At 40.7% G+C, this 115343-nt stretch carries 98 protein-coding genes, 2 tRNA genes, 1 pseudogene and 1 riboswitch (1 of these 102 running past the window's edge); of the genes and pseudogenes, 41 read left to right on the forward strand and 60 right to left on the reverse strand.

Annotated features, from left to right (window positions below; genetic code table 11):
• Positions 1 to 11: 11 nt before the first annotated feature.
• A complete protein-coding gene (locus ACTCNA_RS00980) occupies positions 12 to 3044 on the reverse strand; it encodes an ankyrin repeat domain-containing protein (RefSeq protein WP_462946025.1) in 3033 nt (1010 codons plus the stop codon).
• 413 nt (positions 3045 to 3457) lie between these two features.
• On the opposite strand from ACTCNA_RS00980, the gene ACTCNA_RS00985 reads away from it, so the two are divergent.
• The 4 genes from ACTCNA_RS00985 to ACTCNA_RS01000 all read left to right on the forward strand — a co-directional run bounded on the left by ACTCNA_RS00985 (position 3458) and on the right by ACTCNA_RS01000 (position 8635).
• Complete coding sequence (locus ACTCNA_RS00985; RefSeq protein ID WP_462946026.1) at positions 3458 to 3661, forward strand: hypothetical protein; 204 nt, start codon at positions 3458 to 3460, stop codon at positions 3659 to 3661.
• A 307-nt stretch (positions 3662 to 3968) separates the two neighbouring features.
• Positions 3969 to 6662: a DEAD/DEAH box helicase gene (locus ACTCNA_RS00990; RefSeq protein ID WP_462946027.1), complete on the forward strand. Its 2694-nt coding sequence runs from the start codon at positions 3969 to 3971 to the stop codon at positions 6660 to 6662.
• Positions 6663 to 6812: 150 nt separating this feature from the next.
• Positions 6813 to 6935 carry a hypothetical protein gene (locus tag ACTCNA_RS00995; protein ID WP_462946028.1) on the forward strand — a complete coding sequence of 41 codons (123 nt, stop codon included), beginning with the start codon at positions 6813 to 6815 and terminating at the stop codon, positions 6933 to 6935.
• A 437-nt stretch (positions 6936 to 7372) separates the two neighbouring features.
• Positions 7373 to 8635 (forward strand): hypothetical protein, encoded by a 1263-nt coding sequence (locus tag ACTCNA_RS01000; RefSeq protein WP_462946029.1) that lies wholly within the window; start codon positions 7373 to 7375, stop codon positions 8633 to 8635.
• Between the two features lie 12 nt (positions 8636 to 8647).
• On the opposite strand, the gene ACTCNA_RS01005 is transcribed toward ACTCNA_RS01000, so the two are convergent.
• The 4 genes from ACTCNA_RS01005 to hydG all read right to left on the reverse strand — a co-directional run bounded on the left by ACTCNA_RS01005 (position 8648) and on the right by hydG (position 15302).
• Positions 8648 to 11593: a TOTE conflict system archaeo-eukaryotic primase domain-containing protein gene (locus tag ACTCNA_RS01005; RefSeq protein WP_462946030.1), complete on the reverse strand. Its 2946-nt coding sequence runs from the start codon at positions 11591 to 11593 to the stop codon at positions 8648 to 8650.
• Positions 11594 to 11853: 260 nt separating this feature from the next.
• Positions 11854 to 13383, reverse strand: a complete 1530-nt coding sequence (gene gltX, locus ACTCNA_RS01010; RefSeq protein WP_462946031.1) for a glutamate--tRNA ligase — start codon at positions 13381 to 13383, stop codon at positions 11854 to 11856.
• Between the two features lie 88 nt (positions 13384 to 13471).
• Positions 13472 to 13789, reverse strand: a complete 318-nt coding sequence (locus ACTCNA_RS01015; RefSeq protein ID WP_462946032.1) for a hypothetical protein — start codon at positions 13787 to 13789, stop codon at positions 13472 to 13474.
• The gene (gene hydG / locus ACTCNA_RS01020) at positions 13764 to 15302 is read right to left on the reverse strand and encodes a [FeFe] hydrogenase H-cluster radical SAM maturase HydG (protein ID WP_462946033.1); all 1539 of its coding nucleotides are present in this window, start codon (positions 15300 to 15302) and stop codon (positions 13764 to 13766) included. The genes ACTCNA_RS01015 and hydG overlap by 26 nt, the downstream gene beginning before the upstream one ends.
• A gap of 364 nt (positions 15303 to 15666) precedes the next feature.
• Between hydG and kbl the strand changes: the two genes are divergently transcribed.
• Positions 15667 to 16854: a glycine C-acetyltransferase gene (gene kbl / locus ACTCNA_RS01025; protein WP_462946034.1), complete on the forward strand. Its 1188-nt coding sequence runs from the start codon at positions 15667 to 15669 to the stop codon at positions 16852 to 16854.
• Between the two features lie 53 nt (positions 16855 to 16907).
• On the opposite strand, the gene ACTCNA_RS01030 is transcribed toward kbl, so the two are convergent.
• Entirely contained in the window at positions 16908 to 17441 is a 534-nt protein-coding gene (locus ACTCNA_RS01030) for a hypothetical protein (RefSeq protein ID WP_462946035.1), read from the reverse strand.
• A 49-nt stretch (positions 17442 to 17490) separates the two neighbouring features.
• Positions 17491 to 18033 (reverse strand): hypothetical protein, encoded by a 543-nt coding sequence (locus ACTCNA_RS01035; protein ID WP_462946036.1) that lies wholly within the window; start codon positions 18031 to 18033, stop codon positions 17491 to 17493.
• 260 nt (positions 18034 to 18293) lie between these two features.
• Here ACTCNA_RS01035 and rlmN point away from each other — a divergent pair, with 260 nt between their 5' ends.
• The 3 genes from rlmN (at position 18294) to ACTCNA_RS01050 (ending at position 20359) form a co-directional block, all read left to right on the forward strand.
• On the forward strand, positions 18294 to 19322 hold the full coding sequence (rlmN, locus tag ACTCNA_RS01040) for a dual-specificity RNA methyltransferase RlmN (RefSeq protein WP_462946037.1): 1029 nt from the start codon (positions 18294 to 18296) through the stop codon (positions 19320 to 19322).
• Positions 19323 to 19387: 65 nt separating this feature from the next.
• Positions 19388 to 20167 carry a hypothetical protein gene (locus tag ACTCNA_RS01045; protein WP_462946038.1) on the forward strand — a complete coding sequence of 260 codons (780 nt, stop codon included), beginning with the start codon at positions 19388 to 19390 and terminating at the stop codon, positions 20165 to 20167.
• Positions 20168 to 20170: 3 nt separating this feature from the next.
• Positions 20171 to 20359: a helix-turn-helix domain-containing protein gene (locus ACTCNA_RS01050; RefSeq protein WP_462946039.1), complete on the forward strand. Its 189-nt coding sequence runs from the start codon at positions 20171 to 20173 to the stop codon at positions 20357 to 20359.
• 294 nt (positions 20360 to 20653) lie between these two features.
• On the opposite strand, the gene ACTCNA_RS01055 is transcribed toward ACTCNA_RS01050, so the two are convergent.
• On the reverse strand, positions 20654 to 21487 hold the full coding sequence (locus tag ACTCNA_RS01055) for an MBL fold metallo-hydrolase (protein WP_462946040.1): 834 nt from the start codon (positions 21485 to 21487) through the stop codon (positions 20654 to 20656).
• 30 nt (positions 21488 to 21517) lie between these two features.
• Entirely contained in the window at positions 21518 to 22606 is a 1089-nt protein-coding gene (locus tag ACTCNA_RS01060; RefSeq protein WP_462946041.1) for a DUF3810 domain-containing protein, read from the reverse strand.
• A 138-nt stretch (positions 22607 to 22744) separates the two neighbouring features.
• Here ACTCNA_RS01060 and ACTCNA_RS01065 point away from each other — a divergent pair, with 138 nt between their 5' ends.
• Together ACTCNA_RS01065 and ACTCNA_RS01070 are read left to right on the forward strand one after the other, a co-directional pair.
• On the forward strand, positions 22745 to 23965 hold the full coding sequence (locus ACTCNA_RS01065) for a dipeptidase (RefSeq protein WP_462946042.1): 1221 nt from the start codon (positions 22745 to 22747) through the stop codon (positions 23963 to 23965).
• A 235-nt stretch (positions 23966 to 24200) separates the two neighbouring features.
• Positions 24201 to 27398 (forward strand): helicase-related protein, encoded by a 3198-nt coding sequence (locus ACTCNA_RS01070; protein ID WP_462946043.1) that lies wholly within the window; start codon positions 24201 to 24203, stop codon positions 27396 to 27398.
• Positions 27399 to 27907: 509 nt separating this feature from the next.
• On the opposite strand, the gene ACTCNA_RS01075 is transcribed toward ACTCNA_RS01070, so the two are convergent.
• On the reverse strand, positions 27908 to 28822 hold the full coding sequence (locus ACTCNA_RS01075; protein ID WP_462946045.1) for a DeoR/GlpR family DNA-binding transcription regulator: 915 nt from the start codon (positions 28820 to 28822) through the stop codon (positions 27908 to 27910).
• Between the two features lie 214 nt (positions 28823 to 29036).
• Between ACTCNA_RS01075 and ACTCNA_RS01080 the strand changes: the two genes are divergently transcribed.
• The 5 genes from ACTCNA_RS01080 (at position 29037) to ACTCNA_RS01100 (ending at position 34332) form a co-directional block, all read left to right on the forward strand.
• Positions 29037 to 29756: a 3-keto-disaccharide hydrolase gene (locus ACTCNA_RS01080; RefSeq protein ID WP_462946046.1), complete on the forward strand. Its 720-nt coding sequence runs from the start codon at positions 29037 to 29039 to the stop codon at positions 29754 to 29756.
• Between the two features lie 11 nt (positions 29757 to 29767).
• A complete protein-coding gene (locus tag ACTCNA_RS01085) occupies positions 29768 to 31288 on the forward strand; it encodes a Gfo/Idh/MocA family protein (RefSeq protein ID WP_462946047.1) in 1521 nt (506 codons plus the stop codon).
• A gap of 180 nt (positions 31289 to 31468) precedes the next feature.
• Complete coding sequence (locus tag ACTCNA_RS01090; RefSeq protein ID WP_462946048.1) at positions 31469 to 32185, forward strand: galactosamine-6-phosphate isomerase; 717 nt, start codon at positions 31469 to 31471, stop codon at positions 32183 to 32185.
• A gap of 10 nt (positions 32186 to 32195) precedes the next feature.
• On the forward strand, positions 32196 to 33455 hold the full coding sequence (locus ACTCNA_RS01095) for an MFS transporter (RefSeq protein WP_462946049.1): 1260 nt from the start codon (positions 32196 to 32198) through the stop codon (positions 33453 to 33455).
• 31 nt (positions 33456 to 33486) lie between these two features.
• Positions 33487 to 34332 carry an ROK family protein gene (locus tag ACTCNA_RS01100; RefSeq protein ID WP_462946050.1) on the forward strand — a complete coding sequence of 282 codons (846 nt, stop codon included), beginning with the start codon at positions 33487 to 33489 and terminating at the stop codon, positions 34330 to 34332.
• Between the two features lie 76 nt (positions 34333 to 34408).
• Here ACTCNA_RS01100 and ACTCNA_RS01105 read toward each other — a convergent pair.
• The 4 genes from ACTCNA_RS01105 to cls all read right to left on the reverse strand — a co-directional run bounded on the left by ACTCNA_RS01105 (position 34409) and on the right by cls (position 38343).
• Positions 34409 to 34483 (reverse strand) — tRNA-Val (locus ACTCNA_RS01105).
• Positions 34484 to 34640: 157 nt separating this feature from the next.
• Positions 34641 to 35933 carry an NCS2 family permease gene (locus ACTCNA_RS01110; protein WP_462946051.1) on the reverse strand — a complete coding sequence of 431 codons (1293 nt, stop codon included), beginning with the start codon at positions 35931 to 35933 and terminating at the stop codon, positions 34641 to 34643.
• Between the two features lie 11 nt (positions 35934 to 35944).
• Positions 35945 to 36634, reverse strand: a complete 690-nt coding sequence (locus tag ACTCNA_RS01115) for a DUF5020 family protein (protein ID WP_462946052.1) — start codon at positions 36632 to 36634, stop codon at positions 35945 to 35947.
• Between the two features lie 257 nt (positions 36635 to 36891).
• Positions 36892 to 38343, reverse strand: a complete 1452-nt coding sequence (gene cls / locus ACTCNA_RS01120) for a cardiolipin synthase (protein WP_462946053.1) — start codon at positions 38341 to 38343, stop codon at positions 36892 to 36894.
• Positions 38344 to 38497: 154 nt separating this feature from the next.
• On the opposite strand from cls, the gene ACTCNA_RS01125 reads away from it, so the two are divergent.
• Positions 38498 to 38917: a DUF6146 family protein gene (locus tag ACTCNA_RS01125; protein WP_462946054.1), complete on the forward strand. Its 420-nt coding sequence runs from the start codon at positions 38498 to 38500 to the stop codon at positions 38915 to 38917.
• Here the strand turns inward: ACTCNA_RS01125 and ribD are convergent.
• Entirely contained in the window at positions 38914 to 39960 is a 1047-nt protein-coding gene (gene ribD, locus ACTCNA_RS01130) for a bifunctional diaminohydroxyphosphoribosylaminopyrimidine deaminase/5-amino-6-(5-phosphoribosylamino)uracil reductase RibD (RefSeq protein WP_462946055.1), read from the reverse strand. The genes ACTCNA_RS01125 and ribD overlap by 4 nt on opposite strands.
• 42 nt (positions 39961 to 40002) lie before the next feature.
• Between ribD and prmC the strand changes: the two genes are divergently transcribed.
• From prmC to ACTCNA_RS01145, 3 genes are all read left to right on the forward strand, one after another.
• Positions 40003 to 40851 carry a peptide chain release factor N(5)-glutamine methyltransferase gene (prmC, locus tag ACTCNA_RS01135; RefSeq protein WP_462946056.1) on the forward strand — a complete coding sequence of 283 codons (849 nt, stop codon included), beginning with the start codon at positions 40003 to 40005 and terminating at the stop codon, positions 40849 to 40851.
• Between the two features lie 98 nt (positions 40852 to 40949).
• Positions 40950 to 42014, forward strand: coding sequence for an endonuclease/exonuclease/phosphatase family protein (locus ACTCNA_RS01140; RefSeq protein WP_462946057.1), 1065 nt, complete (start codon positions 40950 to 40952; stop codon positions 42012 to 42014).
• Positions 42015 to 42081: 67 nt separating this feature from the next.
• On the forward strand, positions 42082 to 42498 hold the full coding sequence (locus ACTCNA_RS01145) for a hypothetical protein (RefSeq protein ID WP_462946058.1): 417 nt from the start codon (positions 42082 to 42084) through the stop codon (positions 42496 to 42498).
• A gap of 10 nt (positions 42499 to 42508) precedes the next feature.
• Here the strand turns inward: ACTCNA_RS01145 and ACTCNA_RS01150 are convergent, their stop codons facing one another.
• Positions 42509 to 43444, reverse strand: a complete 936-nt coding sequence (locus tag ACTCNA_RS01150; protein WP_462946059.1) for a bifunctional riboflavin kinase/FAD synthetase — start codon at positions 43442 to 43444, stop codon at positions 42509 to 42511.
• A gap of 222 nt (positions 43445 to 43666) precedes the next feature.
• On the opposite strand from ACTCNA_RS01150, the gene ACTCNA_RS01155 reads away from it, so the two are divergent.
• The 4 genes from ACTCNA_RS01155 to ACTCNA_RS01170 all read left to right on the forward strand — a co-directional run bounded on the left by ACTCNA_RS01155 (position 43667) and on the right by ACTCNA_RS01170 (position 48163).
• Entirely contained in the window at positions 43667 to 44824 is a 1158-nt protein-coding gene (locus ACTCNA_RS01155; protein ID WP_462946060.1) for a thioredoxin-like domain-containing protein, read from the forward strand.
• A 43-nt stretch (positions 44825 to 44867) separates the two neighbouring features.
• Positions 44868 to 45614, forward strand: coding sequence for a UDP-2,3-diacylglucosamine diphosphatase (locus ACTCNA_RS01160; protein ID WP_462946061.1), 747 nt, complete (start codon positions 44868 to 44870; stop codon positions 45612 to 45614).
• A gap of 27 nt (positions 45615 to 45641) precedes the next feature.
• Complete coding sequence (locus tag ACTCNA_RS01165; protein WP_462946062.1) at positions 45642 to 46724, forward strand: 3-oxoacyl-ACP synthase III family protein; 1083 nt, start codon at positions 45642 to 45644, stop codon at positions 46722 to 46724.
• An 80-nt stretch (positions 46725 to 46804) separates the two neighbouring features.
• The gene (locus ACTCNA_RS01170) at positions 46805 to 48163 is read left to right on the forward strand and encodes a DNA recombination protein RmuC (RefSeq protein WP_462946063.1); all 1359 of its coding nucleotides are present in this window, start codon (positions 46805 to 46807) and stop codon (positions 48161 to 48163) included.
• Here ACTCNA_RS01170 and ACTCNA_RS01175 read toward each other — a convergent pair.
• The 3 genes from ACTCNA_RS01175 to ACTCNA_RS01185 all read right to left on the reverse strand — a co-directional run bounded on the left by ACTCNA_RS01175 (position 48160) and on the right by ACTCNA_RS01185 (position 49942).
• A complete protein-coding gene (locus ACTCNA_RS01175) occupies positions 48160 to 48726 on the reverse strand; it encodes a peroxiredoxin (protein ID WP_462946064.1) in 567 nt (188 codons plus the stop codon). The genes ACTCNA_RS01170 and ACTCNA_RS01175 overlap by 4 nt on opposite strands.
• 302 nt (positions 48727 to 49028) lie before the next feature.
• Positions 49029 to 49775: a hypothetical protein gene (locus ACTCNA_RS01180; RefSeq protein ID WP_462946065.1), complete on the reverse strand. Its 747-nt coding sequence runs from the start codon at positions 49773 to 49775 to the stop codon at positions 49029 to 49031.
• Positions 49772 to 49942 carry a hypothetical protein gene (locus ACTCNA_RS01185; RefSeq protein ID WP_462946066.1) on the reverse strand — a complete coding sequence of 57 codons (171 nt, stop codon included), beginning with the start codon at positions 49940 to 49942 and terminating at the stop codon, positions 49772 to 49774. Before ACTCNA_RS01185 ends, ACTCNA_RS01180 begins: the two co-directional genes overlap by 4 nt.
• Positions 49943 to 49959: 17 nt before the next feature.
• Here ACTCNA_RS01185 and ACTCNA_RS01190 point away from each other — a divergent pair, with 17 nt between their 5' ends.
• Entirely contained in the window at positions 49960 to 50133 is a 174-nt protein-coding gene (locus ACTCNA_RS01190) for a hypothetical protein (RefSeq protein WP_462946067.1), read from the forward strand.
• Positions 50134 to 50143: 10 nt separating this feature from the next.
• On the opposite strand, the gene ACTCNA_RS01195 is transcribed toward ACTCNA_RS01190, so the two are convergent.
• Together ACTCNA_RS01195 and ACTCNA_RS01200 are read right to left on the reverse strand one after the other, a co-directional pair.
• Positions 50144 to 50347 carry a GNAT family N-acetyltransferase gene (locus ACTCNA_RS01195; protein WP_462946068.1) on the reverse strand — a complete coding sequence of 68 codons (204 nt, stop codon included), beginning with the start codon at positions 50345 to 50347 and terminating at the stop codon, positions 50144 to 50146.
• A 29-nt stretch (positions 50348 to 50376) separates the two neighbouring features.
• The gene (locus ACTCNA_RS01200; RefSeq protein ID WP_462946069.1) at positions 50377 to 51732 is read right to left on the reverse strand and encodes a GntT/GntP/DsdX family permease; all 1356 of its coding nucleotides are present in this window, start codon (positions 51730 to 51732) and stop codon (positions 50377 to 50379) included.
• 94 nt (positions 51733 to 51826) lie between these two features.
• On the opposite strand from ACTCNA_RS01200, the gene ACTCNA_RS01205 reads away from it, so the two are divergent.
• The 9 genes from ACTCNA_RS01205 (at position 51827) to ACTCNA_RS01245 (ending at position 64849) form a co-directional block, all read left to right on the forward strand.
• Positions 51827 to 52264 carry a homocysteine S-methyltransferase family protein gene (locus ACTCNA_RS01205; protein ID WP_462946124.1) on the forward strand — a complete coding sequence of 146 codons (438 nt, stop codon included), beginning with the start codon at positions 51827 to 51829 and terminating at the stop codon, positions 52262 to 52264.
• 75 nt (positions 52265 to 52339) lie between these two features.
• Positions 52340 to 53245, forward strand: a complete 906-nt coding sequence (locus ACTCNA_RS01210; RefSeq protein WP_462946070.1) for a GTP-binding protein — start codon at positions 52340 to 52342, stop codon at positions 53243 to 53245.
• Between the two features lie 177 nt (positions 53246 to 53422).
• Positions 53423 to 54100: a succinate dehydrogenase cytochrome b subunit gene (locus tag ACTCNA_RS01215; RefSeq protein ID WP_462946071.1), complete on the forward strand. Its 678-nt coding sequence runs from the start codon at positions 53423 to 53425 to the stop codon at positions 54098 to 54100.
• Positions 54101 to 54120: 20 nt separating this feature from the next.
• Positions 54121 to 56061, forward strand: a complete 1941-nt coding sequence (locus ACTCNA_RS01220) for a fumarate reductase/succinate dehydrogenase flavoprotein subunit (protein ID WP_462946072.1) — start codon at positions 54121 to 54123, stop codon at positions 56059 to 56061.
• Between the two features lie 77 nt (positions 56062 to 56138).
• A complete protein-coding gene (locus ACTCNA_RS01225; protein ID WP_462946073.1) occupies positions 56139 to 56900 on the forward strand; it encodes a succinate dehydrogenase/fumarate reductase iron-sulfur subunit in 762 nt (253 codons plus the stop codon).
• A gap of 152 nt (positions 56901 to 57052) precedes the next feature.
• Positions 57053 to 57793, forward strand: a complete 741-nt coding sequence (locus ACTCNA_RS01230) for a hypothetical protein (protein ID WP_462946074.1) — start codon at positions 57053 to 57055, stop codon at positions 57791 to 57793.
• A gap of 85 nt (positions 57794 to 57878) precedes the next feature.
• The gene (locus ACTCNA_RS01235; RefSeq protein WP_462946075.1) at positions 57879 to 60401 is read left to right on the forward strand and encodes a glycoside hydrolase family 2 TIM barrel-domain containing protein; all 2523 of its coding nucleotides are present in this window, start codon (positions 57879 to 57881) and stop codon (positions 60399 to 60401) included.
• Positions 60402 to 60484: 83 nt separating this feature from the next.
• Entirely contained in the window at positions 60485 to 62872 is a 2388-nt protein-coding gene (locus tag ACTCNA_RS01240; protein ID WP_462946076.1) for a TIM-barrel domain-containing protein, read from the forward strand.
• Positions 62873 to 62983: 111 nt separating this feature from the next.
• Entirely contained in the window at positions 62984 to 64849 is a 1866-nt protein-coding gene (locus ACTCNA_RS01245; RefSeq protein ID WP_462946077.1) for a hypothetical protein, read from the forward strand.
• Between the two features lie 8 nt (positions 64850 to 64857).
• Here ACTCNA_RS01245 and ACTCNA_RS01250 read toward each other — a convergent pair whose 3' ends face one another.
• From ACTCNA_RS01250 to ACTCNA_RS01280, 7 genes are all read right to left on the reverse strand, one after another.
• Positions 64858 to 65802: a lysostaphin resistance A-like protein gene (locus ACTCNA_RS01250; protein ID WP_462946078.1), complete on the reverse strand. Its 945-nt coding sequence runs from the start codon at positions 65800 to 65802 to the stop codon at positions 64858 to 64860.
• Positions 65803 to 65847: 45 nt separating this feature from the next.
• Complete coding sequence (locus tag ACTCNA_RS01255) at positions 65848 to 66990, reverse strand: ATP-binding protein (protein ID WP_462946079.1); 1143 nt, start codon at positions 66988 to 66990, stop codon at positions 65848 to 65850.
• A 235-nt stretch (positions 66991 to 67225) separates the two neighbouring features.
• The gene (metH, locus tag ACTCNA_RS01260) at positions 67226 to 70897 is read right to left on the reverse strand and encodes a methionine synthase (RefSeq protein WP_462946080.1); all 3672 of its coding nucleotides are present in this window, start codon (positions 70895 to 70897) and stop codon (positions 67226 to 67228) included.
• Between the two features lie 55 nt (positions 70898 to 70952).
• Positions 70953 to 71711, reverse strand: coding sequence for a UPF0280 family protein (locus ACTCNA_RS01265; protein WP_462946081.1), 759 nt, complete (start codon positions 71709 to 71711; stop codon positions 70953 to 70955).
• The gene (locus ACTCNA_RS01270; protein ID WP_462946082.1) at positions 71704 to 72834 is read right to left on the reverse strand and encodes an AAA family ATPase; all 1131 of its coding nucleotides are present in this window, start codon (positions 72832 to 72834) and stop codon (positions 71704 to 71706) included. The genes ACTCNA_RS01265 and ACTCNA_RS01270 overlap by 8 nt, the downstream gene beginning before the upstream one ends.
• A gap of 55 nt (positions 72835 to 72889) precedes the next feature.
• Positions 72890 to 73300 carry an NIL domain-containing protein gene (locus ACTCNA_RS01275; protein WP_462946083.1) on the reverse strand — a complete coding sequence of 137 codons (411 nt, stop codon included), beginning with the start codon at positions 73298 to 73300 and terminating at the stop codon, positions 72890 to 72892.
• A complete protein-coding gene (locus ACTCNA_RS01280) occupies positions 73293 to 74456 on the reverse strand; it encodes a homocysteine biosynthesis protein (RefSeq protein WP_462946084.1) in 1164 nt (387 codons plus the stop codon). The genes ACTCNA_RS01275 and ACTCNA_RS01280 overlap by 8 nt, the downstream gene beginning before the upstream one ends.
• A 221-nt stretch (positions 74457 to 74677) precedes the next feature.
• Positions 74678 to 74790, reverse strand: a riboswitch (SAM riboswitch).
• A 339-nt stretch (positions 74791 to 75129) separates the two neighbouring features.
• Between ACTCNA_RS01280 and ACTCNA_RS01285 the strand changes: the two genes are divergently transcribed.
• Positions 75130 to 75203, forward strand: a tRNA-Ile gene (locus tag ACTCNA_RS01285).
• A gap of 149 nt (positions 75204 to 75352) precedes the next feature.
• Here the strand turns inward: ACTCNA_RS01285 and ACTCNA_RS01290 are convergent.
• The 3 genes from ACTCNA_RS01290 to ACTCNA_RS01300 all read right to left on the reverse strand — a co-directional run bounded on the left by ACTCNA_RS01290 (position 75353) and on the right by ACTCNA_RS01300 (position 77571).
• Entirely contained in the window at positions 75353 to 75994 is a 642-nt protein-coding gene (locus tag ACTCNA_RS01290; protein WP_462946085.1) for a DUF6266 family protein, read from the reverse strand.
• Positions 75995 to 76366: 372 nt separating this feature from the next.
• Entirely contained in the window at positions 76367 to 76645 is a 279-nt protein-coding gene (locus ACTCNA_RS01295; RefSeq protein WP_462946086.1) for a type II toxin-antitoxin system HicA family toxin, read from the reverse strand.
• Entirely contained in the window at positions 76642 to 77571 is a 930-nt protein-coding gene (locus tag ACTCNA_RS01300) for a hypothetical protein (RefSeq protein WP_462946087.1), read from the reverse strand. Before ACTCNA_RS01300 ends, ACTCNA_RS01295 begins: the two co-directional genes overlap by 4 nt.
• A gap of 280 nt (positions 77572 to 77851) precedes the next feature.
• On the opposite strand from ACTCNA_RS01300, the gene ACTCNA_RS01305 reads away from it, so the two are divergent.
• Together ACTCNA_RS01305 and ACTCNA_RS01310 are read left to right on the forward strand one after the other, a co-directional pair.
• Positions 77852 to 78037 carry a hypothetical protein gene (locus tag ACTCNA_RS01305; RefSeq protein ID WP_462946088.1) on the forward strand — a complete coding sequence of 62 codons (186 nt, stop codon included), beginning with the start codon at positions 77852 to 77854 and terminating at the stop codon, positions 78035 to 78037.
• Positions 78038 to 78574: 537 nt separating this feature from the next.
• On the forward strand, positions 78575 to 79660 hold the full coding sequence (locus tag ACTCNA_RS01310; RefSeq protein WP_462946089.1) for a hypothetical protein: 1086 nt from the start codon (positions 78575 to 78577) through the stop codon (positions 79658 to 79660).
• Between the two features lie 90 nt (positions 79661 to 79750).
• Here ACTCNA_RS01310 and ACTCNA_RS01315 read toward each other — a convergent pair whose 3' ends face one another.
• The 24 genes from ACTCNA_RS01315 to ACTCNA_RS01430 form a co-directional block, all read right to left on the reverse strand.
• A complete protein-coding gene (locus ACTCNA_RS01315) occupies positions 79751 to 79978 on the reverse strand; it encodes a hypothetical protein (protein ID WP_462946090.1) in 228 nt (75 codons plus the stop codon).
• The gene (locus ACTCNA_RS01320; protein ID WP_462946091.1) at positions 79965 to 80882 is read right to left on the reverse strand and encodes a hypothetical protein; all 918 of its coding nucleotides are present in this window, start codon (positions 80880 to 80882) and stop codon (positions 79965 to 79967) included. Before ACTCNA_RS01320 ends, ACTCNA_RS01315 begins: the two co-directional genes overlap by 14 nt.
• Positions 80883 to 80985: 103 nt before the next feature.
• Entirely contained in the window at positions 80986 to 81495 is a 510-nt protein-coding gene (locus ACTCNA_RS01325) for a hypothetical protein (RefSeq protein ID WP_462946092.1), read from the reverse strand.
• Positions 81492 to 82415 carry a hypothetical protein gene (locus ACTCNA_RS01330; RefSeq protein ID WP_462946093.1) on the reverse strand — a complete coding sequence of 308 codons (924 nt, stop codon included), beginning with the start codon at positions 82413 to 82415 and terminating at the stop codon, positions 81492 to 81494. The genes ACTCNA_RS01325 and ACTCNA_RS01330 overlap by 4 nt, the downstream gene beginning before the upstream one ends.
• A 10-nt stretch (positions 82416 to 82425) precedes the next feature.
• Positions 82426 to 83073, reverse strand: coding sequence for a DUF4391 domain-containing protein (locus ACTCNA_RS01335; RefSeq protein ID WP_462946094.1), 648 nt, complete (start codon positions 83071 to 83073; stop codon positions 82426 to 82428).
• Positions 83074 to 83080: 7 nt separating this feature from the next.
• The gene (locus tag ACTCNA_RS01340; RefSeq protein WP_462946095.1) at positions 83081 to 86305 is read right to left on the reverse strand and encodes a helicase-related protein; all 3225 of its coding nucleotides are present in this window, start codon (positions 86303 to 86305) and stop codon (positions 83081 to 83083) included.
• 2 nt (positions 86306 to 86307) lie between these two features.
• Positions 86308 to 86562: a hypothetical protein gene (locus tag ACTCNA_RS01345; protein ID WP_462946096.1), complete on the reverse strand. Its 255-nt coding sequence runs from the start codon at positions 86560 to 86562 to the stop codon at positions 86308 to 86310.
• On the reverse strand, positions 86562 to 89693 hold the full coding sequence (locus ACTCNA_RS01350; RefSeq protein ID WP_462946097.1) for a type III restriction-modification system endonuclease: 3132 nt from the start codon (positions 89691 to 89693) through the stop codon (positions 86562 to 86564). The genes ACTCNA_RS01345 and ACTCNA_RS01350 overlap by 1 nt, the downstream gene beginning before the upstream one ends.
• 5 nt (positions 89694 to 89698) lie before the next feature.
• Positions 89699 to 91717, reverse strand: a complete 2019-nt coding sequence (locus ACTCNA_RS01355) for a site-specific DNA-methyltransferase (RefSeq protein ID WP_462946098.1) — start codon at positions 91715 to 91717, stop codon at positions 89699 to 89701.
• A 204-nt stretch (positions 91718 to 91921) separates the two neighbouring features.
• Positions 91922 to 92794 carry a hypothetical protein gene (locus ACTCNA_RS01360; protein ID WP_462946099.1) on the reverse strand — a complete coding sequence of 291 codons (873 nt, stop codon included), beginning with the start codon at positions 92792 to 92794 and terminating at the stop codon, positions 91922 to 91924.
• Positions 92787 to 93062: a helix-turn-helix domain-containing protein gene (locus tag ACTCNA_RS01365; RefSeq protein ID WP_462946100.1), complete on the reverse strand. Its 276-nt coding sequence runs from the start codon at positions 93060 to 93062 to the stop codon at positions 92787 to 92789. The genes ACTCNA_RS01360 and ACTCNA_RS01365 overlap by 8 nt, the downstream gene beginning before the upstream one ends.
• Positions 93063 to 93079: 17 nt before the next feature.
• Positions 93080 to 93370 carry a helix-turn-helix domain-containing protein gene (locus ACTCNA_RS01370; protein ID WP_462946101.1) on the reverse strand — a complete coding sequence of 97 codons (291 nt, stop codon included), beginning with the start codon at positions 93368 to 93370 and terminating at the stop codon, positions 93080 to 93082.
• A 144-nt stretch (positions 93371 to 93514) separates the two neighbouring features.
• The gene (locus ACTCNA_RS01375) at positions 93515 to 94999 is read right to left on the reverse strand and encodes a DUF6617 family protein (protein ID WP_462946102.1); all 1485 of its coding nucleotides are present in this window, start codon (positions 94997 to 94999) and stop codon (positions 93515 to 93517) included.
• A 27-nt stretch (positions 95000 to 95026) separates the two neighbouring features.
• Complete coding sequence (locus ACTCNA_RS01380; protein WP_462946103.1) at positions 95027 to 96256, reverse strand: tyrosine-type recombinase/integrase; 1230 nt, start codon at positions 96254 to 96256, stop codon at positions 95027 to 95029.
• Between the two features lie 761 nt (positions 96257 to 97017).
• Positions 97018 to 97371, reverse strand: coding sequence for a lipopolysaccharide assembly protein LapA domain-containing protein (locus ACTCNA_RS01385; RefSeq protein WP_462946104.1), 354 nt, complete (start codon positions 97369 to 97371; stop codon positions 97018 to 97020).
• 79 nt (positions 97372 to 97450) lie between these two features.
• Positions 97451 to 98794 carry a signal peptidase I gene (gene lepB / locus ACTCNA_RS01390; protein WP_462946105.1) on the reverse strand — a complete coding sequence of 448 codons (1344 nt, stop codon included), beginning with the start codon at positions 98792 to 98794 and terminating at the stop codon, positions 97451 to 97453.
• 10 nt (positions 98795 to 98804) lie between these two features.
• Complete coding sequence (dapB, locus tag ACTCNA_RS01395) at positions 98805 to 99521, reverse strand: 4-hydroxy-tetrahydrodipicolinate reductase (RefSeq protein ID WP_462946106.1); 717 nt, start codon at positions 99519 to 99521, stop codon at positions 98805 to 98807.
• Between the two features lie 398 nt (positions 99522 to 99919).
• Positions 99920 to 100585, reverse strand: a complete 666-nt coding sequence (locus tag ACTCNA_RS01400) for a BON domain-containing protein (RefSeq protein ID WP_462946107.1) — start codon at positions 100583 to 100585, stop codon at positions 99920 to 99922.
• Between the two features lie 46 nt (positions 100586 to 100631).
• A complete protein-coding gene (locus ACTCNA_RS01405) occupies positions 100632 to 101339 on the reverse strand; it encodes an SDR family NAD(P)-dependent oxidoreductase (protein WP_462946108.1) in 708 nt (235 codons plus the stop codon).
• A 69-nt stretch (positions 101340 to 101408) separates the two neighbouring features.
• On the reverse strand, positions 101409 to 101930 hold the full coding sequence (locus tag ACTCNA_RS01410; RefSeq protein ID WP_462946109.1) for a DUF308 domain-containing protein: 522 nt from the start codon (positions 101928 to 101930) through the stop codon (positions 101409 to 101411).
• A 120-nt stretch (positions 101931 to 102050) separates the two neighbouring features.
• Positions 102051 to 102827, reverse strand: coding sequence for a trehalose-phosphatase (gene otsB, locus ACTCNA_RS01415; RefSeq protein WP_462946110.1), 777 nt, complete (start codon positions 102825 to 102827; stop codon positions 102051 to 102053).
• A 7-nt stretch (positions 102828 to 102834) separates the two neighbouring features.
• The gene (locus tag ACTCNA_RS01420) at positions 102835 to 103191 is read right to left on the reverse strand and encodes a SpoIIAA family protein (protein ID WP_462946111.1); all 357 of its coding nucleotides are present in this window, start codon (positions 103189 to 103191) and stop codon (positions 102835 to 102837) included.
• A 260-nt stretch (positions 103192 to 103451) separates the two neighbouring features.
• Positions 103452 to 104510, reverse strand: coding sequence for an outer membrane protein assembly factor BamB family protein (locus ACTCNA_RS01425; RefSeq protein WP_462946112.1), 1059 nt, complete (start codon positions 104508 to 104510; stop codon positions 103452 to 103454).
• Positions 104511 to 104513: 3 nt separating this feature from the next.
• Entirely contained in the window at positions 104514 to 104909 is a 396-nt protein-coding gene (locus ACTCNA_RS01430) for a hypothetical protein (RefSeq protein ID WP_462946113.1), read from the reverse strand.
• On the opposite strand from ACTCNA_RS01430, the gene ACTCNA_RS01435 reads away from it, so the two are divergent.
• The 4 genes and pseudogenes from ACTCNA_RS01435 to ACTCNA_RS01450 all read left to right on the forward strand — a co-directional run bounded on the left by ACTCNA_RS01435 (position 104908) and on the right by ACTCNA_RS01450 (position 109338).
• Positions 104908 to 105141, forward strand: coding sequence for a helix-turn-helix domain-containing protein (locus ACTCNA_RS01435; protein ID WP_462946114.1), 234 nt, complete (start codon positions 104908 to 104910; stop codon positions 105139 to 105141). The two genes, ACTCNA_RS01430 and ACTCNA_RS01435, sit on opposite strands and share 2 nt — an antisense overlap.
• A 5-nt stretch (positions 105142 to 105146) precedes the next feature.
• Positions 105147 to 106091 carry a DNA methyltransferase gene (locus tag ACTCNA_RS01440; RefSeq protein WP_462946115.1) on the forward strand — a complete coding sequence of 315 codons (945 nt, stop codon included), beginning with the start codon at positions 105147 to 105149 and terminating at the stop codon, positions 106089 to 106091.
• Between the two features lie 43 nt (positions 106092 to 106134).
• Positions 106135 to 106800, forward strand: a pseudogene (locus tag ACTCNA_RS01445) (DNA methyltransferase); the annotation flags it as partial.
• Between the two features lie 3 nt (positions 106801 to 106803).
• Positions 106804 to 109338 (forward strand): DEAD/DEAH box helicase, encoded by a 2535-nt coding sequence (locus ACTCNA_RS01450; RefSeq protein ID WP_462946116.1) that lies wholly within the window; start codon positions 106804 to 106806, stop codon positions 109336 to 109338.
• 56 nt (positions 109339 to 109394) lie between these two features.
• Here ACTCNA_RS01450 and ACTCNA_RS01455 read toward each other — a convergent pair whose 3' ends face one another.
• Together ACTCNA_RS01455 and ACTCNA_RS01460 are read right to left on the reverse strand one after the other, a co-directional pair.
• The gene (locus ACTCNA_RS01455; RefSeq protein WP_462946117.1) at positions 109395 to 111425 is read right to left on the reverse strand and encodes a transketolase family protein; all 2031 of its coding nucleotides are present in this window, start codon (positions 111423 to 111425) and stop codon (positions 109395 to 109397) included.
• A 102-nt stretch (positions 111426 to 111527) separates the two neighbouring features.
• On the reverse strand, positions 111528 to 112700 hold the full coding sequence (locus ACTCNA_RS01460; protein WP_462946118.1) for a phosphoglycerate dehydrogenase: 1173 nt from the start codon (positions 112698 to 112700) through the stop codon (positions 111528 to 111530).
• Positions 112701 to 112949: 249 nt separating this feature from the next.
• Between ACTCNA_RS01460 and ACTCNA_RS01465 the strand changes: the two genes are divergently transcribed.
• Positions 112950 to 113096, forward strand: a complete 147-nt coding sequence (locus ACTCNA_RS01465) for a helix-turn-helix transcriptional regulator (RefSeq protein ID WP_462946119.1) — start codon at positions 112950 to 112952, stop codon at positions 113094 to 113096.
• On the opposite strand, the gene ACTCNA_RS01470 is transcribed toward ACTCNA_RS01465, so the two are convergent.
• The 3 genes from ACTCNA_RS01470 to ACTCNA_RS01480 all read right to left on the reverse strand — a co-directional run.
• The gene (locus tag ACTCNA_RS01470) at positions 113097 to 113930 is read right to left on the reverse strand and encodes an endonuclease/exonuclease/phosphatase family protein (protein WP_462946120.1); all 834 of its coding nucleotides are present in this window, start codon (positions 113928 to 113930) and stop codon (positions 113097 to 113099) included. It lies immediately after the preceding gene.
• Positions 113927 to 114883, reverse strand: a complete 957-nt coding sequence (locus tag ACTCNA_RS01475; RefSeq protein ID WP_462946121.1) for an alpha/beta hydrolase — start codon at positions 114881 to 114883, stop codon at positions 113927 to 113929. Before ACTCNA_RS01475 ends, ACTCNA_RS01470 begins: the two co-directional genes overlap by 4 nt.
• Positions 114884 to 115258: 375 nt before the next feature.
• Positions 115259 to 115343: the end of an NADH-dependent [FeFe] hydrogenase, group A6 gene (locus ACTCNA_RS01480; RefSeq protein ID WP_462946122.1), read on the reverse strand. It continues 1706 nt past the right edge of the window; only the last 85 of its 1791 coding nucleotides appear in the window; its start codon lies beyond the right edge, outside the window; its stop codon occupies positions 115259 to 115261.

Raw genomic sequence — 115343 nt, forward strand, 5'->3', positions numbered from 1 at the left:
GTCAATCATCGTTAAAACGGCAATTTATATTGTGATTCATCGGCTTTCCGGCGTTTTTCCTCTGCCTCTTCCTTCTCCTTCTGTTTCTGCTGTTCCTTTGTTTCTTTTTTTTCCTGCAATAATTTACTTTCCCTGTTAGTTTTCGGATGCTGGCCAGTCTCCTCAATTTTCTTTTTTTCCTCCCAAGCTTCCATCAATTTTTGTTTGTATTCCAACAACGTTTTTTCCCGCTGTGCGGCAAATTCCGGATCTATCTTTTTAATCTCATCAATATCTGCAATCAGCTTATCAATTGTCCGGAAATGCTTCTCCTCTTCGGTTAATATTTTAATTCTGGTTAACCCTGTAAGCTCATAAATATTTACCCATTTGTCTTCAACCCAAACCGACAGGTTGGGGTTAAGGCAATAGTAGCCCCGTTCGACCCGCAGGAACAAACCGTTATTGTATGGGTTATTGCTGTCTATTTCATTTTTGGCCAAAAGCGATGAGATGTAATTTCGTTTTTTGCGGTAGTCAGGCATAATATCTTCAGGATACGGGGAAATAACTTTCTCCAAATCAGCAGCTTTCACACCCTTTTCCTCCCAATGGCCCCTGCTGTTGTTAATAATTGCATCCTGCAAGGCCATAAAAATATTTAACAGGAAATATTCCATCTTTCTGTTCGGGATTTTCACCATCCTGTCGGCTACTTTAATCCTGACAGAATTGGTAAGTATCCGCGAAAAAATATCTTCCAGTTTGGTAATCGACTGAGGCGAAAAATATAATTTGTTAATGGCAACCCGGAAAGGGTTTCTTCCGTTATTATCCATCACATCTGTATCGGCATTTTGATTCAGCAAAAAATTGAGGATTTTTATACTTCCGTTTTCAGCCGCTGCCAGCAAAGGTGTAAGGTTGAACTGATCGCGGTAATTAACGCCATATTTCCTAATTTCCTGCTCAACTCCCTTTACATTGTCGTTATTGTAGTTGCTGTAGTATTTTCGGTTAATGGTATTGCGTTCGTATTCGGGGTGTTCTGCTCTTTTGTATTTTAGCCCGGCCAGCCTGGAAATGCTGTCGTGGTCGTTATACAGCAAGGCATACATAAACAACAGGTCTTTTGCTTTTTTATTGTAAATCTCAGGGTCTAACGCATTCTCTTTCAGCTTACCAAGGCTTTCGTGGGTAATCGGTTCCCAGTCGGGCTTTTTCAGTTCGAGTATATTCTTTTTAATATCGTCGGCCTGTTCTTTTTTCCCCTGCATTTCAAGCTTACGTGCCTCTTCGTTCCATTCTTCCAAAGATGAAACTTCTTCTTTGATGTTTATTTTTTCTTTTGTTTCGACAAGCCCGAGAAGGGATAAAATAGTATGTTTTGAAGATGATTCGAGAATATAAAGGTTTTTAACAGACCGGGTTATACCCACGTACAACGAATTAATATAAAATTTGTATGCATCGAGCGATTTGTCGGCCTTATCTTTCCCCCGCGAAAAATCCATATCGTCATTTTCAAGGTCTTTTGTCGAAACACCCTGTGCTATTTCGTTAAACTCGCGGCTGTAGTTGCTTATAAAATTTAGGAGTATAATGTTTTCATATTCAAGGCCTTTCGCTTCCTGGACAGAAAAAAGCAGCGGGGTTTTGAATACCTTCCGGGCAGCGGCCTTTTCTTCGCGGTTCATTACCAGTAAGGCATATTTTGTAGAGCGCATTGTACTGTCGTTGAGTTGTTTACGTCTGGCTTCCGAGTCAATGTAATAATTTACCAGGCCCCTGTTTTCTTTTAATGGTTCCACCAGAAAATTACTCTCCCGGTCGATAGAGCCAAAACGGGCATTTTTTATCTTCAGCAGTTTGTTGGCAATAGTAGTGACCTCGGCTGAGTTCCGGTAATTGGTACGCAAAACACTGATTTTGCTTTCGGCAATGTCGTGCTTGTAAAACATTGTTTTTACGTTTGTCCACGAAAAAAAGTTGGGGTGGACAACCTGGTTCGAATCGCCGCACAGGATAAAATTGCCGGGGGTTTTTAATGATTGCAGCACAAGGTATAACTGGATATTTGTAAAATCCTGCACTTCATCGATAACAATAAAGTCATATTTCGGATGGCAGTATTGTAGCCAGTTAAACGACACAATGTTCAAATCGTAAAAACCATTATCGTTTAAAAATTCTGTATATTTAATAAATACTTCATAAACTTTTTCACGCTCGCTTTTCAGGAAAATGGATTGTTTCACCCCCAGTTGAAGGTACTCATCTTTACTTAGAAAAGGTTTGGAAATATCGAGGCCCGTTATTACCCCTTTAAATTCTTCAAACAGTTTGTATGTATCTTTAATCCCGAAGGAATGTTTCCGGGGTTGCAACCAGTCGTTAAAATCTTTGAAGTCCACCTCTTTCCCGGTAGTAATTTTTAGCGTTTCGAGAAATTCCCGGAAGCTGAGGAAATCGACATTCTGCTTTTCGTTGATGTAGTTGCCGGAGTAGTAAAGCATTGATGAATTATCAACCAGGAATGGTGAAAGGGTAACATACAATACATCGCCTTTCAGTTGTTTTATTTTTTCGAGCGTAAGCACCGTTTTACCGCTGCCTGCCGACCCAACGATAACTACCGGCGGCTTAACGGTAAAAATATTTTGCTGTATATTGTCGAAAGAGAGCGCCTTGTTGAGCAAATGAAACCGGTTGCTATGTGGGTTTACATAGTTCAGTTCAACGATATCTTCCCCGGGAACCTGTGCTTCATTTACCGATTCCCTTAATTTGCTTTCGTCAATTTTTGCCCCCCTCAGGAACCGTGATTTTTCATAGTTATGGTTGTAAATAACTTCCAGCAATAAAATGTAGGTTTGATTATTGTATCTCGCAAATTTAAAAAGTAACCGGTTTTCATAATCGAGTTTTGCCCGGTAAAAATCCCTCCCGGGTAATTTTTTAATTTCTGCGGAATTGAAATCATTGTTTTCAAGAAATTCAACTGTTTTGCTGAACTGTTTTTTCACCTTTGAATAATCTATATCGTTAAGGTACAGTATATTCATAAAAAAAATCAATTTTAAAAAATGGAAAATATTAGCATTCAGCGTGCAATTTAGCAATAACTTTTATTTAATGCATTGCAAGTGATTGCTTTGTGAATCGAAAACAGAAAAGGTTAAAAACACGATACTTCAGGGTTCAATTTTAGGATTATTTCCCCGGTTGCCTGCATCTTGTTAACCAGATCTTCAATTAGGTTTCGTAATTAAAACATTTGTTTAAATTACCTATTCTTCCAATCCCTTCCAGTTCGATTATTTTCCTGAATCCATTTTTTTGCGAGGTAAAAATCGCAATAAAAAAGCCTAATAATTCCACGAGCAAGAAGGTTCTTGTAGGTATTTTATTCCATTCCAACCAGCCGTTTAAAACACAAAACTAATCACTATATTTGTATTCAATAAATTGAACGAAAATGAATGAGATCATATTTATTGTGAAAGAATCACCTGAGGGGGGTTATGAAGGAAGGGCCCTGGGGTATTCCATTTTTGTAGAAGGAGATACTTACGAAGAGATTAAAGAAAACATTCGGGACGCAATTCATTGCCATTTTGATGAGGATTCCCCAAAGATTATCCGGATACATTTTACAAAAGAAGAAGTTTTTGCGGCATGAAGAAAATCCCACGGGATATTACTGGTTATGAATTAATCAAAATAATCGGAAAATTCGGTTATCAAATTACCCGGCAATCAGGAAGCCACATTCCGACTTACAACAAAAGAGAACGGAATTCATCATGTTACGATACCATACCATAAGCCTCTGAGAATCGGGACTCTTTCCAATATTTTGTCGGATATTGCCGACCATTTTCAATTATCGAAAAAGGAACTTTTAGAAAAGCTGTTTTAAATCAAAAGTATTCATTATACTTGCTTTACAACTTTGAATTCAGATTCATGAAAAAACAGATATACCGATGCAAATAAAAGAGGTCGTTTCCGCGCAAAAAGAGAAGTTGCAAACCATACTCAGCCCACAGGAACAGGCGTTGGGCGAAATCATTTTCAACAACGGGCAGTGCCAGGTGCTGGCGCAGTCGGTATCGCGTTTCGAACTGATTGTGGCTGACGAGCGGGAAAATGAAATTGCCGAATATACCCTCAATATTGAATTGCCGGAAGAGGATAGCGATGAAGCAGCGTCCGGCGCAATTTTTCCACATTGTGGCAAAGACCCGGTTGAATGGGACAAGTACGCGTATGCCTGCCTGTTGCAGGTGGAAAACGAAACGCAACTGCTTAACCCAAAAGAACATTTGGAGCATAAAAAATATACCCGCCAGGGAATGATCAAGCGGGTGCTGGCCGAGCGGCGACAAAAAGCGGATAAAGCTGAATACCGTATCAAATGGGCCGGTAATATTTACGGCGACCACATCCTGACTAATGAACGAGGTGTAAAATACAAAGTGTTCCTGCGCGATTTTGAAAACGAAACCGGTTACAGCGACAGCATGGATGCTAAGCTGAACAAGCTGGGTACTACCAAACACATCATGTTTGCATTCAGAAAGTTAAAAGAAAATAAAACGCTTTACAACCGGCTAAGCAAAACGTACCCGTTTGTGGAAGTTTATTGCGACCCGCTCAACGATTATAAAATTACCTGGCATTATCCGCACAAACTTCCGGTTGACGAGCAACTGCTGATTTCGAGGTATTTTAAAAATGCCAACTGTATTGAGGATGCGCAAATTACCGGGTTTCTCAGGTTTATTGAAGAAGCTGCCGATTTTCCACACATCCGCATCCGGCCCGAGGTGTCCGAAAAGGTGGAAGCAGCTTTTGAGCAGGAGATGCTGATGAGCCTGCGCGACCGGCACATCCCTGATTTTAGTATGGTACATGCCGATCTTTACCCCTATCAAAAAGAAGGCGTTGAGTTCGCCCTTTTTCGAAAAAATGCCATTATTGCCGATGAAATGGGGCTGGGAAAAACCATCCAGGCCATTGCCACTGCCATTTTGAAAAAGCGAATTTTCGGGTTTGAAAAAATACTGGTAGTTTGCCCGGCATCGCTGAAAGAGCAGTGGAAAAAAGAGGTGGAGAAATTTTCGGATGAAAAGGCGCTCGTGGTGCAGGGATTTCCCGATGAAAGGGTTGTACAATACAAAAGCAGCGAGCATTTCTTTTTTATCGTGAATTACGAAACCGTGCTGCGCGACCAGCGGGCCATCAACAATGCCGGTATCGATTTCCTGATTCTCGATGAGGTACAACGCGCCAAAAACTACGAAACCAAAACTGCTGCTTCGCTGAAACGGTTAGAGGCCAAACATAAACTGGCCATCACCGGCACGCCTATCGAAAACCGGCTCATCGATATTTTTTCGGTGATGGGCATTCTCGATCCCCAATTTTTCGGGCCGCTTTGGGAGTTTTCGTACCAGCACTGCCTGTTCGACCCCGACCGCCACAATAAAATAAACGGCTACTACAACCTTCAGAAACTCAATAAAAAATTAGAGAAAATATTGCTCCGGCGCGAAAAACGTAAAGTAATCGACCAATTGCCCAATCTGCAGCAACACGATATCCCGGTGGAACTTTCGCCGCTGCAGGCCGATTACCACGGCTCGTATGCCAGGGGAATTGCCTCCATCCTGCGCAAAAAATTCCTGACTCCTTACGATATGCAAAAAATGCAACTGCTGCTGGCCAGCATGCGCATGGTGTGCGATTCCACTTACCTGATTGACGACGAAACCAACGAATCGCCCAAACTGGAAGAGTTGCAACATATTCTAATTGAAAAATTAGATGTACCCAACCGGGATACCAAAATCATTATTTTTTCGGAATGGGTGAAAGTACACAAACTCATCGGGAAAATCCTCCGTGAAAACAAAATCGGGTTCGTGGAACTGAACGGGAAAATACCGGTAAAATCGCGTGGCGAACTCATCCGCAAATTTGAAACCAACCCGCAGTACAAAATATTTTTATCGACCGAAGCCGGCGGCTCGGGACTGAACCTGCAGGTGGCCGATACGCTTATCAATTTCGAGCTCCCGTGGAATCCGGCCAAAAAGAACCAGCGCATTGGCCGCATCGACCGGATTGGACAGAAAAGCAACAAACTCACCATCTATAATTTCATCACCCGCAATTCCATCGAAATGAAAATTGCCTCGGGGTTGCTGGTAAAACAGAGCCTGTTCGACGGCGTGCTGGGCGAAGGCGGGCAAACCAATTTTGTGGATTTCAGCACCAAAGGCCGCTCACAATTCATTCAGCAACTGGAAGAATTTGTGAATGAAATTAAACAAACCGAACCGGATATTTTGGAAAAATCTGAAGTCCCGGAAGAAACTGAAACCTTGCAGGAAGAGGCCGCCCAACAAAAGCCATCCGATGAAATCGACCTCTCCGAAGACGCTACCGAACCGCAGGAAGAACCGATCGCTGCTCCTGAAGAAAACACAGGTGGTAACGGCCAGGGCGGGAATACCGGTGCCGAAGATTTGGAGCAGGTGATGAACAACGGAATGCAGTTCCTTTCGGGCTTGTTTAAAATGACCACCGGAAAAGAGATGGGTATGGAAGGCCAGAAAATTGAGGTAAACAAAGAAACCGGCGAGGTGACCATGAAGTTTAAACTGCCGTTGTAAAAAGCGCTAAGCGGTTCGATCCGCTAAGCGCGTAAAGGGAACACAGGCACAACCATAGCTGAGAGGATTGGCTGGCAGGTTGTCCATTTTTCAGGTATTATTGAGAATTACCTGCAAAATCTGATAAAACTGGAAAGACAAAAAGCCGAAATGGATTATGAATTACCGCATGAATTGGATTTATTGCTTGAAGGCATAGAAGTTAGTGACGAACTGCAAAAAAAAGATTACAAAACCTTAAGAGACGAAATGTATGCCAGCCGTGCCGAATAAATGTTAATTTTGAAGATGCCCTGATAAATTCACTGGCAGAAACCAACAAAATGGATGTGATTCTTACCAATAATACCTCCGATTTCGTCCATTCAGACTTGCCTGTATATCGTCCGGTTGATTTTATTGCGCTATTCAAATAAATGGTTTATTATGAATAAAATAATTGAATTAGGCATTTAACAGATACAAATAAAAATGTGGCTAAAGCCGTATTCAACAGAAACTTATAAAATCCGTCAGCTACCCGCCTGACCGGACGGGCAGGAAGCAGACGGCAATAAATAACCAACAAAATTGGAATTGATGTATAAATTGCCGTTCACTTTAGTGAACGGATTTGTGGAATACAGATGGTTAAGGGGTTTTAACCCCATTTTCAAATTATCAAACATATTTACAAAGTGCCTAACTCAATAAAATAAAATCGCGAAGTCATGAAAACACAACTTTTTGCACCAGAAATCGATAATATCATCGGCAACGTCAACCGGGAAACTGCTCCGATAAACTCTGATATTTATCAAAGCCTGAAAAATATTTATGCTGTTTTAAGTTGCGTGAAACCTGTTGGCGACGATGAACTAAGAGAAACCTGGCTGGAAGTGGACAGAGGACCAATAGAAGCTTTCGGAAATTTTGAAGAATATAAAGATGGCGGCGAGGTTGAAACCCGTGAAGATTTCGAACAACTTTGGAAAGACTATTATCCGGAATCTACCAAATGGTACAAATTTCAGACGGCTAAATATGAGGATAATTTGTATTTCTATTTTGGTGGAAAACTATTGTGGACGGTTAAAGAAAATGAATTTCGGGAAGAAGATGCTACAACAGGTTGGAATCTGGAATATTATGAGCGTTTCGCCGGATGGCTTTTTGAGAAGATAACTAATGAAACAGAAAAACTCAAAAAAGATGCGGATGCTTACAATTCTTACATTCAGCAAAACCTCTCCTGGTCGAAAAGGTTGGGTAAAATACGCAGAAAGGATTTTTGGGAGATAATGGGCAGCGAAACCATCAGGCCTGACCTTAAGCTGGGAAATGAACTGATTGAAAAGCTGAAAATGGCAGTGACCCGTACAAAAGAAAACCAGTTTCCGTTGTTGCCGGAAATGACGGCCAATTTGTATTTCAGGGTTTGTGAGATAGGTTACGATGCCAATGGTTACTTTAAGAATAGCGCAGAAATACTTTCGCCCCGGGATAAATATTTAAGCTTTGCAGATGGCCGGGATGCCGGATTACGAGATATTGACGGGGATTCGCCTGAGGCTTTTAACGAGTGGTACAACAGCGGAAGCCGGATGGGAGCTCATCCGTGGGAAATTTGTCGGGGTGGAAATTCTACCCATATTTCGCTTTATGTTTTAAAAAAGGACGGGAAATGGATTTTCGGTTTGGCAGGATCGAGTATTGTTCGGGTTGAGGAAACGGTGAGAATGGCTGTGGCATTTTATGAAAATAAGATTCCGTTTGAACTGCGGGATGCGGATGAAATTGTTCGCATGGTTACCGGTGAAGATTTTATCGGCATAGTTCCCGATACAGTTTTCCCGCGGTATTGCCACAGTCTTTTCCCCGAAGAAGATCGCATTATCGACTTCATGAATTTAGATTCAGATAAAGAAATAGTTCCGTCTGTTGTGGAAAAGGCGCAGTGGTATCCGCTGGAGAGAATTGAGATTGGCAGTTGAACCCAAAGATTATCATGTTTTCTCCAAACTCCCTATTAATTCATACGCAATTTTATTGCTCTCAATCCGCATCATGCTCTCTTCGGCGCTGCCATAGCTGAGGAGGTTGATGCTGCCGTACCAAACGATTTTTTGGTCGATGACAGCAAATTTCTGATGGATGTTCGGTTTGTAAACCAGGCGAATGCCGGTAGTTTCTATATGTTCGATTGCTTCGTTCCAGGCGGTTAAATCTTTGTTTTGAAAATCTTCCGCCGGACGGGTTACCACAGTAACTTTCACCTTTTTGGCAAGGGCGGGCTCCAGGTTCCGCATGATTTGCTGTGTCCTTCGTTTGGTAACAAACGGGCTTACAATCAGAACTTCGCGGGTTGCATGATTAATATCGCTTGAGAAAACAGGAAAGAAATTGCTTTTGTCGAAGATAATGTCCACATTTTCTTCTTTTTCATTTGGTACAGAGAAAAGCTCGCCTTTCATTTTATAACCGATGGAAGCATAACCCGACAGCCGCCGGTTGTACATCCGTTCAAACATTCGCACATGGATGTCGATATAATCGAAAATAAGCGCTTCTTTTTTCGCCTCGGACAGCCGGTGCAAACGGCCTGCATATTGCTGAAGCGTCCCTTTCCACGAAATGGGCATCGCAAGAAACAAAGTATCGAGCCGGGGTTCGTCGAAACCCTCGCCAATAAAACGGCCGGTTGCGATAATAGTTACCGGTTTATCTTTTGGAGATTCCGAGATTTTATGCAGGATTTCCCGGGTATCTTTATTTCCCATTCCGCCGGTAACAGAAATGGCATCCGGGATTTTTTTCCGTAACATTTCAGACAGTATTTTTACATGCTCCACCCGTTCGGTGAGGACAATGCAATTTTTATCTTTTTGGTAGCATTTCACCACATCGTCCACAATCAGTTGATTTCTGATTTCGTTTTTTACTATTTCAGCATACAATTCCTGAATGGTCCACTCTTTTTCCTCTTTTTCTGTTAGAGAGTGAATTCTGAAAGAAGTAAACCGGGGAACAATGTAATGATCAAACGGCCTTTTTTCTGCCTGTTTTTTTGCATCATCGCGATAACGGACGGGCCCGCAGTGCATAAAAATGATGGGGTGGTGGCCATCTTTTCGCGATGGTGTGGCGGTTAATCCATATACATATTTTGCGGAAATATTTTTAAGGATCGATTCAAAACTGAACGCCGGGACATGGTGGCATTCATCCACAATCACCATTCCGTAATCTTTTACAAACTCCTTTACTTCACCCATTCGGGATAACGACTGCATGATGGCAATGTCGATGATGCCATTGCGGGTTTGTTTGCCTCCGCCAATCTGGCCAAAAATACTTTGGGTCTTTTTACCCCGTTTGCCTTTCGTTTCAATCTGTTCATTCACGGTCAGGAATTCGTTCAGTCTTTCTTTCCACTGATTGACCAGGCTTACTTTGTTCACCAAAATGAGGGTGTTTACTTTTTTTTCGGCAATGATTTTTATGGCTGCCACGGTTTTGCCGAATGCTGTGGTTCCACAAAGTACACCCGTGTTGTTAGCCAGCATATTTACCACCGCAAAGGGTTGTTCTTCCCTGAGTGTGCCGTTAAACGTTACATCAATTTTCCGGCCTGCATTTGTTTTGTCAATCCAGGTTGATTTCACCTTAATTTCATCTAATAAATTTTTCAACTCCTGCCCGCATCCGCGTGGCAAACAAATATAATCGCTGGTTTCATCGGCACATGAAATGATCCGCGGTTTGTTGAACGTGGAAAGCCGCATGGCCTGGGCTTTGTAAAATTCCGGGTTTTTGAAAGCGGCCAGTCGTTTTATCCGGTTCAAGGCTTTGGCAGAAATCCCTTTTTTGGGAATGAAAAGCATATTGGCTTTTACAACTTCAATGGTTTTGGGAAAATCTTTTTTATGGAGAATTTCCTTATTTCTTTCCCACGGTTTTGAGGGTTTGGTTCCTTCGTCTTCTTCTTTAAGAATCCCGAGTTCACTCCCCTGGCTTAACTGTTCGGTAAAGGATTCTATATTTCCTTGTGGCAACTTTTCAACAGAAGATAAAAATGCCCATTGATCATTGAAAGGCCTGAAATTTTCATCGATAAAAACGCTGTTGTCCTTTTCACGGGCCGCTTTTTGCAGCGGCAGTGCAATCAAATTCCCAAAGCCGCCTTTGGGCATGGTATCCTGGTTGGGGAAAAACCTGTCGTACGATTTAAAAGCAATTTCATGTCGTTGGTTCATTGAATAAGTGAGCAGGGCGCTCCCCAATTTCCTGGCCTCAAACGCCGGAACAGGCTGCTCAAAGAAAAACCAGGCATGAGCGCCATTTCCCGAACGGGAGCGTTCCACTGCAATGGGAATTTTAAACTCTGAACAAACTTTCCTTATGGTTTTAATATCTTTTTGCCATTCTTCCCCATCGAAATCAATCGCTAAAAACCAGCAGGTTTCATCCGGAAGCAGCGGATAAATCCCGGCAACAATTTTTCCCCGCAAATGATTTTCAATGGCCTGACTGTTCAGCTTCAGGAAATTTTTGTTTTTGCAGGCCGAGCATTTTACTTTCGGTTTTTGGCAGATTCCCGGCAACCATTCATTGCCGCAGGCTGGTGAATAACCCGAAGTTCCTTTTTTGTTGTTTTCCCACCGGGTTGCAAAAACATCTTTGCGGCCTTTAAAAAGCGACTTGAACAATTTGATTTTATCAGTTGGAGATGATTGTTTGTCGATGGCTTTGGTTTCCATTTCATCCGAGGCAATAGCAAGGTTATTTGTTTTTGGCCGGTTCCTTATAACTTGTTCAACTTTTTCAGTTGCAGGCTTCTTCCCGGTTTGATTTTCAAGCTGTTGTATTCTTTCTTTAAGCTGCTGGTTTTCAGCTTGCAGTGTGCGGTATTTTTCTGTCAATTCATTGAAGTCCATAAAATAGGCAGCCATTCATTTTTGTAAAAATAGCAAGAATCTTAATCTGAGGAAAATAGCCTGATTAATTCATAAACGCAAATATTGCAATACTTTGGGTAATTACGGTTCGTAATTTTTCCCATTTTCGATGCCCCAATTGTACGATGAGGTATTAACCCGTGGGCGCAGTAACCTTTCTCGTAAAGTTCCTTTGCCCTGACATAGGTGACAAACTCCCTTTATTTATGAATAATGGAGGTTAAAAAGCAACTTTAAATTTTCATGGATAAAAACTAATTGCTAATATTTGCAATTCCTTTTTTAATCCTTGAAATTGTTTCCTCTTTTCCCAGTATTTCGCAAATCACAAACAAATCAGGCCCCGTATTTCCGCCCACCAGGCAGAGCCGCAGCGGGTTCATTACAGCGCCAAAACCCCACTCTTTCTCATTCATGAAAGCGGAAAACTGTTCTTTGATTGAAGCCGCTTCCCACGTTGCAACCGATTCAAAAACGTTGATTATTTCTGAAAGTTTTTCCGGAGTATCTTCCTTCCAGCGCTTTTTTATGGTTTTCTCGTCGTACACTTCGGGTGTCACAAAAAAGTAGTAGCTCTGGTTCCACAGGTCGGAAACAAATTCGCAGCGCTCTTTTACTTCAGCAACAATACGTTCCACTTTTTCATCATTGGCCGAAATGCCTTTTCCCTCCAGAACAGGTTTGAAAAGTTCGGCCAGTTCTTTTTCCGATTTTTGCTGAAAATAGTGATTGTTGAACCACTTTGCTTTTTCGGGATTGAATCGCGAGCCGGATTTCACCACGCGGCTTAAATCAAACTGCTCAATGAGTTCTTCCAAAGTGAAAAATTCCTGCTCGGTTCCGGGGTTCCAGCCCAGCATGGCCAGCAGGTTGACAAACGCCTCCGGGAAATATCCTTCTTCGCGGTAACCTATCGAAACCGCGCCGGTTCTTGGATCTTTCCATTCCAGCGGGAAAACGGGGAATCCCATTTTATCGCCGTCGCGTTTACTGAGCTTCCCTTTGCCCTGCGGTTTTAAAATGAGTGGCAGGTGCGCAAATTCGGGTTTGGTATCTTCCCAGCCGAGTGCTTTGTAAAGCATCACGTGCAAGGGCATTGACGACAGCCACTCTTCGCCGCGGATGACGTGGGTAATTCCCATTAAATGATCATCCACCACGTTGGCCAGATGATAAGTTGGCATTCCGTCGGATTTAAACAGCACCTTGTCGTCGAGGATGTTGGTGTTGAAAGTAACTTTTCCGCGGATGATGTCATTTTCTGTCACATTTTCATTTTCAGGCATTTTAAACCGGACAACAAATTTTTCACCGGCGGCAATTTTTTGTTCAACTTCTTCTGCCGGTAAATTCAATGAGTTATTTAAAGTGTTCCGGGTAGAAATTCCGTACGAAAATGTTTCTTTTTTGGCTTCGGTCTCTTTACGGAGCTGTTCCATCTCTTCTGGCGTGTCAAAAGCAATGTACGCCCAACCCGATTCAACCAGTTGATCGGCATATTTTTTATACAATTCCCTGCGGTCGCTTTGGCGATAAGGCCCAAAGTCCCCTCCTGCTTTCGGACCTTCATCGGGAATCAGTCCGCACCATTCGAGGCTTTCTTCAATGTACTCCTGCGCTCCCGGCACAAACCGGTTCTGGTCGGTGTCTTCAATCCGAAGAATAAAATCGCCGTCGTGTTTTTTGGCAAACAGGTAGTTAAACAAAGCGGTTCTCACACCGCCCATGTGCAGCGGCCCGGTTGGGCTTGGTGCAAAACGCACCCGTATTTTTTGATTGCTCATTGCTTTTTTTTGAATTCGCTGCAAAGATAGAAGAAGAAAATGAGAAGTTAAAGTTTGAAGGAAGGGGAGGACGACAAATTCCACGTTTTTACAACCAACCTGCTTTTTCTCTGTTTAAAATATTTTTCACCTGTTCCACTGCCTCGGTCCACTCCTGTTCCGGGCACCGGATTTCTCCTGCCATCATACCAAATTTTTTATTGAGCCAAAGGCGGTGCTGCGGGATGTCAAGCGTCATGTCGCCGGCAAAAAACGACCAGCGGTTGCCGATAATCTCACAAAAATAGACCTGCACGCCCAACACTTTTTTCAGCTTTTGAGCCAACTCGTCTAAGCGGCTTTTCAGTGTCCCGGTGGTCTCAAAAATTTGATAAATCTGATCAGATAAAAATGTCTCTTTCTCCATGGCAGGTTTTTTCATACCTTTTCAAAAAGCTTGTGTGTAGTTTTCCCTGCTGATAGAAGGGCATTTTGCCGATTTCACCCAGCTCTTTGCGGATGAGCTCTTCTCCGGCTTTCCGTGTAGCTTCCGAGGCATAATCATCGAGGAATTCGCGGTAAGTAAGCACGGCGTTGAGCTTGCAGAATTTTCCTTCTTTGCAGCTTGTCAGCAACTCCATAATTTTATTGCCGGTACGGCCGCAACGGTAACCCGCGGTGCAAAACGACGAAATCATACCCAGTTTGGCCAGATCGCGGCTCATTTCATCAAGGCTGCGGGTATCGTTCAGGGTAAATTGCTGATTACTTTTATTCTGGCTGAGCATTTTTGCCTGCTTCCGTGCCTTCTCCTTCATGGCTTCGGTGTAACCGCCAATCCCGATATTGCTCGAGGCATCGGTTTGGGTGCATCCCACCGACATCAGGTCGAGGTGCATTTCGGGCTTTTCCCGCACCGTACAGATTAGCCCGGTGTAAGGAACCGATAACCGCAGGATGGCTACCAGCTTTTTCATATCCTTGTCTTGTACCAGGTATTTCGAGTTGGTACTCAGTTCCGAGCCGCTGGCCGGCGTAAGGCGCGGAAACGAAATGGTGTGCGGGCCGATGTTAAATTGCCGTTCCAGGTCCATCGCATGATAAAGCAATCCCATTACCTCGAATTTCCAGTCGTAAATGCCGAATAAGGCACCGGTGGCCACATCGTCGATGCCGGTCTCCATAGCCCGGTGCAAGGCATAAAGCCGCCAGCGGTAGTCAGCCTTCGGTCCGTGCGGATGTACGGTTTTGTAAGTAGGTTTGTGGTAGGTCTCCTGGAAAACCTGAAACGTGCCGATGCCGGCTTCCCATAGCTGCCGGAGCCTGGCAATGTCCATCGGGGCGGCATTCACGTTAATCCTGCGGATATTCCCGTAACCTGGTCCGTTAGGCGACTTTTCTTTCACCGAGTAAACCGCTTTAATGGCATCCACAATATAGTCGGCATCGCTGCGCGGATGCTCGCCGAATACGATGATCATCCGTTTGTGTCCCTCGCGGGTCATTATCCGGGTTTCTTCCCTGATCTCTTCCATGGTAAGTGTCCGGCGTTTCTCTTCCGGGTTTTCTTTACGGAACCCGCAGTACAGGCACGAGTTAACACACAAGTTGGAGCAGTAAAGCGGGGCGAAAAACACAATCCGGTTGTCGTACACCCGGCGTTTCACTTCCAATGCAGTTTCATACATTTCCTGCAGTAAATCTTCGTCTTCCACATCCAGCAGGGCGGCCGTTTCATCAGGGTTCAGCCGTTCGATGGAAAGTGATTTTTGCAGAATGTCGCGGATGCGCTGCTTATCGGGATTTTTATTTTTTTCCAGTTGTCTGAAAATTTTTCTTTCATCGATAAAGTCTTTACCCCCGATGAGGTATTTGTCTATCTCTTCTTGTTTAACGACCTTCTTGGCCCAGGCTGTTACACTATTCATGCTCTTTTCCATCAGTTTTCTCCTTTGGATCAGATAATAAATTCAATCTTTGGGAACCGGAAAAAGCGCTTCCCTCAGCATGAAACAAAGCTATAATAATTCTGCTGTATTTCAAATGTTTGATGTTGAAAAGCAGGTTTTTTTCCTTTGCAAGATTGCCGCATCCCTTTTGGTATATGCTTTCAGAAAAAACGCAGATTTCTGTTTTTTATCACCCTTTAATTCCGTGTCTTTCTTTTATTTTGTATTTGATAATGTTGCTTTTCCCGGAAATAAATTGGCAGCAGGCATATATCTGCTGAGAATAAGCTAACAGGAAAAAGGGATTTCGTGACTGAAGGTTTTCTAATCATAAAATAATAGTAAAAAACAGGACATGTACGGAAAAATAAAACAAGACCTGCAAAACACCCTCGAAGAACTGAAAGAACAGGGGTTATACAAAGCCGAACGGATTATTACTTCCTCGCAAAGTTCTGAAATTGAAGTAGGAGGGGAACAAAAAGTATTGAATTTTTGCGCCAACAACTACCTCGGTCTGGCCAATCATCCGGAAGTTGTAAAAGCGGCACAGGATATTATGAATGACTGGGGATTCGGTCTTTCATCGGTGCGGTTTATCTGCGGAACTCAGCAGATTCATAAAGAACTGGAAGAAAAGGTTTCCGAATTTTTGGGCACTGAAGATACCATTTTGTACTGTGCCTGTTTCGATGCCAACGGCGGAGTTTTTGAGCCGTTGCTCGGACCGGAATCGGCTATTATTTCCGATGAATTGAACCATGCTTCCATCATCGATGGTGTGCGGCTGTGTAAAGCGCAGCGTTTTCGCTACAAACATTCCAACATGGAAGAACTGGAACAGTGCCTGAAAGATGCGTCGGATGCCAAATACCGGCTCATAGTTACCGACGGCGTTTTTTCAATGGACGGCGACATGGCCAACCTTCCTGGAATTGTTGAACTGGCCGATAAATACGATGCGCTGGTAATGGTGGACGATTCGCATGCCACCGGATACATCGGCGAAGCCGGTCGCGGAACCGCCGAGTATTTCGGGCTGCTCGGGAAAATTGATATCATCACCACAACATTCGGGAAAGCCATGGGTGGCGGAAACGGCGGCTGTACTTCGGGCCGGAAGGAAATCATTGATATGCTGCGTCAGCGTTCGCGTCCGTACCTGTTTTCAAATACGCTGGCACCGTCAACAGTAGGAGCTACACTTAAAGTCATCGATATGCTTTCTGAATCGAGCGATCTTCCGGCAAAAACAATGGCCAATGCCAAACATTTCCGCGAAAAAATGGAAGCTGCCGGATTCGATTTAGTAAAAGGCAACACTGCCATTGTGCCAGTGATGATTTACGATGCCCCGCTGGCGGTGAAATTTGCCGATGAGTTGCTGAAAGAAGGGGTTTATGTGATTGGTTTTGTTTACCCGGTTGTTCCAAAAGGAAAAGCCAGAATCCGTGTTCAGCTCTCGGCGGCACACACTACCGAACAAATCGATAAAACAGTTGAGGCATTTATAAAAGTAGGGAAAGAGTTAAAGATCATCTGATGCTTATAAATAGAAAATGAATGGCTGCCGGATGAATTATTGTCCGGCAGTTTTTATTTTATTCCCCGGATGGAAAGCGTGGAAATATCATGTTCTGCTTTTTCGGCTTTCCGCTTAAACTGGGCAGCCGTAAGTTTTTTGACCCGAATTTTTATCCTTCCGTTTTTTTTATGCGTTTGAAATTGCACCACGTTAATTTTTGTTCCGTCTTCCGACCTTATTTCACTAAACACGGGCCGGAAATTTTCAGAATCAATTTTTCGCAATCCACTGAATTTTATTGAAAAATAGCCTTCAGTTCCCTGGTAGTAATAGGTTTTTTTGCCGGGGTCGTAAGCTGCTTTTGTCATTGTGCTTTGCCGGGGATTCTCTTCAATCCATTTGCCCCGTTGTTGAGGAAATTTTACCAGTAAATAATAAGAGCCTGCATCGAGGTATTCGAACGAAACCATCCCTTTTTGGCCGGTTTGCTGAAAAGCCACTGTTCCCCTTCCTGTGCCCGATTCAAGAAAAAAATTGACAAAGGAGGCTCGTTGGCTCGTCCAAAAGGGAAAAATAACGATGAATATGAACAGTAAAGTTTTCATGCAATTAAAAAATAACTGTTGAATACAGACTATGTTTTTTTTGTTGCAGCTAACTGTTTTCTTCTTCGTCAATTACAGGTGCTTCGTTCCTGATGATAACCATTTTCACATCTTCAGTGTATTTTTCAATGAGATTTTCAAATGAACTTTCTGTCAGGGCTGAAACTTTCATGGTTATGCTTCCAAATTTGCCGTCAACTTCGAATTTTCCCGCAACCAGACGGCCCGGATCATTTTTATCGGTTTCGTACAAGGGCGTTATGTTATCATCATAAAGATTTTTCAGATTCGAAAAACGAATCGTAAAAAATCCGCCCGGTTCTCTCACAAAGTAAATTTTTTTGTCTTTATGATAGCCTACCTGCAAATCATCGGGTAAATCTTCGCTTTCGTTTGCCCGTTTCCCTTTTTGGGGTGGGAGAGCCATTATTATCCGGTACATGCCTTTGTTCAGGTGGGCAAAAGTAGCTCCACCCGCCTTACCTGTTTTTTGAAACGCAACCGGAATGTCGCTTTTTTCGGGTTCAATGTAAATAATTGCATTTTGTACAGGGTTCCCCGGTTTTCCAAATAGTGATTTTAATATTCCCATAAATTTTGTTTTTTTATTCAAATTCCTTTTATGATGTTAGTGAAAAATATGGTGAATTCAAAATTTTACGCCACTTATTTTAAATCCGGTGTTTTGTAACTTTCTTTTTATCAAAAAAATACAAGATGTGAATATCGTTATTAGCCAATAATGAATTTTGGAGATTGAAAATCACCGATTACTTTTTTCCCGGAGAAAACCAATTTTGCTTTTAACGGATTAGTTTGAAATTCCCCTATCTTTGCACCAAATTGTTCATTATGAAGGAAAAGCTTTTTGGAAAGATATTGACTGAATTGCAGGGAGTTGCAGTAGAACTTGGTTTGCCTAAATTCACAGCCAAACAAATTGCCGACTGGCTCTACAAAAAGGATATTTCATCAATTGACGAAATGACCAATCTTTCCAAAAAAGCGCGGGAGCTGCTCAACGAAAAGTATGAGTTCGGGCTGACACCGCCATCAGAAATTCAAGCCAGCACCGACGGTACCAAAAAATACCTGTTCCCCACTTTTCAGCAGAAATTTATTGAAACGGCGATGATTCCTGAGCGCGATCGTAACACGGTTTGCGTGAGTTCGCAGGTGGGCTGCAAAATGGGATGCCTGTTTTGCATGACCGGCAAACAGGGTTTCCAGGGGCAACTTACGGCCGGCGAAATTGTGAATCAAATCAAAAGCATCGACGAAGCCGATGAGGTTTCCAACATCGTTTACATGGGCATGGGCGAACCGTTCGATAATCTCGATGAGGTGCTGAAAAGCATTGAAATTCTTACAGCCGACTGGGGATTTGCCATGAGCCCCCGCCGGATTACAGTTTCAACAATTGGAATAATTCCGGCCATGCTGAAGTTTTTGGAGGAAAGCGAAGCACACCTCGCTGTGAGTTTGCACACCCCGTTTAACGACGAACGCCGCAATTTGATGCCGGTGGAAGTGGCTTACCCCATTGAAGAAGTGATTGCTGAAATTAAAAACCGGGATTTTGGCCGGCAACGTCGTGTGTCGTTCGAATATATTTTGTTTGAAGGTTTGAACGATTCTCCGCGCCATGTGAAAGAGTTGGCCCGTTTGCTCAGTGGGCTGAAATGCCGCATCAACCTCATCCGTTTCCACCCGGTTCCGGGCACCCCGCTGAAAAGCCCGGGCGAAGAAACCATCCAGCGATTTAAAGATCAGCTCAACCAAAAAGGAATTTTCACCACCATCCGTGCCTCCCGCGGACAGGATATTTACGCTGCGTGCGGATTGCTTTCCACGAAAGAGTTGTTACCCAACAAACAATAAAAAACAGTAATAAAATTTTCAAAACAATAAAATACTTCTTAATTTTACAGGAAAATCAAAATAAAATGACAGCTTTCAAAAAAATGAGGGAAGTATTTAATGTACTGCAAGACAAAGAATCCTATTTTGCTGAAATTGATAGTAAGCAATCGAACCGGTTAATTTTTAAGCAACTGCTTATTATTTGCCTGTTCGGGTTTATTTACGGACTGGTAATGGGCAGCTATCACAGTACTTTGCAGGCGCTGGTAGCCGGGCTTAAAATGATGGTGCTTTTTATTACAACCTTACTTATTTGTTTCCCCTCGTTTTTCATTATTCAACAGGTACTGGGGTCAAAAATGAGTTTCCGGAAGATGGTGGGGATTGTTTTAAGTGGCTTTGTGCTGGCTTCAACTATAACATTGTCGTTTGTTCCGGTAATTATTTTCTTTCAAATTACCGGGAACAATTACCATTTTCTGCAGCTTTTGCATGTGGCAGTTTTTATTTTTGCCGGATTTTTTGGGATGAAACTGATACTGGAGGCACTGAAATTTGCCTGCGACAAAAAGAATGTTTACCCGCAGATTGGCGTAACGGTTTTTAAAGTGTGGATTGTTATCCTGGCGTTTGTGGGCATCCAGCTTTCGTGGAACCTGCGCCCTTTCCTCGGCGATAAAAACGAGGATTTCAAATTGTTCCGAAAATACCAGGGCAATTTTTACACGGCCATTGTTTATTCTTTCGACCAGCTTTTTTCGGGGCAGGAAACGGAAGACAGTGATTTAAATAAAACAGATATTAATCAGCCACCGACTGAACAAAAAGATACAGCAGATTTTTCATATTTTTTGAAAGATTAAGTTATGGAGGAAATAATGACACTGGAAGAAGTTGCAAAATACCTGAAAGTAAAGCCCCAGACTATTTATACCTGGGCGCAAAATAATAAAATACCTGCTGCCAAGCTGGGGAAAGAGTGGCGGTTTAAAAAATCGGTGATCGATAAGTGGTTCAATCAGCACTTCGACGATAAGTTTGCTGATTATTTATAGTGTCATGTCAACTTTGAACTGTCATTTCGACCGTAGGGAGAAATCTGCTGTAATAATTAGATTTCCTGCCCGTTCCTGCCCGACGAAGTCATTCAGGCGGGCTCACCTTCGTACCTCAGGTTTCGAAATGACAATTCCTACATTCTACATTTGACTCGACAGTAGTTTGGGGTATTGCATTTGCATAATACAGACCATTTACTTTTTGAAGTAGTTCATGAAAAATCTAAATTCGGCAAGTTCAGTTCCTGTATTTAGCTAAATTTGGCAAGTTTAGAAAATTGTTGTCGGCAATCAATCCGGTTTTACCGGGTTCATTTCTTTCACCCGGAACTCTTTTTCTCCTTTTTCAATCGTTGCCGTTTCGTTGTAAAAATCGTGTTCGAAAAACAGGATGTAATTTTTTTCAGCAACTTCTTCCAAAAACTTTTCCTTTTCCTGCATTACTTCCACCGGGTTCAAATCGTAAGCCGCCACCCAAAGCAGCGGAACGTTGGCAGTGGTGGGCACCAGGTCGGAAGTGTAAACCACGGTTTTTTCTTCAAACTGAATAAACGGCAACATTTGTCCCGGCGTGTGCCCATCAAAAAAACGGACTTTAATTCCCGGGAACACTTGGCCTTCGCTTTTCACAAGGTTCAGTTTCCCCGAATCCATCATAAAATTTAACACTTCGGTGTGATAAGCAGCACTTTCGCGCGGATTGGAAATTTTGGAATGCTCCCACTGGGTTTTACTACACCAGTGCGTGGCGTTCGGAAAGCGAAGTTGCAGTTGTCCGTCCTCATTCTTCACTGCTCCTGTGGCATGGTCCCAGTGCAGGTGGGTGAGCAGAACATCGGTAATATCGTTGGGTGAATACCCGTTTTCTGAGAGCGATTTTTCAAGTTGATCCAATCCGCCAACTCCATTATTTTTCAGGTGCTTTTCGGAATAGTGGTTGCCGATTCCGGTTTCAATCAGGATTTTACGTTCACCCTGATCAACCAGCAGGCAACGCAGCGCCAGTTTTGTAAAGTTATTTTCGTCGGCCGGGTAAACTTTGTTCCACAATACCTTGGGAATGACACCAAAAAGTGCACCTCCGTCGCAGTGAAAATGTCCGGCTGAAATTGGGATGAGTTTCATATTTGTGGTTTTAGTAAAGATAAAGTTTTTTTACTCTGAATTCAAATTCCATTTCCTTTGAAAAGCCGAATCGAGCGAAAAATCCATCACATGCTTTACTACGCCGTGATAGTCTTCAATTCCCTTTTCCACTTTGTTGGTTTTCAGGTAGGCATCGTTCATTTTCGAAGCAGCGTGGTCAATTTTTTCATTCCGCAGTTCCATCCAGTGTTCGCGTATTTTCTGAAAATCAGTTTTAACCTGGACATCCAGTTGCGATGTTATTTCCGAAAGCTGTTCGAGGTGCATGCCGTGATACAGAAAATACCTGAATACATAAAGGTTAGCCGAATACCTTAATTGTTTCGACGGACTGTTCGTGCAAACCAGCCACGCGTAAAAACTGGCTTCGGCTTCGCTGGTTACGCCAAACTGGTGCGCTTTTTCGTGCGCCAGAATAAACGGGTACTCCACCGGTAAAAGGTGTTTGTTGATATGGATTTCATTGAAAAAAGGACCGAAATAACCCGAAATGCCGGCCCCTGCAAAAAACCGGCTGAAGATGATGTTTTTCGCCCTTCTTTTTCCGGCAGGGTAGGGAATATTCAGCATTGGTGCCAGTTCACGATATGAAGCTTCAACCAGCGAATCAGCAGTTTCTTCATCAAAATTGTAAAATTCAGTGTATGAATCATTTAGTTGCGTTATCAGGTGTTCGAGTACATCTAAAAATTGTTCTGGATTGGCGGTTTGTTCTGAAATTTTCAAACGTTGGCTCACATCGTTCCGGTAATAATTGAATCCCCACAATAAATAAAAACTGATGTACACCGCAGCCAGGGTGTTTAAAACAATTTTTCCGGCGGATTTCCATTTAATCTTTTTGAAAATTAAAAGAGCAATCAAAAAAATAAAAAATACGATTAAAAAGCTGTAAAACAGGTCGGTAAGCGAAAAAGGAATCAGGCTGCTAATTACAGAAAATGTTGAGGCAACAACCGGATAAATTTTATGCGTGTAAACTGCTTCAACGCTGGCAGGGTGGCGTGCAGCCAGTTCGGTTAACACAAATGTAAAAACAGCCAGCACCGGCAAAACCAGCCACCACGGAAAATTAGTTTTTGTTTTTAGAAAATTCATGCACCCAAAAATATAAAATGACGGGAATTAGTCGTCGTTGTTCAGTATAATAAAGCACCAAAGAATATGAATTGAGCTGATAAAATACCATCCTTTTTGTTATTATTGCATTTTGTAATTCAAATTAGTTTCAGACAAATGTTTAAAAGAGGTGTTTTATTGCTCGTAACCGGTTTTCTTTTTTCCAACCTTTCTCCCGAAAAAGGAACTATAACAGATGAACAAGTTGCAGAAATTCATAAAAAAGCTTTAACTGTCGATACCCATGTAGATACTCCAATGGCACTGCTTAACGATGGCTTCGATATTGGCGAACGTAACGAGGCGCCCCGCAGTCGTGTTGATTTTGTGCGCATGGAAGAGGGCGGACTGGATGCCATATTTTTTGCTGCTTTTACCGGTCAGCGCGAACGGACACCTGAAAATACTGAAAGTGCATACAAACGCGCGCACGAAATGATTGATGCTACCTACGAAAGCTGCAATAATTACAGCGAAAGGGCTGAAATTGCACTGGCTGCTGACGATGCGGCACGAATAGAAAGTTCGGGCAAACGTGCCATTTACATTGGCATGGAAAACGGTTTTCCGCTGGGAAAAGATTTGTCGCGGGTAAAGGAGTTTTACAACCGCGGGGTGCGGTACATCACATTGTGCCACTCCTCCAATAATGATATTTGCGACTCGTCAACCGACCGCGACGGTCCGGAACATAACGGGCTGAGCGAATTTGGAGAAGACGTGGTGAAGGAGATGAACCGGCTGGGAATGATGATCGACGTTTCGCACATTTCCGACAAATCGTTTTTTGATGTGATTGAGCTGAGCGAAGCCCCCGTAATTGCTTCACATTCCAGCGTGCGTGCCATTGCAAAACATCCGCGTAACATGACCGATGAAATGATAAAAGCGCTGGCCAAAAACGGTGGAGTTATCCAGATTTGCCTGCTCGACGATTATGTGAAAGACCCGGACGCCACCACGGTAAATTACAAAAAAATGCAGGTGTTGCGAGATATTTACAATTCCGAATTTGAATCGATGAGCGATGAAAAGAAGGAAGCATTTCGGGATTTGTGGCGCAAAACACAGGAGAAATACCCCAAAGAACTGCCTACTGTTGCCGATTTGGTGGACCACATCGACCACGTGAAAAACCTGGTGGGAATCGACTACGTGGGCATTGGCAGCGATTTTGACGGCGGCGGCGGCCTGGCCGACTGCGAAGATGTGAGCCAGATGCCCAACATTACCCGCGAAATGCTTCAACGCGGCTACACCGAAGAGGAAATCCTGAAAGTGTGGGGCGGCAATTTTTTCAGGGTATTCAGGGAGGTGGAGGAGCTGGCGGAGAAATAAATTTTTAGGTTAATTCAAAGATTACTTCGTTTAACAATTCTTAATAAATATAATAATTATATTCCATATTGCATCAAGGATATTTAAAGGGGTTATGACTTTAACTGATTTAAAATCAAGAAGTAAAATTAGTATTTCTTTTTGGTTCTAAATATTTTTTATAATTTTATAGTCATAAGAAAACAATCAAATCTAAAAGTTTCATATTGAATAAATAACCAAACTATGAATTTAAATGAAAACTATAACTAATCACCTAAAAGAATTAATTAAAATACGGTATGGAGGTTTTGATACACTGGTATTAAAAGGTTTTGAGAACAATACTTTACAAGAAATTTCAACCGAAATGCCGCATGTAACGGGAAGTTTGCCTTTTGATGACAAACAAAAACTAGATTTGAGTAAGATTAAAAGCAGTTTTACGAGAATTCTAGCAGGTATTAATAATGCAACTGCCGAATTACCACTCCTCTTTGAATTTGAGTCATTTATACAATTGGCGCAAAACATCAATTTAGATGAGCTAAACAAAAAATTTCTGGTGATAACCAATAATCTGATTTATGAATATCCAAATCAAAGCAATGTTTCTGCAGAAGATTTTGAAGAACTAATAAATGCGAACAAAGAAATACCTGAAGTTAGTCTGTTTCATAGTTTTTATGCAAATGCTATTGCGTATAAGAATAACGTGTTGATTCAATATATTGATGGAATAACCGACGAATTTGAATGTGTAAAAAATATAAATCTTTTTGAAAAAGCAGAACCAGATTTTATTAGAATATCCGGTGAAGCAGAACTGGAGGTAGATCATCATTTTCAATTTCAACCACTCAGTCAGGATTATCTTGATTTAAAAATAAAAATTTTCCAAGGTGTCGTTTTTGATTCATTGATAATGAGTGTTGACGATACTATAAAACAGCAAAATAAATCCATGGATGAGCTACGGCAATTTACCGGAGCTATAAAATCCTTGGGAGTTAAAACTACTTTTTACATTCAGGATATTCGAATTCGAGAAGAGTTTAGACCTGAACTTAATAAAATATTAATGCAATTTTGGGGAAGCCATGATTTCCGTAAATTTCAAATTTACAAAGATCCAGACATTAATACCGATTTAATGCAAGTGAGCCAGGCTGCAGTTATCGAGGAAGTCATTCAACAGTATGAAAACGGACAGAAAGGAGATTTCATAAGAGATATATTTTTAACAGCACCTACAGGATCGGGAAAATCTTTATTATTTCAATTACCTGCGATTTATCTTGCTGAAAAGTACAATGCAGTGACCATTGTAATTTCACCTTTAATTGCTTTGATGAAAGATCAGGTTATTGCCTTGCAGAATGATCGGAAGTATTTAAATGTTGCTTATATAAATTCAGAGTTATCATTAATTGACAGAGAAGATATTTTAAATAAAGTATATGATGGAGAAATCTCTGTTTTATACTTGTCGCCAGAACTTCTCCTTTCTTATGATTTGCGGACATTCATCGGGGAGAGAACTCTGGGACTGTTGGTTATCGACGAAGCTCATTTGGTCACAACCTGGGGACGTGATTTCCGGGTGGATTATTGGTACTTGGGAAATTATATTAAAAAAATACGAAAATACTACGATTATAAATTTCCAGTATTAGCCGTTACAGCAACAGCAGTCTATAATGGTCCAAACGACATGGCTTTTGAAACGCTCGATTCTTTATCAATGGAAAATGCCATAATGTATATCGGAAAAGTTATTCGAAATGAGATAACTTTCGATGTTCATGAAATGAATATTGAAGGTGTCCATGAAAGAGAAAAAATCATTAATACTGCCAGAAGAATAGAAGAGTTTCACAAGAATGGTGAAAAAACAATTGTCTATTGTCCCTGGACAAATCAGCTTCATCCTATTTTAGATCAGATTGATTCAGCAGAAAAAGCAAATATTGGATTGTATTTTGGCGGATTGAACAAAGAAATAAAAAATGAAACTTACGAGCAATTTAAAAATAATGATGTAAAAACGATAATCAGCACCAAAGCTTTCGGAATGGGCGTGGATATTGATGATATAACAACTGTTTATCATCACGCACCTTCCGGCCATTTAACCGATTATGTGCAGGAAATTGGCCGTTTAGCGAGGCGAAAAGGTATTCAAGGTGTTGCTAAAATTGACTTTAACAGACGTGATTTAAAATACACTAAAATACTTTACGGTTTGTCTTCCATAAAACAGTTTCAGCTATCAATGATGTTAGACAAACTTTTAAAAATTTTTGAAATAAAGAAAAAAAGAAATCTGGTAGTTTCAATCGAGGACTTTGAATACGTTTTTAATTCCGACAACGTTGATGTGGAACAAAAAGTAAAAAGTAGCCTACTGCTTCTGGAAAAAGACTTGTTGATTAAACATCAATATAACATATTAATTGCACGCCCCAAGAACTTGTTTACGCACGTCTTTGCCAGAATTAATAAGGAACAGAAAGAAACATTCTGCACGAAATATAGTGGTTTATGTAATCATATTTCTAATGAACATATTGAGTCAAAAGGGCAAGAGGTGTTTAAAATTGAACTTGATAAGGTTTGGGAAAAATATTATTCAGAGAGAAGTTTTCCCCAAATAAAACGTGAGTATTTTGAAAAAACTCTTTTCGAATCTGATGGAATATATGTAAGCCCACAAATCCGATTGGAATATAATCTGAATAGCTCGTCAAAAGAGATATTTGATAAACTTACTCAGCTTTTTCAAATAGTTGAAAATAGTTTGCGTGAAATGGGTGGTGGCTTTTTTACAAAAAATCAGTTTGCAAAATCCTTGAACAGTAAGTTTGATGATAAATTATTAGCAAAACGAATCTCAGATCTAATTTTATCTATATACTCAAGTCGTGTTATTGCAAGAGGCAGGAATTTTTCATTTGAAAAACCTGAATGTTTTATTCAACAAAAGAGAGAAAACCATGAATATTTGTATCGTGTGTTTCAACGTGATTATCCTAAAGTAAAATCTGCAATGCGAAGACGGTTTCATCGAATGTTCGGGCACATGTATCTGAATCAACGACAACAGGTATTTTATATTCCAGTAAATAATGAAAAAAATATTGGAATGATTCAACTTGGCTATGTATTGGAAGCTTTTGATTTAGCTACTTATGAAGTTGCAGGTGGCGAAAAGCCAGGTGTTTTCATTCGAATTAATGATCCGGTGAAACTAAAAAGAATACTCAAGAAAGGATATACAAATAGTATTCTACAGGATATAGACAGGAGACAACAAACCTCCGTTCAAATCATGGAGTATTTTTTTACTCATGATTTATCAAATGAAGAACGCTGGAATTTTATCGAGGAATATTTTCTTGGCAAAACCGCTGAGGAATTAATGAACATTGATATTAACCTAAATAGCCAATAACGAAATTCAATTTTTGAATTTTTAAAGGAGCCAATAGAATTATATATCTTGATTAGTAAGGCAGTTTAACTTTATTAATGAATTGATTTTGTGGCTATTTCTCTTTTAAATATTTTAAAATATTAAAATTTCCACCGTAAAAACAATCTTAAAATGTGGGTTGTACCGGATTCGAACCAGTGCCCCTACCCTTACAATGACCTAATATCAAGCCTATCATGCTTGATATTCATCCTGTTATTAAATAGTGAAAATCGCAAAATAGTGCATTTATCTTTTTTTACCGTCCAACTTATTGTTGTATATCCGCCCGGTGAACTGGAAAAAAGAGTGAATAAATTAAAAGAGATGCTCGAAAAAATTAAAGGAAAGCGAGAATACTATGAACTCCTTCCGCAAATTGAAGAAATTCAGAAAAGAGCAACAAAGTTTTGTTTTCAACCCGCAACAAATGTTGTAATTGTTGGGGAAAGTTGAAATTATTTTAGACAACTTTCAACTTCCAATAATTAAGTTTCATTTGAGTTTTCTGTATATACAACCTTAATATTATTGGTTTTAAACAAGTTGATGTATTTTTTTGGAATATTTCCGTTCGTAATAACCGTATGTATATTTGAAAGCGAGGAGAAGTTTACGATCCCTTCGCGATCAAATTTTGTGGAATCAATAAGTACAATGTTTTCCTTTGCGTTGGAAATAATTATTTTAGCAATCTGTCCTTCTTCCAGATTCGAGGTAAATACTCCATCGGAACTTATTCCGTCAGCACTAAAAAAATATTTGTCGGCCCGGTACATTTGAAAATTTTCCGCCGCATTTACACCAACCAGTGAATATGATTTTTTTCGAAAAATACCTCCTGGTATAATTAATTTAAGATTTTCAAATTCCGATAGTTTTAAAGCAATATCGAGTGCATTGGTAATAATAGTTAGTTCTTTTATTTTATTAAGTTGCTGAGCCAGCTGCATTAAAGTTGTTCCTGAATCCATTATAATGGTATCGCCCTGCTTTATAAGTTTACATGCTGCTTTAGCAATTGATTTTTTTAGTTTTAAATTTAAAATCTGCCGTTGTTGAACAGATAAATCATCACCAACTTGTATTGCCTGCATTGCTCCCCCACGAGAACGAATTAATAGTTTTCTATTTTCCAGATATCGCAAATCCTTCCGTAAGGTCACCTCGCTAACCCGAAACATAGCTTTTAACATTGAAATACTTACCTGTTTTTTGGTTTGTAATTCTTCTAAAATAATTCGCCTTCTTTCAACCGTCGATACATTTTTAGTCATAATTGACATTCTATATTGTTCACAATTAAAACACCTTTTCAAACCCTTAGGGTTCCATTTTAAATCGAGTTTAATATAGTAATAAAATAATGAAACGAAACCTATTCCTTTATTTTTCGCTTCCATTCATAAAAATTATTAAAATCCTATTATCAGGGTTTATTCATTCATTTTTACTAAAGAGTATTATTTATATTGAAATTTTACGAAACTTTTAAAAACTACTAACGAAACGTTGCGAAACTTGAATAATTATATAACTTTGCTATGAGATATGCTTAAAATAAATATCTTACTATTTTATCCTTTATTTTAAATTAATAATAAACCAATAAATACGATGAAAAAAACAACATTCAAACCGATCCTTTTTTTTGGATTATTTCTCTCGTTTTCCTTTTTAATAAGCGCACAAAACAAACAGGCCAATACCAACGAATGGTGTCAGCTTTTTAACGGAAAAGATCTTGCTGGATGGAAACATGCCGGAGGAGGTTCTCATTATGTTGAAGATGGATTTATTAAGTCGCATGGAGGCATGGGTATTCTTTATTGGGCTGAAGAGAAATTCAGTAACTGTAAAATCCGTGTCGTATTCAGGATGAGAGATTCCATCGATAATTCAGGAGTTTTTATTCGAATGCCTGTAGAACCGAGAGAAGAATGGATGCCCATTCATTACGGATATGAAGTTCAAATCGATAATCACCCCGAATTATGGGACGAAGATGAATTCCATTATACCGGAACACTTTATTCATTAACCAAACCAATGGCAAAAGTGGGCAGGCCGGGCCCGGAATGGAATACCTTTGAAATTACTTTGTTTGGACCGAGAACAATTGTTTATGTAAACGACCATTTAGTTACAGATTATACTGAAGGAGATGCAGTGCCTGACCGGGTTTACGATTTCGAACCCATCCGCGGCGCAAGACCTGATTCTGGTTATATCGGACTTCAAAATCACGATGAAGAAAATGTGGTATTTTTCAAAGAAGTTGCGGTAAAACCCTTAACGGAAAAAGAAAAAACTGAATTGCTCAAAAAATCAAAATAAATACTCTACCAATGGGAAAAACAAATCATAAATCGGAAAAAAACATATCCCGCAGAAAGTTTGTTGGAATCACTTCATCGGGAGTTGCTGCATTTACTATCCTTCCCAGCTTTACGGTAAGCGGGTTGGGACATGTTCCTCCTAGTGATAAACTATATATTGCTGCGGTTGGTTGTGGAGGCGAAGGCGCAGCAGATGTTCATGCTCACATGAAAACGCCTAAAAAAAATGCTGTAATTTCGCACCTTTGCGATGTTGATGATCGACAGTCGGCTCCCATGCGAAAACAATATCCAAACGCGCCCTATTACAACGACTGGCGTGAAATGTTTGATAAAGAGAGCAAAAATTTTGATGCTGTTACCGTCGCAATTCCCGACCATAATCATGCGCCGGTTGGATTAAGTGCAATGCAGCTAAATAAACATTTATACCTGCAGAAACCATTAACCCACGATATTTACGAAGCGCGAATTTTAACAGAAGCAGCAAAAAAATATAAAGTCGTTACCCAAATGGGAGACCAGGGCGCTTCAAGCGAAGGAATGCAAATTTTACGCGAATGGATTGAAGCAGATGTTCTTGGGGATATTGAAAAAGTTTATTGCTGGACCGACCGACCGGTGTGGCCGCAGGGAATTCCCTGGCCAAAGCAAAAGGCAGAAATACCCAAAGGATTAAACTGGGATTTATGGCTCGGTACAGCTCCCGATACCGATTATATCGAAAACCTGGTACCTTTTAACTGGCGTGGCTGGTGGCGCTTTGGAACAGGAGCTCTGGGCGACATGGGATGCCACATAATGGGACCACCGTTTAAACTGCTCGAATTGGGTTATCCGACCGAAGTTTCGGGAAGTGCAAGTACCGTTTACGATGGTATTTTTTCGGAAGCGATATACCCGGAAAGTGGGCCTGTTTCGAGTTCAATAAAATTTAAATACGAACTAAAAAATGGCAAAAACCTCGATTTGTACTGGATGGACGGTGGAATTACACCCGAACGTCCGGCAGAATTGGAAAGCGATGCGAACATGAACGATATTTTAGGCGATTTCACCCAATTAAACGATTACGAAGGAAGTACACTTTTTATTGGAACAAAAGGAAAAGCTGCCTGTGGATGGGGAGGTCGTGCACCAATTTTATTGCCCTTGTCACGAAATGATGAAGTAAACATTCCGAAAAAATATCCACGCGTGGTTGGCGGTATGGACGGTCATTACTGGCAGTGGATTGACGCATGTATTGCAGGTTATGGGAAAAATGAACTTAGTTCTCCTTTTGAGGGTTACGCAGGACCGCTAACCGAAACTGTTTTAATGGGGAACCTTATTTTGCGAAGTTTTAATATCCGCGAGAAAATAAAAAGGGTAGATCCGGTTTATGGCGAAATGGAAAGTTTTAATTTCCCAGGAAGATACATAAATTACAAATGGGACGGCCCGAATATGCGAATAACCAATTTCGAGCAGGCGAACCAGTTTATAAAAAGAGATTACCGAAAAGGTTGGGGCGAACTCAAATTGTAAATTATAATTGTTTTTGATGAAACGAACATGAACTTTTTAAATCATAAATTCATAAACCTGCCTACCGCAGGCAGGCAAGAATGATTAAAAAGGTTTATGTGAGAGCGAAGCGGTTCTCCCGAGTACTCGGGATTCTCAAATTTTAAAGTAAATTATTAATAACTTGAAAATTTTAAACGGATGAAAACAGAACTTGTAAATTCGTACGATGAGCTGAGTAGGAAGGCAAAGGGGTTTGTTTTTCAGGAAATTGAAAAGAAGAGAAATTTGCTTTTGTGCGCCGCAACTGGAAGCAGTCCCACCGGATTATACCAAAATCTTGCCAAAGAATTTCAAAACAAACCGGAAATTTTTTCTGATTTGAGAGTGCTTAAACTCGATGAGTGGGGTGGTATTCCTTTAAATGATCCGGAAAGCTGTGAAACGTATTTACAAAAGTACCTGGTTCAACCTTTACAAATTTCAGATAAACGGTATTTTGGATTTGACAGCAATCCGAAAGATGCAAAAATGGAATGCAACAGAATTCAGCAAAAACTAAAAAAAGAAGGTCCGATTGATGTCTGCATTTTAGGAATCGGTTCGAACGGTCATCTGGCACTTAACGAGCCAAACCATGTTTTACAAACCGGTTGCCACGTTGCACGCTTATCGGATAAGTCGCTGCAACATTCCATGATTCGTGAAAAGCAAACGAAACCAACCTATGGATTAACTTTGGGTATGGCCGATATTTTTCAATCAAAAACAATACTGCTTTTAATAGACGGCGCTCAAAAAAGGGAAATCGTTCAACCGTTTCTTTCAAAAAAAGTAACGACAGAACTGCCGGCATCGCTGCTTTGGCTTCATCCCAATGTTTTGTGCCTGATCAATAACGAAACCATTAAACTTTAACCAGTAATCAATGAAAAGAAATCTTATAATCGTAGGTCTGATTTTACTTACATTCTTTGTTATATCCTTTATGACAAACATTCTGGGAGCATTGAATCCAAATGTTTCGCAAGGATTTGATCTCACAGAAACAATGGCAGGTTTTCTTCCGTTTGCCTTTTTTATAGCTTATGGAGTTATGTCGGTTCCCTCAGGTTTCCTTGTTGAAAAATGGGGAGAAAAAAGGATGATGATTCTGGCTTTTGCACTTGCTTTTATTGGGGCAATTGTTTTTGCCATTAACCCCGGTTTTAATGTATTTGTAATTTCGCTTTTTACCATTGGTACGGGAATGGCCGCCCTGCAAGTGGTGATCAATCCTCTGTTGAGGGTATCAGGAGGAGAAGAACATTTTGCATTCAACTCGGTGCTTGCACAACTAATATTTGGCCTTGCATCGTTTATTAGTCCCCAAATGTATTCTTACCTGGTTTCAAATATCAATCAGGGAAATGTGGAAAAACCAATCATAAATTTGATGAGCAGCCTTGTGCCTGAATCCTTATCGTGGGTATCGGTATACTGGGTATTTGCATTGCTGGGTTTGCTCATGATCATTTTAATCGTATTTATACAATTCCCGCAGGTTGAATTGAAGGAAGATGAAAAGGTTGGATCAAAGGCCAGTTACCTGGAACTATTCACAAACAAATTTGTGATCTTATTTTTTATAGGGATGTTCTGTTACGTGGGTACCGAGCAAGGTATTTCCTACTGGATGTCGAAATTCCTGAATAATTATCACGGCATCGATCCAGAAACAAGTGGAGCCGATGCGGTGTCTTACTTCTGGGGCCTGATGACTGTTGGCGGAATACTTGGACTTGTTCTTATGAAATTGTTTGACACAAAAATCATTCTCCGGTACTTCGTTATTTTCGCAATGATAAGTGTTGCTTTTGGATTATTTGGAGGAGCACAAATATCTTTATGGGCCTTCCCTGTTTCAGGATTTTTCCTTTCCATTATGTACCCGGCGATTGTTTCACTGGGATTGAATTCAGTATCAAACCATCATGGATCTTTTGCCGGCATATTAATGACCGGGATAGCTGGAGGGGCAGTAGTTCAAATACTTATTGGAGGATTGGCTGATCTGTTTACCCTAAAAATTGGGATGCTATTCATTTTTGTAACTTTAGGTTATATCCTTAGCATTAGTTTCTGGGCTAAACCATTGGTGAACAACAAAACCATCAAATTTTCTGAATTATTCAGCCGAAACAAGTAGGTATTTATACATAAATTAAAAGTTTAAATTTATGAAAATTATCGGAGTCGATATTGGTGGAACACACATAGATGTTGCACTCATTGAAGATAAGAAAATTATAAAAAGCTGCTCTTGTCGCACTCCTTCAACAGAAAATAAAGAAACGGTTACAAGCGCAGTTGAACAAGCCATCCAGAAATTGTTTGCCGACGATGTTGCCGGAATTGGAGTCGGTGTTCCTGGTCTGGTCGATTTGGAAACCAACGATGTGCTCGATGTGTATAACATTCCGTCGTGGGATCGTGTACCCTTAAAAGCGATTCTTGAAAAACGTTTTCAAAAGCCGGTTTTTGTAAATAACGATGCCAACTGTTTTGCAATCGGCGAAAAATATTTTGGGAAAGGAAGGAACTATAAAAATTTTGTTGGAATTACTTTTGGAACAGGAGTGGGCACCGGAATTGTCATCGATGACAAATTGTATTCGGGGCGTTTTTGTGGTGCAGGCGAATTTGGCACCATTTATTATCTCGATAAATCGGTGGAAGCTTACTCCAGCGGGCAGTTTTTTAAAGACCAAAATCTGGATGGAAAAATTCTTGCTGAGAAAGCAACGGCAGGTGATGAAGAATCAATTCAGCTTTTTTATGAATTTGGAAAACACATTGGACGGGCAATTGCAAATGTTCTTTTTGCTTTAGCTCCCGAAGCCGTCATTTTTGGAGGTTCGGTAAGTCGTTCCTATCAATTGTTTGAGCCGGGTTTGCGCTGGGTAATGGAAAATGAATTTCCGTACCAGCGACTATGGAAAGCGTTAAAAATTGAAATTTCGGATTTGGAAAACAGCGCTGTGCTTGGTGCTTCTTCGTTGGTCCTGGAAGTTTTGGAAGCATAAAAAAGAACTGAGCCACCAAAAGGGCAATCCAGTCATAAAAAAGGGCGCTATGCATTGCATAACTCCTTCTCTTAAGTGGGTCGTGGCAGATTCGAACTGCCGACCTCATGCCTGTCAAGCATGCGTTCTAAACCAACTGAACTAACGACCCCTGTCCCTGTCATCCCTGCCTTTGCCGGCAGGCAGGCACCGGCTGGCGGACTAAACCAACTGAGCCCTGCCTACCGGCAGGCAGGTAACAACCCTTTACTGCAAAAATAGAAAAACAAGTTCAGCAACCGTGTTACCGAACTTGTTTTTTTATGCGTTTATATAAAGAACTTCAATACAAAAAGTATGGCCAGCACAATCATTACCACCGAAATGTCTTTCACTTTTCCGGTGAGTAGTTTCAGCAGTACGTACGAAAGCATTCCGAAAACAATTCCTTCGGCAATGCTGTAAGTAAGCGGCATAACCAAAATGGTAATGAATGCCGGGATGGCTTCGGTGTAGTCGTCGAAATTAATTTTCAGGATGGGCGACATCATAAAAAAGCCAACCAGTACGAGTGCCGCTGCAGTGGCTGCAGGTGGTACCATGGTAAATAGTGGTGCAAAAAACAGTGCAATTAAAAACAGGGCTGCGGTTGTAAGTGAGGTTAGTCCGGTGCGGCCGCCTTCTGCAACTCCCGATGCACTTTCAACATAAGTAGTTACGGTACTGGTTCCCAAAATGGCACCCACCGTTGTACCGATTGAATCCGCAAAAAGCGCCTGTTTGGCACGTGGCACTTTCCCATCTTTGGTAAGCATTCCGGCTTTGTCGGAAACACCAACCAGCGTGCCCACGGTGTCGAACATATCTACAAAAAGGAAGGTGAACAGTACAATCAGCATGTCCATGGTAAAAAGTTGCGAAAAATCGAATTTGAAGAAAATCGGGGAGAGCGACGGTGGCGTATCCACCAGGTTTCCTTCGGGCATGTGGGTAACGCCAAATGGAAGCCCGGCAATGGTTGCAACAAAAATTCCAATCAGCAGCGCTCCTTTTACCCTCAGGGCAAGCAGAACCGCAGTTAAAACAATTCCGCCCAAAGCTACCAGCACTGCCGGCGAACCCATATCACCAAGTCCTACCAATGTAGCATCGTTGTTAACAACAACTCCCGCGTTTTGCAATCCGATAAAAGCGATGAACAACCCGATACCTGCCGAAACCGCATGTTTCAGCGATAAAGGAATCGCGTTAACAATCAGCTCGCGTATGTTGAATGCCGTGAGGATAAGAAAAATGATACCTTCGATAAAAACGGCGGTGAGCGCAAACTGCCAGCTGTAGTCCATTCCCAGCACTACGGTAAAGGCGAAAAATGCGTTCAGTCCCATTCCCGGTGCAAGCGCAAACGGCAGCCGGGCAACCAGCGCCATTACCAGGGTTGCCACCAATGCCGAGAGGGCAGTGGCAGTAAACAGCGCATTTTTGTCCATTCCTGTCGCGCTCAGTATATCCGGGTTAACTGCCAGGATATACGCCATGGTCATGAATGTGGTTATCCCTGCCAGGATTTCTGTTTTTACGGAGGTGTGATTCTCTTTTAATTTGAAAAACCGGTTCAGCATAATATTTAATTTTAGAAGGTGACTTTCGCTCCGATGGTCGGCATGATATCGAATCCTTTTGCGACAAAGTTACTGCTTAATTCAATTTCAGTTCCAACGGCAACATTTTTATTGAAATTGTACCAGAGTTGCGGTTCCGACAGAAACCGGAAATCGGTGCCCCAAAACATCTCCTCTTTCCAGAAATCGGCAAACCCGGTAAAAGTTAATTTGTTTTCCATCATCTGGATGGTCCAAACCCCGGTTAGCTGAAATGAAGCATCTTCTTTTCCCTGGATGTATTTGTAATTGGTTTGAAACGTAAAAATTTTAGAAAAATCAGCCGAAGCCCATGTACGTTCAAGGCCCGCAATCCAAACATTTTCAATCGGTATGAAAGGTGATTCATCTCCATCCAATTTTAAAATACCACCGTTGTATTCAATTCTCGGCATAATTTTTTGGGTTTCATTCCATTTAAAGGCGCGGGCAATTTCCCAGTAAGCCAGCGAAATTCCGTTATCTATACCGCGTGTGTCGGAGCTATAATCCATGTCGATAAAGAAGAAGGTGCTTCCCCAGCTGTCGGGCCTGAACATTTCAACTGTTGATGTGAAAAACTTCCGGCCTTCTCCCAAATCGTAATGTAACTGAATGTTTTGTGCGTTTGTTGTTATAAATGCCGTTGCGGCAAAGACGAAAACAAGTAAAATTCTTTTCATTATTAAAGATGGTTCGATTTATAAATGCCGCAAAAATATATATTTTATTCAATTTTGAAATTGAATTTTTTTGAAGTTGAAAAGCGGTAAAAAATAAACCCCGGCAAAGGACTGGCCGGGGCTATTTTTTCATCGGGAAGATAAAAAAATATGGGTCATCTATAAATAGATGATGTGAAGATACGAAAGTTTTACCATTTTTCAAATTTTTTTGAAAGGAAAAACAGCCTGGTTGAAAAATAATAACGATTGAATTGTTACAGCATGGGACTTACGGTGTGTGCCAGCGATTCTTTTAATTTGAAGTGCCAGGGGCGCTGACTCCACTCTTTCAGTTTTATTTCGCGGCTGTTTTGAATATCTTTTTTGAAAATACGCATCAGTTTCGAGGTAAAATCTTCGTCGTAAATAAAAGCATTTACCTCGAAATTGGTTTCAATACTGCGGAAGTCGAGATTGGTAGTGCCAACAGTTGAAAAAACGTCATCAACAATAACATATTTGCTGTGAATGAACCCGTTTTGGAAAAAGTAAATTTTTACCCCAGCTTCGAGCAGCTCTTCTACGTATGAAAATGAGCACCATTTTGGAATTCTGGCATCTGATTTTTCCGGTATTATAATACGGACATCCACATTGCTTAACGAAGCCATTTTAAGTGCCGATACAATTTGCATCGGTGGCATCAGGTAAGGTGTAGTAAGGTAAACCCTTTTCCTGGCATTGGCAATAGCTGCAAAAATTGCCTGCCCAATGCTTTCCCAGTCGGAGTCGGGACCGCTGGCCGAAATTTGAACCGGAACGCCTTTGGTTTCCCTGAGGGGTGGAAAATAGTTTCTCCCAGTTAGGTTTTCACGCATTACAAAATACCAGTCGGCCGTAAAAACAACCTGAAGGCAGGTGGCCGCATCTCCATCCACCTGGAGGTGAATGTCGTTCCATGGGCCAATTCCCTTAACGCCTTCAAAATATCTGTCGGCAATATTAAGTCCTCCGGTAAATCCTGTAATGCCGTCAACTACAATTATTTTCCGGTGGTTACGGAAATTTACCCGCGAAGTAAGCCGGGGAAAACGTACTTCCATAAACGATTGAATACGGATGCCGCTGTTTTTCATTTCCCGGATGAATTTATCACTGAGCCCCCAACTCCCCACATCGTCAATTATAAGCCGCACTTCCACACCTTCAAGGCTTTTTTCGATGAGGAGATTTTTCAAGTGGTTCCCGATTTTATCGTCGGCAAAAATGTAATACTCCAGGTGAATGTGATGCCGTGCCTTCTTTATGGCCGAAAAAATGGCTTTAAAAGTCTGGTCGGCATTCACCAGTATTTTCAGTTTATTGCCGGTTGTAAGCAACGCATCAGAATTATTGAGTAACAGGCGGATAATGTTCTCTTTTTCAAGAATTTTTTTGTCGAGATTTGAAAAAGCCTGTTCGAACTGGCGAAGCTGTTTCATCGATAGTTTCCGGTATTGCCCCAGGCTTTTTATTCCTTTTCTTGAGTAAAGTTTGCGCTTGCGGTATTCCTGACCAAAGAAAAGATAAAAGACCACACCGAAAACAGGCAAAAGGACGAGCAGGAGAATCCAGGCAGCTGTTTTATACGGCGACCTTTTTTCTAAAACAATCATTATGGCAACCGGTATGGCGGTAACCAAAAAGATTAATGAAAAAGAAGACCAAAAGTCCAGTACAGGATTCATTTAAACTTTTTTCAGTAATTTATATTTAATTCAATATTTTTGCTTTGTCCGGATTATTCAATTTATCGCGGGAAAACAATTTTGGCATAAAATTCGTAAAAATTATCAGTAAAAAATAATAGCAATAATAATGAAAACGAAAAAATTAAAAATAGTGAAACAATTCATTTTTTTTATTGGGTTGGTTTTGATTTTTGCCGCCTGTGCATCGCAAAAAAATGCAGTGAAAACTGATAATAATAACGGGGTTGAAATAATGGCCGAGGATTCAGTTGAATATGAAATGGAAACATTTGATTCAAAATTTGAAACCTGGTACCAGTTGCACAATAACCCGTCGCAATACCGCTCACAGGAATATTACGAAAACTGGAATAAAAGGTATGTAAATGCCTGGAACCATAATGCCAGCCAACCGCAAAAAAGCTGGTTTTTTGAACCTATTGTGGGGTACGACCCAACCATAGATTACGGCTTTGAGCTAAACCACGAACTGTTTTACTATTTTCAGTATGTTGAACGGGTTTTAAAAATTGAGATTATGCCTGGCGGACCGCGTAGTATTGCGCTTTAAGGTTGGTTTCGGAAAACTTTCAGCCAGTCGGTTTGCAGAATTTCCTCAGCAATTAGTTTTCCCCTGATTCCCGGTGCTGAAACTCCCCGGTAAAAAAATTTGTTGCCAATAAATACATGCGATTCATCCCATTGGCCGGTTTGAAAAAAATTTTCAATCAGCTGCCGGCCCCCTTCAACAATAACCGACTGGATTTTGCGATTGTAAAGTTCATTTAAAATCAGATTGATGACATTGTTGTTGAAATCGATTTTTAAATATGAAACCTCATTGTTGCCTTCGGTTTTTATTGAATTGAAAACAAGTGTTTTATGTTTGCCGTTAAAAAGATTGTGCGATAGCGGCAACCGCAAATTGCGATCAATCACCACCCGCAGCGGGTTTCTACCGGGCCAGTGACGAACTGTAAGCGAGGGGTTGTCTTTTTCTGCCGTATTTGTGCCCACAATTATTGCATCTTCCTGCGAACGAATTTTGTGGACCAGCCGAAGTGCCAGCTCGCCGGTAATCCAGGTGGGGGCACCAAAGTTTTCAGGAGTGCGGTCCACGTCAATAAACCCATCGAGCGTTTGGGCCCATTTCAAAATTACATACGGCCGTTTCTTTTCATGAAAACAGAAAAACCGTTGGTTCAGTTCCCGGCTCTCTTCTTCCAAAATGCCTACTATTACTTCAATTCCTGCTTTTTTCAATTTCTCAATTCCTTTGCCGGCCACTTCAGGAAAAGGGTCAACAGTGCTGATAACCACCTTCGGAATTTGTTTTCTTATTATCAAATCAGAGCAGGGAGGAGTCAGCCCGTGGTGAGCACACGGCTCAAGGTTTACGTAAAGGGTGCTGGTTTTAAGCAGGTTGCTGTCGGGTGCGGAGTTAATGGCATTTACTTCGGCATGGGGGCCACCATACTGCCGGTGAAAACCTTCACCAATTATTTTGCCATTGTTAACAATCACGCTGCCCACCATCGGATTTGGTGCCACGCTTCCGGCTCCCAGTTCTGCCAGCTCCAGGCAGCGGTGCATGTATTTTTCGTGTATCTCCATTTGCCGCGGAAAAAGTATCTTTGCATTGCCAAAAGTAACACAATGAAAGCGACTATTCAATACATCGAAAAAGAATTAACCGGTTTGTATCCCAAAGCCGAAGTGAAGGGTTTTATCCGGCTCATATTTTGGCACCTTTTTCAGTTTTCGTACACCGACCTTGTTCTTCGTAAAAATCAGAAACTGGAAAAATTTTCTCAAAAAAGAATTGAAGAAATTGTCGAGCGGTTAAAAAAATTTGAACCCATCCAGTACATTTTGGGCGAAACCGAATTTTTTGGGCTGAAACTGACAGTAAATCCTTCGGTACTTATTCCGCGCCCCGAAACAGAAGAACTTGTTCAGTGGATTACCACAACTGTTGAAGATGAAAAATTATCGGCTGTCGATATAGGGACCGGCAGCGGCTGTATTGCGCTGTCGTTGAAAAAGGAATTGAAAAATGCCGTGGTGACTGGTGTGGATATTTCAGCAGAATCGATTCTGACAGCCCGCCAAAACGCTGAAATAAACCGGTTGGATGTGACTTTTAAGCAGGCCGATATTTTGCAGTGGGAAAAAGAAAAGTGGGAATCTGTTGATTTAATTGTCAGCAATCCACCCTATGTGCGCGAACTGGAAAAAGCTGCCATGCACCCCAACGTCCTGCAATACGAACCTGAAAATGCTTTGTTTGTTTCCAATACTAATCCGCTGGTTTTTTACCGAAGTATTGCTGATTTTGCAAACCGGTATTTAAAGGTGAATGGCTGGCTGTTTTTCGAAATAAATGAAAACCTGGGAGAAGAATTGGTCATTTTGTTGGCTGCGAAAGGATTTGGCGCAATTGAAATTAAAAAAGACATTAACGGGAAAAACAGGATTTTGCGCTGCCAGAAAGGAGATTTTTGAGTTTTTTGCAGATGGTTTTTATTTTTGAAAAGTATAAGAATGTAAATTGAAATTTCTTTGACAACTTTACGCGGTAAGAAGGATTTTAACCTTGAGTAGTGAGAAAAATTGTAATTTTTATATCAATTGGTATTAACCTGCTGGCAGTATTGGCGCTGATTATGTCCTACGTTTCGGGTCATTTCGCACCGGATAAATGGTGGCTTCCATCTTTTTTCGGGTTGGGGTACCCGGTGTTTCTGGGGCTTAATTTATTCTTTATTGTACTGTGGCTTCTTGTAAATCCACGTTACATGTGGTTTTCGGCTATTGCTATCGTGTTGGGCCTCGGCACCCTGTCGCGTTTCATTCAATTTAGTGGAAAAACAATTGAACCCGGCGACATTAAAGTGCTTTCTTACAACGTGATGCATTTTGCAGGCAACAATGAGCTGATGCCGAAAGAAACTGCCGACGAAATCAAAAATTTTCTGTTGGAACAAAAGCCCGATATTATTTGCATGCAGGAAGTACGACTTTGGAAAAACAGTATTTTCAACCTGGGTGAAACAGTTGAAGAGTTTGATTTTATCAATCATTATCAGTTCGCCCGGTCGAGTACAACGTTTGGTAGTGTAACGCTTTCCAGGTATCCCATTGTTAACATGGGGGAAATCAGGTTTGAAAATTCGAGGAATATTACCATTTACACCGATTTGCTGATTGGCAGCGACACAGTTCGGGTTTTCAATGTGCATTTACAGTCGTACCAGATTGATCCGGATAAATATTCTTTTATAGAATCAGGAGTAGATGACGAAAAAGATTTGGACGACATGCGTGAAGTGGGGTCGCGGTTTAAAAAAGGATTTCAGCTGAGAGCGCAGCAGGTCCGCAAAATTCGCGAATATATTGATGATTCACCTTACCACGTTTTGGTTTGCGGCGATTTTAACGATCCTCCGGCCTCTTATGCCTACCGTCAGTTGCGCAAAGGTTTGAAAGATGCGTTTGTTGAGTCGGGCAGTGGAATTGGCCGCACGTATGTTGGGAAGCTGCCATCTTTTCGTATCGATTATATTTTCCACAGCCCGGGATTTGAATCGTATAATTTTAAAACTTATGACTACATGAATTCCGACCATCTGCCGGTTTCGTGTTGGCTAATAAAAAACAACCAATAATTTCCCCAATTACGCAACCTTTTTCAAGCAGATTAAATCTTCCTATTAGTATTAAAATTAACCGTCGATGATGTATAAGAATTTATTTCCCGTAATTGTATCGGTTGTTTTCTTGTTTTTAATTATTTTATCCTGTAAAAAGGAAATTGACACAGAATATAACTATTTTCTGATTCCGATAGATAGTGTTGCTGTTCCAGATACTGTTAAAACAAGCAAACCGTTTGAAATTACTTTTTTTGGACTTGTCGGCACCAATGGCTGTTACAGTTTTTCAGAATTCGTTGTGCAGAAACTGGATAATGAAATTACTATAGAAGCCTGGGGAAAGAATAAAAAAGAAGCACAAATTTGCCCTCAGGTAATGGTTTATCTGCGCGGAAAGAAAATGAATTATTCTCTGTCGGAACCGGGAGAATATTTGATAAAAGTAAAACAGAATGAAAATTCTTATCTTCAGTTTCCGCTTGTGGTGAAAGAATGAAAAGTAATGATTAGTTTTCGGCAAGAATTTTCAAAGCAGTTTCTTTGTCTTTTTTAAGTTGTTCCACCAAAGCTTCAGGTCCGCTGAACTTTTTTTCGTCTCTTATTTTTGCTTCAAAAATCAATGTAATTTCTTTGTTGTAAATATCACCCGAGAAATTGAAAATATGCACTTCAATGCTGCGGTTGTCGGCATTGTTGTTAAAAGTGGGGCGGGTGCCAATATTCAGCATTCCACTGTATTTTTTTTCCGAAAGAATAATTTCAACCGCATAAACACCGTAACCCGGAATGAGTTTGTTCGGATCGGACGCCTCGATGTTGGCCGTGGGAAAACCCATTTTGCGTCCTACTCGCTGCCCTTCCACCACAGTGCCGTGCAAAGTAAAACGGTATCCGAGAAATTTGTTGGCCAGTTTAATGTCTCCATCCTCAAGGGCGTTGCGAATACGGGTGGAGCTCACGTGAACTTCGTCAACCAACAGGGCATCCAGTTTTTCAATTTTAAAATTGTAGCTTTTTGCACACTCTTTCAGGTATTCAAAACTTCCCTCGCGGTTTTTGCCAAACCGGTGATCGTACCCCACCACCAGGCATCGGGTTTTTAATTTGTCAACCAGTATATTTTTTACAAAACTGCTGTAGCTTAACTCCGAAAACGATTTGGTAAAGGGGTAAACAATCAGGTGATCGATTCCCGACTTTTCAAATAGCTGCTTTTTTTCTTCAATGGTAGTAAGCAGGCGGAGGTTGCCTTCGTTTGGTGCCGTAACCAGCCGGGGGTGGGGGTGGAACGTAAAAATAACCGATTCGCCGTCATGTTTGCGGGCAAATTCTTTCAACCGGGCAATTACTTTCTGATGCCCCAAATGAACCCCGTCGAAGGTACCGATGGTAACTACCGGGTTCTTTGCTTCAAAGTTGTTTATGTTGTGATATACTTTCACTGTTTACTGCTTTTCGATGAACATAAAATTTTTTCAGCGATAATCCGTTACAAAAATTGCGAAAAAAACTTTCTCACAAAATTCTTTAACCGGAATAATTGGTTTCAATTAATTTTTGCATGTGTACGGTTATGCGGGTTAAAATATGTTATTTTCGCGGTTTGATAATCATAAAAAACTGGAAATTGTTAATTTTACGCCTCTTAAAATCAAAAACTGGATATGAAAATCAGTAGGTTATTAATTGCAATGTTTGTTGCAGGAATTTTATTGGCAGGTTGTGCCAAAGATGAAAACCGGTTTACTGTAAGCGGAAAAGTTTCACACGCCGAAGGGGAAACCATTTACTTAGAAAAATTATTGGTTTCTTCCACACAACCTCTCGACTCAGCTAAAATTGACAAAAATGGAGAGTTTAAATTTAAAGGCACCACCAATATTCCTTCGTATTATTTGCTTAAACTTAGCGACAACAAGTTTATTACGCTGCTGATTGATTCGCTTGATGAAGTGATTGTTACTGCAGATGCTGTAAACTTTGAACGCGATTACCACGTGGAGGGTTCTACCGGCTCGGTGCAGGTGAAAAAACTCACCGATCATCTCAATTCCACGCAAAAGAAACTCGATTCGCTGCAATCGCTACATAATTTATACAAAGGAAATCCTGATTACCCGGAAATGAAAGCCCAATGGGAAGAGGAAGCCCGGAAAATCAGAGAGGAGCAGGTGGAATTTTCCACGCAGTTTGTGATGGATAATCCTTTTTCAATGGCCAGTGTTTTGGCGTTGTACCAAAAATTTGGCGAGCAAAATTACGTGATAAACGATTTGCAAACCATGCGGGTAGCGGCCTCTGCCCTTAATTCCATTTACCCGGAATCGGAACATGTAAAGGCACTGTACCAAAATACTGTGCAGTTGTTAAAAAATGACCAAAGTGCCCGGTTACAGAAATTAATTCAGGAACAGGGCGAAAACAGTCCCGAAATTGTGTTGCCCACACCCGAAGGGGAAGAAATTGCACTTTCGTCGTTACGCGGCAAAGTTGTATTGCTGCAATTCTGGGCGGCAGTCAACCGTGATTCGCGAATTTTAAACCAGGCCCTCGTTGCGGCCTACAAAAAATATAAAAACAAAGGGTTTGAAATTTATCAGGTGAGTGTTGACGATAACCGGATTGAATGGGTTGATGCCATTGACAAGGATGGACTGAGCTGGATTAATGTGGGCGATATGGAAGGCAGCAAACAGGCGGTGCGGAACTACAATGTTCAAACTGTGCCTTACAATTACCTGCTCAACGAAGAGGGCGAGATAATTGCTAAAGACCTTAAAGGACTGGCGTTGGACAGGGCACTTTCCAGGCTGCTCAATTAAATGCCGGAAAATTTGTAAAATCAATTTTGAACACTATTTTGTCTTGTCAGAAAAAGGAAAAATATATTTTGTTTCCGATGTGCATTTGGGGGCACCGGCGCTCAACAACAACCGTGAACGCGAACAGCTTTTTGCAAAATGGCTCGATTTTATTAAAGACGATGTAAGCGAGCTTTATCTTGTTGGCGATATTTTCGACTTCTGGTTCGAGTACCGGAAGGTAGTCCCACGCGGTTTTACGCGAATTTTAGGGCGGCTTGCCGATATTGCTGACAGAGGGGTGCCCGTTCATTTTTTTACCGGAAACCACGACCTTTGGGTGTTCGATTACCTGCCCACTGAAGTTGGAATGATTGTTCACCGCAATGAATTCATAACCACAATCAGGGGCAAAAAATTTTTAATTGCCCATGGCGACGGGCTCGATCCCGAGGACAAGGGCTACCTGATGCTGAAAAAAATTTTTGTGAGCCGAAAACTGCAATGGTTGTTTTCACGCCTGCATCCGAATTTTGCATTTAACATTGCACATCGCTGGTCTGAGTCGAGCCGGTTATCAAAAATCGACCTCAAAGAAGAATTTAAGGTTAAGAATGAGAGTATGTATAAATTTGCCCGAAATTTTTTGGAGAAGGAGTGGGCAGATTATTTTATATTTGGGCACCGTCATCAAATGGCTAATGAGGAGCTTGAAAATGGGGCCAGGTTTATTTTACTTGGCGACTGGATTACAAATTTCTCTTACGGCGTTTTTGATGGCGATGAGTTTAAGTTGAACAAATTTCATTAATCGAGGTTAGTTGAGAAGTTGAATATTATGGCAAAGGAAGTTTATACACGGATAATTGGAACAGGAAGTTATCTTCCTCCGCGGAAGATTAAAAATACCCATTTTCTTGGGAATGAATTTTATGATGCTGCAAGCAAGCAATTAATTGACAAGCCGAATGAGGAAATCATCCGGAAATTCCATGAAATAACAAATATTGAGGAGCGCCGTTATGTAGCCAGCGATCAGGTGACTTCTGACATTGCAGCCATTGCTGTGGAAGATGCCTGCCAAACGGCAGGAATTTCAAAAGAAAGCCTCGATTTTATTATTGTTGCCCATAATTTCGGCGATATCTACGAAGGGAACGTGCGCAGCGATATTTTGCCCGGCCTTGCTAACAAGGTGAAAATGAAATTGAAAATTGAAAATCCTTCGTCTATTTGCCACGATGTGATTTCGGGTTGCCCCGGCTGGACACAGGGAATGATTGTGGCCGATGCCTTCATTAAAAGCGGCTTTATGAAACGCGGCGTGGTGGTGGGGGCCGATGTATTGTCCCGCATTTCTGACCCGCACGATCGCGATTCAATGATTTATGCCGACGGCGCAGGTGCTACAATAGTTGAAGCCGTTGAAAGCGACGAGCCAACTGGGATCCTTTCGCACTCCAGTCGCTCCGATTCAGTTTCGCATGCCCATTTGCTTACACTTGGACCGTCAAACAATCCCAGCCTGGAAGGTGACGAGTTCTGGGTTAAAATGGCGGGGCACAAGCTGTATATTTACGCCATTAAAAATGTTCCGGGAGTTGTAAAAGACAGTATTGAAAAAGCCGGCCTTGAATTAGCCGACATCAAAAAAGTATTAATTCACCAGGCCAACGAAAAAATGGACGAAGCCATCCTGAGTGGCCTGTTCAAACTTTATGGCGTAAAAAATATTCCGGAAGGTATTATGCCCATGAGTATTAGGGGCCTGGGGAACTCATCGACAGCCACAGTGCCCACTTTGCTCGATCTGGTTTTGAAAGGGAAAATTGAGGATCAGGAAATTAATCCCGGTGATTATATCGTCCTTTGCTCGGTGGGGGCCGGAATGAATATCAATTCCATTGTTTATAAATGGTAAATTATTCTCAGGCAGAAAAAGTGTAAAAAACGACCAGTTTTGGTTAAATTGCCGTTTTTAACAACACAAAATTTTGCCTGATGGATGTAATTACCATGGTATTCCTTGTTATTGGAATCGTAACAGGCGGACTGGCGGCTTCTGTTTTTTTTATTTTCAAAAACCAGAAAAAAATTCAAGGTATTAAAAGTCAGTTCCAGGAAGAGGAGAAGAAACTGGAAACTGAAAAATATGAGGCCGAAAAGCAACAGTTTGTCTGGGAAGATCGCTTTAACTCCCTGAAAACGGAAACCGAAGCCTGGAAAAAAGAACTTGAAACCAAAAGGGAAGAAAACACCCAACTGGTGGGCCGTCTGGAAAAAGCAAATGCCGAATACCTGAACCTGAAGGAAAAGTTGGACACACAAAAAGCCGAGCTGGAAGAAATCCAAAAGAAATTCACAACTGAATTTGAAAATATTGCAGGCAAAATCCTGGAGAAAAACAGTGAGAAATTTACCGCTGCCAACCAGAAAAATATTGGCGAAGTGCTAAATCCGCTGAAAGAAAAACTCCAGTTGTTTGAAAAGAAAGTGGACGACACTTACCAAAAGGGATTGAAAGACCAAACCGACCTGCGTGCCGAGCTGAAAAAATTGTACGAGCTGAATGCCCGTATCAGCGAAGAAGCCGGCAACCTTACCAAAGCGCTGAAAGGCGATGTGAAGAAGCAGGGCAACTGGGGCGAAGTGGTTCTGGAACGTATTTTAGAACGCTCTGGGCTGAATGAAGGAGAGCAGGGGTACCAGAAACAATTCAGCGATTTTTCAGACGATGGCAAACGCATTCAGCCCGATATTGTAATCAACCTGCCCGACAACAAGCACATTATCATCGACTCCAAAGTTTCGCTCATTGCCTACGAACGGGCTGTGAATGCACTTACTGAAGAAGAGCAGGCAAAACACATCAAAGAACATCTCATCAGTTTGAAAGCTCACATTAAAGGATTGAGCGAAAAGCATTACCAGTCGGCACGAAAACTGAATTCTCCCGATTTTGTGCTGCTGTTTATTCCCATTGAAGCATCATTCAGCCTGGCTGTACAGCAAGATCAGGAGTTGTTCTCATTTGCCTGGGACCAAAAGGTGGTGATTGTGAGCCCGTCAACTTTGCTGGCCACACTGCGTACCATTGCTTCCATCTGGCAGCAGGAAAACCAGACCCGCAATGCGCTCGAAATTGCAAGGCAGGGCGGGGCACTTTACGATAAATTCGTGAATTTTATTGGCGATATGGAAAAAATCGGGACCAACCTGCGGTTTACCCAAAACAGTTATAATGATGCCATGAACAAGTTATCTGAAGGACGTGGAAATCTTGTCCGTTCTACCGAAAAGCTAAAATCACTGGGTGCCAAAGCTTCAAAAGAGCTTCCCAAAAATTTACTCGAAGATTAGGGGTTGTTTTTCAGGAAGGATAAAACTTCTTCGGTATCTTTCGAGGCATCAACCTGATCGTTTTTATAAACCACTTTCCCGTTTTTGTCGATGATAAATGTCCAGCGGCTGGTGGTCACTCCTCTTTCCAGCTCAAACTCCTGGCCGTTAAACTCGCTGTTGAATGTTCCGCCATCGCGAACAGGTACACCAAAAAGCCGGGCAATTTCTCCTGTTTCATCAGAAAGCAGCGTGAAGTTGAGGTTGTGCGCCTCCTTGAAAAACTGCAATCCTTCCACATTGTCGCCACTCACGCCAACTACCATAGCATCTTCCGATTCAAGCGCGCTGCTCAGGTCGCGGTACGAACAAGCCTGTGCTGTGCAACCACCTGTCATGGCTGCCGGGTAGAAATAAACCACCAGGTAATTTTCGCCAACATGGTTTTTAATTTTCCAGGTGCTGCCATCGTCGGCTGTAGCTTCAAACGAGGGGACTTTATCGCCGATTTTAAGCCCGTCATTATTTTGTGAAACAGCAACGAACGGAATAGCAAGCAGTAATGCAAATATGAATGTTTTCATGTTTTTTGACTTTTAGTTTGAACACTAATAAATACAGTTGAATGAGCAAAAAGTTTTGAAGTTGAAATAAATCCTTAAAGAACAGTCGCAGTAAATTTTAAATGAAGTTTGAATAAATTGGTTTGAAATGCACAAGGGGTTGAAGGTCAGGATAAATTTCAGTACGATAAAAGTGAGTTCAGGTGCAGCAAGTGCCGGTCGCGGTTGAAACTCACCAATATTCACCGGCTGAAAAATGCTACCTGTCCGGTTTGTCACAAGGACACCTTCCGGAAAGTGAGCACACATTTTCAGTTGTGGAATTAAGCTTTTTCGTTGCAGGTGGCAAAATATTCCGAAAAATGGATGTTTCCTGGATATTGGGTTGAAAGAATCCGGAAATATTTACGGGCGGCTGCAGGGTCGTTTTCAATACTCATGTAAATCCTTCCCAAAAAATAGCGGGCAAGTGTTGCCACAATTAAATCATCGTCGTGTGTGAATTTTTCAATTTTAATCAGTGCGTTTTCGCGTTCAATGCGTTTGCTTTCAATAAAAAAAGGGTTGACAACATTGTCGAAGTAGGCAAACAATTCGTTATAAAGGTCAAACAGCTTCAGCCTGTTCTCCGAAAACGGAAGCTTTTCCTGGTTCAGTTCAGCAAGCAAATTTTTAATTTTTGAACGAAAAAACAGGGCACCGGGAATATTAAATCGTTTAAACTCGTACCGCACCCTGTACGACAAAGTAATGAGCTCTTTTAGCCGGTAATCCAGTTTTTTGGTGTTGTCGGCTGCGCTGAAGTTTTTGAGCAGCTGGTGCAGTTGCCGCGAGTCATCCGAAGAGCGGGTTGTAACAAATTTCCACCAGTAGAGGTCCAGTTTTAAAATATCGGTATAAAATGAGTCAAATTCGTTTCCCGATGCCTCCAGAAATGAGTCGGCTTCCTGGTATTGCTGATTGTAAATAAGCGTAAAAACGGTATCAACAGCAGTCTCTTTGGGGGATGAAAATCCCACTGAGATTGCCGTTGTGAGAATAAGTAGTGTTATTAAAATGCGTATGTTCATTCTGTGTCCGAAATATTTTTTTCAACCAGTTGCATGATTTTCTGAAAGGCTATTTCCCTTTCGCGTGCAATTTTGTCGAGGGCCAGGCTTTTGGCATTTTTAATGCCTCCGGAGTAGTACCGGTAATACCCCGAGCTCATCGATAAAATGGCATCCCAAAAAAACATACGACTGCCAAATATAAATGGTTATTACGCCAATTCCACCAATTAACACCAAAAAATTTAAGCCGCTGCCGGGAATTACTGCCGACATGACCATGGCCAGCCCCGGGCTTTTTCGTTTAAAACTTTCAATGTTTTCAATTTTGTTTCAAATCGTTGGGTGGCTGTTGCTGAGTAACGACAGGTTGTTGTAGGTGAATCGGCTCAACGAAGTTTTAAAAGTCGGGAAGTGGCAATAATTTTATTGTCATTTTCCACAATCAAGTGGGTTGCCACCTTATCCAGACCGTCGAGGTCATTGTAAATGCAGGTTTGTTCCACTACAAATATTTCTGCTCTTAGTTGCAGAAGATCGTAAAGTTCGAGGTTCGATAACTCGTTGAAATGTTTGAATTCGAATGCCATCATGTGTTTTACACTTTTTTTTTGATTTTATTTTAAAAAATCAGACTTGCCAGCAACGTGAAAGCCAGTCCGCAAACCGCAATAATTGTTTCCATCACCGTCCAGCTTTGCAGTGTTTGTTTTTCGTTCATTCCCAGATATTTTCCCACCAGCCAGAAACCGCTGTCGTTTACGTGCGAAAGCAAAGTGGCACCCGAAGCAATGGCCAGCACCACCAGTGCGCGCTGTGGATCGTTCAGGCCAAATTCATTTATAACAGGTGCTATAATTCCGGCTGCTGTAATCATGGCCACAGTTGCCGACCCCTGGGTTACGCGTACAACTGCTGCCAGAAGCCATGCCAGTAAAATTGGAGGTAATGCAGAATTGGACATCGATTCAGCCATAATTTTTCCAATTCCGCTGTCAACAAGAATTTCTTTTAAAACTCCCCCGGCACCGGTAATCAAAATAATAATTCCGGCCGGTCCAAGTGCTTTGGTACTGAGGTCGAGAATTTTTTGTTTCCCCATGCCGCGTTTAATGCACAAAAAATAGGTGGCTATCAGCGTGGCAATTATCAGCGCCGAAAACGGGTGGCCGATAAATTCGAGAATGTCGGTAAAAGTGGATTGGGCAATGTAATTTTTTTCCACTGCGAGGCCGGTAAATGTATTTACAAGAATAAGCAGCAGCGGGATAGAAACAATCAGGGCGATTAAGCTGAATGGCGGAAAATTTTTGGGATCAACTTCCTGTGGCTCTTTATCGAAATCGAACGGCGGTTTCAGGTATATTTTTTTTGAGATGTATTTTCCCCAGATTGGCCCGGCGATTACCGCTGTTGGAAATCCGAGAATTATACCGAACAGAATGACCCACCCCAGCTGGGCGTTGATGATATCGGCCACGGCAACCGGGCCCGGTGTGGGAGGAATAAAACTGTGTGTAACGGCCAACCCTGCCAGCAACGGAATGGCGTAGTACAATAGCGAACGTTTCGTGTCGCGCGATAAAGCGTATATAATGGGGACAATGATGATGAACCCTACGTCCAGGAAAACCGGGATGGCCACTACAAAACCGGTAATCACCATTGCCCACGAGGCATTATCCTTTCCGAATTTTTTTACGAGGTAATGAGCCAGTGATTCCGCTCCGCCCGAGCTTTCCAGCATTTGTCCGAAAATGGCGCCCAGCCCAACCACGGTAGCCACAAAACCGAGGGTGCCGGCCATGCCATCCTGAATGGACTGGGTTATCGAGGTGAGCGGCATTCCCGATGCAATTCCTACAAAAATGGCCGTAATTAAAAGCGAAATGAAAGCGCTGATTTTGAGCTTTAATACCATGAAGAGCAGCAGCGCAACAGCCGAAATAACAATAAGGATTAGTACAGGTGTGGCCATATTTATCAGATTTAGGATTTGGGTTTAAAGTTAGAATTTAACCGCATTTTTTCAAATTTGAACGAAATATATCATTTTTACTGAATACTGTTTCCTGTTAAAAGGAATGTGTGTATTTTTGAGTGAGAAAAACAAAAAATTGCATTTGCACCTTTACACCATGACCTTCGAAAAAACGGTTACCGGTGAATTCCGGTCCATGATGGGTGTTTCACCAACTGAGTTGATCCAAATCTTAACCGATACCGGAGCCGAACTGATTGGTGCCAATTGCGGCAACGGAATAGCCGGAATGGTGGGTATTGTGAAAGAAATTCGCAAGACAAATCCTGACATTCCGATTCTTATACACGCCAACGCCGGAATGCCTGTTTACGAGGACGGCGAAACAGTTTTCCCCGAAACACCGGATGAAATGGCAGCAATCGTTCCAAAAATTATTGCCGCCGGTGCCAAAGTGATTGGTGCATGTTGCGGGACCACCCCGGTGCATATTTCCAGGGTTCGCGAAACGATTAATCAAATGAATTAAAGATTGTCATTCCAGCGAAAGCGAAATCTTATGAATTGAAGCAGATTCCCCCCTTTGTTGGAATGACAGAAAGAAATGAAAAAGATACCGTTCCATATCATCTCCGGGTTTTTGGGAAGCGGAAAAACAACCTTCCTGAAACGGATTATTGATTTATATTCAGAAAAATATAAACTTGGAATTATTCAGAATGAATTTGCGCCTTCCAACATTGACGGGGTTGAATTGAAAAATTCAGGAAAAGATTTTCGGCTGCTCGAAATTAATAATGGGTCGGTTTTTTGTGTTTGCCAGATGGGCGATTTTACCCGTTCACTGGGAAAATTTATTGATGAGAACCAGCCCGATGTATTAATTATCGAGGTGTCCGGGCTTTCTGATACAACTTCCATTTCAGAGGTGCTGTCAACCGGTAAGCTTGGTGAAAAATTATTTCTTGCATCCAACTGGTGTATCGTCGATGCTCCGAATTATGAAAAAACCGGATTGATGAAACAGCGGGTGAACCAGCAAATGAGGATGGCAGATGTTGTTATAATCAACAAAACGGATTTGGTTAGCGATAATCTAAACCATCTTGAGAATGAAATTAAGAAACTAAACCCTTTTGCTGAAATTAAAAAAACAAGTTACTGCAATATTGATTTCGATCCACAAAAAACAGCTGTTTCAAAATTTTATTTCGATAAAAATGAGCCAATGGCACGACCGGAAATTAATTCAATGGTATTAAAATCAGGGCGAAAGATGGTCACTGAGCAGCTGCGTGCCTTTTTAGAAAAATGGGCGCCCCAATCTTACCGGATTAAAGGATTTGTTAACACAAAAGATGGCAAAACACTGGCAGTACATTGCACATTTGAGAAAGTGGAAATTAGTAGTCTGGAAAATTATTTTGGGAACACCGAATTAGTTGCTCTGACCAATCAATTTAATATCAGGGAATGGAACCGTTCTTTCAGGGAATATGCCAGGATTTAAACATTAGTTTGAATTTTATTCGTGGCTCCATATCCGGGTCGTAATTATTCACAACAGAAATTCTTAGAAACAATTTAAATTAGCTATTTTGGTAGAAACTTTTTTGTGTAAAGAGGCGGTTCGGCTACTTTTGTGCGAAATATTGATGTCAACACGATTTAATTAAAAAGATTATTTATGAGCAAGTTTTTAACTGCATCAATTGGCAGGAAGTTTATAATGAGCATCTCAGGGCTCTTTTTGGTTATGTTTTTAGCTGTCCATCTTTCGGTAAATTTATTGCTGATATTTGACGATAGCGGAGAACTGTTTAACATAGCTGCCCATTTTATGGTTACCAATCCATTAATCCGGATAATAGAACCACTGTTGGGGCTTGGTTTTTTGGTGCATATTATCTGGTCATTTTTTCTTGAATATCAAAACTGGAAAGCAAGGCCCGTTAAATATAACCAGAAAAAATCTGCAGTTGCAAGTACATGGACCTCACGGAATATGCTTGTTTTGGGAGCATTGGTCCTGGTATTTTTAATTATCCATATTATTAATTTTTACTGGGTAATTCGTTTTACCGGTGGAGTGCAGGAAATTACCATTAACGGCGAACACATGGAAGATACTTACAGCCTGGTTGCAGGCTTATTTAAAACAAGTATCATTCATGATATTATTTATGTACTTGGGGGAATATTACTGGGATTCCACCTTTCACACGGATTCTGGTCGGCCTTCCATACACTGGGATTGAGTAATAAACAATGGATGAGCAGGCTGCAGGTTATTGGGAAAATTTATGCAGTTATTATTGCAGTTGGATTTTCAATAATTCCATTGTACTTCCTTATTAAATTTTAAACCTGAAAAAGGATTTGTATATGAGCATATTAGATTCAAAAATACCCGAAGGGCCTTTGGCTGAAAAGTGGAACAAACACAAATCGAACATAAAAGTTGTTAGCCCCGCCAATAAAAGAAAACTTGAAATTATTGTAGTCGGAACCGGACTGGGTGGCGCTTCCGCGGCTGCCTCACTTGCCGAGCTGGGGTATAAAGTAAAAGCATTTTGCTACCAGGACAGCCCGCGCCGTGCACACTCCATTGCTGCACAGGGTGGTATCAATGCCGCAAAAAACTATCAGAACGACAATGATTCAGTGTTCCGGTTATTTTACGATACCATTAAAGGTGGTGATTACAGAGCCCGGGAGGCCAATGTTTACAGGTTAGCAGAAGTTTCTCCAAATATTATTGACCAGTGCGTGGCGCAGGGAATACCTTTTGGCCGGGAGTACGGAGGCTTGCTCGATAACCGCTCTTTTGGCGGTGTGCTGGTAAGCCGTACTTTTTATGCAAGAGGACAAACCGGTCAGCAATTGTTGTTAGGAGCCTATCAGGCACTGAACCGGCAAATTTCAAAAGGAAATGTCGAAATGTACAGTCGTCACGAAATGCTGGATGTGGTAAAAATTGACGGCAAAGCCCGCGGAATTATTGCACGCGATCTGGTAAGCGGCGAGATCAAACGATTTGGCGCTCATGCAGTGGTTGTGGCCACCGGCGGTTACGGGAATGTATTTTTCCTTTCTACCAACGCCATGGGAAGTAACGGTTCGGCAGCCTGGCAATGCTATAAAAAAGGCGCTATGATGTCGAATCCTTGTTTTGTGCAGATTCACCCAACCTGTATCCCGGTTCACGGCGATCAGCAGTCGAAACTCACGCTGATGTCCGAATCGTTGCGTAACGATGGCCGCGTGTGGGTACCCAAAAAGAAGGAAGATGCAGAGAAACTGCGTAAAGGTGAAATCGGGCCAAACGATATTCCGGAAGACGATCGTGATTTTTATCTGGAAAGAAGATATCCGTCTTATGGAAACCTTGTTCCGAGGGATGTTGCATCGCGTGCTGCCAAAGAAAGGTGCGATGCCGGTTTTGGTGTGAATGCCGAAGGAAAAGCCGTTTACCTCGATTTTAAATATGCCATCGAGCGGCTCGGAAAAGATGTGATAAAAGCCCGTTACGGAAATCTTTTCCAGATGTATGAAAAAATTACCGATGTTGACCCGTACAAAGAACCCATGATGATTTATCCGGCAATTCACTATTCAATGGGCGGAACGTGGGTCGATTACAACCTGATGACCACAGTTCCGGGGTTATACTCCATTGGTGAAGCCAACTTCTCTGATCACGGAGCCAACCGGCTGGGGGCTTCAGCTCTGATGCAGGGCCTTGCCGACGGTTATTTTGTATTGCCCTACACCATTGGCGATTATCTCGCCGACGAAATTCTTACTCCCAAAGCCGATACCAATGCTCCGGAATTTGAAGAAGCAGAAAAAGCAGTAACCGGCAGAATTGAAAAATTATTCAATATAAAAGGTTCGAAACCGGTTGACTATTTCCACAAAAAACTGGGCCATGTGATGTGGGATTACGTTGGAATGTCGCGTAATGCCGAAGGACTGAAGAAAGCAATTGAGATGATTAAGGAAATTCGGGAAGAGTTCTGGAAAGATGTTAAAATTCCGGGCGAACTGAATAACCTTAATCCGGAGCTTGAAAAGGCAGGGCGTGTGGCCGATTTTCTCGATATTGGTGAACTGATGGCACACGACGCACTCGACAGAAATGAATCGTGCGGCGGGCACTTCCGCGAAGAATCGGTTACCGAAGACGGCGAAGCCAAACGCGACGATGAAAAATTTACTTATGTTTCCTGTTGGGAGTACAAAGGGGAAGGCAAAGAGCCGGTATTACACAAAGAAGATTTGGTGTTTGAGAACGTGAAGTTGACACAAAGAAGTTATAAATAAAGCCCCCTCAATCCCCCGAAGGGGGATGATTCCTAACCTTTGGGGAGGTTAGGTGGGGCTTCAAAATCATATTAATTATGGCAGATAAAATTCTGAAAAAACTCAATATAAAAGTCTGGCGACAAAACAATGCCCAGGACAAAGGCAGGTTCGAAACCTATACCATCGAAAATATCTCCACAGGTTCATCCTTCCTCGAGATGCTTGATATTTTAAATAATAACCTGATAGAAGAAGGCAAAGACCCAATTGCATTTGATCATGATTGCCGTGAGGGCATTTGCGGAACCTGCAGCCTTTTTATCAACGGACGGGCGCACGGCCCTGACACTGAGGTAACAACCTGCCAGTTGCACATGCGCAAATTTAAAGACGGCGAAACAATTACCATTGAACCGTGGAGGGCAGCAGCTTTCCCGGTTATTAAAGATTTGGTGGTTGACCGCACTGCCTTCGAAAAAATTCTTCAAGCCGGTGGATTCATTTCAGTGAACACAGGAGGAGTACCCGATGCCAATACAATTCCGGTTTCGTACGACGATGCTGAAGAATCGATGGATGCTGCTGCCTGTATCGGTTGTGGTGCCTGTGTGGCCACATGTAAAAATTCATCGGCAATGCTGTTTGTTTCAGCGAAAGTTTCGCACCTGGCCAAACTTCCGCAAGGGAAAGTGGAAGCTAAAAGCCGGGCCCGAAAAATGGTGGCCAAAATGGATGAACTTGGATTTGGCGGCTGTACCAATACCGGTGCCTGCGAAGTGGAGTGCCCCAAAAGCATTTCAATTACCAACATCGCCCGGTTGAACCGTGAGTATCTTTCCGCAAGATTCAGCGAATAGAACAAAAATACAGGTGAAAAATAGTAAAGCCTTTCCGGAAACGGGAAGGCTTTCGTTTTTTAATTCACAATTGAATGTGCATAAATTGTTGTGCGAATACACTAAACATATATTTTAAATCCATAACTTCGCATAACACTAAAAAATGAATTATGCCCTACCGTCGTTTGCCAACTACCGATAAAGCCAGGATCCGCGCGCTGGAGGCTGCGCTTAATATTGCTTCAGAGCAAAATTCCGAAAAACTGGCATTCTCAAAACAAACCCTTTATGAACTGAAAAACGTGAAAACTGCTTTTGAGAATCACCTGAAGCATTACGAATTGGATACAAAAATTGAATCTGACAAAATCGGGGATTACAAAGCAGCAATGGATAAGGCCCGGTTGTACATATCGCATTTTATCCAAATGTTGTACATGAGCATTGAGCGCGAGGAAATTAAAAGTGAGATGCTTGCATTTTATGGTTTGCAGGATTTGGAAATGAAACTCCCGTCTCTTGCCAATGAAAAAGAAGTGCTGGACTGGGGATGGAAAATAATTGAAGGCGAACAAAAGCGTATGCAAAATGGAGGAAGCCCTTTTTATAATCCTTCAATTGCCCTCGTAAAAGTAAAAGTTGAAGATTTTAAGGATGCGGCTATTTTTCAGCACAACCTGAAGCGAAATACTTTACGCTCGTACGATAAAATGCAGGAATTGCGGAAAACCACAAATGATTTTATCAGTAAATTGTGGACCGAAATTGAAGAAAATGTACCTGCCAATACACCAAAACACCGTAGGCAAATAGCGCAGGAATATGGAGTTGTTTACGTCTTCCGCAGAAACGAAAAGAAAAAATTGAGGATGGAAGACCTGCAGGTTGATTTGCTATTCGAATTTAATTAACCATTTTTAAAGGTATTATATTGTATAGATAACAATAACATTTGATGCATTTTTATATTTTTGCGGGTAACCAAAACCTGTAAAAATGAAATACTACCGGCTGATAATTGGTGTTTTTATTTTCTCATTTCTAAGTTCCTGCAATCCCAAAAAGGAACAAAATCCCCGCGAGCGTGCCCGTTTTACCACCGACTGGAAATTCACACTGAACAATTCCGAAAACTTTTTCGCTGCTGATTTTGATGATTCCAATTGGCGGGTGTTAAATCTCCCGCACGACTGGAGTATCGAAGGTGAATTTAGTGAAGAACATCCTGCATCGCCCGGTGGCGGAGCGCTGCCCGGCGGAATTGGCTGGTACCGCAAAACGTTCAAACTTCCGCCTTCTGATGAAGGAAAACTATTTTTCATCGATTTCGATGGCATTTACCAAAAAGGCGAAGTGTGGATTAACGGCCATCGCCTCGGAATGCGGCCCTACGGATACAGTTCTTTTCGCTACAAATTGACTCCGTATCTTAATTACGGCGATGAGGAAAACGTGCTGGCCGTGAAAGTCGATAACTCCGAACAGCCCAATTCACGATGGTATTCCGGCTCCGGGATTTACCGGAATGTGTGGCTGGTGAAAACCGACCGGATTTTTGTCGGTCACTGGGGAACATACATTACTACACCCGATGTAAGCCGTGAGAGCGCTACGGTGTCGGTGGAAACTACTTTGGAAAATCAGTTGCCCGACATCAGCAATGTGACTTTGAAAACACTGATTTACAGTCCGGATAATAACCTGGTAACCGAAACTGAATTGGCGCAACCTGTTGGCGCAGGTGAGAAAAAGGTTTATCAGCAAAATCTAAAGGTGGAAAATCCCGATTTGTGGAGCATCGAAAATCCGGCGTTGTACAAGGCTGTTTCTGAAGTTTACACTGAAGAAGGCAAACTGACAGATTCTTATGAAACGACGTTCGGAATCCGCACCTTCCGTTTCGACGCGGAAAAGGGATTTTTTCTGAACGGCGAACATGTGAAACTGTTGGGCGTTTGCAACCACCACGATTTGGGTTGTCTGGGCGCGGCTGTTAACAAACGTGCCATTGAGCGACAACTCGAAATCCTGAAAGAAATGGGCTGCAATTCCATCCGCACCGCGCACAATCCGCCGGCTCCCGAGCTGCTCGAGTTGTGCGACAAAATGGGATTTGTGGTGCAGGACGAAACTTTCGACATGTGGCGCAAAGAAAAGACCGAGTACGATTATTCGCGCTATTTCCCGGAATGGCATGAACGCGATTTGACCGATCATATTTTGCGCGACCGCAACCACGCTTCGGTAATGATGTGGAGCATCGGCAACGAAGTACTCGAGCAGTGGGAGCATGTAGATGCGGACACGCTCAATATTCAGGAAGCCAATCATCTCCTGAATTTTGAAAAGAATATGGATGAAAGCGTAATCAATTCCGGCGAGATGTCGGTAAATTCCTTGCTTACCAACAAGCTTGCGAATATTGTGAAAGAACTCGACCCCACACGCCCGGTTACCGCCGGTTGTAACGAAGTGAATCCCTGGAACAACCTGTTTCAATCTGGTGCGCTCGATATTTACGGCTTCAATTATCACCACGAAAGTTTTGCCGATTTTCCTGAAAATTACCCCGGAAAGCCTTTTCTTGTAAGCGAATCCACTTCCGGGCTGATGTCGCGTGGTTTTTACCAAATGCCGTCCGACAGCATGTATATCTGGCCCGACAGTTACCCGCCCACCGGCAAACCTTACGGCAACGAAGAACAGCAGTGCTCTTCGTACGACAACTGCCACGTTCCCTGGGGATCGACCCACGAGGAGAGCTGGAAAATTGTGAAGAAATACGACTACATTGCCGGCACTTACATCTGGACCGGCTTCGATTATCTCGGCGAGCCCACTCCTTACTGGTGGCCTTCGCGGAGTTCCTATTTTGGAATCATCGATTTGGCAGGCTTTCCAAAAGACATTTACTACATGTACCAAAGCGAGTGGACCGACAAAAATGTGCTGCATGTTTTCCCGCACTGGAACTGGGAGCCTGGTCATACAGTGGACATTTGGGCCTATTCAAGCGCTCCGGAGGTAGAGCTTTTTCTGAACGGCAAATCGCTTGGCGCAAAAACCAAAGGCCCCGATGATTTGCACCTGATGTGGCGCGTTCCGTTCGAGCCTGGGATTTTGAAAGCTGTTTCGCGCGAAAACGGCAAAGTAGTGTTGGAAAAAGAAATTAAAACTGCCGGCGATCCAGCACAGTTAAAAGTAACTCCCGACCGGAAAACCATTTCTGCAGATGGCTATGACTTGTCGTTTATCACCGTTGAAGTGCTCGATGAAGAAGGGAATTTTGTGCCAAATGCCGGAAATTTAATTCAGTTTTCAGTAGAAGGAAATGCTGAAATTTTTGGTGTGGACAACGGAAACCCGGTAGGACATCAACCTCTGAAAGGCAAAGAAATAGATGCGTTCAACGGGAAATGTTTGGTTGTGATTAAAGCCGGCGAAAATCCCGGAAATGTTACATTAACAGCTTCAGCCGAAGGTATGGATTCAACGAGCGTGAAAATTAGAATGAATTAAAGGAATTTTCTTTCAAAACCTGACAGCATCCGTCGGACCTGTCAGCGTTAAAAAATGAGTAAATAAAATAAAAACAGATAAAAATGAAGAAATTAGTAATTCTTTTAAGTTTGCTTTTGGGCACTTCCGAAATTTTTGCACAACTGCCACTTTCATCACCGGCAGAAAATCACCGGTTACTCAACGACCCGGTGGATATCAGCGAAGATTTTTACAATTTTGGCAACTCGTATTTTGTGGCCGACAGCCTCATTTCGTTCAATCCTGAAACCGGCCAGGGAGTAGTAAAGTGGATGCGGCATGCTTTTCAAACACGGCAGGCATTCAATAATATGCTGGCCGGATTGACACCGGTGGATGGGAACGAGTTCCCGGGAGTGGAATATGAAACCCATCCGAAACTGCCATTTGTACTGGAATTTGTTTCGTCCAGAACAGTTCGAATCCGCATGAAATCGGGTGTGGAAGTGGGCCCGGAAGAAGAATCGCTAATGCTGGTAAACGGATTTGCCCCCGAAGATAATTCATGGAAATATTCAAAAATTAAAGACGGGCACAAATACACCAGTCCGTTCGGAGCGGTTATCGTTCGCGAGTTTCCGTGGCATGTTGAGTTTTATGATGCCGATGGAAAGCTGCTTACCAAAACCAATCATCCTTCGGATAACCAGGGAACCTACACACCGGTAAATCCGTTTTCATTCGTGCGCCGTTCTTCTGATTATTCAAGGAGCATGAATGCTGTTTTCAGCCTGTCGCCCGGCGAGAAAATCTACGGCACCGGCGAAAATTTCAAAGCCTTAAACAAACGCGGACAAAAAGTGGTGTTGTGGACCGACGATGCAAACGGGGTGCAAAATGAATCGATGTACAAGCCCATCCCGTTTTTTATGAGCAGTCGCGGCTACGGCATGTTTATGCACACGTCGTCGCCCATTACCTGCGATTTTGGCAAATATTTTAACGGCACGATGTCTCTGATGATTGGCGACGAAGCGCTCGACCTGTTTGTTTTTCTGGGCGAACCGAAAGACATTTTGGATGAATACACCAGTCTGACAGGAAAACCTGAAATGCCGCCGCTTTGGTCGTTTGGATTGTGGATGAGCCGCATCACCTATTTTTCGGAAGAAGATGGCCGGAGGGTGGCCGCACAGTTACGCGAAAACCGTATTCCGAGCGATGTGATTCATTTCGATACCGGCTGGTTTGAAGTGGACTGGCGCAGCGATTACAAGTTTGCACCGTCGCGTTTCAGCGATCCCGAAGACATGATCAGCGATTTGGATGACATGGGATTCAAGGTGAGCCTCTGGCAGTTGCCCTATTTTGTGCCGAAAAATGATCTCTTCCCGGAAATTCTGAATAAAGGATTGTACGTAAAAAATAATAAAGGAAATGTCCCGTATGAAGATGCTGTGCTCGATTTTTCCAATCCGGAAACAGTCAACTGGTACCAGAATAAAATTAAGGGATTGCTCGATTTGGGCGTTGGTGCCATTAAAGTAGATTTTGGCGAAGCAGCGCCTGTTGACGGATTATATGCTTCTGGCAAAACCGGGTTTTACGAGCACAATTTATACCCGCTGCGTTACAACAAAGCGGTGGCCGATATCACCAAAGAAGTGACCGGCGAAAGCATTATCTGGGCGCGGTCCACCTGGGCCGGAAGCCAGCGTTATCCGCTGCACTGGGGAGGCGATGCCGCGAATACCAACACTGCCATGGCTGCTACTTTGAGAGCCGGTCTCTCCATCGGACTTTCAGGATTTACGTTCTGGAGCCACGATATCGGCGGTTTTGTGCAACGCACACCCGAAGATATTTACCGCCGCTGGCTGCCGTTTGGTTTGTTGTCTTCACATTCGCGCACACACGGAGCGCCGCCAAAAGAACCCTGGGAGTACAACGAAAGTTTCAACGATGCATTCCGCCGGGCAACCGAAATGCGTTACAAACTGATGCCGTACATTTATGCGCAGGCCAAACACTCCAGCGAAAACGGCCTGCCAATGATGCGCGCATTGTTTGTTGAATACCCGGATGATGCAGGTTCGTGGCTAATCGACGATGAATACCTGTTTGGACAAGACATGCTGGTGGCCCCGCTTTTTGAAAGTGTAACCAGCCGCGACGTGTATCTGCCCGATGGAAAATGGATTGATTACCAGACCGGCAAAGTATATGAAGAGGGCTGGCACTACATCGAAGCCGGCGAAATTCCGGTAGTTGTGCTCGTGCGCGATGGTGCCGTGATTCCGCACATTAAACTGGCACAATCCACGCAAAATATGGACTGGTCGGAGCTGGAGCTAAAAGTATTTGCCGCCGATGCTGAGTCGGCCAGCGGTTATGTTTGCCTGCCTTCAGACCAGCAATTGGTTGAAGTGAACCTGAATAAATCAGGTAATTCATTTAAGCTGAATTCAAATCCTTTAGAGGAAAAAGGAGTGAAATTTAAAGTGAATTAATAAATAATTTTTATTGAAGGAACTTTGTGTTCCATTGTGAAGAAGGCTCAAAGTTCACAAATTCAGAATTAGACAACTGTCTGTTTTATTTTAATAACTAAACTAAAAATCATGAAAAAACTGCGAACGATTTTATTGGCAATGCTCTTTGGTTTTTATTGTACCGGGGCATTTGCACAGAAATACCGAAATTTTGATGTAGCCGTTTATTGCCGCGCTTACGAAGTTGAAAAAATGGGACAACCTGGCTGGCTCGAATCGGTTTGGGACACGTTGTCGAAACAGGTGCATGTAGATAAAATTTACCTGGAAACCCATCGCGACCTGCTGATTGTTAGCGACGAAACATTGGAGTTTGCCAAAAAATTTTTCCGCGAAAAAGGAATTGAAGTGGGCGGGGGAATCACTTACACCATCGATGAAAGCAACAACTTCGAAACATTTTGCTATTCCAACCCCGAACATCGAAAAAAGGTGCAGGAAATTGCAGAACATACAGCAAAACATTTCGATGAGTTTATTCTTGACGATTTCTTTTTTACCAGTTGCAAATGTGATTTGTGCATCGAAGCGAAAGGCGACCTGAGCTGGACTGATTACCGTTTGCAACTGATGCGGAATGCTGCAGTCGATTTGGTGATTAATCCGGCAAAAGCGGTCAATCCTGATGTTGATGTGGTGATTAAGTACCCCAACTGGTACGAGCATTTTCAGGGGTTGGGCTTTAATCTGGAAGAGGAGCCGGCCCTTTTCGACGGCTTGTACACCGGCACCGAAACCCGCGACCGCTCCGGGAATCAGCATCTGCAGCAATACCTAAGTTATGCCATTTTCAGGTATTTCGAAAACCTGAAACCCGGTGAGAACCGCGGCGGCTGGGTCGATACCGGCGGCCTGCGCTACATGGATCGGTATGCCGAACAACTCTGGCTCACATTGTTTGCCAAAGCGCCTGAAATTACGCTTTTCGATATCCGGCAAATGCGTTATCCGCTGCGGGAAAACCTGAGGCCTGAGTGGCAGGGAATTTTTGATTTCGACGAAATGAAAAAGCCGGTTGAACTGGAAGACGGCAACACTTTTCAACCGGTGACAATGGCACGCGCAGCCGGTTACTCGCTCGAGATTGTGGATGAAGTTTTAGGGGCGTTGGGAAATCCGGTGGGAGTGAAAAGTTACAAACCATTTCATTCCGTGGGAGAGGATTTCCTGCAAAACTATTTCGGAATGATTGGAATTCCGGTTGAGATTGTACCCGAATTTCCGGTAGATGAACCGGTTGTGCTTCTTACGCAAACTGCTTCTTTCGATCCGGACATCGTTGGAAAAATTAAAGCTCAACTAAAACGTGGCGGAAATGTAGTAGTCACATCCGGCTTTTATAAGGCGATGGAAGGGAAGGGAATTGAAGACATCGTGGAACTGCGGGTAACCGACCGCAAAGCGAATGTGAAGAAATTTGCTGCGGGCTGGGGACCGACAACTTCCATCGATAAAGAAATTCTCATTCCGCAAATCAATTACCTGACCAATGATTCGTGGGAGATTATTTCAGCACTCGACGATACAAACGGCTGGCCCCTTCTGCATTCGGCAGATTATTCAAAAGGAAAGTTTTTTGTCTGGACCATTCCCGACAATTTTATCGATTTGTACATATTACCTGAAAATGTGTTGAACTGGTTGCGCGAAACTGTGGCCGGCAACCTCGATGTTCAGTTGGAAGGCCCCGGTGAAGTGAGCCTTTTTGTTTACGACAACAACTCGTTTGTGGTGCATTCATTTTTGGATGAAGAAGTTACAGTGAGTGTTCTGCTGGATAAAACTGGTGTTGAAATTACCGATGTTGCTTCGGGAGAAGAAATTGAAGGGATCCTGCGCGAAGCACCTGTTTTCAGAAACCGGAAGATGGGTGAAGATATTACGGTTTTTGAAGTGACAATTAAACCGCACTCATTCAGGGCGTTTACTTTCTGAAAAATAATTTACTTGTTTGATTGAAGGGAGCCGAATGCATTTTTTCGGTTCTCTTTTTTAATGAGCCACATTATCAGTACCACTGCAACCAGGCTGAAACCGATGGCGAGGTATTCATCCGGGGAGGAACCGATGCTTTCCACTCTTGGATCAACAATATTTTTATCGACCAAATAAATGGCAATCACCGCGAAACCATTATTTACAAAATGAGCGATGATTGGCAGCCACATCGAACCGCTCCATATCAGCAGGTAGCCAAATAAAACTCCCAGTAACAAACGAGGTACAAAACCATAAAACTGCATATGCAGCGCGCTGAAAAGAAAGGCTGCAATCCAAATTCCCCAGTGATGATTTTTTGTCATTCGTGCAAAAATCCGCTGAATTACACCTCGGAAAAGTAACTCTTCGCCAATGGCCGGCAAGAATGCGATCATAAAAAGATTGAAGATCAGTCCTCCCGTTGTTTCAACTTTTAAAAATGCTTCCGTAAGTTCAGCGGCATTCTCTTCGGCGTTTTGCATCCATTGTTCTACTCCACGAAGCCACTCAGGAAACTGCATCTCGTTATTCCACTCGCCAATAAAATTGATGAGTGGAAGCGCAAAAATAATTAGCAAAGTAACCAGCAAAATTGAAGCTCCGTTTACATTTTTATGGAGGTTCAGGTATTTTATAATATTTCCTTTAAACAGCCAGCCCAGTATAATTGGCGGAACTATGAATAATCCGATGGATTGAACAACCTGAAAGTATTTAAGCATTTTAATGCTCTCCGGATCGCTCAGATTGCTTGCGGAAGGAATACTCATCATCGAATCGAGGCCGAAAAGCGGGATGGCCGCCACCAGCGAAAGGAGCAGGAACAGCAAAAAGCTTACAATAATTACAAATGCCGAAAACATTAGTTGCGGGAACGGTTTCATTCCCCGAAAAGCAGTAAAAGCCATATTAAAAATTTTGAGGCAAAGATAGTTTTTATTGGAAAAAGGCCATTAAAACTTCTGTCCGGGAATATCTTCTGCCGGCAGCGTATAAATGTTTTCGGCCAGCATCAAATTCCGTTCACCTCTGTAAACCAGGTAAAGTTTATCGAGATTTAGGTTTTCAACAACAGAATGCATGGAACGGGTCACTTTCGGTGATTCAGAAAATTTAATTTCGAAGCCCAGTTTTTTCCCATTTTTTAATACCATCAAATCGAGTTCCAGGCCTGAGTGTGTCCGCCAGAAATAATAATCACGTGATTTTAATTGTTGAAGAAGCTGTTCAATTATAAATCCTTCCCACGAAGCGCCAACTTTTACGTACGTGAATATTTTATCTTCTTCGAGCGATAAAAGGGCATGTAATACGCCGCTGTCGCGGATGTAAATTTTGGGGGACTTTACCTGCCTTTTTTTTAAATTTTCATGCCAGGGTTGAAGCTGGCGTATCATAAATGTGCCGGTAAGAATATCGAGGTATTTTTTTGCAGTAGGCTCCGAAACTCCCATCGAACGGGCAAATTCAGCGCCATTCCAAACCTGACCATGATAATGCGCAAGCATCAGCCAGAATCGTCGCAATGTTACAGCAGGTATGTTGAATCCATAATTTGAAATGTCCCTTTCCAGAAATGTCTGAATAAAATTTTCTCTCCATAAAAAACTTTGGTTATCATCCGATGCAAGGTAGGAGCGGGGGAAACCACCGCGTTTCCAAAGCTTTTCCAGGTTTTCAGTCCCTACTTCATTCAACTTGAATCCTGTAAGATTAATAAATCCAATTCGTCCGGCGAGGCTTTCCGATGATTTTTGAATTAATTCGGGAGAAGCGCTGCCGAGTATCAGAAATTTTCTGGTGGAGTCAGCTTCATCGGCCAAAACGCGGAGAAGGGGAAATAACCCGGGAATACGCTGGATTTCATCTAAAATGACCAACCCTTTTTGTTGCTGCAGAATAATTTTTGGAGTATTACTTAGCAAATCGAAATCTGCCGGGTCTTCCAAATCGAAAATGGTACTTTCTGTTGATTGGGCAACAACTCGGGCCAGGGTCGTTTTTCCACATTGCCGCGGCCCCATTATCGCCGTAACCGGATTATGCTGAATTGAAATTTCAATTTCTTTTAAAAAATCAGGCCTGAAAATTTCCATTTTTCTTTGTTATTTGTATCAAATATAGATAAATTTTGTGAAATTCTAAAGTTCAACTTTAGATTTTCATAGTAAATAACAAAAATTAACCTTGAAATCCTAAAATCTAACTTTAGGATTTCAAGGTAAAACTGTAATAATTATTTCTTATTTGACACTTTCATTTGACTTATGAAGCAAAAGTCGGCCACCTTTTTTTTCCCTCCCCGCCAGCTGGCGGGATACGGAGGGGGCTTTACTTGTAATTCAAATTAGTTGGCAGAAATTTCTCCACAAACTCCACCGGTTTCCTTTTGCGGCGGGCATAATCGGCCACCTGGTCACGGCCCACTTTTTCGAGGCTGAAATAGCGCGACTCGGGATGTGCAAAATACTGCCCCGAAACAGAGGCGTTGGGATACATGGCATAATGTTCCGTCAGTTTCATGCCGATCTCCTCAGCTTTCAGTAGATTAAAAAGGCTTTCTTTTTCAGAATGTTCGGGACAGGCCGGGTAACCAAGTGCCGGGCGGATTCCCTGGTATTTCACTTTCAGCAGTTCTTCGTGCGAAAGGTTTTCATCGGGTGCATAGCCCCAGAACTCCTTGCGTACACGCAAATGGAGCAACTCTGCAAACGCTTCACTCAGCCGGTCGGCCAGCGCTTCCAGCATAATGGCTTTGTAGTCGTTGTGGTCCTTGCGGAATTCCTTTTTCCATGGTTCAATGCCAATGCCGGCTGTGGTGGCAAATCCACCTACGTAATCCGCTTTATTGGAATGTATTGGAGCTACAAAATCGGAGAGGCAGAGGTTGGGTGAACCTCCTTTTTTCTTCTCCTGCTGGCGGAAATGTAAAAAACGACCGATTTCTTTTTGCCGGTTTTCATCCTCAAAAAGAACGACATCGTCCCCGTCAGCATTGGCTGGCCAGATGCCAAATGAAGCATTTGCCTGCAACATTTTCTTTTCGATTATTTCATCCAGAAATTCGTTGGCTTCGGCATACAATTTCCGCGCCTGTTCGCCCTGTTTTTCGTCATCAAAAATTTGCGGATAGATTCCTTTCATTCCCCAGGTGAGGAAAAAGAAGGTCCAGTCGATGTATTCGCGCAATTCTTCTAACGGATAATCAACGAGGTGTTTCACCCCGGTAAAATTGGGTTTGTAGAGGGGCGAACTGTCCCAGTCAATTTGCTGTTTGTTTTCGCGCGCCTGTTCCAGTGTAAGGTATTCTTTGGGTTTGCGTTGTCCCTGGAATTCACGTATCTGGCTGTAGTCATCTTTTATTTTTTGAATGTAGTTTTCATTTTTGCTGATTAAGTTTGAAACCACATTCACCGCCAGCGATGCATCTTTAACATACACAACCGGGTGCGAATATTCAGGTGCGATTTTCACCGCAGTATGAATTTTTGATGTGGTGGCACCGCCTATCAGCAGCGGCAAATCCATTTTCCGCCGTTCCATTTCTTTGGCAATGTCCACCATAATTTCCAGCGACGGAGTAATCAATCCGCTCAGGCCAATGATGTCCACTTTTTCTTTTTGTGCGGTGTCCAGTATTTTTTCGGTGGGGACCATTACACCCAAATCGATGATTTCGTAGTTGTTGCAGCCCAAAACCACTCCCACAATATTTTTCCCGATGTCGTGCACGTCGCCTTTCACTGTGGCCAACAACACTTTCTTCTGCTTGCTGGTATCTTTCATCTTGGCTTTATCGGCTTCGATGTAGGGCAGGAGGTAGGCCACTGCTTTTTTCATCACGCGGGCCGATTTAATTACCTGTGGCAGAAACATCTTGCCGCTGCCAAACAAATCCCCCACAATGTTCATCCCGTCCATCAGCGGACCTTCGATAACATTCAGTGCCGGCTGGTATATTTTAATGGCTTCGGCCATGTCTTCGTCAACAAAATCAGGAATTCCTTTTACAAGCGAGTGGGAAATCCGTTCTTCCAGCGGTTTTTCGCGCCACACATTTTTTTTCTCCTCTTTTTTGCCTTCGCTTTTGTAGTCTTCGGCAAATTCGAGTAAGCGCTCCGTTGCGTCTGGCCTGCGGTTCAGTACGAGGTCTTCTATTTTTTCGAGTAGCTCTTTCGGAATTTCATCATAAATCTGCAACATTCCCGGGTTTACGATTCCCATGTCGAGCCCCGCCTTAATGGCGTGAAACAGGAAAACTGAATGCATGGCTTCGCGCACCACATTGTTTCCCCTGAACGAGAAGGAGACATTGCTGATTCCCCCGCTGGTTTTGACAAACGGCAGGTTTTCCTTGATCCATTTTACTGTTTCTATGAAATCGACAGCATAATTGTTGTGTTCCTCGATTCCGGTTCCGATGGTCAGCACATTGGGGTCGAAAATAATATCCTGCGGCGGGAAATTTACTTTTTCAGTCAGGATTTTGTAGGCGCGCTGGCAAATTTCGATTCGTCGTTCATACGAATCGGCCTGGCCTTTTTCATCGAAAGCCATCACCACAACAGCAGCACCATAGCGTTTTATTTTTTTTGCCTGTTCAATAAAATTTTCTTCGCCTTCTTTCAGGCTGATGGAATTAACGATTGCTTTTCCCTGCAAACATTTCAGCCCGGCTTCAATTACGTTCCATTTTGAGGAGTCGACCATTACGGGAAGTTTGGCAATATCGGGTTCGGCCATCATCAGGTTCAGAAAAGTAACCATCTCTTTTTCGGCATCGAGCATGGCATCGTCCATGTTCACATCGATAACCTGCGCGCCGTTTTCCACCTGATCGCGGGCAATGGCCAGCGCTTCCTCGTATTTTTGCTCGCGGATAAGACGTGCAAATTTGCGCGAACCGGCCACATTGCATCGCTCGCCAATATTCACAAAATTGGTTTCGCTGGTGAGTTCTACCGGTTCGAGGCCACTTAGTTTTGTGTTGCTGTTTTTGTCGGCTAAATGATGTGGTTTTGCCTTTGCAGCCATTTTGGCGAATTCCCGGATGTGATCGGGTGTGGTTCCGCAACAACCGCCAATGATATTGACATAACTGTTGTCGAGGTAATTTTTTATGTGAGCACTCATAATTTCAGGTGTCTCATCATATTCGCCAAACTGATTGGGCAGTCCTGCATTGGGGTGGGCGCTGATATTAAATGGTGCTTTTTGCGACAGTTCTTTCACGTAGGGCTCCAGTTCGCTGGCTCCCAGCGAGCAGTTCAACCCAATACTCAGCAGGTCGATGTGCGAGAGCGAATTCAGAAACGCACCGAGCGTTTGTCCCGAAAGTGTTCTGCCGCTGGCATCGGTAATGGTGCCCGAAATCATTAGCGGCAGCCGTATTCCGCGTTCTTCCAAAGCCTCTTCAACAGCGAAAATGGCTGCCTTGGCATTCAGGGTATCGAATATCGTTTCAATAAGAATCAAATCAACGCCCCCGTCGATGAGGCCTTCCACCTGTTCGCGGTAAGCGGTTTTGATATCGTCGAATGTAACGGCACGGTAACCCGGGTCGTTTACATCGGGAGAAAGCGAAAGCGTTTTGTTGGTCGGGCCGAGAGTGCCGGCTGCAAACCGGGGTTTTTCAGGATTATTTTTAGTGAATTTATCTGCTGCTTCGCGGGCAATTTTGGCCGATGCTTTGTTCATTTCATACACTAAATCCTGCGTGTTGTAATCAGCCTGCGAAATACGGTTGGCATTGAACGTGTTGGTTAAAATGATGTCCGCGCCCGCATCCAGGTATTTTTCGTGAATCGCAGAAATTATTTCAGGATGCGTCAACGAAAGGATGTCGTTATTTCCCTGTTGATCGTGTTCCGCATTTTTAAGCTTCTCACCCCGGTAATCTGCTTCCGTCAATTTATGCTCCTGAATTAGTGTCCCCATTGCGCCGTCCATCACCAATACACGGTTTGCCAGTTCTTTTTTGATGTCTTTTTTTATGTTTGTCATATTTTTTAACTTTCTCTCTTTTCCCTCCCTTTAGGGGAGGTTAGGAGGGGCTTCTTTATTTCAATATTTTTATTTCGTAATTACCTTTTACCCCGATTTTATCTTCACAAACAATCAAAAGCGATAAAATTTCCGGATATTTTTCTGCCTCGTTGATAACTTTTCCCACATCATTTGGCGATTTAACTTTGTTTCCAAAAGCGGTGGCAAAAGCATCGGCAACCAGTACATCTTTTGCAACCACAACTACTGCATCGGCTTTTCCGTAACTCAGTGAAGGCCCGACTGTTCCTGCCGATGTGCAAATTCCCAGCGGGCTTATTTCTGTTGTAATGTTTAGCCCAATTCTTTCTGATAACGGAGAATCACCCGCAAATACGGATAACAAAAGTTCATTGTTCAATTTAGCGTAGATGTCACCGCCGTTTTCAATAACCAACTCTTCAACCGAAAAGTTCTGAATAATTTCATTCCCCACTTCGCGGGCAAAGAGTCCTGCCACTGTTGCCATTGGGCCGATTCCGGCATTGCCGGCTGCCTGAGCCATTTCAATTGCTTCCTCGGGTGCATTTTCATCGGGTTGAAACGGTTTCAGGCTTTTCTTGAAAAAAGGTTCGGATTGAATGTAGTTGTCGAGTTTATCGCGTAATTCTTTTATTTTATTCAGCGCCACTTCTTTTATCCCGGGTTTGAAAGACTCCGGATCGATGCCAATCCACAAATCGGTTTCCCGGTAACTCACCTCAATACCGTTAAAACGTTCTTTGTTAAATTTATAACGGTAGTCCCTTGATTCGTATTTTTTCTTAAACATATTTTTTGAACCAGATTTCAAAAAGCGGATCGATAAAAAATATTTCATCAGGTGTAACGTCAATTACATCTTTCCCCTCAAGAACAGCTTTGTTTTTGAGTACATTGCGCGGAGTTCCTATGTTGTAATTTCTCATAACTTCCTGGGATGTCAGTTGTTTTTCTCTCTTTGAGATCGCTTTTAGTAAATTAATTTGCATAACACTCAACTCCTCGACAATTTTAATAAAAAGTGGAGAATTGGAGTTGAGCATAAATTCAAGTGCATTTTTAACGGTTTCGCGGGAGGCTTTTTTGGTGGTGAAAGACCATGTAAAATGTGCCAACTGTTGCACATAGTGCGGATGATTTTTCATCAGGTCAGCCATTTCATCTGCCAATTCCCTGCTGATTTTTTTATTTGTTCTTTCAAACGCAGCTACGATAAAATCCTCCCAGTGTTTCCGGTCAATCCGGTTTAAAATTAAGAGCGAACCGAAACGGTAAAAGGGAGCTTCCGTTTTATTGAATATTTCAAGCATTATGTGTCGTTTGCTCCCAAAAAAACAGTAGGAAACATTTTGGTGTTTTTGCCATACCGATCGCAGGTTTTTTTGAAAATTCAGACTGTCTTTAAATGTTCCAATATTTTGAAATTCATCGATATAAATAATAATCCGTTTTTGTTTTTTTTGCGCAACTACGGAAGGCAGATTCAGTATTTCAGATTTATGTTTTTTTATTTCTTTCAAATCAAACGAAACGGAGAAATCGACTACCGGGTCAGCGCCAATTGAAATTCGCGGGACTAAATTTTTAAAAAATGATTTTGTATTTTGAATCCATTCCTCCAGTTTCCCGGCTGTTGCCTTAATAATTTCCAGCGCAAATGCTTCATAAAACTCTTCTTCACTACGGATACTGAATAAATCTATCAGGCAATGGATGATTTCAGGTTCATCTTTCTTATTAATAATAAATTTATGTATCAATGATGTTTTGCCGTACCTGCGAGGTGAAATAATAATCAGATGGTTTCCATTGAGTAAATTTTGTTCGAGCAAAACGAACTCATCTTTTCTGTTGATGAATGAGTTAGATTCAACAACCTGACCAAATCGAAAAGGCGAAATATTTTTTACCATTTGGTATTGTACTATTTGGTATTATACCCAAAGGTATAAAAAATTATTTAAAGTTTTACCTGAAATCAATTTCAAACAGGTTTAGTGGGCAGGCCGGGATGCATAACTCACAAACCACGCATTTGTTTTTGTCGAATTCCAGTTCCCAGGTTTCCCTGTTCATGGTGAGCGCGCCGGCAAAGCACACGGCGGTGCAGTTGCCGCAATCGATACACTTTTCTTCTTTAAAATGAATGCGTTTATCGAGTGGTTTACATGTAATCTTATGCGATTGAATGTACTTTACCCCATTCTCAATATTATTTCTTTTGCCCTGAAGTTCAAGCAGTAAGCTTCCTATTTTCCCGGGGAAAACTTCAGCTTTGAGAATGTTAATACGAATGTCGTAATCTTTTACGAGGTGATAGGTAAAAGCTTTGTCGCCGCTCTCGGGTGGAAAATTCAGGATGTATCTTTTTTTAATCATTGTCGGCCTCCGTTTCTTTTAAACTGTTCAGCGAAGTATTTTGAGGAAAATGCTGCACCGGCTGTGAAATTTCAAACCGGCCGTTTTGCAGCCACTCTTTCAGTTCCCCGGCAATTTTACGTGCTTTCGATAAACTGGCCACTGGTGCTGTCCGTACTTTCTTTCCTTTTATTTTTATGAATCCCGATTGCAATTCTTCATAAGTAACCTGCCCCAGTTTGGGCTGTCCCACGGTTCCGTAATCGAGTACCGAAGTTTCTATCTGACTGTTGCTGATTGAAACGCGGCGGGCAATATCGGCATCCAAAATCGGAATTGGAACCCCGATTCCTACGAACATGCTCACGCCGTATTTTTCGTAATAAGCGCCCTGAATGTACCCGGGCGACATCTCTTTCAGATTTCCAATTACCGAAATTGTGGCAGCATTGGTAACCGGAACGCCGAACTCATTTTTCGGTTTGGTGGTGTGAAACTGAGTGCCGTTCCAAATTACAAATCCCTGGGCACCACCCAGAAATATTCGCGTGCCAATGCCGATTGTTCTGAGATCCGGATCATTCAGGAGCGGGCTCAATTCGCCTGAGGTGGAATAGGTTGCATTCCGAAGATTGGGCAGCAATGTTCCCATGTAAGTATGAATCATTTTTTTTGTGGTGTTCACGGCCACGTTGTAGTTCTGGTAGGCATTTCGAGGGTTGAAAAGCGTAAATTCGTTAATGGTGTCGATGTTTATTTTGGTGAGGATATGTTTTCGCGGATAGCAGTCGGTTCCCTTGCCCCATGCTTCCAGCAGCACATCTTTCCCTTCCAGCAGGTCCTGAATAACGTGTGCACCGCCATATTCAGGATTGTCGGGATTGCAGGCCGTTGCGCCGATGTAGGAATCCACAGCAGCCAGCCCTTCATAACAAGGAACTCCGTTCAGCCTGATCTTTTCCATGCGGATGGGGGGGCTGGCATGGCCAAAATTGATTATGGCACCGGATGAGCACATCGCGCCAAAGGTGGCAGTGGTAACCACATCTACTTTTTCAACAATCTCTTCCGGGCTGGCTGTTTGTGCCAGTTTTGAAACTTCTTCGGCAGTTAGTACCACAGCTTTGCCGCTTTTGAGTTTCTGATTAATTTCTGTGTAGGTTTTAATTTTTTGCATAATAAAAAAGTTGGAAGTCGGAAGACGGAAGCCCGGAGATGCCTGCTGAAGGAATCATTGGGCTTTTATTCTTGTCTTCTTTCTTCAATATCGTAATAATGATAAATAACAATGGTAATTTTCTGTAATGCGGTTAAAACCGCCGGCGCATGCACATATTTGCCCCATGCAAATATGTGGAATAAAATAATTTGTAATGCAGTTGTTTCATGATAGCGTTTCAATTATAATTCCGTTTCCGGCCGGGTATTGGCACCTTGTCATCCGTCAGCCGACAGACGGTTGGTTGCCAGAGTTTCGCAGAGCCCGATCTCTCCACTCTTCTGTATAATCAAACACCCTGTGCGAAGAATATTTGATATATTACAAAGTTAGCTGATTTTTCGGGAAATCAAATATTTTTGATTTTGAAAAAGAAAAGTGTGCCGGGTTCTTTGTTTTCAGAAATTTTGCTTGTGTATTTTCGCACAAAGTTGTAAACTTGCACTCCGAAAATCGTAGAAAGTTTTTGGTGAGTTTAAAGTCTTTCCTTTCAACTCGAAACCTGAAACTTTAAACTATTCCGGGCCTATAGCTCAGTTGGTTATCCCGAGTACTCGGGACTGACTCATAATCAGGGGGTCAATAAAAAACACTGATTATTGAAATAGAGAATAATTAAATAAAAACATTCGGGCCTATAGCTCAGTTGGTTAGAGCACCTGACTCATAATCAGGGGGTCGCTGGTTCAAGCCCAGCTGGGCCCACAGAAAATCAAGCAGTTACAAATGTATGTAGCTGCTTTTTTTATTTGATACATACAAGATACATACAAAAGGAACCAAAAAGAACAGAAAAGAGAATAAAAAAACCGCCTAAAAAAGACGGTTTTTAACTGCGTGTTTTTTAATGTTTATCATGCAACAACAGCTTCCCCAACAAATTTGCTATTTGAAACTTCACTGCCATCTTCTTTGATAAACGCTATAAATCCTTGAACAGTGTCGCCGGAATAACTATTTGGAACAGTAACTTCATTTACACCCGTTACTCTATTTGCTCCTTGCAAAATGAATACAGCTTCATTTTTAGTTGCATTATATACAACTAATAATGATTTGTCAGTTGAGGTTGCGCTACCTTCCCCGGAATTATCGTCCCATTCCAAAGATACTAAACCAGCTACGGTTGAATTAATAGTCCCATTCAAAGCTGGGGATAATCCTCCGCGGCTTAACAATGCTTTTGAATAATCAATAACATAATTTGGATAAGTTCCTGTAATTGCATTTTTCAAATTGTAAGACATTGCGCTGTTGAATTGGGTCATTTTAACTGCGTAATTTTTAAAGCCGACTTTTACAAAATCTTTTACCGGCTGTAAGAAGTTTATAACGGTAATGAATTTTGACCGCTGGTCCATCTGTGCTTCTGTTTGCGGATTTGCTACGCTGGCAGGCATTATCCTCAAATAATCGATGCCTTTCCAGTTACCACCTACTACATTCCCGACCTTGCCGGAAACGCCGCCTAAAATACCTTGGTTAATCGTTCCCATGTTTTCTTTAATTTAAAGGTTGATAAAATCATTTTCTGTATTATAAATTTTTTACTTGGACTTGATACGGAGTTAACATGGCCTTAACCCTCTCAAGCATTTGCAAGTTATTGCAAAATTCAGCCAATCGTTTACTTTTGGTTTAGGATGCCGTTGTTTGCTTTTGATTGTTATTAAAGCCTGAAATTTTGAATGGGAATTGCAGTGTGATGCTTAATTGAACGCTTAGGCACCAATAAACGGAAAGGGCTGAAACAGACAAAAGGAAACGGAATAAATGGATTTGTGGGTGGGCTTGTGCGTTTATGCCGTAGTCTTTTGGGAGTTTCAGCCCTGTGGATTAAATTTGCCTAAGCGGGCAATTAATCATTGTTACTTCAAATAATCTTTTTTCCCAAGAATTTTTAGGAACGCTTCTTTTGATAAAGGACAAGTTGCCAATTCAATAAATTCATCTTTTGATAATTTGCATTGTACTGACATTTGTTTAATAAGGTAATTGTCTAAGTCTTTATTACCATGACTTATTTTTGTATGAAGAACGTATTTACCATTGTGGAATAACTTTAGATATTTATGGTCACCATTTGAAGGTACGAAACCTTTTTTCTTTAAATTTCTATAAGTTTTTTTAGGGTCTAACACACTCATTTTTCAATTTTAAGAACTATATGATTAATGTTATTTTTAATGAATATATTATTTTCAGTTAATTCATTATTGTTTAGTGAATTAAGATTGTTGTAAACAAAATTAAACTCTTCAGCAAAAGAAAGCATAGCATCTTTCTCAGTACGACCTGTACCTACTATACCTAAAATTTCAGACTGAATAAAATAATAGTCCTCTTCTTTCTTAAATTGGCATCGTAGAGGATAACGTAAAATATATTTTAAAGACTCAAAAACAATAACTTCAGGGGCATATTCAATAGAAAAATCTTTATCAGGATAAAAGGTAACAATGGTTGACCGTGATTTACCACCTACGGTTTTTGATTTTTTTATTTTACCAACACCTTCGCTGATTAACGGAGTAGTAAGAGGTTCTTTAATTTCCCCCAGGAGGGAATCTCTTACTTTGGATTTTAATTTATGAATTTTAAAGATGGGTACAATTTTATTTTTTGAATCAATATTAACAAAATGAGCTGGCGAATTACCAAATGAATTTGTGAAGGAGTACAAATTTTCAACAATTGGATTGCGAACCGCCGGGACAGGATATAAATCCACGATTTTGGAATAATCACCTATGTTTGCAATTTCAAGTATTTTTTCAACTTTTGTATTGACATCACTGCGATATATGCTCCAATTAATACCTGATTTATTCTCTGCTCTGGAAGAATAAGCAAATTGCGGGACAGCACTCCCTTTTTTAAAACCGGTGAGTTCAATTTTGAAATTGTTAAGGTCAATCGCATTATCAGAAGGCAAATCGATTTTGGCAATAGTAAAAATTAAGTTTTGAAACTCTTGAGCTATTTTAACTAAACTATCAATAGGAAGCGAATTATATTTACCTAATTCACCACTAATTTGAAGATATGCTCCTGAGTTTAAATCAATTTTCATGATGCTAATTTAATAATTCTAAGATATAATCTAACTAGTAAGGTGAAATTGACTTTAGAAACCGGGGTGAACAATTTCGCAAAAAATAAAGCATTAATGAAAAGTGCGGGGAGGAAAAAGTAAAGGCATGGACTTAACGGAACGGAACAAATCGGATGGCAGGAATGGAGGGGTTTAAGGAATTTACGGTTTGAAGGCATAGGGTTTATTGATTAAGGTGTTTTGTGGTGGATTGAAATTTATTTGTGGAAAACGGAATAGTAAATTACCAAACCCCGGAATGACGGGAGGGAGGGATTTGTGGAGTGTAGTTAAGGGAATGCGTTTACTGCGCGGTGCCGAGGCTGGTGAAATGAACGGAATGAAAAAGCGAGACAGAACACGAAATGAAGCATGGCGGAATGTAGTGTCTGGCGAGCGGTTGAATGGAGTGAATGAACCTGCCGCAAGCACATGGATTTTTTAGCACATACATTCAATGCTTTATTTTTTGCACCGCTGAAAGGGAGGAGGGGAAATTGACGGAATTGTTGTATTGGAATGCCAGACATCATAGTACGCGCGGCTACTTTGCATAATACCCCAATTATTTGCCACCAAGGAAATATTCTTGTATGATTTGGCGAAAACATCATTGATAACAAACAAGAGAATGAATAATGAAGATAACGCTCAAGTCCTTTTAATTTATTTCCGAATTTCAATGACATTTCATTGATTTTATAATAAAGTCTAAAAATAATCAATACCAATCAGAACTGTAGTGCTTGTGTCAATAAAATAATAACAAACATGAAATACTTATTAAAAGGTGGTAGTGACAATTTGACGAATTTGCAACCTTTACAATGGGAAAATAACAGATGCAAGGACGATAATTATCCTAACTGGACATGTAAAATTCGAGCGTAATCAATTATAACAGGACTGGCGAAAATAACCAGTCCTGTTTTTCTTATGACAATATTTATATTTGCTTATAATTAAACTTATACAAGACAAAATGAATATTTCAAACTTCACTTCAAACGAATTTTTCAGTTTGCCTAAAACAAGACTTGAAAATCAGGATTTTAAAACGTATGTTAGAGAAACATTGGATGACTTTTTAAACAAGCTGAACGAGTTAGCAAAAACAAATGAATATTTTGAAGATATTCCAGAATATACGCTGGAGTCTATTATTAATAGGCAAAAACACTTAATAAGACAAATAAATAATGCAATCGATTATTATTATGACGGAAAACCAGCGAGTGCTCTTAATAGTTTAAAAAGAGGTTTAAAAAGTAAAGAAAAGAATTTTGAATATTTAATGTATCAAAAAAGATTTTTACCTGAGACCAGTTTTTATAGAATACGAAGACATAAAGAGAACTTTGCATTACCAGCGGATAATTTTTTTCATATACCATTTGAATTAAGAGGAAAAGTAAAAACACAACGATACAGTATTCCTGGATTTCCATCATTATATCTTGGTAATACGGTCTATGTTTGCTGGGAAGAATTAGGAAGACCTAATATGAATGATTTTCAGGTAGTTAGACTTAAAAATATAGATTCTATTTACGTATTAAATTTAGTTCCGCCTACCGAAGAACATATCACACCTAAAAGACGATATAGCTACTTAATGCTCTGGCCACTTATTTTTTCAACTTCAATTAAGGTTAATAAACAAGATGATACATTCAAACCGGAATATATAATACCACAGTTGTTATTACAGTGGGTCAGAAATAAAGAGGACATTGACGGTATTGTATATCAAACGACACATATCGACTTAAATAAAACTAAATCAAAAGGTGAATTTCATAACATCGTTTTGCCGGTAAAAGAAAATAATCCCAAAGGATTGTGTCAACAATTAAAAAGTAAGTTTGAAATGACATCTGCAACTTCAATACAGCTAAATGAATTGATATCAGGTAATGTTATTGATGGTGGGAGTGCGGATGAACCCAATGTGGATGAAAAGATACAAATACTTGAAATCATTAAAGGCCAGGTGTTTCCATATAGTTATTCAAAATTGGGAAAGATGGAAAGCATTTTACTGAAAATGGAAACAAAACCATTTTAAGGGCTGGAATAGCTTTTTGATTTGTGGCACGAAAGTAATGTGTTATTTGCGGGTAGGCAAACAAAAAGTGTGACAAAATGAATTAACAAGCTAAGCAAGTTCTCTTTCATCGATTGCTTCAAGTTCACTTTTTATTAGTTTTAATTCATTTGTAGTTTGAATAGACAGCTGATAGCCATCCATTTCCACAATTACACCAGTATTCCCAATCTGATTAGAAACAAACTTAAAATTTTCTTCATCTTCCAAAAAATCAAGGAATGATGTTAAAAATTCCACGGGTAATTCATTTAACTTTTTAATGCTACTTGTTTTCATTGATTTCCTCTTTTTTCTTTTCTATTAAATCCATTAAAGGTTCTGCCAAAGAATCTGCTAAACATGCCATAATATCTAATTGATAATTATCAAGATTACCAAATCCATATTTTTCCATAAGGTCAAAGCCAACTAGACCGAGATCCTTTTGAGCTGTAAATTTACTATTTTTAATATTCAATTCAGCTGCTCTTATAGGCAATGCAATAAAGGTTGAGTATTTGTCTTCACAACGAGCTTTTAAATTATTTATTTCATCACCTAGTGCTTGTAATTCATAATCATCAGTTTTTGAAATGTTCTTTACATATAGATAATTGCGCATCACACCAGCTCTACTTAATGAATTATAAACAGGTGAATCAGTAGATGGTTCAGGAGCTTTATCCCTGATCATTGAATCGCCACCTACTCTAATCGGATAAAGTTTACCATCAAACAAATATTTAACAGAAGCTGATACTTTGTCCCTATGAACAGTTTTCATATAATTGTCATTAAATGAGGATAGAATGTCTTTAATGAAATCTTCAATTCTTTCAGATGACATCTCTATATTTCTCCTTTTTGTTAAGTATTCTCTAATTTTTTCAACTATCTTTTTATGAATAGTATTGAATGTTTTTCTATCTCTTTTCATACGCAATAGCGCTCGCTGATGGAAGACTATAACTACAGAAATAAGCAATCCATAAACAAATAAAAACCAAAGCAATGTCAGTGTTAAATCTTCTGGCTTTAATCTAAATATAGTATATGCATTTGCAATTAATCCAAATAGCCCAAACAGGCCTGGAATCGAGGCAATCAAAACCATGTTTGTTTGGTTTAGGCCAACATTTATTTTATCCTTAGCCCAAATAAGTGGTGAACTAGTAAGACAGATTTTTTTATGATGTTTCATATTCTAATATGAAGGATATTCAATATTAATAAATTTTAATCATTTTTTTCGTGAAACGCTGGGTGATATATTCACTATCAGTTGTTAATTATTAACAAAGCTATTAATTCTTGCCTATTTGCAGTTTAATTACTTTATAAAGAACTAATAAGCTGCGAAAAATTGTCAATGAAATTAAAGCTATACCGCAAATAACAATTTCGAGGTAAATAGTTGATGGAATTTTGTCGAGAAATAATTTTATCAATGAAAAAATAAAAAACAGCAAAACAAAAATGAATGCTGCCCAGGAAAAAACACCAACTATTCGTTTATAATGTTTACTGCTGAAAAGAAGTTCTAACCCACTCAATGCAATTTTAGGTTTATCCTGAGAATTTTCTTTGTGTGAAATATTGTCTTTAAATGTTACAATAATGGTTAAAGCAGCTAATATAAAACCGGCTAATGATATAGAAGTATTTACCATATCAGAAAATGCGGATTCGGCTTTTATGGCAGAAATAGTATTGCCCGGTTTTTCAATAACTTGCACCACTATTATAAATACTACACACAAAACTAAATCATATAACAGAGGCCTTTTTATGTAGATGTTTAATAATTTAGTCATCGCGCAAACTCTTTATAAAATTCATCTTGCATTTTTTGAAAAATATCAGCACTTATAATTGCTCTGCTTTTCGGTTTCTTCTCTACTTTGACTTCACTTTTTACCCAAAGATTCAGTAAATCAAATTCCTTTATTCTGTTATTCCGGGCTTCGTCTTCCGCTTTAACTTTTAAGGTATTAAAAACATTTGTTGCCGTCTTATCATTAATCAACTTACCTATGATATTCATAACTTTGGAGCGTATTTTCATGGAAGAACGTAAATCCCGATAATCGTAACTGAATACCAAAGTTACATATTCTGCATCAGAAACATTTGAACTGGTTTCAAATGCATCAAATAATTCTCTATCAAAGTCCTGGATGCGTTTCCAATTGTCTTTATGAACTTTTGCGGTTACCATTGAAATATTATTTATGCGTTTTCGATAACTATCGAGGTCATCTCGTTGCATTGGGTAAAAGTCGATTTTTTCAAAAATTTGTAATGCTGAACCTTTATTAGTTAGGTAGCCGGTAAAATCTGTTATGCGAGGGCCATATTGATTAAACTCCAATGAAAGCATTAAATCATTGTCTTTATAGGAAAGTATGAAATGACTTGATTCTACTATTCCTTCGGACTCAGCAGCTTCAATATCCCGAATAACATCATTTACCGTATTCATTAATTCTGGGAAAACATCCATTCTAATATTCAAAAGCTTTCCCCTTATATGCTTATATTCAGGCATAAATTTTATATCCGTCATATAAAGCATTTTAGCTCCATGTTCAAAAAACCGATTTCGGTGTTTTGTGTCCTGGAGTTGCTTAATTATTTTAAAAACAGAATTAAATTCAGAAAGTAATTTCCCTTCAGAAAGGATAGGTTTAATTTCGAAATAATTGATTTTGCGGTCGACGTATTCGATTTTCATAGTTTATAATTTAGTTTTTTTGTATTTTATTTAAAGTTATAACTAACTCTTGTAATTCAATATTCAACTCTACTTTGCGATTGAACTGACGGCATTTTTTTATTTCGGAATTGAGTTTTTCAATCCGGGATGTCAGTTGTTTGATTTTTTGTTCCTTGCTTATTAATTCGGCGGTATTCAAATCGGCAGTTGGTGTTTTCCCGGAAATTTGGAATATTAAATCGGCAAATACATAGTCGAGGTTATTTTTCAGATTGAAATGGTATGGATTGTTTTCGACCTCAAACCAAACGGAGCTGAATGTCCAGTCAATAACAGCCACGTCTTCATTTGTTGGGTGCTCGTGTTTTTCTGATGCTGAAAGCAATTCTTCATTTTCAAAAAGCAGAATGAACAAAATGTGATAAGGGACAGATTTGTCGATGATTTTCAGCAAATCAGGTATTTCATTTTTTTCTTTCAATTCAATTTGGAAAACCTGTATCTCTTTTACATCGTCGCCACTTAAATTGATTGTATCGGGAGACAGTTTGTTTACCCAGCGTATTCGTTCAACTTTTGTTGCGAAGGCTTTTTTTTGCTTTGTGTTTGTATATTCATCGAAAGCATTTTTAGGAATTACCCGGTTTACAACGGTTGATTTAGGCAGGTTGAACATAGGCACTTCATTTTACAATTATGAATGAAATCAATTTAAAATCTTCGATACCTTTTATTGAATTAGTTAGTGCAGTGGTTCCCCCAGCTTTAAAAAGCGAAAGAATGTCTTTTTCTTCTTCAGTTTCGAGTATTGTGGAAATGCTTTTACGAAGCAATGATGAATATTCGTCCATTTTGCGGTAATCATTGGTTTCTGCATTTAACTGGTCGCAAAGAGGCTGCAAGGGTTCTTTTTTGTCTTTACACAATAATCTTAATTTATCGAGTGTTTTCTTAGCTGCAACGTGGCTGTTTAACAAATCTCCGGTTTTGTTCAGGTAAACCAGATAGTAGGGATGCAAGCGGTTTAATTTATTAATGTTTATTTGGCTGTTAATATTTTTCAGCACGAAAATAACTCCTTCTGGCAGATTTTCGTTTGACTGAACAACAGCGTGTAACCCTTCAGGGATGTTTTTAAGTTCACCATATTCTTTAATGTAATTTGACAGGTCAACCCTAAAATCATTCAATCCAAGGTCAGTTATACTTACCCCTTCCCGCAAATCTTCCAAATCAACCACTTCCTCTTTAAGTTTTTGAAGCTGAATTTTCCGGTATTCCAGGTCTTTTTCGTTTGTGTTCAGGATATTATCATCGCCGGTGCTTGCCATGTTTGCAATAGCCATACGGCTTTCAACACGTTGTTTCAGGTTAATATAAGTATCGAGTGTAACATCAGGCCAAAAATTTACCATTGTGATATTGGAATTTATTGAACCAATACGGTCTATCCGACCAAACCGCTGAATAATCCTTACCGGGTTCCAGTGGATGTCGTAATTGATCAGGTAGTCGCAATCCTGGAGATTTTGTCCTTCTGAAATGCAGTCGGTGGCAATTATCAAATCAATTGATTCATTTATGCGAGGCAGGGTAAGTTCTTTGTTTTTGGAAACCGGAGAAAAACAAGTAAGCAACGTATTTAATTCAGTAGGAATATTTTTGCTTGTACACAATCTTTTTGAACCGGTAATAAGTGCTGTGTTGATATTAAATTCATTTTTCATAAAGGTTTTGACTGATTTGTACAAGTAGTTTGCAGTATCAGCAAAAGCAGTAAAAATTATTATTTTCTTGTTTCCCTCGTTTATTGGATTTGCAATTTTTGAAGCAACTCTTTCCTTTAATTTTTTTAATTTTAAATCATTCTCTCCTTTTATGTCCTTTATTTTTTCCAGTAAATCCTCTAATATTTCCCGGTCGGCATTTAAATCTTCCTCCCAGCGGGTGGTATCCATATCGTTAATATGAACCTTAACTTTTTTACCAATGATTCCTTCCTCGTCTCCCCAGTCTGGTTCCCAGTCGATATCGTCGGAAATGGCATTCATTTGAAGGCCTGAATAGGTATTTTCACCTTTAACGATGGCTTGAAGTGCATCGTAAATTTGATTTAAAATGTTCTCTATTGTGAGCCGGAATGCATCGACAGAACTTTCAATACGTTTAAGCAAATTTATCCGCATTAGTATCTGGAGGCTGCGTTCCCTGTCAACCTGGGTAAATTTTCCTGATTTTACTTCTTTGTCGTAAAGCAGGGCATACAACTGCACTTTACTGGGAAGAATGTAACTTAACGGAGAATAAAAGGCCAGGTTAAGCAAAGAAAGCTGGTCGGCAATGGTTTTGTAATTTATGCCATCTGAAACAGTTAGCGGACTTTCGATGGAAACCGGCGAATTTCTTTTCGGAAATTCGCCTATTGCTGTGGTGTCGTAATAAGTGGTTATGTGTTTACGTGAACGGGCAATAGTAAGGCTGTCGAGAATTTGGAAAAAATCAAAATCGAGTAAGTCGAGCAGGTTTTCAGTATTCCGGTGCTCAATGTCTAACTTCGACCAGTTATTAAAAGCTTTCTGGGCACTGCGGAAAATAGATTCAATTCCCTTTTCGGTTTCCAGTTTCAGGTCCATTTGTTCAGGATATCCTTCATAGGCCAGTGCCAACTGGTTTTTTAAATCGTTGAAACGATTGTTAACAGGCGTTGCCGAAAGCATTAACACTTTTGTTTCTATGCCTTCCTGAATAATTTTTCTCAATAATTTTTGGTAACGGTTCTCCTTTCCAACAGTAGTATTGTTATTTCTGAAGTTGTGGGATTCATCAATTACCACTAAGCCGTAATTACCCCAGTTTACATTTTCAAGGTTCCGGCCATTGCTCATACCCCGTTCGCGTGATAAATCAGTGTGAAACAGCACATCGTAACGAAATTTATCTTTTACCAAGATATTGTTTTTGTCGTTTTGGCGGAAGGTATTCCAGTTGGCTTCCAATTTTTTCGGGCAAAGTACCAGGATATCTTTGTTCCTTTTTTCGTAATATTTTATTACTCCAAGTGCAGAAAATGTTTTCCCCAAACCAACACTGTCGGCAATAATACAACCATTATATTTTTCAAGTTTGTTAATTGCACCAATCACAGCGTCCTTTTGGAAATTATAGAGCATTCGCCAGACTTCGGTGTCCTTAAAACCAATTTCATCATTGGGGAGATTATCCAGCGATAAATCACTCAGGAACTCATTGAAAATGTTGTAGAGGGTTATGAAGTAGATAAATTCCGGGCTGTTTTCTTTGAACGCATTTTTAAAATATTCCTGCACCTGATTGGTTACATCTTTCAGGTTTTCTGTATCAGCCCAGATTTGGTTGAACCATTCAAGATACGATTTACTTTCAGGGAAGTTTATTTTGTTGATTAAAGTGGGGAACCCTTTTTTATGTGTTACGCCGAGGTCGGCAGTAGTGAACCCGTTTATATTGGGAAAAGCCACACTATCATCTTTAGTTGTATTGATGTGGATCAAACCATTAAGAGGTAAATTTGAATGCTTGTTGGATTTGAATGTTGCTTTTGATTTTACCCAGTCGCTACACTCTTTGGCAATTGCCCGTTGGTTCAGTTCATTTTTTAAGCGCAGTTCAAATTCACCACCGCAAAGGTGTTGCTCATTGTAAATATGAGGGATGTAAAATTCCCGCGATTCCTTCTGGAATTTTTCCTGTATAAAAGTTGGTGATGTAAAAATAAAACGTAATTCATCTATTTTATTCAGTTCTTTCTTTAATGCCTCGAACGCATAAATAGAAAAAGTAGAAGCTGCAATGGCAATTTTACTGTTTTTTTTCACCTCAGTTTTCAAATCATCAATGAGGCGGTGGTTTATGTTGTCAATGAGTTTCATTCTTATCTGAAATATTTTTCATTATCTGTCAGTTTTGGAATTAAATATTCGCAATTATTATTTTTTGCCCACTTGATTGTTTCAAGCCATCTGGCTTTCTTTTCCCAATCATCACTAAAATTCCAACCAGCTAATATTAATGGAACTGGGGGTTTTGAACCTTTTTCATTTAACTCATTTTTCCAATACTTGAAAAGCTCTATGTGTATCTCATTCCAAAATTTAGGGATAGGTGATATGTAATCTAATTCTTCCATTATTTTACTTGTACTATTTCCAACATTCTCTCGTAGCTGCTTACCCTGTGGAATTTTACGGTATTGTTTCCAATTTCCTCAAAATGTTTCGAAGCGCAATGGATTTTAAGTTTCTCAGTACCTCTCAATTCACCTTCATCGTCTGAGCCTTTAGTTTCAGCAACAAAATAGATGTGCCTTACTTTTTCTTTATCAAAAACTATTGCCCAGTCGGGGCTGTAATTGGCCACCGGGGTTGTAATCTGAAAGCTTTTTGGGAGTTTGGCATAAACAGTTACTTCTTCGCTGTTTTCGAGCGCAGCAGCAAATTTTTGCTCAATTTTGGAATCGGTAATCAGATAATCGTATATGTGCTTTTTCAGTATATCTGATTGACGCAATGCCTGTTTATCGTTGGTGAATACGGTTTTGGCATCGTGTCTCTCTTCGGTTTTGTGGTACACAATGTTGTTAATTATCAGGGTGGCTTTTACTTCAGTTATATATTTACTGCACTTGGCGATAAATTCTTCCGGGTTTTTACGAATTAAATAAAACTGGTTTTCTTTAATTCCTTTGAGGATGGCAACTATCGTTTTTCGTGTCAGGTTGGTGCGGTTTACAATTTCGCCAACAATATCATAAGCCGTATTGGTGTACAGGTCGGTATTCAGTTTTTTAGATGAACGTTTTGTTTCCCTGAATGCTTCGTGGTTTTCCAGTTCAAGTTTGGTGCTTTCATCCATCTCACCGGCACGAACTTCGTAAAACCTTTCAGAAATATGCAGCTCTTTATTAATGTGGAGTATGCTGTCCTGAATTAGTTTTTCTGTATTGAAATTGACTTCGTAAATGGTTTTCAGGTTAATTTTATTCCATAGTTCCTGAAACTCTTTTTTATGAAAGTTTTTGTTGACTTTAACAGATACGGCTCCCCTTTCATTTTCAGGTTTAAATGGTTCGCCGGTGTAAACTGATTTCAGCAGTTTTGTTATATCGTTGAGATAAGGTTCCAGTTCATCGGGCAGGGGTATTTTTTTTGCTTCAATGACTTGCCTGCCTTCGCTTGTTATGTGGTCATCCTCATCAACAATATCATTTTTAAAAAGAAATTTGTTCAGTTTTTTTGCTTCGTCTTTGGTAATAAAATGCTCTACGCCTTTTTCGTCTGCAACTAATTTTCCCACAAAATATTCCACTTCGGCTTTTTGCGGCCTGTCTTTTAATGTTGCGGCAATTTCGGTTTGCAGACCGTTGGCAAATCGTTCGTAGCTTTCCGAGGCCACAACGGTAAGTTTGTTAATGTCGTGGACTTCTTCCCCTACGGTTTCAAAATCGAGACGTACACCGTGATTATTGACACACAAACGCATACCACGTCCCACTTCCTGACGACGCCGGATATTGGCATCGGTGTGTTTCAGGGCGCAAATCTGGAAAACATTGGGATTGTCCCAGCCTTCTTTTAATGCCGAGTGTGAAAAGATAAAACGCACCGGCTCTTCAAAACTCATCAGCCGTTCTTTATTTTTCATGATGAGTTCGTAGGCACTGATGTCTTCGGAATCTTCCTTGCCTCTTTTTACCGACGGGTCAACCAGCCTGTTCTTTTTATCAATGGAAAAATAACCGCTGTGAACCTGCCGGGCTTCATCCCTTTCCAGGTAGTCTTTGTAATTTAAAGGCATGTACCCTTCGTGTACTTTCGAAGGGTCGGTTTTATATAAATAGTCGTTGAAATCCTGCTGAAATAAATCCAAAAATTCACTGCGCAGCAAGTTGTATTCTTCCTCAAAAATTTTGGCATATTCACCTACCAGTTCATTTCCTTCCTCATCATATTTCCGGTACTTTTCAACTGAATCGATGAAAAACAGTGACAATATTTTAACTCCTTTTGCAAAGAGTTGTTTTTCTTTTTCGAGGTGGGAAAGAATTGCTTCACGTATTTGAATACGCCTGAATGCTGATTCGTCAATATCGCCCACAGCATCACCGGCATAAATATCAGCACCGTTTACCACTATTTTGTTGAAATAGCCGTCGATTTCCTGAATGGTGCAATTTTTATATTGCGGCATATCGCCCGAAAGCTGATAAAGGTTGGCCCCTTTTTCCAATTTACAACGCACCCGTTTTACACCTGATTTGTTTCTTTGTTCATATTCAACCATTGCCAGTGGTGGTTTATCGGGGCTTAATACAATTTGTTCCAGGTACAAATAACCGTTAGTTCCGGTAGTGCCTTTCAGGTTTACACCTTTCACCTGAATTTTTTTTACCAGTTTCTGGTTATATGCATCGAGTGCATCGAGGCGGTATATTTTATTGTATTCCACTTTGTGGGTTGCCGAATAACGCATGGTAAACAACGGATTAAAATCCCTCATGCTTTCCATTGTTTTCGTGCCTTCCACTGATTGAGGTTCGTCAACAATCAATATGGGATTGGTTTGAGCAATGATTTCAATGGGACGGCGCGATGCAAACTGGTCGAGTTCCATGTAAATACGGCGGGCATCTTTTCCACGTGCATTAAAAGCCTGGGTGTTGATAATCATTACACTAATTCGGCTGTCGGATGCAAAACTTTCAATGTCCTGTGGCCGCGATGAATTGTAAATAAAGGGTTTTATTTTATGGCCGTACAGTTCCTGAAAATGTTCCTGCGTAATATCAAATGATTTGTACACCCCTTCGCGAATAGCAATACTTGGAACAACTACAATAAATTTACTCCAACCATAATGTTTGTTCAGTTCGTACATGGAACGGATGTATGTATAGGTTTTTCCTGTTCCGGTTTCCATTTCAATGGTAAGGTTATAACCATTTTTATCACCACGCGGACGTTCAATCTGGCTGCTTTCAACAATATCATTTTGGGTTTGTACCTCCTTAATATTTTCCAATACCTGAGCTTCGGTAATGGTAAACGAACGGTTACGGTAGCCAATATTTTCCAATACTTCCTTTTCCAATTCGAGGGCCTGCTGGGTATCGCCTGCTTTCAATAGTTTTTGCTGACGTTGCAGTTCCTTTGTTCTTTCGAGCGTGAACCTTTGAGTTGCCGGTAGTTGACCTTTAAAACAGTCAACTATTGCCTGAACTGCCTGTAACTGATATTGTTGTTCTTTAAATTGTAGTTTCATAAGACTTATATCACCCTCATTTCTGTTTCAGGACTTAATTGTTTCAGCAGTTGTTTTACGTTTTCTTTGGCGGTGTCGCTGGCAAATGAACTGTCGCGGAAAACAATGCGTAGTGGTTGTTCTTTGGCAATTTCTTTGGCAAAAGCTTCATCGATGCCTTTATCGAAACAGGCAAAAAGCGAATTGCCGGCCACTTTAAAAATCTGTTTGCCTGCAACCGTTGTTTCTTCTATTTTTAGCGATAACGACAAACCCCAGTCGAGCATTACCTGGGTAACCAAATCCATTGGGGTGCGGCCTTCTTTTACGTTATCGGCAAATAAATCGAGGTTGGCCTGTTTGTAATCCTGTGGGCGGTAATACACATCCTGCATGTTGCTGGAGTCGAGTTTATATACCCGGAAGCCAATGTCAAGTTGTTGGTTGCTCGTAGCTGGTTTCTGGTTTTCTTCAAAATTAAGTTTACCTGCTTCGTTTTTTTGTTTGGCTTCCCATTCTTCTTTTATTTTTTTGCCTGCTCTACGGATGCGTTCTTTGCCAATTTGGGCAATGGTTTTGTACCCGGCTTTATAAGCTTCGCTATTTTCATCAGTCTTTTCGGGTAATTGTACCATTATGAATTTGCGGTTACCGCCATCTTCTGCATTGAGTTGCATTACTGCGTGGGCAGTCGTTGCAGAACCGGAGAAAAAATCTAAAACAATATCATTTTTTTTGGTGAAAGAAAAAATATGTTCTTTACATACTACTGTACTTTTAGGAGTATCAAACGGAATCTCAAGTTTTTCGAGTAAATCAGTATCACTTCCACCATAGTAAAGCAAAGATGGTATATTTTCAAGCATATTTTCTTCAAGTAGGTATTTACGCCTCGGTTGAGTCGTTTCATCAACTCCAAATAAGATGAGGTCCTTTTTTATAAGCTCTTCCATTGTTGAACTGGGATTTCGCCAACCACGTGGTGGAATTGGGCAAGGTTTTCCAGAAACTGGATGCATGATGGGAATAAAATAATCTTTTGGAGCTTGTTTTTTATTTGGCCAAGCCATAGAAACTGATTGATAGACACGACCAAACTTGTCAATTTTATTATATGCTTTTTCTCCTCCACTAAAATCATTTTGATTGTTAATCCATTCAGAAAATTCTCTATTTATATCATTAATGTTTTTCTTGGTAGTAATTGTTTTAAAAAGTTCTTTTGCTTTATTTATTATTCTTTGAGCATTTTTTTTAGGTTTTAGTAATTCATGATTTGAAAGTAAATGATTTTTATTTTTTGAATAACAAAGAACATATTCATGTTGATATGCAATGCCTTTTGAGTCACCTTTTGGATTGCGTTTATCCCAAATAATTGTACCTAAATCATTATTTTCGCCAAATATTTCTTCAAGAACTTTTGTCACATTTGTGATTTCATGTTCATCCATATTAATTAAAATCACCCCATCATCTGTTAAAAGATTCCGGGCCAATTTCAACCTGGGGTACATCATCGTTAACCAATCCGAATGGTAACGTCCTGCGGTATCAGGATTGGGAACTAAACGACGATTGTATTCATCAATAAATCCACTTTCATCTTTAAATTCAGCCGTTTCCTGAGCAAACTTGTCTTTATATACAAAATCTTTCCCGGTGTTGTATGGCGGGTCAATGTATATCATTTTCACCTTGTTGAGGTAGCTTTCCTGTAAAATCTTCAGTACTTCGAGGTTATCGCCTTCAATGTACAGGTTTTCGGTGTTTTCAAAGGCCACACTTTCTTCGGGTACTGGCCGCAGGGTGTTGGTGGTGGGTAAATTGGCCGTTACAATGGCTTCGCGTTTTCCGGGCCACTCCAGGCGGTAACGTTCTTTTGTGCCTTCGATAATATCGTGGTTGAGTTCCTGGCGTAAAGTATCAAAATCGATGGTTTTTCCGTTTTCGCTTTCGGTAACACAATTGGGAAAAAGCGCTGCTATTTTTTCGATGTTTTCATTTACCAGGTCGGGTGATTGTAAGTCGAGTTTGTCGGTCATATTTTTGGATTCAAAGTTTCGCGTTAAAGTTTTAGATGCCTGAAAAAGGCTTTTTTGTTTTTAAACCAGTAAATTTAGAAAAAAATGATTGTATTTTCCCTTTAAATAAAATTAAGGTTTGGGGGTTAATCAATCAAAAGGTTTTCATACCTTAATTGTTGCAGATTTGTAATTGTTTTTCAACTATATTACAAGTATGAAAAATCATGAAAGCAATTTTTGAAATTTATTGATGAGTTGAAATTTGATATCATCATAAAAACCGGGATTGTATTTTGGTTTTAGCTCTTTTTTATACCGATTTACTGAGACCCGGTGGTTTATAAGCGCCGTTTTATGTGCTTCGTTGTTTTCGAGTAAACTGTGCTTTTTTAATTCTTCAATTGAAAGGGATTCCAAGTTGGTAAATTGTTTTTTAACCGTTTCATTAAACGTTTCCACCAGGTCGGCCACCAACAACTTAAGGTTTGAAATTTTCAACAGGTCTGCTACTGTGTTAATTGAGCTAAAATTTTGTTTAAGATAACGATATTTGGCTTCTTTTTCGTAGCGCAAAACAGGCTTCCCTATGTTGTAGTTGTAATGCCTTTTCAACTCTGTTTCTTTGTTGTAGAATTTAATCGTATAATCTGTAAAACAAGCCTTCTTCCCGTATATCACACCTTTAGAATGCATGGCCACAAAAAATTTGCTTTTGTATCTTATGAGGTTTGGAATAAGCTGAATTGCGTCCGGGCTGGTTAAATTACACCCGTATTCAATTTTTCTGATTTTTGCGCTGTATAAATCAATGCCGAGAATTTCAGAAAGATTTATAAATGCCTGAATAAGCTCGTTATAATAAAAGTCGCAATAATTGTTTCCATGAAAAAATTTGTGAATGGAATTGGATATTTCCAATTCGTCTTTCTGGAATCTAAGGCGTAAGTTTTTAATTTCTCCATACCAACATACTATTTTGCCATTTATAATTTTGGGGTTGAAGTTGATTCCTTTGTACTCTGCCGAGTTGTTTTTATCGGCAAAGTAGTGTGCCATTTCGAAGCACACTACTTTAATGGTTAGGTTGTCAATCATTTTTCCGGTAATTTTTGGTTAACAAATTTTCAACATCTGTAGTACGGTAATAAATTTTACCGTCAATTTGTGAATAGGGTAAAGACCCGTTGTCGCGCATAGTTTGGAGTTTTCTTTCCTTGATATTGAGAATTTGCATGACCTGGTCGCGCTGAATCCATTCTTCGGATAACTGCTGGGTTTGGGTTTTGGTTAGTTTTTTGATTTCGGTGTGCAATTTTGAAATGTCGTTTTTTATGACCAACACCAGATTTATTATTTCCTGCATGGCGTTTCCTCCTTTCTTTAACCAATGGTTAGATTATTTACCCGTTCTTCTACTGTTTCTTCCACTTCCTGCCGGTTCCGTTGTAACCAGTTTTGCAGGTCATCTCTGCGGAAATAGAGTTTTTTCCCCTGCGGGCAAAAGTGGGGAATCTGCTTTTGCGACGTTAATTTGTAGAGGTGGCTCCGGCTAATGTCGAGAAACAAGACGGCTTCGCTCAGGTTTAAAATCTGCTTTGTTGAAAGGGTGTGCTCTGTTAATAGATGTTCAATTCTATCCAGGCGTTTCATGATTACTTCTTTTGGACTCATTTTTATAAATTTTAAAAGTTTGAAAAATGAGACTTGCGCAAGTCTTTTAATTTTAACATGTTGGTTCAAATATAAATGAGGTGTAAACGCCTTGCAAGTAAAGTGTTAGAGGGCAATGAGAAATCTAATTAATCTCATTGTTTTTTATTGGAAATGTTGGAATATATTATCAATTTTTGCTTTTCCCTGTGGTTTATCGGTGCGGTTGGAATACAGATTTTGAGCCTTCAAAGGTGCTCCTTTTTTGGTGAAAAACAACCCAGATTTTTCAACCGTGGCAGGAGTTAAATTTTTAAAGTATGGTCTTAGTTTATCGATTATATAACTCAGTTGTCTTGTTTGACAATCAAAATGAATTTCTTTTTTGCACTCGTTTAATTTTTTAGCAGATAGCACCTTTGTTAAATCTTCCGGTGTGGTTAGGTTTTCTTTAAGAAGGTCAAAATCGAAGCAAATTTGTTTAATAAGCTTAATCAACGGTTTTGCTGTTGGCTTTAATCCAAAAGACAGCTCAGTGTGGTTATCATCGATAGATGTATTTTTGGTGTTGTTCTTTCTTCTAATGGTATGGGTATTAAGATATTTTTCAAGGTACTTTTTATATTTTAAAACTGCTGCTGGATAGAGATGAGAATCTTCGTGGTAGATGTCGTGGTTGTTATCAGATGAATATTTATTTCTCAGGAGATCCTCGAACTGAAGAACAGCTTTTTGCCAGTCTTTAATGCGGAAAGTTTTAGCAACTCTCTTTTGGTTAGCTTCGTTCAGGTTCCCGGAAATTAGCTCGTTAATCAGGTTTAAATCTCTTTTTGCTACTTCGTGCGCTTCTGCCGGTTGCAGTTGTTCAAATGATTCTTTGTAGTGGTTTTTAAAAACATTATTCTCCACCTGGCAGAAAAGTTGAAACCGGTGTTGCCTGATTTCATCCAGTTTTTCTTCGGACAGGTCGTGTTCTTCGAGATGTTCAAATATGTTGATGTTATGGAAATGCCGCCAGTCTTCGAGGGTGGTTTGTAGTTCCATCCATGATTGGATGTAATTTTCCAGTTCATCCTTTTTAAAATTATGTTCCGGTTTTGGTTTTAAGTCCCAGGTGTATTTTACATGGTAATGGAAAAAAGGAATAACGATTTCGGCGTTAATGTGTTCGGTGAAATATTTTGCAATGTTTCGGGCAATTTCAAGCTGGTGTTTCGGGTACTTTTTTAAAAACAAGATTTGTTGTACTGGGTCGTGAATTGATTTTATTTCCTTGCCAAAATCGATAAACCCGGCGTTAGCCATCAGGTTTGATTCTACCTCTTCCCGAAACTGATGGATTGATTTCCAGTCGAGGCTGTCAGGATATTTAATGAATCCCGCTTCTTCGTATTTATCGAGTTTCTCGTTTATTTCATTCAGCAGAGCCAGTTTGTGATTTTTGTTTACTTTTTCGTTGTTCATGTAATCGTCCAGTGCCATTACAAAAACATTCAGTGGTTTTTCTTTTGAAACTTCAAACTGATATGTGTCAAATAAACTATCAATTAGCTTATCCTGATCGTACTTTGGGTAATTTTCAACTTCTTCGTTAATCTGTCTGAGTTTCTTGAGGGCCTTGTTAAGCTGTTTAAGTATCAGTTTTTCCATCGGGGAAAGGTTAAATTTCCCCTAAAATTAGAAATTTAACAGACTTTTTTGATACGTTTCTTTGATTTTGTCCTCAAAACTATCGAGGTAGTTTTCTGTTGTTTTTAAATCCTGATGGCCCAGGCTTTCTTTGATAAATTCGGTTGGCGCGCCGGAACGTTTAAGAACAGTTGCGAATGAATGCCGGGCGGAATAGGTTGTAGGCTTAAATGGTAACCCTAAATTTTCGCCGATGGTTTTCATGAATTTATTAGTTGATTTGGTAGTGCTTCTTACTTTGAACAGTTCTTCTTCGGGGGTGTCATTTCCGGTTAAAATGCCAAAAATATAGTTTTCCGGTTCTGCGGGTTTAACTCCCCACCTTTCAATAATGGCTTCGATTTCGGGAAGTAAAATAACGAAAATTTTTTGCGAGTTGTGTTTTGTTGTGCGCTCGGTTTTGGCGCGGATAAAATGAATTTTCCCGTTTTCAATATTTTTGTATTTAAGCCTCAGAATGTCTTTTACATTTACTCCATTGCACAAATAACTAAACAGCCATAAATCCCTGGCCTTGCTTTCATACTTGTTTTTGGGATGGTATTTTGCAATTTGTCCGACCTGCTCAATAGTGAATGCTTTCTTTTTGTTTTTACCGGCAGGAATCTGGTATTTCCGTTTTCCAAATGGATAGGATTCTGCATCGAGGTTGCCTTCCTGAATGGCAATGTTTAAAATGGTTCTTAAACTGCGGAGGTAGATGCCTACGGTAGAACTTGACCGGTTTTTACTAATCATCCATCTTTCATAGTCATTGAGCCATTCCGGGGGAACATCCCAGAAATTTAACTTCTTCCTGTGTGTGGCTTTTTGGCGGCTTTTAAGGGAGCTTAATGCGCAGGCGTAACTTTTCGCTGTGTGCGCTCTGCCTTCTTTATTAAGCTGGTCTATGTAATCCTGAAAGGTTGAAAAAACATCCTGACTGCTGCGTGGTTTCTGATTGAATTTTTTCTCAAAAGCGGAGAAGGTGAAAGGGCGCAAGTCTTTGACTATCTCCCGGGCTTTTAATTCAATTTCATTGAAATACATCAGCTTGTCTTTATACTTTTTTCGCGGCTTCTCGGAATGGACTTTTTCCCATTCATCCTCGGTTAGATACTCGTTTATTGGGTAGTATTTTTGCACCCTGTTGAATGTTACCCGCAGTTTTACCGCATAGGTGTCGTCTTTTCTTTTCACCCTTTTGTCGTGATAAATCGCTGTTGTTACTCCAATCATTTTTTGTATATTGTTGATTAATAGAATATTGATTTATTATTTCATACATACAATATACATACATTTTGCGACAAAACAATAGAAAAGAGCAAAAAAGAACAAAACAATTTACAGTTAATTAACTGATATAGAAAACATTAATTGAAAAAGGAAAACAAGGGAAAGTATAAAATACTGACTCATAATCAGGTGGTCCCTGGTTCAAGCCCAGGTGGGCCCACTTTTTAAAAAAGAGGAGATTACAAAAAATGTGATTGTTCTCTTTTTTTCTTTGGTTTAAACTTTTATTCATATTTATCCACTAAAGAAAGGTACCCCACAGCCAATAAGCATTACACAATTACAGTAGTGCCCGATGCAAAACGAAAAAGGGAAAACCATCAGGATAAAAAAATGCAGTGTTATCTTAAACCCATACTACTGGAATACAGAATTTTATGATAGTAAGATAACAAGTTGGGTTAAATGAGTTAATATCAGGTAATGTTATTGATGGTGGAAGTGCGGATGAACCCAATGTGGATGAAAAGATACAAATGCTTGAAATTATTAAAGGCCAGGTGTTTCCATATAGTTGTTCAAAATTGGGAAAGATGGAAAGCATTCTACTGAAAATGGAAACAGCCCTGTTTTTTATTGTGCTGACCTCCGGTAAAAAAACGGGCTTTCTTTAAAAAATAATTATGAAGATTTATACTGTCAAACTTTTTTTAATCAGGAGGTTAAATATTTTATTGTAAGTTGGGAGTTGTGTTGGATTTTTATTCTTTAAAAAAAGAAGTGTCTTCATCTTCTTCATTTACATCAAGTTCTATTCCTTCGGGACCGGTTTTTTCAATTTCAACTGATTTTTTTTCTTCTTCCAGCTCTTTTTTCAACTTTTCGGTTGTTTTGTTCTGTTTTTTATTCTCTTTTTTAAGTTTCCATATTCTTGGATAAAAATAGACCGCTGAAATGATATATCCCAGCAGCACACAGGAAAGCAGCACCAGTACCAGCGGCGCATTGGGGATTTCCCAAAAAAAAGCTGTTATGGTAATTTCGAATGAATTTTGAAGCGTAAAAATGACCAGTAAAATGGCCAGAATAAGGATGATGATTATAACTGCGTTCATTTCAATAATTTTTCAGCAATATAAAAAAAGGATAGCAAATTACTGCTATCCTTTTAAAAATAAGTTATGTCCAATTTATTTAATGAATTGATTGGAATATCCTGCGCAAGCGAATTTTTTGCAGCAGTGAACGGTCTTTGTCGAGCGAAAGCCAGATAAAGCTTGCTTTTCCCACCACGTGGTCTTCGGGAACAAAGCCCCAGTAGCGCGAGTCGGCCGAGTTATGCCGGTTGTCGCCCATCATCCAGTAATAATCCATTTTAAAAGTATAGCTGCTTGTTTCTTCACCATTAATAGATATGGTCCCGTTTTTTACTTCCAGGTCATTATCCTCGTACACATCAATAATGCGTTTGTAAAGCGGAATATTGCCAGTTGTTAACTGAACGGTTTCGCCTTTTGCCGGAATTGTAAGCGGCCCGAAATTGTCCACATTCCATGGGAAATTTTCGTCCCTGGGAAAAACGGCTGGTTCCCAGTCTCCCGGTTCTTCCATAATTTTTTCAACCGAAGTCACATTGGAGAAATTTTTCAGTTTTTCCACATTTTCATCGGTAAGCGGGAAAACATAACGTTCGCTGGAAAAAACTGTCCGGTCATCTTCGGCAATATGGAGGCGATCCAAAGCTTTCGGGTTGATTGATGTCCCGTTTGTACGCACGATGTAGTTGTGCTGAACACCGTCAAAATGTTTTTGTGGTTTTCCGTTAACGGTAACCTGGCCGCGTACCATCTGAATTTCATCTCCCGGGATTCCAATACAGCGTTTAATGTAGTTTTCGCGTTTATCAACCGGGCGGGCCACTATTTCGCCAAAATTGCGTGTATCGTTCCAAACCCGATCTCGTCCGTAGGTGCGTATCAGCTGGTAATAGCTTTGATTTTGCACCTTAAGGGCCACGGTGTCGCCTTCCGGGAAATGGAAAACTACTACATCGTTGTTTTTCACATCGCCAAAACCTGCGAGCCGTTTGTAGGGTTGTTTAATCCACTCTACATACGATTTTTTGGTGCGGGTCAGCGGAAGCGTGTTGTGAACAAACGGAAACGACAGCGGGGTGTTTGGCGTTTTGGGGCCGTAAGCCACTTTACTCACAAACAGGTAATCGCCCACAAGCAACGTTTTTTCCATTGAAGAAGTTGGAATGGTGTAGGCTTCAATAAAAAACATGCGGATAAAAGTGGCGGCAATAACAGCAAAAATTATGGCATCAACCCATTCAACAACTTTTGTTTGCTTACCTCCCGGCGGGTTTTTTTTCTTCCAGAAAGCCCAATGGACTTTTTCGGTGATGTAAATATCGAAAATAACGACAAGGCCCAGTAACCACCAGAAACTTCCGAGCCATATTACCCAAAGGGTGTACAGTGTGCCAACGCTAATAAATTTGAACCATTTGTTGGTAAGAATTTCTTTAATCATTAATATATTTTTAAAGTTTCAACATGTCTTTCATGGAAAGGATGCCTTTGTTTTTATTGCTGTATTCAGCAGCCAAAACCGCCCCCAGGGCAAATCCTTTTCGGCTTTTGGCACTGTGGGTAATTTCTATGAAATCCACATCCGAGTCGTATTTAATGGTGTGAATGCCGGGAACTTCGCCAACTCTTTCCGATTTGATGGGGAGCTCGTTTTCTGATCCGGCTTTTTCTTTCGACCATTGTTTTATACCGGGCAGAATTTCAATCATGTCTTCGGCAAGGCTGATGGCAGTTCCGCTGGGGGCATCCAGTTTTTGGGTGTGATGCACTTCGGTCATTTCAGGTTTGTATTCCTGGCGGGGAGCCATCAGGCGGGCAAGTTGCCTGTTCAGTTCGAAAAACAGGTTTACGCCTACCGAAAAATTGCTGCCGTAAAAAAATGTGCCGTCGGTTTCGCGGCATTTTTCATGAACCTCGTTTTTGCGATCGAGCCAGCCGGTGGTTCCGCTAACTACCGGAATTCCTGCTTCAAAACACTTGAAATAGTTATCCACTGCCGAACCGGGAATCGTAAATTCGATAGCCATGTCGCATTTGCGTAAGTTCTCAACCGTCAGGTCATTTTGGTTGTCAATATCAATAATGAGCTCAATCTCGTGTCCGCGCGAACGGGCAATTTTTTCGATCTCTTTTCCCATTTTTCCGTAACCTATCAGTGCTATCTTCATAAAATCTGAAATTTTTACTTTTAAATAATCTGACAAAGATAAAATATTACACTAATGTAGCCAGCCTGGTTTGAAACTTAAAATAATTTCGACAAACAAGGCAGGGGAGAGGCGAAGGCAGAAAGGAAGGAGTGTCTGATGAGTTGATGGCGAAATCACCCAAAAACCAAATCTCAAAACCCAAAACCCAAAAACCAAATCTCAAAACCCAATATTCAAATCTCAAATAAAATCCAATTACCCAAAACTATAAATTTCAATTCTTACTGAAAAACCTTCAAATTCAATTACCTGTTAAACAGTGTTTTAATAAAAAAGATAAAAGTACTGCTTCATAAAATGAGCAGGTTTTTTCCGGGGCAAAACCAGGCAACAGAAATAAGAGGCAAAAAACGCGATTACCCGATGGTAATTTCGTTAACTACATCAACCACTCCGGCGGTGTTGATGGCCTGGTCGAGAATTTCATTTCTGATTGACTCCGTGGTCACCGAGCCGCTCACGTAAATTACTCCATTTTCAGCCTCAACAAACAGTGAATCTTCGACTATCAGCGGGTTCCGCTCCAGTGCTCTTTTCAGGTCCCTTTCAATGTTGGCATCTGAACGGACCGATGACGGCTTAACTTTAATGTTATTCACCACATCCACAACTCCTTTGGTGGCATGAATCATTTTTTCGGCTTTCGTTTTTTCCCACGAACGCGAAACCGTTCCCGATAATAAAACAACGCCTTTGTCGGTTTCCACGCGAATATTTACCGGATTAATGTCGCTGTTCCATTTCAGTATATTCTGGATGTTTTCAGTAATTTCAAAATCGTTGGGAATATCCTGCTCCGCTTCAAATTTTACGGTGAGCTGATTGTCGATTTCGTAGTTTCCTGCCACCGACATGGCTTCGCGTGCAGCATCTATTTTTGAGCTGTAGCTGGGTACGGTTCCGGTTAATATTACCTTTTTGTCTTTTATCTCTACCTGAACTTTGTTGGCATCTATTGCATCGTTCCATGCGAGCTGCTCAACAATGTTTTTCTTAATAACTTCATTTGACGGTGGTTTCATACACTATGTTTTTATTGTTTCTTTTTTGATGAAAAATCGGCCGGAATTACATATTTCTGACATCGAGAAAAGAACCGCTTTCGTATGCCAGGGCCTTCTCAATTCCCCGGGCCACAATTTTTGCCGCTTTGTCGGGAGGTGGCATTTTTTCAGTCCCTTTGGCTGATTGCAGCTTTTTAAGAACCGGGAATTTTTCCTGTTCTTCCAGGCTGTAAATGTAATCCTGCATGTTGGTATCGATAAGCCCCGGTGCCAGTGCGCAAAAATGCGTTTTTGTGCACTCCTTTGCATAAAGATCGATGAGCATGTTGAGGGTGGCTTTCGACAGCGAATAGGCATTCCAGCCGCGTGCCCCGCTAACCGAAGCTCCCGATGAAATGGCAACAATCTGGTCAATCTCTTTTCCCTGGTTGAAAAGTGCTTCAATCAGTATTTTATTGGCCCATACATTTACATCCATTGTTCTTTTTATTTCTTTGAGCGGGGTGTCTTTCAGGTCTTTAATTTCATTTAAAATTCCGGCATTTAAAATTACAAGGTCAAGTTTATTCACATCTTTCAGAAAAGAGTACAGGTTGATCTCCACTTCCCTGAACATGGTTAAATCCTGGGGCAGAAGATTAAAGTTGGGGTTGCTTTTTAAACTACTGTTTACTTTCCGGCTAATCCCGTAAACCTTATGGCCTTGCTCGAGGTAGTAACCTGCCAATCCAAAACCAAGGCCCGAACTTGTTCCTGTAATCAGTATGTTCATTTTAAATTCTGTTTTGTTGAGTTCGAAATTATGAAATTCATTTTTAAACAAAGTTCTCAATATTCATTGTCAACGAAAAATTCTGGCTGAATTGATAATGGAATAGAGCCCGTAAGCCAGGGCGTAAAATCCAATTAATATGGTAACAATCCGTGTGCTTTCAAACGGATTGAGAACAATTAAGATTCCGCTTAAAAGCGACAAAATACTCAAAATTAAAACAAATACATTTGAAAACGGGGGCAGCATTTTTTTTAGATAGATTGTTAAAAAATAGAGACCGGTTATTAGGGCCCAAATTCCGATAATTGTAATAAAAACAGTAGCTACCAGCTTGGGGCGCGCTAAAATTACTATGGCAATTATAATTCCTATCAGGCCTTCAATGAGTACCAGGTACCAATTGTTGTTTGCCTTTTTCCCCCGTATGGCACCCACTGTTAATGAAATACCGCCTATTAAAATTGAAATGGCAAAATAAATGCCCAGAGCAGCGATTGTAATTCCCGGGAAAAACAAAGTAACCAGCCCGAAAATGATGGCCAGGATACCGTTTAAACTGATTAAATAATGTCTTAAATGTTTCTTCATTTTTTTGTTTTCAATTTAATAAGAATATTTGAACGATGCCAATACCTTACCGGAAATATCTCATTTTTGGAATTATGCTGATTTCCGATCTTTTTCTCTTGCCTGGTTTACAGCAGCAGATTAGCTCACGGTTTTAGCCAGCGTTTGCAGGAATTCTTTTACCTGGGGTACGTCTTTCAGTTTGTACCTGGCTGCTGTTGGTTTTCCGTGTTCACCAACCAAAATTCCAATTCCGAAATCTTCAATGGCTTTAAAACCGTCTTCGTCGGTAATGTCGTCGCCAATGTAAATGGGTATAAATTTGTTTTTATTGGCAGTACCCAGTTTGTCCATAATCCAGCGTAATGCCTTTCCCTTGTGCCAGTCCACGTCCGGTTTTATTTCAATAATTTTTTTGCCTTCGCCGGTTTTAAATCCCGGAAAATTTTCAACAATCTCTTTTACCTTATCGATTATTACCGGCACATTTTCTTCTTTTGCATTGCGGTAGTGCACCCCAATGGCATACCGTTTTCTGTCAATCTGAATTCCGCTGTCGATAGCCGGAAACACTTCCTGCATGAGCTTTTCAATCTTATCGAGTTGAGGAATTATCTCTTCGGTTTTTTCATGTTCGTTGTACAGGCCATCCGGCCCGGAAATCCGGAAACCATGACTTCCGGCATAGATGAGGTTACTTAAACCCACTTTGCTTTTCAGGTCGTCCATATCGCGGCCGCTTACCACTGCAACCTTAAATTTTTTCGCACATTCCTTCAACACGGTTTTCATCTCGTCAGAAATGATGGCATCTTCAGGGCGTTTCACAATGGGCGTGAGGGTGCCGTCATAATCCAGAAACAGCACCGGCTCTCTTTGTCCGAGCAGCTTTTTTATTTCTTTTTCCTGTAAAATCATTTTATAATTATTTTAAAACCCAATCTCTGGCTTCAACTGTTTCGCTGTGTGAGAAGAATTCGACTTCGCCTGAAATAAAAGGACTGGCAAGTTCGGTCCAGAATTTATGCCAGTTGGTTTCTCCTACTACCGCGATTTTGTTAATGTCATTAAAATGTTTAAAATATGTTTTTACATCTTCCATAAATGCTTTGGGATCAATCCCTCCAATGTTGTCAATTTGAATGTAAAGTTTTACTTTACCATATTCCTTGACAGTTTTTTCAATCAATGGAGTAATTTTGTCATAGTCCTTTTTTTCAATTTTACCATTAATGCCAACGGCAATTAAATCTTTGTTTGTTAAATCAAGTACTTTAAACATGTTGTCAAATTTTGTGGTTTTTGTAAATTAATAATATAGTTGTTAATTCACAATATTTACGAACTATACTTTTTATTTTATAATAGGAAAAGAGTATGCCAAAGGCACGGGAATGACTTGTTTGCTGAAATACAGGTAGCTTTATGACTTTAAAATTGTCAGTACTGTTTTAAAGTGTGGCATCACTACGCAGTAGTGGGGAGCAATTCAACAATTTTTTCGGGAAATTTGGTGTTTTATGTAGTCACTACTTATCAACATCAATTGGGGGCTTCTCCTTGTTTCCAGACAACTTCGCCATCCAAAGTCATACAAAAAAGCTGGTTGGGGCGGCCGTTGTTGTTCAGGTAAATGTGGTTGTTAACTACAATTCCGGGGTGCATTTTGCATCCGGCTTCTTCCGTAAAAAAGAGTTCATTAACACTGAAACTGGTACCTTCTTTTGTGATTTCCAGCATGATAGAAACCGGCTGGTAGCTATCGTTGTAGGAGCAGTCGGTTAAAAACAGCCGCTTGTCGTCAACTGCTGTTGGAGGCGTAATTGTGGCAAATGATTTCAATCCGTTGTAAACCCATAATTCTTCGCCGGTTTGGGCATCGAAAGAAACCACTTCGTGCGTAACAGTTGAGTCTTCACGGTTGTACGGGCTAATCATTACAACCTGGTCAACTCCGCCGAAACTGGCCAGAACAGGCGAAACATGAAAATTGTGCCCGGTTAAGGAACGGCTTTCCCATGCAATTTCGCCGGTTAATTTATCAAAAGCAACCACACCTGTTTTTGGCGATTGCGGGGCAACAATAATCCAGTCGTTATAAATTAACGGCGATTGCGAAATGCCCCAGTTGGGCAGTTCGCCGTCAAATTTTTCAAGAATATTGAATGACCATACGGGTTGCTGTGTTTTTTTATCGAAACAATAAAAATGACCATGCGGGCCTACGCTCCAAACGTAATTTTCATCAACCGTTGGCACCGCCCTTGAACCGGGGTAGGGAATTTCGCCCTGAGCCTGGTAGGAATAATTCCATTTTTCATTTCCGGTATTTAAATCGATGCAGCGGAGAATATCTTTTTCACCTTTTTCGCGGTCGAGAACAAAAACCTCGTCGTTGTAAATACTGGCACCGCCGTATCCTGGCCCCAGCGGGAACGACCACAATTCTTCCGGGCCATTTTTAGGCCACGAATCAAAAATTTGTTCATCTGTAATTGTTGCATTCCGGTTTGGGCCGGTATATTGGTGCCAGTTGTTTTGTCGCCGGGTGCAACTTGCTGAGAAAATTACAATAGCGGTAAGTAAAAGCAGGTTCTTCATTTTTTATAGTTGAGATTGTTTTTTCCAAAAATAGAAATTTATTTCAACTGAAAATGCGCTATTGATATATGTTAATGCTGCCAACAAGCCGAAGAAAGAACTACCGGCATTGAAAATTACTGCAATTTGAAAGAAAGATAAGCGGAAAATCCCACTGCACAAAGCAAGTGTGTTGCAGCCCGTCCCTGCAAGCTTCCCTTTGCTTCCACACACTTGTTTTTCTTGCCATCCCGCCCGTTGATAATAACTTGTTGAAAAATACTTTAAGATAATTTTAAGGAAACCAAGAGAATATTTGTAAATTTGACAAAAATAGTCAACACGAAATATGTCAACAACCGGGCAAAAACTTAGAGAATTGAGAGAAAAAGCAGGTTTTACCTTACGAAAGGCAGCCATGCAAGCGGATATTGATGTGGCAATTTTAAGTAAAATGGAGCGTGGAGAAAGGAAATTGACCAAAGAATTGATTCTTAAACTGGCTAAAATGTATAACGAGAGTCCTGAAAAATTGATTATTGACTTTTTGAGTGAAAAAGTGATTTACGAATTAAAGGACGAAGAACTCGGCCTGCAAGCTTTAAAAGTGGCCGAGAAGGAAATTAAATATTTGCGGACAAATAAAAAATAAAAAAAATGCCAACACTCCAATTCAAAGGAAAAAACATAATCTGGAACCACCATCTGGCTGTTCCGTTCCATACACTTGATGAAGTGTCCGATTTACACTATAATCCTGAAAAAGCAAATGGTAATATGATTATTGAAGGTGATAATCTCATTGCCTTAAAATCGCTTTTGCCGCAATTTGCAGGGAAAGTCAAGTGTATTTACATCGACCCTCCTTATAACACAGGCAACGATAATGGTATAGGTAAAGGCTGGATATACAATGACAATGTAAATAGTCCACTTATAAAAGATTGGATTGGGAAAGAGGTTGGTTTTGATGATTTAACAAAACACGATAAGTGGTTATGCATGATTTCACCAAGGATAAAACTATTGAAAGAATTATTGCAATTTGGAGGAGTAATTTTTGTAAGTATAAATGAATTAGAACTTCATAATCTTAAAACCATAATGGATGATATTTTTGGTGAAGAAAATTTTGTTGAAATATTTTCATGGACAAAAACATATACTCCCCCAGGTTTATCATCAAAATCAAGACAAACTAATGAATATATACTTTGTTACGAAAATCAAAAAACAGGTGATAAATATAAGGGTGAGCCATTAGATAATGGTGACCAACCTCTTTTAAACAGGGGAAACCAAAGAAGAGAGCTAGCCTTTCCTAAAGATAAAGTATTTCTAAAATTGCCTGATAGTGAATATAAAGCTGGTGAATCTGACAGAGTTAAGCTTATCAATACTATTAATGTAAAAGATGGTAAGTCAGATAAAGATATAAGATTAGAAGCTGAATTCAAATGGACAGAAACAACGCTTGAAAATGAAATTAAAAGTGGTACAACATTTATTATTAAATCTGAAAAATTTTCTATACGTTTCATCCGACCCGATGAAGAAGGCTACAAAGCACCAACAAATCTGATAAAAGAAAAAATGAGATAATGTTGGTTCAAATGAAAATGCATCATCGGAATTAAAAGAGCTTTTAGGTACTGATGCTTTTCCATATCCTAAACCTGTATCTTTAATAAAATTCCTATCAAGATTATGTACAAAAGAAAATGATATTATTATTGATTCTTTTGCAGGTTCAGGTACAACAATGCATGCCGTTATGGATTTGAATAAGGAAGATGGTGGTAACCGTCAATGCATTATGGTTCAGATGACTGAAGCCACAGAAGCTGAACCCAAAAAAAATATCTGCAAAGATATTACCAGGGAAAGGGTAAAACGTGCTATTGACAAATTTGATTACGATAGTGGTTTTAAATACATCCGTGTTGGCATTCCTTTGGATGCAGAAACAATGCTTGCGGGACAATTGCCTACATACAAACAATTTGCAAAGTATGTTTACTATTTATGTACAGGAGAAAACCTTGAAAAAGAAGACAGCATAAATGAGGAAACCTTTTTTGTAGGGGAATTTGGTAAACAGGCCATTTATTTGGTTTACAAACAGGACTATAATACACTTACCCGCCTTGCCCTCAATTTATCAATGGCTGAACGGATAAAAAAGGAACAGCCCGGTAAAAAGCGGATTGTTTATGCCCCATCGTGCTTTCTCGATGAAGAATACCTGGCAGAAAACCAAATAGAATATGTGGGTATTCCTTATAATTTGTTTCAACGTAACCAGGAGTAAACTATGTACTTAAAAAAATACCAGATAAAAGTTGTTGAAGCCCTGAAGCAGTTCCTGCACACTGCAAGGGAAACCAAAACTTCATTTGATGTGGCAAAACAGACCTTGCCTGAAAATATGAGGCACACGTTAAACTGGGTACAAACAACTTTTCAGAACACGAACCTTGAATATAAAGACCGTTGTACGAATGGTCTGGGCAATTACTATCCGCGGGTTAATATCAAAGTGCCAACCGGTGGAGGAAAAACCCTGCTCGCGGTTGAAGCAATCCGGGAATATCAAAACATTTTTGCACAGAAACGGACAGGATTAGTAGTTTGGATTGTACCCAGCGAGACAATCTATAGTCAAACTGTTCAAAAAATAAGAGATAAAAGCAATCCTTTGCGCCAATTGCTCGACCAATGTAGCGGAAACCGTACTATCGTACTTGAAAAAGGGCAAAAACTAACAACAAATGATATTGAAGAAAACTTAGTTGTACTGTTTGTAATGATACAGTCCATTAGCAGGACAAATGGCAAAGAAGCCTTAAAAGTCTTTCAGGACAGTGGCGGTTACGATAGTTTTTTCCCGGCAGATAACCGTTACGATTTACACAAGCAATTACTGGAGCAGATACCAAACCTCGATTATATTTCAGCTTTGGGAGAAGAACAGCCATTAATAATGACCAGTTTGGGTAATGCAATTCGTGTGGCAAAACCTTTGATAATTATTGATGAGATGCACAAAGTTTTTTCCGACAATGCAAGAAAAACCATTGACGGGCTTAACCCTGAAATGATTCTCGGTTTAACGGCAACACCAAAGGAAAATATGAATATCCTTGTAACCATAACCGGACTTGAACTGAAAGAAGAAGAAATGGTAAAGCTTGATATGCATATCCTTCCACCAATCAGTAAACAGGAAGATGACTGGAAAGCAATGGTAAAAGAGATTAAGGAACACAGGGAAAAACTTGAAAATACAGCAAAGCAATATCAAAAAAACCAGGGCGCCTATATTCGCCCGACAGCTTTAATTCAGGTTGAAGCAACAGGAAAAGACCAAAGAGGCAAAGGACGGGTACATAGTTTAGATGTAAAAGAATATTTAATCAGCCTTGAAGTTAATCCCGATGAAATAGCCATAAAAACAAGTTCCCAAAATGATATTGAAGATATTAACCTTTTTTCGCGGAATTGCCCTGTTCGCTTTATTATAACGAAAGAAGCACTCCGGGAAGGTTGGGATTTTTCTTTTGCATACATCCTCGGTATCATCCCCAATGTAAATTCAAACACAGGCGTAACGCAATTAGTCGGTCGGATTTTAAGACAGCCATTCGCCAAAAAACTAGGCGTTAAAGAACTGGATGAAAGTTATGTTTATTATACAAAAGGCGATACCCGAAATATTTTGGATAGAGTTGCTACGGGGTTTAAGAACGAGGGATTAGAAGACCTTGTAACAAAATTAAAATTCAGGGATAATGAGGATATTAATGCAAATAAAACGGTAAAAATTAAAAAGGAACTAAGTGAGAAATTTCAAAATTCATTCTACCTCCCTGTTTGGTTAATGGTTGATGATAACAACAATAAAAGGCATTTCAATTATAATATTGACATTAAACCAAAAATAGATTTTATTTCTTTTGAATTATCTGATGAATTTATAAAAAGCATAGAAAATTCATTAAGTGATGAAACAAAAGACCGGAAAGCTTTTGCAATAACCCTGGATGACGAAAGTAAGGCCGCATTTGTTGAAGAAACGTCAAAAAGTAACAGTATTGCAGAAATAAACATTGACTATTTAACCCGTAGATTAAACGAAACAATTGACAATCCATTCCAGTCAAGGGTAATCAGTAAAAAAATACTAAAGCAACTTGAAGAAATAATTGGACAAGATAAAATAAAAGAGCATTTCAGTTTTGTTGCATCCCAGGTTACAAAAGAATATGTAAAGGAAAAAGCAAAGCAGGAAGAATCCATTTTCATGAAACTCCTTGAAGATAAAAAACTTGTCTTAGCCGTTTCTGATGATGAAGAATCTGGCTTTAAAGTGCCTGGCAAAGACATTATTACAGTAAATACAATACCAAATACTTATAAATATTACCTGTTTGATGATGTAGAATTAAGCACGATGAATTCATTGGAAAAGAAAGTAGGTGACATTTTGGATAAACAGGAAACAATTCTCTGGTGGTTTAGAAACAGGACAAGTAAAAACTGGTACTCGATACAGGGCTGGCAAAAGAATAAAATCCGACCTGATTTTGTGGCAGCTAAAAAGAACGAAAATGAAGAGTTAGAGTTGGTTTATATCGTTGAAAGTAAAGGAGAACATTTACTTGGTAATGTTGACACCACCTACAAGAAAAAAGTTCTTGATATAATGACGGAACAGAAGAAACAAGAAAAAATAAAGACCTATCAAACACAGATTCCATTTGAAGAATTTGTTGTAAATGATAAAGTTGAGTGTTATTTGATTGAGCAGGAAAAAGAAGAAGAGGACTTAAAAAAGCTAATGAAATAAAAGAAGCCATCCGGTTAAGGACAGCTTCTTCAATAAAATCTATTTTGAATGCTGTTTTACGAAAGCATTTCTTTTACCTGTTTGTACACATTTTCGCTGTTAAAGCCCAGTTTTTCATCGAGCACTTTGTATGGAGCAGAAAATCCGAAAGTTTCCATTCCCCAAATCGAACCATTTTCGCCAACCAGTCCGGTGAGGGTTTCGGGTAATCCTGCCGTTAGCCCGAAACGTGGAATTCCTGTGGGCAGCACGCTTTCCTGGTAGTCCTTTGGTTGGTTTCTGAATAGTCCTTCGGAAGGGGCTGAAACCACCTGTACGTTCAGGTTATCTTTTTCAGACAGAAGTTTGGCACCGTCAACCAGCGACGATACTTCTGAACCGTTGGCAACCAGCACTACATCCGGTTTGGCGTTCGGTTTCAGGACAATGTAAGCTCCTTTTTCGGTTTGCAGTGCCGATTGATAAGGGTCTCCACTGGCCGGAATGTTTTCAATGTTCTGGCGCGACAGTATCAATGCTGTGGGTGTGGCTGTATTTTCAACAGCCATTTTCCATGCTACTGTAGTTTCGTTTCCATCGGCCGGGCGCAGCACCAGCATGCTGTTTTCACCACTGTGGTTTTTAAGTTTTTCCAGCAGCCTGATTTGGGCTTCCTGCTCCACCGGCTGGTGAGTGGGGCCATCTTCACCAACGCGGAATGCATCGTGTGTCCAAACGTATTTTACAGGTAGTTTCATGAGTGCAGCAAGGCGCACGGCTGGTTTCATATAATCGGAAAATACGAAGAATGTTCCGCAAACCGGGATAACACCGCCGTGTAGCGCCATTCCGTTTGCCATACAGGCCATGGTGAGTTCACTCACACCAACCTGGAGGAACGAACCACTGAAATCGCCTTTTTGCAGTGGCTGGGTTTTTTTCAGGAACCCGTCGGTTTTATCGGAATTGGAAAGGTCGGCAGAGGCCACAATAAGGTTTTCAACTTTGCCTGCCATTGCTGCCAGCACAGCGCCTGAAGCCCCGCGGGTGGCTACGTTTTCTTTTTGTTCTACTGAAGAAAAATCAAATTGAGGCGCTTCATCAGCGAAGAATGTTTTCAGTTTTTGGGCCAGCTCCGGGTTTTCCTTTTCCCATTTAGCCTGCCGGGCTTTTTTGTCAGCTGCGGCTTTTATCAGTTCTTCTTTTCGTTTATTGTAAAATTCTTTCACCTCTTCAAAAACCTGAAATGTATTTTCGGGGTCACCACCCAGGTTTTCAATGGTTTTTTCAAATGATGCGCCTGCTTTCGACAGCGGCATTCCGTGGGTTGAAGTCTGGCTTTCGAACGAGCTGCCATCTTCAGTAACAGCCCCTTTCCCCATTACTGTTTCGCCAATAATGAGCGTGGGTTTTTGCGTTTCGGCATTGGCCTTTTTCAGGGCTTCCCTGATTTGGTCCATGTTGTTGCCGTCAATTGTAAGAACATTCCAACCCCAGGCTTCGTATTTTTTTGCTGTGTCTTCGGCTGTAACCACATTGGTTTTTGTGGAGAGCTGAATTTTGTTCGAGTCGTAAAACATGATGAGGTTTCCGAGGCCCAGGTACCCTGCAATCCGCCCGGCACCCTGCGATACCTCTTCCTGAATTCCGCCATCGGATATGAAAGTGTAAATTTTGTGTTCCATCCAGTCGCCAAAGCGGGCAGTAAGGAACCGTTCAGTAATGGCAGCTCCAACAGCCATGGTGTGGCCTTGTCCCAGAGGACCTGAGGTGTTTTCAATTCCCCTTGCCACATCTTTTTCAGGATGGCCGGGAGTTACGCTTCCCCATTGCCTGAAATTCGATAAATCATCCATGCTGTAGGTTCCGGCAAGAGCAAGAACAGAGTACAACATTGGCGACATGTGTCCCGGATCGAGAAAGAACCTGTCGCGGTTGGGCCATTCCATATCGGACGGATCGTAGTTTAAAAATTCGGAGAAAAGGACGTGGATATAATCAGCACCTCCCATTGCACCACCGGGATGCCCCGATTTTGCTTTTTCGACCATCGCGGCCGAAAGAATGCGGATGTTATCAGCTGCTTTTTTGTCAATTTGATTACTCATGTTGTTATTTTTTTAGTTTTTATTCTGTAACAGAGGTTTCAGCCCAAAAATAACAAAAAAAAAGGAACCCGCAGGCTCCTCTTGTTCAGTGTTAAAATATTCTTATTTCTGAATTATTCGGACCATAAAAACTCCTTCAATTGATTTTAGTTTGGAAATGAGCTGTTCATCAATTTCGGAGCGGGTTACATCAATAATGTTGTAGGCAATGTTATCACGCTTTTTATTCAGCATGTTATCAATGTTTAACCCTTCGGAAGCCAGCACACTCGAAATCTGGCTAACCATGTTGGGGATATTTTTATTGGCAATTAATATTCTGGCACCGTCGTTTCTCTCCATAAATGCCTCGGGAAAATTAACCGAGTTTTTTATGTTCCCGTCTTCAATAAAATTTTTCAACTGGTTTACCGCCATAACGGCGCAATTTGTTTCCGACTCTTTTGTTGAAGCGCCAAGGTGTGGAATGGCAATCACATTGTCCATTTTAAGTGTTTCTTCGTTGGGGAAATCGGTAACATAGCGCGATACTTTTCCTGTTGCAATGGCTTCTTTTAAATCGCTCCGGTTTACCAGTCCTCCGCGCGCGAAGTTGAGCAAGCGTACGCCGTCTTTCATCATACTGAATTTTTCTTTGTTGATGTAACCTTCTGTTTCGGGGTTGAGCGGAATATTCAGTGTTACATAGTCGGCCTGCGTCAGGATTGGCTGAATACCTTCCACCCAGGTTACCTGGTTGCTCAGTTTCAGGGCCTGTTGAACTTTCATGTAAGGGTCGTACCCAATTACGTTCATTCCCAGTGCCTGGGCAGCATTGGCCACGAGCACTCCAATGGCTCCCAGCCCAATTACCGCCAGCGTTTTACCTTTAATTTCCTGCCCGGCAAAATTCTTTTTCCCCTGTTCAATCAAAGCCGGGATTTCGTCTCCCTTGTCAACCAGCGTTTTGACCCATGCAGCTCCGTCGATAATGTCTCTCGACGAAAGTAAAAGGCCTGCAATTACAAGTTCTTTTACACCATTGGCATTGGCACCGGGGGTGTTAAAAACCACAATTCCTTTTTCGGTGCATTTTTCAACCGGGATGTTATTTACCCCGGCACCGGCACGGGCAATAGCTTTTAACGAGGAAGGGAGTTCCATGTCGTGCATTTTAAAGCTGCGAAGCACGATGGCATCCGGGTTTTGAAATTCGCTTGCAATTTCGTATTTGCTTAACGGGAAAAGGGCTAACCCGTCGGGATCGATTTTATTTAACGTTTGAATTTTAAACATTTGTATATGATTTTTTGAGTTGTAAATCTATTGATTTGCTAAGGAACAAATATCATAAATTTATACCAAGTAGTTCAAAGGAAAGCGGTGAGATTTCAATATAAAATTAACATCAAGTAGTTTTTGAGGGTAAAAAGTTTTATTTTTTCAGTTTGAAGCTGCTTATACAATTAAATTGTAACAGGATTGGTCATTAATAATGAATTGACCTGATTTTCGAGCATCCGGCCAACAAAATGTAAAGGAAACTTGTCAATTCAAATTGGTGTTTCGCGGCAAACCATTAATACCATTGAAACCGGAAGGTACGTTCCTTCAACGGTTTTGGCGCTGAAAATTTCCAAAATATTTGAAAAACCCGTGAATGAAATATTTAACCTGGAAGATTCAGATTAATTATTTCAGCCGCACTTTGGCAAATACCGGTAAATGATCCGAGGGAAACCGGTTGTCTTTAATTTCGCTTAGGGCAGCATATTTTAAAACCTCGATGTCCCCTTTCACAAAAATGTAGTCAATCCTTCGGCTGCTCAAATCGGCATTAATATCAAAACCGTTATACGTACCCACCGGTCCGTAGGGAGGTTCTTTTGTTACTTCGCGGCTGTCATCCAGGTAATCTTTGAGCATTTTAATGGGTTCCTGGTCGGGAGTGAGGTTAAAGTCGCCGGTTAGAATTACCGGAGTGCCTGCAGGCACCATTTCCTCAATTTTTTGGCGAATCAGCGTTGCCGAATTTTTCCGGGCTTCAACTCCTACGTGATCAAAATGGGTATTGAAAACCATGAATTCTTTGCCGGTTTCTTTCGATTCAAAAATGCCCCAGGTAACAATCCGGTTAAGCGCTGCATCCCAACCGGTACTTGGCTTCTCAGGAGTTTCTGACAGCCAGAATGTTCCCCGTTCATGTAAGTTGAACTTCGATTTTTTATAGAAAATGGGAGAGAATTCGCCCCCTTTTTTACCATCGTCGCGGCCAACGCCAAACCACTCGTATCCCGGCATTTCATTTTTAACATCTAAAATCTGGCCGTGGAGCGCTTCCTGCAAACCAAAAATGTCAGCTTCATGAAATTTCAATAATCCGGTGACCATTTCAATCCGGTTGGGCCATGCGTTTTCTCCGTCATTTGGGGTGTTGTACCTGATATTGAAAGAAATAATGTTCATTGGTTGCGAAAGTAAAACTGTAGGAATTAAAAGCAGAAAGAAAAAGATTATTTTTTTCATTGTTCACAGAAATTAAATTGTTCATATTCCGGTTTTTGCTGAATTCCCTGTACAACAGTGTGACGGTTTTCAGCGGTGCCGCTAAGCACAAAGTTATAACAAAAATCAACGATTTCGTCGAAGTACTCTGTCATTGGTTGGCTGGCCATTTCGTGTCCGGTGCCACAGGTAGTGTGTAGCCAGTGAGGTATTTCAAGCTGTGCCAGTTTTTTTGCAATGGTGTGCGAACCATGCAGAATAATGTACCCGGGCTCATTGGGATTGCAGTAATGATGCGGTGCCGAGGCATAAGGCACCAGGTTATCGTCAGTGCCGTGAAAAAGCAGTGACGGAACGGCCGAGTCCTCAAATATTATAGAAGTGTCAGGAATTGCACCGGCCATTCCAATTACCCCGGCATAATCAACCGGGCCTGATTCGAGCCCGTAACAAAAGGGTGGCTGGTAGGCTGTTATCAGGGCAGCTTCAGCTCCGGCACTGCTGCCGGCAAGAATTATTTTTTGCGGATCAATCTCAAACTGGTGCCTGTTTTGAATCAGGTAGTAGGTTGCATCCTGAATATCTTCCATAGCTGCATGGAATGTATTTAGCTTTTCGGTGGCCGGGCAGTTGCAGCCAAAGCCGCCTTCTTTTCCTTTTCGTGTTAGCCGGTACGAAATGGATGCCGTTACGTAACCAAGTTCTGCAAGGCGGGTACAAAATTTCACGTTGTCTTCATGATCCCGTTCTCCTCCCTGAAAACCACCTCCGTGAATGTACATGATTACAGGCCGTTTAATTTCTGAATCGTTTACCGGCATGTAAATATCCATGTCGAGGTTTTGTCCGTCTTTTGAAATGTAAGTGTGAGTTTCTGTTGCTATTTCATCGGTAATTGGAGCGAGGTACCGTCCCTGGGCAAAGGCTGAAAAAATTATTCCCCAGAAGAGCATTAACATTGACGTAAATTTCATAGCGCTGAAAATTTTGCCGAATATAATGAAATAATAAAAAAATAAGGGACCCGACTCTTCGGATCCCCCCTGTACAAATGCCCTTTTTTAAACCAGATAAATCAATTACGGTTAAGTAATTTAAAGTTTATCTTCCCTAAAATTTTTAACTAAACTACAATACCGGATTTCGCAAGAACTGATCCTGTTTTTGTAAGTTGTTTGTTTACAGTGTTTTGTTGTTCGGGGTGTGATTTTTCATTTTCTCAAAATGGGAAAAGTTTTTTGATTTGGGATAGTTTGTCTTTTCATCGAAGAAAACTGAATAAGGGAAATGATGAACAAAAAAAATCCGGTGCCATCCAGGTGCCGGATTTTTTTGAAGAGGGAGTGATATTAATAATGTTTCCGTTTCGTGTATTTTGTATGCAACAGATGATGTGATTTTTCACCCAGCGGCTCAATCAGGAAATCTTTGTAA

The sequence above is a fragment of the Tangfeifania sp. genome (genome assembly GCF_055108615.1).

Excerpts from the sequence above, each read along its gene's own strand:
- ACTCNA_RS01200 (WP_462946069.1), bottom strand. The coding sequence starts at position 51,732 with ATGGCCACACCTGTACTAATCCTTATTGTTATTTCGGCTGTTGCGCTG.
- ACTCNA_RS01275 (WP_462946083.1), bottom strand. The coding sequence starts at position 73,300 with ATGATTAAAAAAAGATACATCCTGAATTTTCCACCCGAGAGCGGCGAC.
- ACTCNA_RS01305 (WP_462946088.1), top strand. The coding sequence starts at position 77,852 with ATGACGGGAGGGAGGGATTTGTGGAGTGTAGTTAAGGGAATGCGTTTA.
- ACTCNA_RS01110 (WP_462946051.1), bottom strand. The coding sequence starts at position 35,933 with ATGCTGAACCGGTTTTTCAAATTAAAAGAGAATCACACCTCCGTAAAA.
- ACTCNA_RS01360 (WP_462946099.1), bottom strand. The coding sequence starts at position 92,794 with ATGATTGACAACCTAACCATTAAAGTAGTGTGCTTCGAAATGGCACAC.
- ACTCNA_RS01450 (WP_462946116.1), top strand. The coding sequence starts at position 106,804 with ATGTACTTAAAAAAATACCAGATAAAAGTTGTTGAAGCCCTGAAGCAG.
- ACTCNA_RS01345 (WP_462946096.1), bottom strand. The coding sequence starts at position 86,562 with ATGGAAGAATTAGATTACATATCACCTATCCCTAAATTTTGGAATGAG.
- ACTCNA_RS01385 (WP_462946104.1), bottom strand. The coding sequence starts at position 97,371 with ATGAACGCAGTTATAATCATCATCCTTATTCTGGCCATTTTACTGGTC.
- ACTCNA_RS01315 (WP_462946090.1), bottom strand. The coding sequence starts at position 79,978 with ATGAAAACAAGTAGCATTAAAAAGTTAAATGAATTACCCGTGGAATTT.
- ACTCNA_RS01045 (WP_462946038.1), top strand. The coding sequence starts at position 19,388 with ATGACAGCTTTCAAAAAAATGAGGGAAGTATTTAATGTACTGCAAGAC.
- ACTCNA_RS01475 (WP_462946121.1), bottom strand. The coding sequence starts at position 114,883 with ATGAAATTTACGTCAATGTTAATGCTCTTCTGGGGAATAATTTTTTCA.
- kbl (WP_462946034.1), top strand. The coding sequence starts at position 15,667 with ATGTACGGAAAAATAAAACAAGACCTGCAAAACACCCTCGAAGAACTG.
- prmC (WP_462946056.1), top strand. The coding sequence starts at position 40,003 with ATGAAAGCGACTATTCAATACATCGAAAAAGAATTAACCGGTTTGTAT.
- ACTCNA_RS01210 (WP_462946070.1), top strand. The coding sequence starts at position 52,340 with ATGAAAAAGATACCGTTCCATATCATCTCCGGGTTTTTGGGAAGCGGA.
- ACTCNA_RS01325 (WP_462946092.1), bottom strand. The coding sequence starts at position 81,495 with ATGACTAAATTATTAAACATCTACATAAAAAGGCCTCTGTTATATGAT.
- ACTCNA_RS01225 (WP_462946073.1), top strand. The coding sequence starts at position 56,139 with ATGGCAGATAAAATTCTGAAAAAACTCAATATAAAAGTCTGGCGACAA.
- ACTCNA_RS01085 (WP_462946047.1), top strand. The coding sequence starts at position 29,768 with ATGGGAAAAACAAATCATAAATCGGAAAAAAACATATCCCGCAGAAAG.
- ACTCNA_RS01015 (WP_462946032.1), bottom strand. The coding sequence starts at position 13,789 with ATGGAGAAAGAGACATTTTTATCTGATCAGATTTATCAAATTTTTGAG.
- ACTCNA_RS01300 (WP_462946087.1), bottom strand. The coding sequence starts at position 77,571 with ATGAAAATTGATTTAAACTCAGGAGCATATCTTCAAATTAGTGGTGAA.
- ACTCNA_RS01405 (WP_462946108.1), bottom strand. The coding sequence starts at position 101,339 with ATGAACATACTGATTACAGGAACAAGTTCGGGCCTTGGTTTTGGATTG.
- ACTCNA_RS01265 (WP_462946081.1), bottom strand. The coding sequence starts at position 71,711 with ATGTTTAAGAAAAAATACGAATCAAGGGACTACCGTTATAAATTTAAC.
- gltX (WP_462946031.1), bottom strand. The coding sequence starts at position 13,383 with ATGAGCAATCAAAAAATACGGGTGCGTTTTGCACCAAGCCCAACCGGG.
- ACTCNA_RS01095 (WP_462946049.1), top strand. The coding sequence starts at position 32,196 with ATGAAAAGAAATCTTATAATCGTAGGTCTGATTTTACTTACATTCTTT.
- ribD (WP_462946055.1), bottom strand. The coding sequence starts at position 39,960 with ATGGAGATACACGAAAAATACATGCACCGCTGCCTGGAGCTGGCAGAA.
- ACTCNA_RS01310 (WP_462946089.1), top strand. The coding sequence starts at position 78,575 with ATGAATATTTCAAACTTCACTTCAAACGAATTTTTCAGTTTGCCTAAA.
- ACTCNA_RS01295 (WP_462946086.1), bottom strand. The coding sequence starts at position 76,645 with ATGAGTGTGTTAGACCCTAAAAAAACTTATAGAAATTTAAAGAAAAAA.
- ACTCNA_RS01070 (WP_462946043.1), top strand. The coding sequence starts at position 24,201 with ATGAAAACTATAACTAATCACCTAAAAGAATTAATTAAAATACGGTAT.
- ACTCNA_RS01355 (WP_462946098.1), bottom strand. The coding sequence starts at position 91,717 with ATGACCGACAAACTCGACTTACAATCACCCGACCTGGTAAATGAAAAC.
- ACTCNA_RS01350 (WP_462946097.1), bottom strand. The coding sequence starts at position 89,693 with ATGAAACTACAATTTAAAGAACAACAATATCAGTTACAGGCAGTTCAG.
- ACTCNA_RS01435 (WP_462946114.1), top strand. The coding sequence starts at position 104,908 with ATGCAAGCGGATATTGATGTGGCAATTTTAAGTAAAATGGAGCGTGGA.
- ACTCNA_RS00990 (WP_462946027.1), top strand. The coding sequence starts at position 3,969 with ATGCAAATAAAAGAGGTCGTTTCCGCGCAAAAAGAGAAGTTGCAAACC.
- ACTCNA_RS01320 (WP_462946091.1), bottom strand. The coding sequence starts at position 80,882 with ATGAAACATCATAAAAAAATCTGTCTTACTAGTTCACCACTTATTTGG.
- ACTCNA_RS01470 (WP_462946120.1), bottom strand. The coding sequence starts at position 113,930 with ATGAAAAAAATAATCTTTTTCTTTCTGCTTTTAATTCCTACAGTTTTA.
- ACTCNA_RS01180 (WP_462946065.1), bottom strand. The coding sequence starts at position 49,775 with ATGAACATACGCATTTTAATAACACTACTTATTCTCACAACGGCAATC.
- ACTCNA_RS01280 (WP_462946084.1), bottom strand. The coding sequence starts at position 74,456 with ATGCAAAAAATTAAAACCTACACAGAAATTAATCAGAAACTCAAAAGC.
- ACTCNA_RS01220 (WP_462946072.1), top strand. The coding sequence starts at position 54,121 with ATGAGCATATTAGATTCAAAAATACCCGAAGGGCCTTTGGCTGAAAAG.
- ACTCNA_RS01255 (WP_462946079.1), bottom strand. The coding sequence starts at position 66,990 with ATGGAAATTTTCAGGCCTGATTTTTTAAAAGAAATTGAAATTTCAATT.
- ACTCNA_RS01165 (WP_462946062.1), top strand. The coding sequence starts at position 45,642 with ATGGCAAAGGAAGTTTATACACGGATAATTGGAACAGGAAGTTATCTT.
- ACTCNA_RS01365 (WP_462946100.1), bottom strand. The coding sequence starts at position 93,062 with ATGCAGGAAATAATAAATCTGGTGTTGGTCATAAAAAACGACATTTCA.
- ACTCNA_RS01430 (WP_462946113.1), bottom strand. The coding sequence starts at position 104,909 with ATGGCTGCCTTTCGTAAGGTAAAACCTGCTTTTTCTCTCAATTCTCTA.
- ACTCNA_RS01455 (WP_462946117.1), bottom strand. The coding sequence starts at position 111,425 with ATGAGTAATCAAATTGACAAAAAAGCAGCTGATAACATCCGCATTCTT.
- otsB (WP_462946110.1), bottom strand. The coding sequence starts at position 102,827 with ATGATTTTACAGGAAAAAGAAATAAAAAAGCTGCTCGGACAAAGAGAG.
- ACTCNA_RS01380 (WP_462946103.1), bottom strand. The coding sequence starts at position 96,256 with ATGATTGGAGTAACAACAGCGATTTATCACGACAAAAGGGTGAAAAGA.
- ACTCNA_RS01100 (WP_462946050.1), top strand. The coding sequence starts at position 33,487 with ATGAAAATTATCGGAGTCGATATTGGTGGAACACACATAGATGTTGCA.
- ACTCNA_RS01375 (WP_462946102.1), bottom strand. The coding sequence starts at position 94,999 with ATGGAAAAACTGATACTTAAACAGCTTAACAAGGCCCTCAAGAAACTC.
- hydG (WP_462946033.1), bottom strand. The coding sequence starts at position 15,302 with ATGGAAAAGAGCATGAATAGTGTAACAGCCTGGGCCAAGAAGGTCGTT.
- ACTCNA_RS01400 (WP_462946107.1), bottom strand. The coding sequence starts at position 100,585 with ATGAAACCACCGTCAAATGAAGTTATTAAGAAAAACATTGTTGAGCAG.
- ACTCNA_RS01090 (WP_462946048.1), top strand. The coding sequence starts at position 31,469 with ATGAAAACAGAACTTGTAAATTCGTACGATGAGCTGAGTAGGAAGGCA.
- ACTCNA_RS01055 (WP_462946040.1), bottom strand. The coding sequence starts at position 21,487 with ATGAAACTCATCCCAATTTCAGCCGGACATTTTCACTGCGACGGAGGT.
- ACTCNA_RS01065 (WP_462946042.1), top strand. The coding sequence starts at position 22,745 with ATGTTTAAAAGAGGTGTTTTATTGCTCGTAACCGGTTTTCTTTTTTCC.
- ACTCNA_RS01330 (WP_462946093.1), bottom strand. The coding sequence starts at position 82,415 with ATGAAAATCGAATACGTCGACCGCAAAATCAATTATTTCGAAATTAAA.
- ACTCNA_RS01170 (WP_462946063.1), top strand. The coding sequence starts at position 46,805 with ATGGATGTAATTACCATGGTATTCCTTGTTATTGGAATCGTAACAGGC.
- metH (WP_462946080.1), bottom strand. The coding sequence starts at position 70,897 with ATGACAAACATAAAAAAAGACATCAAAAAAGAACTGGCAAACCGTGTA.
- ACTCNA_RS01425 (WP_462946112.1), bottom strand. The coding sequence starts at position 104,510 with ATGAAGAACCTGCTTTTACTTACCGCTATTGTAATTTTCTCAGCAAGT.
- ACTCNA_RS01460 (WP_462946118.1), bottom strand. The coding sequence starts at position 112,700 with ATGTTTAAAATTCAAACGTTAAATAAAATCGATCCCGACGGGTTAGCC.
- ACTCNA_RS01440 (WP_462946115.1), top strand. The coding sequence starts at position 105,147 with ATGCCAACACTCCAATTCAAAGGAAAAAACATAATCTGGAACCACCAT.
- ACTCNA_RS01035 (WP_462946036.1), bottom strand. The coding sequence starts at position 18,033 with ATGGGAATATTAAAATCACTATTTGGAAAACCGGGGAACCCTGTACAA.
- lepB (WP_462946105.1), bottom strand. The coding sequence starts at position 98,794 with ATGATTAAAGAAATTCTTACCAACAAATGGTTCAAATTTATTAGCGTT.
- ACTCNA_RS01340 (WP_462946095.1), bottom strand. The coding sequence starts at position 86,305 with ATGAAACTCATTGACAACATAAACCACCGCCTCATTGATGATTTGAAA.
- ACTCNA_RS01030 (WP_462946035.1), bottom strand. The coding sequence starts at position 17,441 with ATGAAAACTTTACTGTTCATATTCATCGTTATTTTTCCCTTTTGGACG.
- ACTCNA_RS00985 (WP_462946026.1), top strand. The coding sequence starts at position 3,458 with ATGAATGAGATCATATTTATTGTGAAAGAATCACCTGAGGGGGGTTAT.
- ACTCNA_RS01115 (WP_462946052.1), bottom strand. The coding sequence starts at position 36,634 with ATGAAAAGAATTTTACTTGTTTTCGTCTTTGCCGCAACGGCATTTATA.
- rlmN (WP_462946037.1), top strand. The coding sequence starts at position 18,294 with ATGAAGGAAAAGCTTTTTGGAAAGATATTGACTGAATTGCAGGGAGTT.
- ACTCNA_RS01335 (WP_462946094.1), bottom strand. The coding sequence starts at position 83,073 with ATGTTCAACCTGCCTAAATCAACCGTTGTAAACCGGGTAATTCCTAAA.
- ACTCNA_RS01420 (WP_462946111.1), bottom strand. The coding sequence starts at position 103,191 with ATGTTTAAAGTACTTGATTTAACAAACAAAGATTTAATTGCCGTTGGC.
- ACTCNA_RS01370 (WP_462946101.1), bottom strand. The coding sequence starts at position 93,370 with ATGAGTCCAAAAGAAGTAATCATGAAACGCCTGGATAGAATTGAACAT.
- ACTCNA_RS01290 (WP_462946085.1), bottom strand. The coding sequence starts at position 75,994 with ATGGGAACGATTAACCAAGGTATTTTAGGCGGCGTTTCCGGCAAGGTC.
- ACTCNA_RS01235 (WP_462946075.1), top strand. The coding sequence starts at position 57,879 with ATGAAATACTACCGGCTGATAATTGGTGTTTTTATTTTCTCATTTCTA.
- cls (WP_462946053.1), bottom strand. The coding sequence starts at position 38,343 with ATGAATCCTGTACTGGACTTTTGGTCTTCTTTTTCATTAATCTTTTTG.
- ACTCNA_RS01270 (WP_462946082.1), bottom strand. The coding sequence starts at position 72,834 with ATGGTAAAAAATATTTCGCCTTTTCGATTTGGTCAGGTTGTTGAATCT.
- ACTCNA_RS01060 (WP_462946041.1), bottom strand. The coding sequence starts at position 22,606 with ATGAATTTTCTAAAAACAAAAACTAATTTTCCGTGGTGGCTGGTTTTG.
- ACTCNA_RS00995 (WP_462946028.1), top strand. The coding sequence starts at position 6,813 with ATGGATTATGAATTACCGCATGAATTGGATTTATTGCTTGAAGGCATA.
- ACTCNA_RS01005 (WP_462946030.1), bottom strand. The coding sequence starts at position 11,593 with ATGGCTGCCTATTTTATGGACTTCAATGAATTGACAGAAAAATACCGC.
- ACTCNA_RS01410 (WP_462946109.1), bottom strand. The coding sequence starts at position 101,930 with ATGAAGAAACATTTAAGACATTATTTAATCAGTTTAAACGGTATCCTG.
- dapB (WP_462946106.1), bottom strand. The coding sequence starts at position 99,521 with ATGAAGATAGCACTGATAGGTTACGGAAAAATGGGAAAAGAGATCGAA.
- ACTCNA_RS01245 (WP_462946077.1), top strand. The coding sequence starts at position 62,984 with ATGAAAAAACTGCGAACGATTTTATTGGCAATGCTCTTTGGTTTTTAT.
- ACTCNA_RS00980 (WP_462946025.1), bottom strand. The coding sequence starts at position 3,044 with ATGAATATACTGTACCTTAACGATATAGATTATTCAAAGGTGAAAAAA.
- ACTCNA_RS01155 (WP_462946060.1), top strand. The coding sequence starts at position 43,667 with ATGAAAATCAGTAGGTTATTAATTGCAATGTTTGTTGCAGGAATTTTA.
- ACTCNA_RS01080 (WP_462946046.1), top strand. The coding sequence starts at position 29,037 with ATGAAAAAAACAACATTCAAACCGATCCTTTTTTTTGGATTATTTCTC.
- ACTCNA_RS01145 (WP_462946058.1), top strand. The coding sequence starts at position 42,082 with ATGATGTATAAGAATTTATTTCCCGTAATTGTATCGGTTGTTTTCTTG.
- ACTCNA_RS01195 (WP_462946068.1), bottom strand. The coding sequence starts at position 50,347 with ATGATGGCATTCGAATTCAAACATTTCAACGAGTTATCGAACCTCGAA.
- ACTCNA_RS01185 (WP_462946066.1), bottom strand. The coding sequence starts at position 49,942 with ATGTTTTTTTGGGATGCCATTTTATCGATGAGCTCGGGGTATTACCGG.
- ACTCNA_RS01000 (WP_462946029.1), top strand. The coding sequence starts at position 7,373 with ATGAAAACACAACTTTTTGCACCAGAAATCGATAATATCATCGGCAAC.
- ACTCNA_RS01230 (WP_462946074.1), top strand. The coding sequence starts at position 57,053 with ATGCCCTACCGTCGTTTGCCAACTACCGATAAAGCCAGGATCCGCGCG.
- ACTCNA_RS01175 (WP_462946064.1), bottom strand. The coding sequence starts at position 48,726 with ATGAAAACATTCATATTTGCATTACTGCTTGCTATTCCGTTCGTTGCT.
- ACTCNA_RS01190 (WP_462946067.1), top strand. The coding sequence starts at position 49,960 with ATGGTTATTACGCCAATTCCACCAATTAACACCAAAAAATTTAAGCCG.
- ACTCNA_RS01215 (WP_462946071.1), top strand. The coding sequence starts at position 53,423 with ATGAGCAAGTTTTTAACTGCATCAATTGGCAGGAAGTTTATAATGAGC.
- ACTCNA_RS01240 (WP_462946076.1), top strand. The coding sequence starts at position 60,485 with ATGAAGAAATTAGTAATTCTTTTAAGTTTGCTTTTGGGCACTTCCGAA.
- ACTCNA_RS01075 (WP_462946045.1), bottom strand. The coding sequence starts at position 28,822 with ATGGAAGCGAAAAATAAAGGAATAGGTTTCGTTTCATTATTTTATTAC.
- ACTCNA_RS01050 (WP_462946039.1), top strand. The coding sequence starts at position 20,171 with ATGGAGGAAATAATGACACTGGAAGAAGTTGCAAAATACCTGAAAGTA.
- ACTCNA_RS01250 (WP_462946078.1), bottom strand. The coding sequence starts at position 65,802 with ATGGCTTTTACTGCTTTTCGGGGAATGAAACCGTTCCCGCAACTAATG.